The organism is Desulfotomaculum sp. (assembly GCA_003513005.1).
Lineage (GTDB): Bacteria > Bacillota > Desulfotomaculia > Desulfotomaculales > Nap2-2B > 46-80.
On the sequence record DOTD01000092.1, the window covers coordinates 1 to 95,563 of the forward strand.

General features: G+C 46.1%; 80 protein-coding genes, 2 pseudogenes and 5 riboswitches. Of the genes and pseudogenes, 48 read left to right on the plus strand and 34 right to left on the minus strand.

The window, feature by feature from the left end:
- The first annotated feature begins 195 nt into the window (after nucleotides 1-195).
- The gene (locus tag DEH07_11700) at nucleotides 196-3,363 is read left to right on the plus strand and encodes a hypothetical protein (protein ID HBY05144.1); all 3,168 of its coding nucleotides are present in this window, start codon (nucleotides 196-198) and stop codon (nucleotides 3,361-3,363) included.
- 96 nt (nucleotides 3,364-3,459) lie between these two features.
- Here the strand turns inward: DEH07_11700 and DEH07_11705 are convergent, their stop codons facing one another.
- Both DEH07_11705 and DEH07_11710 read right to left on the minus strand, forming a co-directional pair.
- The gene (locus DEH07_11705) at nucleotides 3,460-3,651 is read right to left on the minus strand and encodes a hypothetical protein (GenBank protein ID HBY05145.1); all 192 of its coding nucleotides are present in this window, start codon (nucleotides 3,649-3,651) and stop codon (nucleotides 3,460-3,462) included.
- 531 nt (nucleotides 3,652-4,182) lie between these two features.
- Nucleotides 4,183-4,692, minus strand: coding sequence for a hypothetical protein (locus DEH07_11710; protein ID HBY05146.1), 510 nt, complete (start codon nucleotides 4,690-4,692; stop codon nucleotides 4,183-4,185).
- Between the two features lie 570 nt (nucleotides 4,693-5,262).
- On the opposite strand from DEH07_11710, the gene DEH07_11715 reads away from it, so the two are divergent.
- The 6 genes from DEH07_11715 to DEH07_11740 all read left to right on the plus strand — a co-directional run bounded on the left by DEH07_11715 (nucleotide 5,263) and on the right by DEH07_11740 (nucleotide 10,779).
- Nucleotides 5,263-6,375: a 3-methylitaconate isomerase gene (locus tag DEH07_11715; protein HBY05147.1), complete on the plus strand. Its 1,113-nt coding sequence runs from the start codon at nucleotides 5,263-5,265 to the stop codon at nucleotides 6,373-6,375.
- Between the two features lie 46 nt (nucleotides 6,376-6,421).
- Nucleotides 6,422-7,684, plus strand: a complete 1,263-nt coding sequence (gene leuC, locus DEH07_11720) for a 3-isopropylmalate dehydratase large subunit (protein HBY05148.1) — start codon at nucleotides 6,422-6,424, stop codon at nucleotides 7,682-7,684.
- A 7-nt stretch (nucleotides 7,685-7,691) separates the two neighbouring features.
- Nucleotides 7,692-8,162, plus strand: a complete 471-nt coding sequence (gene leuD, locus DEH07_11725) for a 3-isopropylmalate dehydratase small subunit (GenBank protein HBY05149.1) — start codon at nucleotides 7,692-7,694, stop codon at nucleotides 8,160-8,162.
- Between the two features lie 9 nt (nucleotides 8,163-8,171).
- Complete coding sequence (locus DEH07_11730; protein HBY05150.1) at nucleotides 8,172-9,053, plus strand: carboxyvinyl-carboxyphosphonate phosphorylmutase; 882 nt, start codon at nucleotides 8,172-8,174, stop codon at nucleotides 9,051-9,053.
- Between the two features lie 282 nt (nucleotides 9,054-9,335).
- Complete coding sequence (locus DEH07_11735) at nucleotides 9,336-10,316, plus strand: hypothetical protein (protein HBY05151.1); 981 nt, start codon at nucleotides 9,336-9,338, stop codon at nucleotides 10,314-10,316.
- Between the two features lie 232 nt (nucleotides 10,317-10,548).
- A complete protein-coding gene (locus DEH07_11740; GenBank protein HBY05152.1) occupies nucleotides 10,549-10,779 on the plus strand; it encodes a hypothetical protein in 231 nt (76 codons plus the stop codon).
- Between the two features lie 213 nt (nucleotides 10,780-10,992).
- On the opposite strand, the gene typA is transcribed toward DEH07_11740, so the two are convergent.
- The 8 genes from typA to DEH07_11780 form a co-directional block, all read right to left on the minus strand.
- Nucleotides 10,993-12,852 (minus strand): translational GTPase TypA, encoded by a 1,860-nt coding sequence (gene typA, locus DEH07_11745; protein HBY05153.1) that lies wholly within the window; start codon nucleotides 12,850-12,852, stop codon nucleotides 10,993-10,995.
- Nucleotides 12,853-13,045: 193 nt separating this feature from the next.
- Nucleotides 13,046-13,348, minus strand: a complete 303-nt coding sequence (locus DEH07_11750) for a zinc-binding protein (GenBank protein HBY05154.1) — start codon at nucleotides 13,346-13,348, stop codon at nucleotides 13,046-13,048.
- A 640-nt stretch (nucleotides 13,349-13,988) separates the two neighbouring features.
- A complete protein-coding gene (locus tag DEH07_11755; GenBank protein ID HBY05155.1) occupies nucleotides 13,989-14,333 on the minus strand; it encodes a PemK family transcriptional regulator in 345 nt (114 codons plus the stop codon).
- A complete protein-coding gene (locus tag DEH07_11760; protein HBY05156.1) occupies nucleotides 14,326-14,613 on the minus strand; it encodes a CopG family transcriptional regulator in 288 nt (95 codons plus the stop codon). Before DEH07_11760 ends, DEH07_11755 begins: the two co-directional genes overlap by 8 nt.
- 148 nt (nucleotides 14,614-14,761) lie before the next feature.
- Nucleotides 14,762-15,019 carry a DNA helicase gene (locus DEH07_11765; GenBank protein ID HBY05157.1) on the minus strand — a complete coding sequence of 86 codons (258 nt, stop codon included), beginning with the start codon at nucleotides 15,017-15,019 and terminating at the stop codon, nucleotides 14,762-14,764.
- On the minus strand, nucleotides 14,997-15,299 hold the full coding sequence (locus DEH07_11770) for a transcriptional regulator (protein ID HBY05158.1): 303 nt from the start codon (nucleotides 15,297-15,299) through the stop codon (nucleotides 14,997-14,999). The genes DEH07_11765 and DEH07_11770 overlap by 23 nt, the downstream gene beginning before the upstream one ends.
- Nucleotides 15,300-15,349: 50 nt before the next feature.
- Nucleotides 15,350-18,433 (minus strand): SMC family ATPase, encoded by a 3,084-nt coding sequence (locus tag DEH07_11775; GenBank protein HBY05159.1) that lies wholly within the window; start codon nucleotides 18,431-18,433, stop codon nucleotides 15,350-15,352.
- Complete coding sequence (locus DEH07_11780; GenBank protein ID HBY05160.1) at nucleotides 18,430-19,584, minus strand: exonuclease sbcCD subunit D; 1,155 nt, start codon at nucleotides 19,582-19,584, stop codon at nucleotides 18,430-18,432. The genes DEH07_11775 and DEH07_11780 overlap by 4 nt, the downstream gene beginning before the upstream one ends.
- Nucleotides 19,585-20,078: 494 nt before the next feature.
- Between DEH07_11780 and DEH07_11785 the strand changes: the two genes are divergently transcribed.
- From DEH07_11785 to DEH07_11800, 4 genes are all read left to right on the plus strand, one after another.
- Nucleotides 20,079-20,705 carry a 1-acyl-sn-glycerol-3-phosphate acyltransferase gene (locus DEH07_11785; protein HBY05161.1) on the plus strand — a complete coding sequence of 209 codons (627 nt, stop codon included), beginning with the start codon at nucleotides 20,079-20,081 and terminating at the stop codon, nucleotides 20,703-20,705.
- Between the two features lies 1 nt (nucleotide 20,706).
- Entirely contained in the window at nucleotides 20,707-21,609 is a 903-nt protein-coding gene (locus tag DEH07_11790) for a phospholipase (protein HBY05162.1), read from the plus strand.
- A 125-nt stretch (nucleotides 21,610-21,734) separates the two neighbouring features.
- Nucleotides 21,735-22,433 carry a hypothetical protein gene (locus tag DEH07_11795; GenBank protein HBY05163.1) on the plus strand — a complete coding sequence of 233 codons (699 nt, stop codon included), beginning with the start codon at nucleotides 21,735-21,737 and terminating at the stop codon, nucleotides 22,431-22,433.
- Nucleotides 22,434-22,739: 306 nt separating this feature from the next.
- Nucleotides 22,740-23,366, plus strand: coding sequence for a hypothetical protein (locus tag DEH07_11800; GenBank protein ID HBY05164.1), 627 nt, complete (start codon nucleotides 22,740-22,742; stop codon nucleotides 23,364-23,366).
- Here DEH07_11800 and DEH07_11805 read toward each other — a convergent pair.
- The 4 genes from DEH07_11805 to DEH07_11820 all read right to left on the minus strand — a co-directional run bounded on the left by DEH07_11805 (nucleotide 23,363) and on the right by DEH07_11820 (nucleotide 24,849).
- The gene (locus DEH07_11805) at nucleotides 23,363-23,584 is read right to left on the minus strand and encodes a hypothetical protein (protein ID HBY05165.1); all 222 of its coding nucleotides are present in this window, start codon (nucleotides 23,582-23,584) and stop codon (nucleotides 23,363-23,365) included. The two genes, DEH07_11800 and DEH07_11805, sit on opposite strands and share 4 nt — an antisense overlap.
- A gap of 111 nt (nucleotides 23,585-23,695) precedes the next feature.
- Entirely contained in the window at nucleotides 23,696-23,914 is a 219-nt protein-coding gene (locus DEH07_11810) for a hypothetical protein (protein HBY05166.1), read from the minus strand.
- The gene (locus DEH07_11815; GenBank protein ID HBY05167.1) at nucleotides 23,895-24,548 is read right to left on the minus strand and encodes a hypothetical protein; all 654 of its coding nucleotides are present in this window, start codon (nucleotides 24,546-24,548) and stop codon (nucleotides 23,895-23,897) included. Before DEH07_11815 ends, DEH07_11810 begins: the two co-directional genes overlap by 20 nt.
- Nucleotides 24,526-24,849 carry a hypothetical protein gene (locus DEH07_11820; GenBank protein HBY05168.1) on the minus strand — a complete coding sequence of 108 codons (324 nt, stop codon included), beginning with the start codon at nucleotides 24,847-24,849 and terminating at the stop codon, nucleotides 24,526-24,528. The genes DEH07_11815 and DEH07_11820 overlap by 23 nt, the downstream gene beginning before the upstream one ends.
- 74 nt (nucleotides 24,850-24,923) lie before the next feature.
- On the opposite strand from DEH07_11820, the pseudogene DEH07_11825 reads away from it, so the two are divergent.
- The 4 genes and pseudogenes from DEH07_11825 to DEH07_11840 all read left to right on the plus strand — a co-directional run bounded on the left by DEH07_11825 (nucleotide 24,924) and on the right by DEH07_11840 (nucleotide 27,259).
- Nucleotides 24,924-26,228 (plus strand): annotated as a pseudogene (locus tag DEH07_11825) (DDE transposase).
- A gap of 315 nt (nucleotides 26,229-26,543) precedes the next feature.
- Nucleotides 26,544-26,825, plus strand: a complete 282-nt coding sequence (locus DEH07_11830; protein HBY05169.1) for a type II toxin-antitoxin system antitoxin, RelB/DinJ family — start codon at nucleotides 26,544-26,546, stop codon at nucleotides 26,823-26,825.
- Nucleotides 26,815-27,090: pseudogene (locus DEH07_11835) on the plus strand (type II toxin-antitoxin system mRNA interferase toxin, RelE/StbE family). The gene DEH07_11830 and the pseudogene DEH07_11835 overlap by 11 nt, the downstream one beginning before the upstream one ends.
- Nucleotides 27,077-27,259 (plus strand): hypothetical protein, encoded by a 183-nt coding sequence (locus DEH07_11840; GenBank protein ID HBY05170.1) that lies wholly within the window; start codon nucleotides 27,077-27,079, stop codon nucleotides 27,257-27,259. The pseudogene DEH07_11835 and the gene DEH07_11840 overlap by 14 nt, the downstream one beginning before the upstream one ends.
- 145 nt (nucleotides 27,260-27,404) lie before the next feature.
- Here the strand turns inward: DEH07_11840 and DEH07_11845 are convergent, their stop codons facing one another.
- Complete coding sequence (locus DEH07_11845) at nucleotides 27,405-28,055, minus strand: hypothetical protein (protein ID HBY05171.1); 651 nt, start codon at nucleotides 28,053-28,055, stop codon at nucleotides 27,405-27,407.
- Between the two features lie 15 nt (nucleotides 28,056-28,070).
- Nucleotides 28,071-28,400 carry a hypothetical protein gene (locus DEH07_11850; protein HBY05172.1) on the minus strand — a complete coding sequence of 110 codons (330 nt, stop codon included), beginning with the start codon at nucleotides 28,398-28,400 and terminating at the stop codon, nucleotides 28,071-28,073.
- A 26-nt stretch (nucleotides 28,401-28,426) separates the two neighbouring features.
- Between DEH07_11850 and DEH07_11855 the strand changes: the two genes are divergently transcribed.
- The gene (locus DEH07_11855) at nucleotides 28,427-28,711 is read left to right on the plus strand and encodes a hypothetical protein (GenBank protein HBY05173.1); all 285 of its coding nucleotides are present in this window, start codon (nucleotides 28,427-28,429) and stop codon (nucleotides 28,709-28,711) included.
- Nucleotides 28,712-29,026: 315 nt separating this feature from the next.
- Here the strand turns inward: DEH07_11855 and DEH07_11860 are convergent, their stop codons facing one another.
- On the minus strand, nucleotides 29,027-30,679 hold the full coding sequence (locus DEH07_11860; protein ID HBY05174.1) for a transposase: 1,653 nt from the start codon (nucleotides 30,677-30,679) through the stop codon (nucleotides 29,027-29,029).
- Nucleotides 30,680-31,369: 690 nt separating this feature from the next.
- Here DEH07_11860 and DEH07_11865 point away from each other — a divergent pair.
- The 12 genes from DEH07_11865 to DEH07_11920 all read left to right on the plus strand — a co-directional run bounded on the left by DEH07_11865 (nucleotide 31,370) and on the right by DEH07_11920 (nucleotide 50,291).
- Nucleotides 31,370-34,447, plus strand: a complete 3,078-nt coding sequence (locus DEH07_11865; GenBank protein HBY05175.1) for a glycosyl transferase — start codon at nucleotides 31,370-31,372, stop codon at nucleotides 34,445-34,447.
- Entirely contained in the window at nucleotides 34,440-35,102 is a 663-nt protein-coding gene (locus DEH07_11870) for a DUF3780 domain-containing protein (GenBank protein HBY05176.1), read from the plus strand. Before DEH07_11865 ends, DEH07_11870 begins: the two co-directional genes overlap by 8 nt.
- Nucleotides 35,083-37,986, plus strand: coding sequence for a DNA methylase (locus DEH07_11875; protein HBY05177.1), 2,904 nt, complete (start codon nucleotides 35,083-35,085; stop codon nucleotides 37,984-37,986). The genes DEH07_11870 and DEH07_11875 overlap by 20 nt, the downstream gene beginning before the upstream one ends.
- A gap of 71 nt (nucleotides 37,987-38,057) precedes the next feature.
- Complete coding sequence (locus DEH07_11880; protein HBY05178.1) at nucleotides 38,058-40,739, plus strand: helicase SNF2; 2,682 nt, start codon at nucleotides 38,058-38,060, stop codon at nucleotides 40,737-40,739.
- Nucleotides 40,740-40,935: 196 nt separating this feature from the next.
- Complete coding sequence (locus tag DEH07_11885) at nucleotides 40,936-41,952, plus strand: hypothetical protein (protein HBY05179.1); 1,017 nt, start codon at nucleotides 40,936-40,938, stop codon at nucleotides 41,950-41,952.
- Complete coding sequence (locus DEH07_11890) at nucleotides 41,940-42,236, plus strand: hypothetical protein (protein HBY05180.1); 297 nt, start codon at nucleotides 41,940-41,942, stop codon at nucleotides 42,234-42,236. The genes DEH07_11885 and DEH07_11890 overlap by 13 nt, the downstream gene beginning before the upstream one ends.
- A gap of 178 nt (nucleotides 42,237-42,414) precedes the next feature.
- A complete protein-coding gene (locus tag DEH07_11895; protein ID HBY05181.1) occupies nucleotides 42,415-45,303 on the plus strand; it encodes a hypothetical protein in 2,889 nt (962 codons plus the stop codon).
- The gene (locus tag DEH07_11900) at nucleotides 45,267-46,085 is read left to right on the plus strand and encodes a hypothetical protein (protein ID HBY05182.1); all 819 of its coding nucleotides are present in this window, start codon (nucleotides 45,267-45,269) and stop codon (nucleotides 46,083-46,085) included. The genes DEH07_11895 and DEH07_11900 overlap by 37 nt, the downstream gene beginning before the upstream one ends.
- Nucleotide 46,086: 1 nt before the next feature.
- The gene (gene asnB, locus DEH07_11905; protein HBY05183.1) at nucleotides 46,087-47,844 is read left to right on the plus strand and encodes an asparagine synthase (glutamine-hydrolyzing); all 1,758 of its coding nucleotides are present in this window, start codon (nucleotides 46,087-46,089) and stop codon (nucleotides 47,842-47,844) included.
- Nucleotides 47,723-48,892: a hypothetical protein gene (locus DEH07_11910; GenBank protein HBY05184.1), complete on the plus strand. Its 1,170-nt coding sequence runs from the start codon at nucleotides 47,723-47,725 to the stop codon at nucleotides 48,890-48,892. Before asnB ends, DEH07_11910 begins: the two co-directional genes overlap by 122 nt.
- Before the next feature lie 288 nt (nucleotides 48,893-49,180).
- On the plus strand, nucleotides 49,181-49,666 hold the full coding sequence (locus DEH07_11915; protein ID HBY05185.1) for an AraC family transcriptional regulator: 486 nt from the start codon (nucleotides 49,181-49,183) through the stop codon (nucleotides 49,664-49,666).
- Between the two features lie 94 nt (nucleotides 49,667-49,760).
- Complete coding sequence (locus DEH07_11920) at nucleotides 49,761-50,291, plus strand: flavin reductase family protein (protein HBY05186.1); 531 nt, start codon at nucleotides 49,761-49,763, stop codon at nucleotides 50,289-50,291.
- Nucleotides 50,292-50,486: 195 nt separating this feature from the next.
- On the opposite strand, the gene DEH07_11925 is transcribed toward DEH07_11920, so the two are convergent.
- From DEH07_11925 to DEH07_12000, 16 genes are all read right to left on the minus strand, one after another.
- The gene (locus DEH07_11925; protein HBY05187.1) at nucleotides 50,487-51,104 is read right to left on the minus strand and encodes a (2Fe-2S)-binding protein; all 618 of its coding nucleotides are present in this window, start codon (nucleotides 51,102-51,104) and stop codon (nucleotides 50,487-50,489) included.
- Nucleotides 51,097-53,037 (minus strand): NADH-quinone oxidoreductase subunit F, encoded by a 1,941-nt coding sequence (locus DEH07_11930; GenBank protein ID HBY05188.1) that lies wholly within the window; start codon nucleotides 53,035-53,037, stop codon nucleotides 51,097-51,099. The genes DEH07_11925 and DEH07_11930 overlap by 8 nt, the downstream gene beginning before the upstream one ends.
- A gap of 9 nt (nucleotides 53,038-53,046) precedes the next feature.
- The gene (locus DEH07_11935; protein HBY05189.1) at nucleotides 53,047-53,499 is read right to left on the minus strand and encodes an NAD(P)H-dependent oxidoreductase subunit E; all 453 of its coding nucleotides are present in this window, start codon (nucleotides 53,497-53,499) and stop codon (nucleotides 53,047-53,049) included.
- Nucleotides 53,500-53,550: 51 nt separating this feature from the next.
- Complete coding sequence (locus tag DEH07_11940; GenBank protein HBY05190.1) at nucleotides 53,551-54,315, minus strand: methyl-viologen-reducing hydrogenase subunit delta; 765 nt, start codon at nucleotides 54,313-54,315, stop codon at nucleotides 53,551-53,553.
- Between the two features lie 43 nt (nucleotides 54,316-54,358).
- Nucleotides 54,359-57,232: a heterodisulfide reductase gene (locus tag DEH07_11945; GenBank protein HBY05191.1), complete on the minus strand. Its 2,874-nt coding sequence runs from the start codon at nucleotides 57,230-57,232 to the stop codon at nucleotides 54,359-54,361.
- A 42-nt stretch (nucleotides 57,233-57,274) separates the two neighbouring features.
- Entirely contained in the window at nucleotides 57,275-57,493 is a 219-nt protein-coding gene (locus DEH07_11950; GenBank protein HBY05192.1) for a heterodisulfide reductase subunit A, read from the minus strand.
- 52 nt (nucleotides 57,494-57,545) lie between these two features.
- A complete protein-coding gene (locus DEH07_11955; protein HBY05193.1) occupies nucleotides 57,546-58,340 on the minus strand; it encodes a formate dehydrogenase accessory sulfurtransferase FdhD in 795 nt (264 codons plus the stop codon).
- 17 nt (nucleotides 58,341-58,357) lie between these two features.
- Complete coding sequence (locus DEH07_11960) at nucleotides 58,358-59,509, minus strand: Fe-S oxidoreductase (protein HBY05194.1); 1,152 nt, start codon at nucleotides 59,507-59,509, stop codon at nucleotides 58,358-58,360.
- 29 nt (nucleotides 59,510-59,538) lie between these two features.
- Nucleotides 59,539-60,078, minus strand: a complete 540-nt coding sequence (locus tag DEH07_11965) for a (4Fe-4S)-binding protein (GenBank protein HBY05195.1) — start codon at nucleotides 60,076-60,078, stop codon at nucleotides 59,539-59,541.
- The gene (locus DEH07_11970) at nucleotides 60,071-62,032 is read right to left on the minus strand and encodes an aldehyde dehydrogenase (protein HBY05196.1); all 1,962 of its coding nucleotides are present in this window, start codon (nucleotides 62,030-62,032) and stop codon (nucleotides 60,071-60,073) included. Before DEH07_11970 ends, DEH07_11965 begins: the two co-directional genes overlap by 8 nt.
- Before the next feature lie 737 nt (nucleotides 62,033-62,769).
- Nucleotides 62,770-63,084: a hypothetical protein gene (locus DEH07_11975; GenBank protein ID HBY05197.1), complete on the minus strand. Its 315-nt coding sequence runs from the start codon at nucleotides 63,082-63,084 to the stop codon at nucleotides 62,770-62,772.
- 75 nt (nucleotides 63,085-63,159) lie between these two features.
- Nucleotides 63,160-63,279, minus strand: a riboswitch (molybdenum cofactor riboswitch).
- Nucleotides 63,280-63,388: 109 nt separating this feature from the next.
- On the minus strand, nucleotides 63,389-65,317 hold the full coding sequence (locus DEH07_11980) for a molybdopterin biosynthesis protein (GenBank protein HBY05198.1): 1,929 nt from the start codon (nucleotides 65,315-65,317) through the stop codon (nucleotides 63,389-63,391).
- 9 nt (nucleotides 65,318-65,326) lie between these two features.
- Nucleotides 65,327-66,565 (minus strand): molybdopterin molybdenumtransferase MoeA, encoded by a 1,239-nt coding sequence (locus DEH07_11985; GenBank protein ID HBY05199.1) that lies wholly within the window; start codon nucleotides 66,563-66,565, stop codon nucleotides 65,327-65,329.
- Between the two features lie 185 nt (nucleotides 66,566-66,750).
- Nucleotides 66,751-67,434, minus strand: a complete 684-nt coding sequence (locus tag DEH07_11990) for an ABC transporter (GenBank protein HBY05200.1) — start codon at nucleotides 67,432-67,434, stop codon at nucleotides 66,751-66,753.
- On the minus strand, nucleotides 67,431-68,129 hold the full coding sequence (locus DEH07_11995) for a tungstate transporter permease (GenBank protein ID HBY05201.1): 699 nt from the start codon (nucleotides 68,127-68,129) through the stop codon (nucleotides 67,431-67,433). The genes DEH07_11990 and DEH07_11995 overlap by 4 nt, the downstream gene beginning before the upstream one ends.
- Before the next feature lie 30 nt (nucleotides 68,130-68,159).
- Complete coding sequence (locus tag DEH07_12000; protein HBY05202.1) at nucleotides 68,160-69,059, minus strand: tungsten ABC transporter substrate-binding protein; 900 nt, start codon at nucleotides 69,057-69,059, stop codon at nucleotides 68,160-68,162.
- 111 nt (nucleotides 69,060-69,170) lie between these two features.
- A riboswitch (molybdenum cofactor riboswitch) is annotated at nucleotides 69,171-69,291 on the minus strand.
- 251 nt (nucleotides 69,292-69,542) lie between these two features.
- Nucleotides 69,543-69,662, plus strand: a riboswitch (molybdenum cofactor riboswitch).
- A 226-nt stretch (nucleotides 69,663-69,888) separates the two neighbouring features.
- On the opposite strand from DEH07_12000, the gene DEH07_12005 reads away from it, so the two are divergent.
- From DEH07_12005 to DEH07_12100, 20 genes are all read left to right on the plus strand, one after another.
- Complete coding sequence (locus tag DEH07_12005; protein ID HBY05203.1) at nucleotides 69,889-71,730, plus strand: hypothetical protein; 1,842 nt, start codon at nucleotides 69,889-69,891, stop codon at nucleotides 71,728-71,730.
- A 136-nt stretch (nucleotides 71,731-71,866) separates the two neighbouring features.
- Nucleotides 71,867-76,123: a hypothetical protein gene (locus tag DEH07_12010; GenBank protein ID HBY05204.1), complete on the plus strand. Its 4,257-nt coding sequence runs from the start codon at nucleotides 71,867-71,869 to the stop codon at nucleotides 76,121-76,123.
- A gap of 65 nt (nucleotides 76,124-76,188) precedes the next feature.
- Complete coding sequence (locus DEH07_12015; protein ID HBY05205.1) at nucleotides 76,189-77,688, plus strand: hypothetical protein; 1,500 nt, start codon at nucleotides 76,189-76,191, stop codon at nucleotides 77,686-77,688.
- The gene (locus DEH07_12020) at nucleotides 77,660-78,544 is read left to right on the plus strand and encodes an argininosuccinate synthase (protein ID HBY05206.1); all 885 of its coding nucleotides are present in this window, start codon (nucleotides 77,660-77,662) and stop codon (nucleotides 78,542-78,544) included. The genes DEH07_12015 and DEH07_12020 overlap by 29 nt, the downstream gene beginning before the upstream one ends.
- 1 nt (nucleotide 78,545) lies before the next feature.
- Nucleotides 78,546-79,127 carry a molybdopterin-binding oxidoreductase gene (locus tag DEH07_12025; protein ID HBY05207.1) on the plus strand — a complete coding sequence of 194 codons (582 nt, stop codon included), beginning with the start codon at nucleotides 78,546-78,548 and terminating at the stop codon, nucleotides 79,125-79,127.
- A gap of 19 nt (nucleotides 79,128-79,146) precedes the next feature.
- Entirely contained in the window at nucleotides 79,147-80,247 is a 1,101-nt protein-coding gene (locus DEH07_12030) for a tungstate ABC transporter substrate-binding protein WtpA (GenBank protein HBY05208.1), read from the plus strand.
- Complete coding sequence (locus DEH07_12035; GenBank protein ID HBY05209.1) at nucleotides 80,247-81,071, plus strand: molybdenum ABC transporter permease; 825 nt, start codon at nucleotides 80,247-80,249, stop codon at nucleotides 81,069-81,071. The genes DEH07_12030 and DEH07_12035 overlap by 1 nt, the downstream gene beginning before the upstream one ends.
- Entirely contained in the window at nucleotides 81,064-82,119 is a 1,056-nt protein-coding gene (locus DEH07_12040) for an ABC transporter (protein ID HBY05210.1), read from the plus strand. Before DEH07_12035 ends, DEH07_12040 begins: the two co-directional genes overlap by 8 nt.
- 72 nt (nucleotides 82,120-82,191) lie before the next feature.
- Nucleotides 82,192-83,295 carry a hypothetical protein gene (locus tag DEH07_12045; protein HBY05211.1) on the plus strand — a complete coding sequence of 368 codons (1,104 nt, stop codon included), beginning with the start codon at nucleotides 82,192-82,194 and terminating at the stop codon, nucleotides 83,293-83,295.
- A 142-nt stretch (nucleotides 83,296-83,437) separates the two neighbouring features.
- Nucleotides 83,438-83,556, plus strand: a riboswitch (molybdenum cofactor riboswitch).
- Between the two features lie 68 nt (nucleotides 83,557-83,624).
- Nucleotides 83,625-83,744: riboswitch (molybdenum cofactor riboswitch) on the plus strand.
- Nucleotides 83,745-83,880: 136 nt separating this feature from the next.
- Nucleotides 83,881-86,658, plus strand: a complete 2,778-nt coding sequence (locus tag DEH07_12050; protein ID HBY05212.1) for a hypothetical protein — start codon at nucleotides 83,881-83,883, stop codon at nucleotides 86,656-86,658.
- Between the two features lie 61 nt (nucleotides 86,659-86,719).
- Nucleotides 86,720-87,577, plus strand: a complete 858-nt coding sequence (locus DEH07_12055; GenBank protein ID HBY05213.1) for a hypothetical protein — start codon at nucleotides 86,720-86,722, stop codon at nucleotides 87,575-87,577.
- A gap of 32 nt (nucleotides 87,578-87,609) precedes the next feature.
- The gene (locus tag DEH07_12060; GenBank protein HBY05214.1) at nucleotides 87,610-88,620 is read left to right on the plus strand and encodes an ABC transporter permease; all 1,011 of its coding nucleotides are present in this window, start codon (nucleotides 87,610-87,612) and stop codon (nucleotides 88,618-88,620) included.
- A gap of 1 nt (nucleotide 88,621) precedes the next feature.
- The gene (locus DEH07_12065) at nucleotides 88,622-89,464 is read left to right on the plus strand and encodes an iron ABC transporter ATP-binding protein (protein HBY05215.1); all 843 of its coding nucleotides are present in this window, start codon (nucleotides 88,622-88,624) and stop codon (nucleotides 89,462-89,464) included.
- Nucleotides 89,464-90,597, plus strand: a complete 1,134-nt coding sequence (locus tag DEH07_12070; GenBank protein HBY05216.1) for an iron ABC transporter substrate-binding protein — start codon at nucleotides 89,464-89,466, stop codon at nucleotides 90,595-90,597. The genes DEH07_12065 and DEH07_12070 overlap by 1 nt, the downstream gene beginning before the upstream one ends.
- Before the next feature lie 28 nt (nucleotides 90,598-90,625).
- Entirely contained in the window at nucleotides 90,626-91,372 is a 747-nt protein-coding gene (locus tag DEH07_12075; GenBank protein ID HBY05217.1) for a hypothetical protein, read from the plus strand.
- A 435-nt stretch (nucleotides 91,373-91,807) separates the two neighbouring features.
- Entirely contained in the window at nucleotides 91,808-92,515 is a 708-nt protein-coding gene (locus DEH07_12080) for a hypothetical protein (GenBank protein ID HBY05218.1), read from the plus strand.
- A 72-nt stretch (nucleotides 92,516-92,587) separates the two neighbouring features.
- Nucleotides 92,588-92,935 carry a hypothetical protein gene (locus tag DEH07_12085; GenBank protein HBY05219.1) on the plus strand — a complete coding sequence of 116 codons (348 nt, stop codon included), beginning with the start codon at nucleotides 92,588-92,590 and terminating at the stop codon, nucleotides 92,933-92,935.
- Nucleotides 92,889-93,368 (plus strand): hypothetical protein, encoded by a 480-nt coding sequence (locus DEH07_12090; protein HBY05220.1) that lies wholly within the window; start codon nucleotides 92,889-92,891, stop codon nucleotides 93,366-93,368. The genes DEH07_12085 and DEH07_12090 overlap by 47 nt, the downstream gene beginning before the upstream one ends.
- A complete protein-coding gene (locus DEH07_12095) occupies nucleotides 93,355-94,551 on the plus strand; it encodes an MFS transporter (protein ID HBY05221.1) in 1,197 nt (398 codons plus the stop codon). Before DEH07_12090 ends, DEH07_12095 begins: the two co-directional genes overlap by 14 nt.
- 180 nt (nucleotides 94,552-94,731) lie before the next feature.
- Nucleotides 94,732-95,313 carry a hypothetical protein gene (locus DEH07_12100; GenBank protein HBY05222.1) on the plus strand — a complete coding sequence of 194 codons (582 nt, stop codon included), beginning with the start codon at nucleotides 94,732-94,734 and terminating at the stop codon, nucleotides 95,311-95,313.
- A gap of 9 nt (nucleotides 95,314-95,322) precedes the next feature.
- Here DEH07_12100 and DEH07_12105 read toward each other — a convergent pair.
- Nucleotides 95,323-95,563 (minus strand): ISAzo13 family transposase (locus DEH07_12105; protein HBY05223.1); only part of this gene is annotated, 241 nt, incomplete at its 5' end.

Here is a 95,563-nt window from a genome sequence, read left to right on the forward strand (position 1 = left end):
CAGGCGTTAGCCTGAGTAGTTACAAATTTTTAAGTCAAACAACAAACAGGAAAAGGTAGGAAGCAGCGAGGTTATGGGGTTAAAGCGGGTTCACTGAATACTTACCTACGGAGCGATAATTATAAATTAAACGAAAAACGGGGGTGGACGCTGATTATTAGTTCTCTTTTTAACAGTCTGAACCAGAACTCCGGCTTGAATATGGAATTATTCGATCTAATCCCTGTCGGCATAAGCATAACTTTAAACAAAACTTACCGGGAAATAAGACATAACAAGAAAGCGGCAGAATTCCTAAGAATTCAGCCGCGGGAAGCTCTTTTACATCCCGCACCAAACGAATTGCCGTTAAAAATATACCATAGGGGAAGTGAACTGTCTCCGGAGGAAATGCCGGTTCAGCGTGCGTTGGGGAAGGGTGAGACAGTTAAAGACCTGGAATTAGATTTTGTCTGGGAAGACGGAATGCGTAAGACGGCCATCTGGAACTCCAATCTTTTGCTGGACGGGGAAGGCGCGATCATAGGAGCGATCTCTGCTTTTGAAGATATAACCGAACGTATACGTGTTGAAAACGAATTAAAAATAATCAACAGCAATCTTATCGCTTCTCAGGAGATTGCGCATACAGGAAGTTTCACCTGGGATCTGGAGAATAAACGGATGGTTTGTTCCGATGAACTCTACCGCATCCTGGGGCTGATCCCCGGGAAGATTAAGCCTTCCTTCGAGGCTTTTATTAGCCTGATTCATCCTGAGGACAGGGAAAAAGCGGAAAGAGAGATATTAAGATTTATAAGAAAGGGCAAGAAAGTCTCAGATGAATTCCGGATTGTGAAAAGCGATGGCACGGTTAGATTCATAAGGATAGTTGGCAGAGCAGCAAGAGGCGGCGGAAAACCGGCGCTGATAATTGGTGTAGTTCAGGATGTCACAAGACAAAAGCAGGCTGAAAAAATGTTAAGGGAGACCAGGGACTACCTGGAAAACCTGATCGGCTACGCAAATGCGTCTATTATAGTCTGGGACACCTCTTGCAAGATAACCAAATTCAACCATGCTTTCGAGAGGCTGACGGGATACACTGAGGATAAGGTTTTAGGCCGGCCTCTGGATATTCTGTTTCCGGAGAACAGCAAAAAGGAGTCCCTAAACCATATCAGACAGACTTCATCGGGAGAGTTTTGGGAAGCTATTGAAATCCCCATCCTCGGCGCCGACGGTTCGATTCATACAGTCCTGTGGAATTCAGCCAATATCTACAATAAAGATAAAACAGGCATTATCGCCACGATTGCGCAGGGGCAAGACATCACCCGGCGCAAGGAGGCGGAAGAAGCCGTTTACGCAAATCGAAACCTTATGTTTAATATCATCGACGGAACATCAGATCTGGTCGTCGTCAAAGATTTTGAAAACCGGCTGCTGCTCGCAAACCGGGCGCTGGCAAAGATAACAGGCAAACCCTTCGGCGAGATTATCGGTTATGATATCAACAAATATTATGGGCATGAAGCTGGGCAAATGATCCGGGAGAACGATTTAAAAGTTATGACGTCAGGCAGAAGTGAAGTTTTCGAAGAGACGATTCCTACAAAAGACGGCGACCGCATCTTTCTTGCCAACAAATTCCCTTACCGCAACAAATCGGGTGAGCTCATCGGCGTCATCGGTATTTCACGGGATATAACCGAGCGCAAGAAAACCGAGGAGAAAATCCTTTTCAAAAACGCCATGGTAGAAGGAATCAACCGGATCTTGCAGGAGTCGTTAACATGCGCAAATGAGCAGGAGTTGGGCAAAACCTGCTTGAATGTCGCCCAGGAGATAACTGGAAGTCAGATTGGCCTTATCGGGGAAATCGATCAAGACGGGTTCCTGAAAAAAGTTGCCTTCAGCGATCCGGAATGGTTTTCTTGTCGCATGCCGGAAGAAGCAGGTCACGGAAAACCGCCTGAAGATATAAAAATTCGTGGCGTTTATAAGAAGATGCTTCTAGAGGGAAGGTCCTTCTTTACGAATATTCCGGTCTTTCATCCGGAAAGCATCGGCTTCCCTGAGGGACATCCATCGATGAAGGCGTTTCTGGGCGCGCCCTTAACTTATAATGGAAAAACTATCGGCATGATCAGTCTGGCTAACAGGGAAGGCGGCTACAGGAAAGAGGATGTGGAGACTCTGGAAGCTATGGCGCACTCCATCGTGCAGGTAATAATGCGTCTGCGGGCTGAGGTTGCGCTGAAGAAAAGTGAAGAGCGCTACCGTATCCTTACCAAAAAGCTGCAGGAAGTAGACCTTCGCCAATCCGAGGAACGGTTCCATAAGGCCTTTCATTCCAGCCCGGCCATTATGTTTATCCAAAATTTAGACGGACGCTTCTTAGAAGCAAACGACAAATTTATTGAGGTTTCAGGGTTCTCGCGTGATGAGATAATCGGTCGCAACTCTCTGGAATTAAATGTCTATATCGACCCTTCCCAGCGGGTGGAGAGTTTTGGCCCGCCGCCGGAATTAATCAAGTCAATGCATGAGAGGAAACCGATAAATAACCTTGAAGTAAAAATCTATACAAAACGGGGTGAACAGCAAACCGGTCTATTATCAACAGATTTTATTGAGCTTAATAGTGAGACGTGTATTCTAATTATTATAAATGACATTACAGAGCTCAGGCGGTTTGAAAAAAAAATGTCCCGTCTTGACCGCTTAAGTCTCGTCGGAGAGATGGCCGGCGGTTTAGCGCACGAGATCAGAAATCCGATAGCGGTTGTAAGGGGATATCTAGAGTATATAGGGGAGAAAAAAGAATTCCGGAAACAAGCGGACCGGTTCCAGCTTATGATCAGTGAACTGGACAGGGTGAACTCGATTATTACGGAATATCTTACCCTGGCAAGGGGCAAGGCCTATGATGCAAAACCGGAAAACCTGAACGTTTTAATTAAGGATTTGAACTATCTGGTAGAAACGGACGCTATCAAGGAAGACAAGTATATCAATCTGGAGCTTGAAGAGGTACCCGACCTGCTCCTGGAGAAAAACGACATCAAACAGATGATCCTCAACCTGATCCGCAACGGTCTTGAAGCTATGGCGCCAGGCGGCTATCTTACTGTAAGGACGTCTGTCGAAGGGGAAAAGGTCATTCTGGCGGTGTGTGATCAGGGCAAAGGAATCCCGCCGGAGCATCTGGATAAAATGGGCATTCCGTTTTTTACCACAAAAGACTACGGCACCGGGCTTGGACTTGCCATATGTTATAAAATAGCAGCCAGGCATAATGCGGAAATTCATTTAGAAACCAGCCCTGAGGGAACAACATTCTTCGTAAAGTTTACTGTTCCAGGCGCCAGGGTATCTTAAAGCCGGAGCCCGCGCGGCCATCTTTAGCTATTCCCCCAATTTAAGGATGGGGGAGGCGTTAAAGCAAGTGCGAGGTTCTTTTTGTTGTCAGATGACTTATTTTGCGCATTCTTTAAGATCGACGGTTATCCAGATTCTTTTATGAGTACAGCCGTTAAAATCTATATTGTTCAGCTGAGATGTCACTACCGCCTCTTTGCCGTCATATAAAGATTCTTTATAAGCTTTTATCTTGACCAGTTTATCAAAGAGATCGGCCTTGTTTTTAGCATAAATATACTGTTCCACAATACAGCCCCCTTTTTTTTTGTTATATATTTCGGTACAAGAAGGTATATTCCTTGACAATTATTCCGTTAAAAAATGACAGGAAAATGCAAAAAGGCCGGCTTCTAATCAATAAATCTTACCTGTCGCCAAAGATTTTTCGTCAAAAAATATGTTTTTAATATTCCTTGAAGCCTCTCATGTACTTGCGGCAAGGTTTTTAAATATAAGGATTTAAGATAAATCAACTAAATCACCTCACTAAGGAGAGGCTGCGCGCGCCTCTCCTAATATTTTGTTCATTAAAGGGCCGCCTGAGTCCATAAAGCTGCCGGAAATAATAAGTCCCCTTTTAGTAAGGGGACTAGGCGCTCTCTGAAAATAGATACTCTGAATATTATTTCATTAGGGAGGTCAACTGTCTACGTGCTTAAGTATCGCCTCTCATGCTTGTACGAACCCGTTCACCCTCGGGCTCGGTCAAAACTCGGCGCTAAGCGCCTCAAACACTTCCCTCGCTTATTCTCGGGTTCTCTCGTTCTTTGAATTAAGTTAATAAGTGTACGGACCCTGGTGTCCCGGATAGATGTACTGACTGCCGTATGAATGCTGACCCGGCTGGAACTCCTGTGCCTGCTGGCCTGCAATTTGCTTGAGCAGCAGCTGCATATTATCGACAGCCTGAATCATCTGGGAAAACGCCCCTGTTGGCTGCATATACTGCATCCCCTGATTAAGAAGAGAAATAGCCTGGCTAATGGACTGTTTCATATACTGCTGGTTATACTGCTGTTCCTGTATAGCCTGAGTTTTGAGCTGCTGAATTTGCTGGTAGAGCTGGAACGCCTGCTGCATATATGGCTGTGAAGCCATAGGCTGCTGGGCGCTCATCGGCCTGGACGCCATGGGACCCTGCTGCTGAGACTGCCCGTAAGGCTGGGACTGCATCCCGCCTTGGCTGGAGTACTGGGTATAGTTAGTGGGATTTGTTCCCTGCTCAGTTTCTATGTCGGGTGTCTTTTTTACCGGCCGTGATGGTTCATTGGTCTCATTTTTGGGCATTTGGAAATCCTCCTTGTGAGTATGTGTTTTTTCCTTTTTATAGTTTCCCTGTCAAATGTTTTTTATACGCAGCGGAGAATTAATAGGGGGTCAGGCTTTTCTTTGTTCCTAAAAAAATTTTAAAAATAGCTAAGTTGACCTATTGCGCAGTTTTTTTTCGTATGCTATACTCACTGTAGTTGTAAATAAAAATAAAATCCTGTGAAGGAGAAAAGTATAGCTGGATCCAGTTTTTCAGGGAGAAGGCGCCGAGACTGGGAGCGCCTTTAGGATATGGACAGCTGAAGTTCACTCCGGAGGAGCAGGCTGAAAACCTGGATGGCAAGTAGGCTAAGCCGCATTTCCTGCGTTAGAGGGAAGGGGTATCGGAATATTATCCCCACACCGGATAGATATTCCCGTACTTTTTAAGTGAGTGGGCTGTATTTTTATATGCAGCCAATCAGGGTGGTACCGCGAAGCTCGTAGATTTCGTCCCTGGGGGATGAAATATGCGGGCTTTTTCATTTCCCAAACCAGCGCAAAGTCGGGTTTTTTACGAAAGGTTTCATCACAGGAGGAGGTTAAGAAGTGAAAAAGCTGCGGTGCGTAATTATGAGGGGCGGAACGAGCAAGGGTGTATTCTTCAATGAAAATGAACTGCCGCGGGACATTGAAGAAAGGACAAAAGTTATCTTAAGAGTTATCGGCAGCCCGGATAAGAGGCAGATTGACGGTCTGGGCGGGGCTGACATATTGACCAGCAAAGTCGCCATCATCGGTCCTCCCAGCCGCAAGGACGCCGACGTGGACTATGTTTTCGGCCAGGTCGGTATAACGGAGCCGACGATAGACTGGGGATGGGCCTGCGGCAATCTCTCGGCGGCCGTAGGGCCCTATGCCGTGGACGAGGGCCTGGTCAGGGCGCAGGGCCCGAAAACAACGGTCAGGGTTTACTGCGTGAATGTTGACAAGTATCTCAACGTGGAGTTTTCCACTAAAAACGGCAAAACTGTCTACGAGGGCGACTTCGCGGTTGACGGTGTTCCGGGATTGGGCTCGAAAATATCGCTGGATTATTCCGGCACCATTGGCGCTCTTACCGGAAGCCTTCTGCCGACCGGTAGACTGAAAGACGTGCTTGAAGTCAGGAACTTCGGTAAAATCGAAGCCTCCATACTTGACGTTTCCACTGTTGTCGCCTTTGTCAGGGGCAGGGACCTGGGTTTAAACGGTGCGGAATCGGCAGGGGACCTTGATTCGGACAGGGACCTGATCGAATCAATGGAGCAGATCCGCCTTGAAGCAGCCCGTGTATCCAATATTGAGGCAAAAACCGCTCTTATGCCTATGCTCGCCATTGTTCAGGAACCTATTCACTGGGTCAACTCGGCAACGGGTGAACTGATGCGGACCGATGATGTGACCATACTTTCCAAGGTCTACGCCGCGGGAATGATGCACAAGGCATACCCCGGCACCGGGTGCATCACAACGGGAGTTGCCGCCAAGATGAAGGGATCGATTGTAAACGAATTTGTCAGGCCAAAGGCGGGACGCAACGGTACGGTAAAAATCGGCCATTTCTCCGGATGTATTTCAGTGGATGTCAAGTGCTCCGAGAATAATTCTTCCTTCCACCTGGAGAAAGCCGCCATGTACAGGACGGCCAGAAGAATCATGGAAGGATACGTTTATATCTAAGAACGCAGCACGATTTAAGCACACTTAGGACAGGGGATTTAACTAGATGACTATTGTTGAAAAGATACTGGCTGCTCATGCAGGAAAAGAAACTGTGTCCAGCGGGGAGTTTGTGAATGTAAAAGTAGATTTGGTCATGGCCAGCGACCTGACAGCGTACATCTCAATCAAGCAGCTTGACCTGCTGGGAGTTAAAAAGCTTTTTGATCCTTCAAAAGTGGTTTTCGTAATGGACCATTTTACACCCAACAAGGATGTCGCTGCAGCGGAACAGGTTAAAAAGATCCGGGACTTTTCGCTGAAACAGGGACTTCACTATGTTGAGTGCGGAGACATGGGAATTGAACATGTTTACCTTCCGGAGAAAGGCCTGGTCCTTCCCGGTGATGTTGTGGTCGGGGGGGATTCCCATACCTGCACTTACGGGGCGCTTGGCGCTTTTGCTACTGGTATGGGGTCTACCGATATAGCAGTAGCAATGGCGACGGGGGAAATTTGGATGAAAGCGCCCCCGACGTTCAAGTTTTCATACAATGGTAAAGCCGGCAAATGGGTAACCGGTAAGGATCTAATCCTTTATACAATCGGCCGGATCGGTGTCGACGGCACCCTTTATGCGGCCATGGAATTCACCGGGGATGCCATTTCGGAACTTTCCATGGACGGCCGCTTTACGATGGCCAACATGGCTATTGAGGCGGGCGCCAAGGCGGGCATCTGCGAGGTAGACGAAAAGACGATGGAATATCTCGTTCCAAGAGCAAAACGGCCTTTTACAATTTATAAAAGTGACGGCAGCGATGAATATGCGCAGGTTTTTGAATACAATGTGGAAGAGATTGAACCCCAGGTTTCCCTGCCCCATCTGCCCAGCAACGCTGTGGCGGTCAGCAAGGCAGGGGAAATTAAGATAGATCAGGTGGTCATCGGCGGCTGTACAAACGGCCATTTGGAAGACCTTTATTTCGCCCATCTTATTATGCAGGGGAGGAAAATCAGCAAAAAGGTCCGCTGCATAATTATCCCCGGTTCGCAGCAGGTGTACCTGGATGCGCTCCGCCTGGGTTATATGGAAACCTTTGTAACAGCGGGCGCAATGGTAAGCCCTCCGACCTGCGGGCCCTGCGTGGGAGGCCACATGGGCGTGCTGGCTGCGGGAGAACGATGTGTTTCCACTACGAACAGGAACTTTATCGGCAGAATGGGAGACCCAACGTCTGAAATTTACCTGGTTAACCCGGCGACTGCCGCTGCCAGCGCGTTGACCGGCAGGCTGACTGACCCGAGGGAGGTGACCGGCGACGCTTAGAGGAAGAGTGCATAAATTTGGCGCCAATATTGATACGGACGCAATTATCCCGGCTCGCTACGCGTCAATTTCCGATGCGCTGGAACTGGGCAAACACTGCATGGAAAATATTTTCCCAGGGTTTTCGGCCCAGATGGAACCGGGAGATATAATCATGGCCGAAACCAATTTCGGCTGCGGGTCGTCTAGGGAGATAGCTCCGATCTCGATTATGGGGGCAGGGATCTCCTGTGTTATCGCCAAAAGCTTTGCCAGGATATTTTTTAGAAACGCAATCAACATCGGACTTCCTTTACTTGATTGCTCCGAGGTGGTAGACGGCGCAAAAACCGGGGATATACTTGAGATTGATCTTGAGGCTGGGCTGATTAAAAACGCTGCCACCGGATTAACATATAAAGCTGCTCCTTATCCCGACTTTATTAGTGAGTTGATCGATGCGGGCGGACTTATAGAATATACAAAAAGAAAAATTTAAGGAGAGAAAATGAGAAAAACAACCAGGCTTAGAGAACTGATCAACGGCGGCGAAATTTTGGCCATGCCGATAGCGCATGACGCGACGGCAGCAAAACTTATTGAACTTGTAGGCTTCAAATCCCTGGCTACAGGGGGTTATCCAACCACAGCAACTCTTCTTGGTAAACCCGATCTTTCAATACTTTCCATGACGGAAATGGTTACACATACAAAAAACATTGCTGAAGCAGTGGATATTCCCGTTCTTGCCGACGGTGACACGGGCTACGGTGATCTTATTAACGTGATGAGGACGGTACGCGAGTTCGAATTGGGCGGGGTCGCAGCCATGTTCATAGAGGATCAGCTGTTCCCCAAGCGCTGCGGCCACATGGAAGGCAAGCAGATTATCGAGACGGACGAAATGGTGGCGAAATTGAGAGCGGCTATTGATGCCAGGGTGGACCCGGATTTAATCATTATGGCCCGGACGGACGCGATTGCGGTGACCGGCATAGACGATGCCATCTACCGCGCAAACAAGTATAGAGAGGCCGGGGCGGACCTGATTTTCGTGGAAGCCCCGCAGTCAATCGAGCACATGGAGAGAATAAACCGCGAAATAGACGCCCCCACCATGATTATTCAGATAGAAGGGGGCAAAACCCCCCTGCTGCCGATGAAAGAACTTGAACAGATCGGCTACAATGTCGTCGTTTACCCGGTCTCCACGCTTTTTGCGGCCGCTTTTGCAGTAAGGGGCGTCCTGGAGGAACTGATGAAGACCGGCACAACAGCCGGGTACAGGGACAGGATGTACTCCTTTGATGATTTCAACCAACTGGTAGGTCTGGACTATCTCAGGGAGAAAGAAAATTCATTCTACAAAGCGCCGGCGTCTGCTTGCTGATCATTATAGACCTTGCCGGTTTGGCAGGGGGTCAGGCTTGACTTATTGACTAAATTGGTAACTACTTATGCTAAAAATATCTTGCAAAGTAAATCCGTAATCTTTGTTTTTTAATTTTTAAGAAGGAAAATATTTGTCCATGGCGAAAATTTACCTAAAATTAGCAGATTATCTTAAAATACCGCCTGCAGCAAAAACGAAGAGAAAATACAGCAATGGATCAATTTGAAGCTTTCACGACATTTTTTTATAAATAAATATACGTTGGCATAAGGAGGTTTTATGGGCCTTAAAGAAAAAGTTCTGGGCGGCCTGCTGGGAGTGGCCATTGGCGACGCCCTTGGGGTACCTGTGGAATTCCAGCCCCGGTACAGGCTGCAAAAAACGCCGGTTTCGGAAATGATCGGTTACGGAACTCACAATAAGCCTGCCGGTACCTGGTCAGACGATTCATCATTGACCTTTTGCCTCGCACAAAGCCTGTGCGAGAAGGGACTTGATTTAGAAGACGCCGGGGATAGATTTGTCAAATGGTACCGGAAAGGCTACTGGACACCCCATGGAGATGTTTTTGACGTAGGAATCACAACCGCGGAAGCAATCAGACGGCTTGAGACCGGCGTTAAACCGGATCAGGCCGGCTTAGACGATGAAAAAAGCAACGGCAATGGTTCGCTGATGCGCATTCTGCCCGCAGCAATTTACTTCCTTAATGACAATGACCAGGTTATGACCGGCGCCGTCTGCAGCATCTCCGGCCTGACGCACGGGCGCCCCCGGAGTCAGCTTGGCTGTGTCCTGTACTGCCAGCTGGCCAGAGAACTTCTCAAAAACAAAAAGCCTCCGGAAGCCTACGCCAAATTAACAGAGAAAGCCCGGGTTCTATACAGGGGAACCGCCCTGCAGAACGAATTGCAGTATTACGAACGCATTCTCGGGGGCAAGCTGCCCAGCCTGCCGGAAACAGAAATCAAATCGGGCGGCTACGTGGTAGACACCCTGGAGGCATCCATTTGGCGCCTTCTAAATACTGATTCTTTTTCGGAAGCGGTCCTTGCCGCCGTTAACCTCGGAGGAGATACCGACACTACGGGAGCAGTTACCGGGGGTTTGGCGGGCCTTTATTACGGCTATGAATCCCTGCCTGTCAGGTGGCTGAATAAACTTGCCCGCTGCGGGGAAATCCTTGACCTGGGAGAAAATCTTTTCAACAAAGTCAGGCAGTACCCGGCGCCGTTTTCAAGGTCATACTGGGTTATATAGCATTTAGAGCAGACTCCTATACTGCTAACACAGTGCCAGCTTAAAGTATGAAAATTCGCCAACAAAGGGAGGGCAATGCCTCAAGTGCGATTTTGAGCCTCAATTCAAAGAACGAGTGAACCCGAGGATAAGCGAGGGAAGTGTTTGAGGCGTATACGCCGAGTTAAAACCTTAGCCCGAGGGTGAACGAGTTAGTACAAGTATAAGAGGCGATACTTAAGCACATAGGCAGTTGACCTCCCTAATAAATACGGGCAGCGCAAATAAAAAGGAGGAAAAAATAGAAAAGATGAGTAACAGCGGAGGCGTTTCCGGCGGTGTTTACGGTCTTGCTTTTATCGGCGCGCTTGTCTATTACCTCCAGCATGCGGCTAATTTCAAGGAAGGTGTGATCGGCTTCTTCAAAGCCCTCCTCTGGCCGGCGATACTGATCTACAAAGTACTGCAGTTCCTGAAAATGTAATTTTGACAAGCAGAAAGCGGTAAACAATTTCGCCGCCAAGGTAATTCAGGATGCAGATAAACTGGTCGCATCCCCACAGACGAACAACCGGAAATTTTAAAGACAGACACCTGAATTAGCGGAAAAAAATAAAAAGCAGAAAAGCCTGCTTTTTATAAGTAAGGTATTTTATTCACTTCAACCAGAATAACAGTATTGTTTGTCCGGTATGCTTTACTGTTGCGCTGCGACCTGGTTAATTGGACTCTGGGCCGAGGTTTGGAGCTTAATCTTTACGTACCTGTCGCGTTCGCCCTTATTAATGATCATTTTCCGGAGCCGCAGGGATTTTGGGGTTACTTCCAGCAATTCATCATCCTTAATAAATTCGAGGCATTTTTCCAGCGTCATAGTAATCGGCGGCGTTAACCGCAGGACATCGTCGGAGCCGGAAGCCCGCGTATTGGTAAGGTGCTTCTTTTTGCAGACATTTACCGTAATATCATCATTGCGCGCATTTTCCCCGACAATCATGCCGGTATATACCTCAACACCCGGTTCAATAAACAAATTGCCCCTCCCCTGGGCGTTGAAAAGCCCGTAAGGTACAGCGACACCGCTCTCAAAAGCGACCAGTGAACCCCTGGTACGGGTAATGATTTCACCCTTGAAAGGCTGATAGCATTCATAAACATGGTTCATCACACCATTACCCCTGGTATCGGTTAAGAACTCGGATCTATATCCGATCAGTCCCCTGGCCGGGATCAGGAACTCCATTTTAACAGTATTCCCCGCGGCGTTAACCATGTTCGAAAGTTCACCTTTGCGTTTTCCGACACCTTCGATAACAGTCCCGACATATTCAGAAGAGACCTCGATGAACAACCTTTCGACGGGTTCATTCACGACCCCGCTGATGTTTTTCAGGATTACCTCCGGGCTGGTTACAGCGAATTCATAACCTTCTCGGCGCATGAATTCAATCAGTATGGACAGGTGAAGTTCCCCCCGGCCGGATACCTTAAAACAGTCGGGGTTTAGTTCTTCCACACGCAAAGAGACATTGGAAAGCAGCTCGCGTTCCAGACGATCCCGTAAATTTCGGCTGGTCACGTAGGTTCCTTCCAGACCCGCCATGGGGCTGTCGTTAACAACAAAATTCATGGAAATAGTGGGTTCGTCGATATTTACGAAAGAAACAGGCTCTACCAGGTCCGGTGAGCAGATGGTGTCTCCAATATTTATCTCCTGTATACCCGAGACGGCTATTATTTCCCCGGCCCGGGCACGGTCAGTTTCCACCCTTTTAAGGCCTTCAAAAGTATAAAGCGTGTTTATCCTGACCCGTTTCTCCTTGCCGGCCGTATTGCAAAGAATTATTTCCTGGTCTTTGGAGATAACGCCCCTGCTTATTTTGCCGATCCCTATTCTCCCTACATAATTGTCGTAATCAATAGATGAAACGACTAACTGCAGGGGGCCGTCCGGATCGCCTTCCGGGGCAGGCATCTTTTCAATAATCATATCCAGCAGCGGTTTCATGTCGGTTGAAGAATCATCCAGAGAAATTCTTGCGTAACCTTCTTTTGCGGATGTATAGACAACCGGAAAGTCAAGCTGTTCCTCACCGGCTTCAAGATCGATAAACAGGTCCAGCACCTTATCCACAACCTCTTCCGGGCGTGCGCCCGGCCGGTCAATCTTGTTGATCACCACAATAGGCTTCAGGCACGCTTCCAGGGATTTTTTCAATACAAAACGGGTCTGCGGCATGGCGCTCTCAAAAGCGTCAACCAGCAGAAGCACTCCGTCGACCATCTTGACGATGCGCTCGACCTCTCCGCCGAAGTCTGCATGGCCCGGAGTATCGACAATGTTAATTTTGGTGTTTTTATATACGATGCTGGTATTTTTTGATAATATAGTTATCCCGCGTTCCCGTTCCAGTTCGTTATTGTCCATCACTCTTTCGGGCATGACCTGGTTGTTGCGGAAAAACCCGGTTTGTTTGAGCAATTTGTCAACCAGAGTGGTTTTGCCGTGATCAACGTGGGCTATTATAGCTATATTTCTAAGAGATTTTTCTTCCATATATGTATCCTTTATATTTATCCTTTCAAACTGCCGGGTCTTTTAGAAAAACAACAGCGAACCAGTTTTCGCGGCCGCCTATTACTCATTAAATAATGGAAAATGGTTTAAGTATTATGAAAAGCAAATGGCAATATTAAAGACCTGCCAAATCTAAGATTACAGCAGGTCTTTATTTTTTTGTCGCTAAAGCCTAGTAACGACTGCGCGGCTGATAACAGTCCCTGCAGTATACCGGTCTGTCTCCGCGAGGCTGGAAAGGAACCTCGGTCTCTTTGCCGCATGTGGCGCAGACTGCCGGATACATCTGACGGTCCTGACGAAAACCGGAGTTTCCGCCGCCTCTTCTGTTTTGAGCTTTACGAGCCGCACGGCATTCCGGGCAGCGTCCGGGATCATTGGTAAACCCTTTTTCTGCGAAAAACTCCTGCTCCGATACGGAGAAGACAAACTCGGTTCCGCAATCACGGCATGTCAGCTGACGGTCTTGAAACATTAAAAAACCCCCTCATTTTTTTTATCCAATGGAATTAGGATTAACAACCACTTTAATCCCATTGAACTTGAGAGAGCGTGATTTGTAATACCTAATCTAAGGACAATACCATAATAACACGTGTAATTTACAAAGTCAAATCAATATATCTATAATAATTTGTCTAAAAAATGCTTTTCAAAGTGACAGTCAAAACGACTTTCATAAATGCCCGTTTCCGCCCCTTTAAAACAATATTTTCATCTGTTCTCCTGTGTCAAATAGTCATGGTTGTTCTTTATTACATATATCTCCAAGATATAATCAGAATGATCAGCGTCACAAACACAGATAAGCTTATCAGCTTTTCCTGGCATTTCCCTTACTCCTCGTAGAATAATTTTTCGTAAGGTTTTCATAAGATAATTTCCATTTGCAAACCCTAACTAATTGGCATTAATTTACTGGAAATATTGTTCCTTGATAATTTTTTATATATCTACGTTATTTTAGAAGCTATTTAAATTTTCCAAAACCACTTTGTATCAGCCTTGGATTCATAGTTCAATTTATAAACACCATGGGATACCTGACTGGGACAACTTAGCTTTTTGTCCCCTTAATCGGGGATTTTGTTTTTAATTTTTATAATCTCATTTATTTACGGTAAACCCAGGCTGATCTTTAAAACATGATTTACTTCGTCCATTTTCTCCGGAGAAAGAGCGCCTATCTTTTTGACCAGGCGGGACTTATCAACAGTGAGAATTTGCGCGGCATTGACCGCACTCTCTCTTTCCAAACCACCTTCCCCGGCGTCCAAACTGACTAGGAAAGGATAGATTTTACTCACTGCCGTGGTTACCACTACTATAATGACAGTAGAGCCATACCTGTTACCTGCATTATTCTGAACAATGACAGCGGGCCTATAACCCGCCTGCTCGCTGCCTCTTGCCGGGTTGAAGTCCACCAGGAAAATATCACCGCGCCTGACTTCACTCATGTAAGACCACCTCGGACTGCGCTGAAATGGTTACCTCAGCTTCTTTCCGGTTAACTTCCGACAATACAGCGTACCCTTCCGCCAATTCTTTTTCTATTTCTTCCTGTTTGATCCTGCGTAATAGTTCAGCCACCGCGCCGCTTCTCGTAGTAGCCCACTGACAGGCCAATTGGTCAAGAACATTTATCAGCATTGAAGATAAACTAATTGTAATCTTGTTGCTCATTGACGACACCTCTTGGTTCAATGCTATCATACCAGAATACATAATGTCAATCATACTACTGTTCCTACTTTTTAGGAATATCCATGCTGGGATGCCCGATTCATTGCTATCAGAATTCTCTGCCGGATACTATGGAGCATAAAATAAACGATAAAAACACCGGGCTTACTCTTCTTGAATAAACCCGGCAGTAAAACCAATTTTATATTTTTCGTAAAATTTCATGGCGCCCGATAGCGTGAAGTATCATTGTGTCGCTGTTTTGTTCAAAAATAATCCTGATATCCTTGTTAACATAAGCCTCCCAGAACCCTGTGCCTTTGATCCGGTGAATCTTAAGTGAATTATGTTTAGGATTGACAGCAATAAAATGAAGGGTTTTTCCGGCCTGTTTCCGCTCGGCCGGCGATAGCTTCCGAAAATCATTATTAAAAGGATCAGTTAGAATTATCGTCGGCATTTTTTTCTTCCCCAAGAAATTCTAATAAGTCGTCAACATTGGAAAATGTTTTATATCGGCCTTCCTTCAAGGCGTCGGCGCTTTGCTTCATTTTTTCCTGCCAGGAATCAGACCAAAAATACTCCTGGCTTTTATCGTGCCAGGCAACGGGTTTGATAAAAATTCCACCATCCCGTTCCTCCAAGGCGATATAATCACCCTCCTGTATACTTAGTTTTTTAGCAATTTGGGACAGGCTGATAAGCATACGTTTTTGTACTTGTTGTATAATCAATGGCATCTGCGACACTTCCTTAACTGATATGCTGTAAATACAGCATATCAGTATTTTCAGATATTGTCAATGTGTGTTCCCAGTTTGAATTTGGCTGTGCTGCCATGTTCGCCGGCACTGATTTCCAGCCTGGCGTCAATGATTTCCTTGAGTTCGGGAACGTGGGAGATGATGCCTACCAGGCGGCCGCCCTTCTGCAGATCGATTAAGGCTCTGAGGGCAAAGTCCAGGGACTCGGGATCAAGGGCGCCAAACCCTTCGTCTATAAAAATGGTGTCCAGGTAAATGCCTCCAGAGTACGACTGCACTACATCCGCCAGGCCCAGGGCCAGGGATAAAGAGGCCAGGAAAGTTTCCCCTCCGGACAGAGTAGCCACGCCCCTTGCCACGCCAGTATATGTGTCAAAGACTTCCAGATCCAACCCCCCGGCGGCATTGCTGCGCGCCCTGTCCATAGTCCTTTGCAGGTGGTAACGGCCCCGGCTCATCAACTGCAGCCGGCGGGTGGCGGCGACAAGCACGTCATCCAGCAGGGCTCCCAGCACAAAGCGCTGAAAGGTCAGCCCGTAGTTATTCTTTCCATTGGCCACTTCTGAAAGACGACCGAGTACCGCATAGCGGCTTTCCAACTCCTTTAAAGAACCCTCAATTTCAGCAAGCTGTTTAAGCCATCCGGCCTCCCGGACTGTTTGTTCTTCAAGCTGCGCCTCTTCTTTTAGAGCCTGTTTCCAATCATTTTCCGCTTCGGTCAGAGCGGCAGTAAGTTTCTCAAGATTGGGTACGTTTAAGCCTTCGGCGCCGCGGACAGCTCGCTCAAGACGGTCACTGGCAGCGCTCAGGTTTCCGTCAAACCCCTTAATCTCTTTCTCCAGCCTGCCGGTCTCTTCCGGCGTCCTTTTGGCATCCTTGAAATCATCATGAGTTGCGAAGCCCGCCGCTGTTAATCTCTGTTGAAAATCATCTTCTTCGCTCCTTGCGCGTTTTACGGCCAACCGGGCTGCCTCTTTCGCTTCTATCCCGGCAGTTTCTGCTCTGGCCAGCGCTTGGTTTGCTTCTTCGGCCGTTTTCCTGGCCTGCTCGTAAGCGGCAATCAGTCTCTCCCGTCTGTCCCTGGCGTCTTTCTGAACCTTTTGCAGGAATAATGGATCACGCAAATCCGCCGGAATTCCCGATTCCCTCTCCAGGGCTACCGCCTTAGCAGAATCAAAGGTTGTTTTAGCGTCCTGAAAATCCTTTTTCGAAATATCAAGCCGGTCAACAGCCGATTTTTCCTTTTTCTTCAGTCCTTCAAGTTCTTTAGCCAGCCGGGCGGAAATTTTTACGGCGTCTTCCGCCTCGTGCAGCAGGTCCCCGTCTTTGGCGGCGGCAACCTGGAGAACGGCCAGTTCAAGGCTTGCTTTCTCTCCCAGCTCGTGTATCAATTCTTCAATCCTGCCGCCCGCAGACGCCTTTTTGGAATTAATACCGTTTAACGTATCCCGCTGTTTATCCCGGACGGATTCAAGATTGGTCACGGCGAGCTGTTTTTTCTTAAGGTCATTTTCTGAAGGCAGCGCCGCCTTACTAAGGGCGGGAGCAGGGTGGTCCGTGGAGCCGCAGACCGGGCAGGAAGCGCCATCAGTTAAAGTGCCTGCTAAAATTGCCGCCTGCCCGCTGTTCCAGGCCTCCTGCAGATTGGCCAATTCCATCTTTGCCTTTTGATAGTGTTCTTCATCCTGATTGAGCTTTCTGCCGGCTGTATCAAGTTCTTTCAGGATGATAGTCATACCTTTGCGTAAATTTTCAAGGGACTGCCTTTTCGTTATTAATTGTTCGGCTTCCTTATATGCGGATTCCAGCGCCGCCGACTGAACAGCCTTTTCTGCTGTATCCTGACGGGCTTTGTCTTTTTCGGCGATCAAAGCCTGTATAGCAGCCAGGGAAGACTGGGCCTGGCTCTGGCTTGCTTCAGCGGACTGCATCTTTTTTTGAGCCAGACTAACTTTATGGCGGGCTTCGTACAAGGCTGCGACCTTCGCGGTCAGTTCTTCCAGCCGTGTTAATTCTCTTGCGGCTTTTTCCCGCTCGTCGCCTTTTTGCTCCTCTTCGGCCAGGACCTTTTCAGCCTTTTCTTTGGCATTCAGAGCCTCACTTTTTGTTTTTTGTTTTTTCTCATAAGCGCCGGCGGCAATAACGGCGTCCGCCTGGCGCCTTTTGAGGGTGCTCTCGACATCCGCCAGGCTCAAAGCCTGCCTGGCCCTCGTTAATTCAACCCTTTTTGCATCAATAACTGCTATCCTCATATTCAAATCGGCCGCGGCAAGTTCGGCGTTCTTTTTTTCATCCAGCTTTTCTTTGGCCTGTATGCCGGTGTTCAACTGCTCCTGAGCCGATTTTACAGAATTTTGGCCTGCCTCAATTCTTTTTTTTACCTCATTTAGTTGTTCCTTATGTTCACCATGCTGCAGCGCGAGTTCTTCTTTTGATCCGGCTTTTGATTCATTCAAGACGAATCTTAGTTCATTCGACTTGTCGTCATTGCTCTTTTTAAGCTCTTTGGCCGATTCTTTCAGCGTATCCTCTATCTGGCGAAAAAACTCCGCCCTGAAGAGGGTTTCCAGGATTACCTGCCGCTCCTTGGAGTCCGCAGTTAGAAGTCTGCGGAATTCTCCCTGGGGAAGCATGACCACCTGACGGAACTGACTGCTCTTGAACCCCAGCAGCGCTTCGATCTTTTCCGTGACTTTGTTCCACCCGCCGGCCAGCACTGTTCCTTCTTCATCGTCATTGATCAAACCGGTCCTTTTCCAAAGGGCAGCGTTTGCGCTCATTACGGCTGTGCCGGCGCCCCGGCGGCGCGGCCTTTCCTGTTCAGGATTGCGTTTAATCCGGTAAACCTCGGCGCCGGCGCTGAAATCAAAGGTCAGTTCGGTAGCCACGGACAAATCCGCATGATCGCTGCGCATCTGCCTGCCGTCCCGCAAGGCTCCGCTGCTCTCGCCATAGAGAGCGAAACACATCGCGTCGAGAATGGCTGTCTTGCCTGAACCCGTCGGCCCGTGAATTAAAAAAAAGGAGCGGCTGCCAAGTTCCCTGAAATCGATAACCTGTGTCCCGGCGTAAGGCCCGAAGGCGCTCATCGAAAGCTTAAGCGGCCTCATACCGTCGCCTTCCTTTCCTGCCTGTACAGGTTTTCGACGGTATCCTTAAATACCTGGAGCTGTTCCGCCGGCAGGGCTGCCCCCGTCACCTGCTCAAAAAAAGATGAAAATAGACTGGTTTCGCTCAACCCCCGGTGATCACCACCGGGGCCGCACAGTTCCAGGCCCTCAGCCAGAAAAGGCCTTTCGATGTGCAGCACATTCGGGTAAACATTGCGCAGCTTGCCTATCGCGTCCAGTATAGCGCCGGAGTCAGTCAAAGTGACTTTTAAATAATCATCCCTGCTCTCACCGCTGCGGGGCCCGGCCAGGATATCGTTGAGCAGCCCTTCCAAACAGCGGACATCCCTGCGGTGGGTAAGGTAAACCTCTTCAATGGTTGTTTTGCCAAGCCTGTCCATTTCCACAAGGGCCACCGATTTCCTGTGGCCCGCTTCGGAAAAAGAATATTTCATCAGGGAACCGGAATAACGGATATTTTCCCTCCCGGCGTACTGCGGCCTGTGCAGGTGCCCAAGGGCAGCGTAGTGAAAGTCAAAAAAATGCTCCGGGTCTACAAACCCGGAACCTTCTATGGAAAGGGGACGCTCCGATTCGCTGACCTCTCCGCCAACTACAAAAGCGTGGCCAACCAGGATCAAGCGTGCGCCGGTGGGGATATTTACAGTTAACTGCTTAATTATGTAAGCCATTGCCTCATTGTGATCATGAATATCCTTGACCGAAAATTTTTCCCGCACAACCGGAGGATCGGCATAAGGCAGAGGGTAAATGTAAACCGTACCGTCCGCATCATGAATTTCTACCGGAGCAATATTTTTATCCAACACCCCGGCAATGTGGAGCCCCTGCCGGGCTAATAGCCTGGCAGCGAACCCCACCCTCTCGGGGCTGTCGTGGTTGCCGGCAATTAAAACAACCGGAACCCGGCAGTCCAAAAGAATGCGGGAAAGCACATCGTCAAGAAGGCTGACAACCTCTGCGGGGGGCGCCGCACGGTCGTAAATATCGCCGGCGATTAAAACAGCATCCGGTTTCGAGTAGCTGACCAGCCTGATAAAATCTTCAAGTATATAAGCCTGATCATCTGTTAAATGCGTCCCGTAAAAAATTCTCCCCAGGTGCCAGTCGGAGGTATGAATAAATCGCATATTAACTCTCCTCTTGCAGGTTTTAATAATTTTCCCTGAATACCTTAATACATTTCCAGAAAGGTGGTTGTTCTTTTAGTTCCTTTTCATTGTCTTTGTGGATTATTAAATCAGGGCTGTTAACCAGATTTGATATGAGCGGTCTCTGGGGTTATATATTTTACATATTTCGCCATCTCATATCAGTTATCCTTCTACCTGCAAATATCCGAATATGCAGAATGTATGTGTACGGCATTGGTCTTCCTTTTGGTTGCAGTAGTTATTCAACAAATTATCTTAATTCAAATTTCGCCTTTAGTCACGGATATCTTTTGCTCTTTATCTTGACACGCTAATGTGGCAGGGGTATTATTAATAAAATTAGTTAATTGGGGATATTGTGGTTATTGTGGTATATAACCACCTCTATATTGATTTATAATTCCAGGAACAGTAAAAGCTGTTCTTATGGCAACTTCTTCCTTAACGTGTCTCTCAGGGGAAGTGACCGGATGTTCTACGCGTTGGTGAAGTTAATTTCTAGGTATTTATTGTGGCTTTTTGGGAATACTGTCATTGCCGGGCAAGCCAACATCCCCCGCACAGGTCCGATGATTATAGTGTCCAACCACATCAGTCTGCTGGACGGTCTCCTTTTATTGGCGTTCTGGCCGCGACGGGTTACATTCCTATCGGTAGCCTACCTGTTCAAGATGCCGATAGTGGGAGCTCTTTTACGCGCTATTGGCGCCATCCCGGTGCAGAACGAGGGAAGTGAATTGGCGGGAATAAGGAGAGCCTTGAAGGTATTGCAGGAAGAAGGCGCCCTGGTTTTTTTTCCCGAAGGCCATCTTGGCGCCGGTGACCAGCTTCTGCCATTCCAAACAGGATGGGCGTATCTGGCTTTGAAGGCAGGAGCGCCTGTCCTGCCGGTGGCTATCAAGGGTACCAGCACAGCACTGCCGGTAGGCGCCGCCTTCCCGCGCCGATGTAAAATCTACATGCAAATCGGGGCTCCCTGGACATTGGAAAAGGCCCGGCGACCAAGGCAGGAGACCCTGGCGGTTTTGAATATGAGGCTGGTCAGCCAAATGGAACAAATGTTAAATGAGATTACGTCTATAGAGGGAGGCCGGTAAGATGAAAGAAAGGCCGCGAATCGGCCTGGCCCTTGGGGGCGGCGGTGCAAGAGGTTACGCCCATCTAGGAGTGATTAAGGCCTTACAGGAGGCGGACATCCCTATTGATATTATCGCCGGAACCAGCATGGGGGCAGTGGTAGGCGCCGCCTTCGCTATGGGGTACCGGACCGAAGAACTGGTGGATATAGCCCTTCAGATGAGTTGGCGGCGGTTGTTGAGTCTGGCAGACCCGACTATACCCCATCATGGTGTAATTGCCGGCAACCGGTTGGAAAAGTATTTTCAAACATTAACCTGTGGGAGGAGGTTTGACCAACTGGAAAAAACTCTAGTCGTTATCGCCACCGACATAAATACAGGGGAAGAAGTGCGGCTTGACTCAGGTCCGGTTGCCCGGGCTTTAAGAGCCAGCACCGCAGTGCCGGGAATCTTTTGCCCGGTCAATTCAGAACGGCGCTATCTGGTAGATGGGTCGGTAACTACACCTGTGCCGGCGGCGGCAACCCAGGAGGCGGGAGCGAATGTGGTTGTGGCCGTGGATGTTTGCTCGACGGTGGACCGGACTGATGTCCTGGCGCAGGCATGGAAGTGGTGGAAGAAGATACCTCCCATGCAAACTTATGGCCTGATAGGTATGCCGGGTTTCTTAAGTTTCTTTAAACGGGCGCTGCCCGAGAGCATCAACATTGTCGGCCGTTCAATGGAACTGAACGACTGTCACATTGAGATTTCCTTTCCAGCGACTCCCACTGCGCAATACTGGCTGTTGAGGCCGGCGGTGGAAAACGTAAGATGGTATGAGTTTCACCGGGTCCGTGAGTGCATCCAGGCAGGCGAAGCTGTAGGACGGCAGGTAGCTGGACAGATTAATGCTTTGCTTAAAAAAGGTAATTTCACCTAAGGAACCGGAAATCAAACCGGCAGAAAAAGATAAGTAATCGAAAGACGGGCAACTCTTGACTGGCAGGCACACAGGGGATAATAATATGAAGTGACAGAAATAACTAACTTAAGGAGAAGAATATAATGCGCATCACCCGGCGACGAATAGACTTTCTGCAAAAAATTAAACAGCTTTATGAAACAACCAACCTGCCGGTACATTATGCCAGGGTGGCCGAACTGCTGAAAGTCAGCAAGTGGAGCGCTTATGAGATGATGAAAACGTTGGAAAAGGAAGGCCTTTTAGCCAGCCAATATGAAGTTAACCAGGGAGAAAAATTTCCCGGCCGGGCTATGGTACTCTTCACACCCACACACATGGGTGATCTGGTTCTGTCCGGGGAAGCCTTGAAGGAGAAGATCCCTATCAAGGAATGGCAACAAGTTAATGAAAGGCTATTGTCTCTGTGTGAAAAACTAAAAAAAGCCAATACCAAGGAAATAGTCGAACAACTGATGGCTGAATTGCCTGGTCTGGAAAGCCCCCTGATTTTCAGCGCATATATGATAGTCCTCTTAATCGCTCAATTGCAAACCATCAGTGAAAAGGGTGTCGGACTGGTTAAAAATGTAGTGATGAATACGATCAAGGCGGAAACAGGACTGATCATTTTTGCCGGCGCCGTCATGGGCAGCATGTTGAAAACAGCCAACCAGTTTCCGCTGCTGTTCCAGATTGTCAGCTATATGGACAGATTCCAAGCCAACCTGGCTGAACTTAATCAATCCGAACACGCCCTGCTGATGAATTTCTTTGAGGAGACACTGGAAAAAGCAACGTAAGTTTTTACAGGATATTTGGGTATATTGAGGTTGAGGAGCCATAGCCTTAACCAGGAAAGCTGCGGAAAAACTGGTTGATGAACTGGTGAAAAAGGAGAAGTATGCCGGGAAGAAGCCAAGGACATGGTAAATGATATGGTGCAGGATTTCCTCTAATAACAGCTTCAGGGAGTATTCCAGGCTGCGTATCCGGCCATCGGTATCATACTGTTCTTTTGAAGCCGACAGCTTCTCCTCTATTCCCGAAAGCTCAGACCTCTTACGGCGGATTTCTTCAACCAGGCGGGCGGCCTGCATAATTTTCTCTTGTACTTTGATGTCCTGCAGCGCCCCTTCCGTTTCACTTCTCACGGTTTCGGCAGTTTTAATAATCCAGTCATTCAACAGCTGGCCGGGGTTTTTATACTTCTGGAAGAGTTCCTCCAAACCGCCTTCTCCGTCATTTATCTTGGCAATCACATTTTTCCATTTATCCTGGGCAATCCCGAATTCAGCCAGGCGCCTGACGTAGCGATCCCCGTCGTCCTCGGGGAAAAAACTGAAAACAAACGGATCTTTTCTTTCCTTTTCGGACAACATTTCTCTGGCTTCCCGAAACGGCGTCACATCCAGAACACCACCGTTTTTGTCCACAAGAGCGATGTGGGCAATATCAAAAGCATTGGCGCCGGTATATTTCGAGGTAAAGGTAAAATACCTGATCCGGTTCTTCTCATTTTCCATCCCCGGCGCTTCCGCAGGCACAATCCCGATACCGGTAAGAAGGTACCCGCCGGCGCCGTCAAGCTTCCACTCAATCATAATGTACGCCGGCAGCTTTTTCTTGCGAAAAAACGCCGCTATATTACGGCCCTGGATCTTGATACACGGTATCACCGGCTGGAGAAAAAGCTGGACCAATACACTTTTACCGCCCCAGTTGGCCAGGTTTAAAAGAACATTCTCCCCGCCATGGAAATTGAAAGTTTCATCAAGAATGCGCCGGGAATCGTTGTTGTAAGAAAACTCTTCAGATATTCGTACAACTCCTTAAACCTGAATCCATCCGCTTTGAGCGCTGCAAACCTCAGAATGCCGCGGACGAATAAGAGGGGATTCAACAGTTTCCACAGGAAGGGGATGACTTTTTCATCGCATCTTTCCAGCCGCATTAAATTTTCTTGTTCAAAATCAAAGTTTTTGGTCAGTGAGAGAGTGAAGGAGTCCGCTATGGTCTCCTTGTATATCTTTGACAGACCGTGCCGTTCAAGAATTAATCCTTTCTATTCTTCGATCGTGGTATTGATATTTCTCCTTATAACGGCAATCTCTGACCGCGCCCTCTTCATCTCCTCATCCAGGGTCCCTCTGGAAGTTTCCTCTTCCTTAAGCCGTTCCTCCGACAGAACGATCATATCCCTGATCTCATTCATTATGCCATACTCTTCCTCAAGCAGGGCATATGTGCTGCCGACCAGCTTTTCAAACTCCTTGATGTCCACGTCGTAAATATTTTCCCTTATCTTTTGCATGAACTGGCTGATATCGTTCTTTTTCTGCCTGATCATCTAGCACCAGGTTGCCGCTCTGCCCGATGGCTTTCTTGTAGTTTTTGCGCCTGATCAGTTCGCGCAGCTTCAGTTCCTCAATAGTAAAGCTGATCTCCTGCTCTACTTCTTTTGTTCTAAGGAGCAGGTCATATCCCTGGTCTGTAAGCTGGTAGTTCATCACATAACCGCGATCGCTGTCCTTCAACTTGTCGTCGATAAGCCTGATCCGGACCGGGGCCATCCCCTTCCCATATCTCATCACCGGGTAATATCTTGCTTCCCCGCCGTTTTGCAGGATATCCTTGATGATGTAGTCCGTAATCCTGCGGGTGGTTTCCCGGGGAAAACTAAGGCCGAAATCAGGAATAATCCTTGCAACGAAGGACGTTATAACTTCTATGGTACACTCCTCGTCCTCGGCAAGAGTCCTGTCCATTATAAAGACAAGGACAGCAAAAATAATATTGTCAAGCTGTCCCGGCTCAAGCAGCTTCTCTATGTCCATTTTCCGGTTGCCGCGGTTTACAATAGAATCTACGGCTGCTATAATCTGCATCCGCTTCTCAAAACCTTCGAGGAACTCCAATCCCTCCACATTCATTGAGAAGTTCAACGCCTTCAGCCAGTTTAAGCATGAGCCGGTACAAGCCGGAAAAAGGCTTGAGATCAAGATTGGGGTTGGCTTCCCTGGCCCGGAAAAACAGACGGATTCCCTCCGGATCAAGGTCCCCGAAATAAAAAAAACGCCCCGCTTGATCCTTTTTGCCGCCCAGCATGCCGGCATTGTATTCCTCAAGGGCGCCGCGTTTGGAAATCTTATTGCCTTCGCCATAAAGAAGAGCATCGACAGGGACACCGGCTATTATATTCTTCCCGGTATCCTGCATCAGTTTTCTAAAAGTAAACCAGAGCAGCGCCTGAAGACGAATCAGGATTTGGGAGATTAGGGAGGTTCACCTGCATGGCTATTATACCACAACTTCGCATATTTGGCTGGAAAGAAATCGAAGAATTAGGTGATTTGGAGCGGTTACCGTCTCGTGCTGGAATATATGCCGGACGAAAAACTTATTAGACAACTGGAAAAAGAGCGGTATAAAGGATGGGACGATTATCCCGTACGGGCGATGTGGAACTCCGTATTTGCCGGCATAGTGTTTCAGCATGATAACGTAGAAAAACTGCGCCGGGAACTAAGGCGAAACGGTCAACTGCGGAATATGAGCGGATTTAAAAGTAAGGCCGTGCCCCCAGCATGGGTATATACACGATTTTTGAAAAAAATATTAAACATACGGAAAAAGTAGACGAGATATTCGAAAAGCTGGTTGAACAGTTGCAGGAACTATTGCCTGACTTCAGCAAGCACCTGGCCGTAGACAGCAAAGCCATCTCATCGGCTGCCCAGGGGAAGAATGGTAACCAGACCCCGAATGGCAGACGGGATACGGATGCCGATTATGGGAAAAAAGAGTACCGGGGTCAGAACAAAAACGGCAGCCTCTGGGAAAAGATCGTGAAGTGGTTTGGCTACAAGCTGCATTCAGTCGTGGATGCAACCTATGAATTGCCCGTGGCCTATAAAGTCACAAAAGCTTCGGCTTCAGACATCACAGAAGGACACGCCTTACTTGAACAGATGGAAGAAAAGCAACTGGAGATTTTGAAAACAGCAGAAACATTGGTGGGAGATAAGGGCTATGATGATACAAAACTGATCAAGAAATGCTGGGATCAGTATCAAATCAAACCGGTAATCGACATACGCAACATGTGGAAAGACGGGGAAGAAACGCGCCTGCTTAACGGAAGAACCAATGTAACTTATAACTATAAAGGCAACGTTTACTGCTATTGCCCAAAAACAAATACCAAACGGGAAATGACCAATGGGGGGTTTGAAAAAGACCGAAGCACCTTAAAGAAATTATGTCCGGCCAAACAGTACGGAATTATCTGCCAAGGCCAAGAAGCATGTCCGGTGGCGCAAGGGCTTCGGATCCCCCTAACGGAAGATCGAAGAATCTTTACGCCGATTGATCGCGCAAGCTACAAGTGGGGAAAAGAATATGACAAACGTGCCAGTGTGGAACGAGTAAATAGCCGGTTAGACGTCTCCTTTGGCTTTGAACTGCACACAATCCGGGGAATGGCCAAGATGAAACTAAGGTGCGGATTGGCGCTGTGTGTTATGCTGGCCATGGACGAGAGGCGAATCAAAGGAAAACAAAAAGAGAAAATGCGAAGTCTGGTGGCAGCAGCCTAAAAAGTATCCATATAGAAATAACTTTTCCGATAAAATATCCTCAGCCCTAAACTGGGGAAACAGGATAGGTGTACTCATTATCATGGTAAAATGAGAAAAATAATTTAATTAATAAAGAAATATGTCATTATTGTAGCACAGTTTCAATTTACCAATTGAGAATGCTTGACCAATGACTAAAAAACCAAAAAAAGCTTACAAAGCAAAAAGCATAATACCCAAAAATTCTTGACAGCATCATCGATGTGCACTATATTTACAATGCACATATTTCATGTTAGAATGTATACAATGATAACAAAGGAGGGGTGGCAAATGTCTGAAACGACAAATTTAACCATTCGCATTGATAAGGAACTCAAGGAGCAGGCAGAACAGCTTTTCTCTGAATTGGGTATGAATATGACGACGGCATTCACCGTCTTCGTCCGACAGGCTGTTCGACAGAGAAAAATACCCTTTGAAATTTCCTTAAATATTCCGAATACTGAAACAATAGCGGCTATGGAGGAAGCCAATAGAATAAGCCATGACCCAAATGCAAAACGCTATTCAAGTTTTGAAGAATTGGTAGCGGAGGTCCGGAATGAAGTATGAGATTTTATCGACGGGCAGATTCAAAAAGGACTTAAAGGCAATTATGAAGCGAGGGTACAATATCCAATTGCTGCAAGATGTTGTTTCTCTGCTGGCTGCTGGAATACCCTTGCCGGAAAAAAACAAAGACCATATGTTAACAGGTGATTGGACCAGGCATAGAGAATGCCATATTACTCCCGATTGGCTTTAAATTTACAAGATTAACAACGATGTTTTAGTTTTGACGCTTACCAGAACAGGTACACACAGTGACTTGTTTTGAACAAAACACCCGGGTCAAACCATTTTTTTCGACAGCGGACAACGGTAAGATCCGGTTAACTATCTTTTTCCGGATTACCCTTCTTGTTGTGAAACCTCCGTTCGGAAAGCCCCGCCCCGGCAAGACCGGGAAGCAGCATCAGGCTCAACACAAGAAACAAGCAGGTTAAGATCAAAATCTAAAAAATTAATCCTCCAGTTTCCCCCTCCCCCAACCCCCTCCCGCTCATAAGGAGGGGGAATTAGGCAATTACAATCTTCTCTTGCTCCTTTCCCCTTGAAGGGGAAGGGTTAGGGTGGGGGTGTTTTAATACTCTATTTTTCAGACAACCTTTTCAGCATGGTTGCGCATTCCGCTCTGGTAGAAGTTTTTTGCGGCCCAAAGGTTCCGTCGGGATAGCCGCTGACCAATCCCTGGTGTACGGCTGCCGCCGCCGCGGTTTTCGCCCAGGCGGAAATCTCTCCGGCATCGGAAAAACGCCCCGGCAGTTCAGCGGTTTGCGCTTCGTTTAGCTCTGCGGAGATTCCCTTGGCGGTAAGGGCGCGGGTGATCAAGGCGGCTACCTGCTCCCTGGTTACCGGGTCATCAGGGCCAAACTGGTTTTTGCTATAACCCTTAACCAGGCCGTTATGGACGGCGGAGGCAATAACCCGGTAGTGCCAGGCGCCCGGTAAAACGTCGGCGAAGGTCTCTTCCGCCGCCTCCGGTAGACTCAGGACGCGCACCAAAAGGGCGGTGAATTCCGCTCTGGTCACTGGCTGATCCGGCCGGCAGGCGCCATCGGGGTAGCCTTTGAGAAAACCTTTGGCGGCCATGAATTCGATTGCTTCTTTAGCCCAGTGGCCGGCAATGTCTTTAAAGGTAACGGGAGGCGCCTGAGTTGCCTTTTCGGTGGCTAAGACGGCAAATTTGGTAAAGTGGTCTACCTCGCCGCTTACCGTGCCGGCTGCCAGATCTACCTTCATATTAGCCAGTTCCACCTATTTCCGGATGCTTTCATCAAACCAATAGATGCTGACGCGGTGTTTTTCAGGGTTTGCCCCGGACTGATTAAAGGCAAGGGTGATAGTTACCGGCTTTGTAAAGTCGCCTGCTTTGTCGTTGGTAATTTCAAATATTTCACTGACCAGCTTAGCTTTGGCCGGCAGCGGCAGGTTTAAGGCAGTGGCTGCCTTTTCAATCTTTACTTTGATCTCGTCGGCTACCGCCCCGGCCGGGATGGTTATGGTAACGCCATCTTTGTTCACTGTTTTACCGGCGGAAGTGACGGTTTCCCCAGTCGCCGCCGCCACCACCGCCGCCGCCACCACCGCCTGCCGGAGGCGCGCTTACCGTCGTGAAATTCCACACAGGCCCTTCTCTAACGACGCCATGGTTATCCCTGGCAACTACGTTCCGGATTATTACTATGACGCTTCTGAAATACAGAGAATGGGAAGAGTTTAAGTTTCAAGTACAAAATGAAGAGAGCTTCTTCTTTGAAGCTTATGAAGATACCATACGAGCTATTTGCAGGAATTTGATTAGATCTTTCCCCGAAAGTGAACTTAAATTGTTATGGTTGCACTCCAATGCATATTTCAATTGCGAAAAAAAAGGTTCCCTGTTTTGGATGAAATGATTGAGAATGTAGAAGATGAGTTGTATTCAATAGTCTGCGATGTTGTTGCGGCCGCAAATGAAGAAATAGAGAATCCAAGCAATGAGAAGGAATATGACAATCCCATCAAACCCTTAGAAAAAAATATTTAATTCATACTATTATTTAATTCATACTATATATGATTCCCCTGCGAAAAGGGGTATTTTTTTCTTGCATTTTCCCCTTAAAAAAATTGAACTGGGATTATCATCCATTTAACTGACCATTATTTTGGCTACTTTTACGGTTTTATACTTGGATTATGGTTATCATCCTTTGTATTACTAGTTTTTTCTAGTAAATGGGCGCAATAATCCCTTGATTATTGTTGTTTACAATTTCTGTAGCCTTTTTCCTTATATCTCCTTTGAAGAAGCGGACGATTTGCTTGAAGTTGTGTCCAATGATTTTCATCCCGGTAACCAATGTTGCTTTGACTTTACCCCGTACATTAAGTCTTCCTGCCCCCTGTGAACACTTTAGCGAGGAGTTGGTTCCTTCAATGGCTGTACGTTTGCTGGTAGCTTCTTTCCTGGCTCTTTTGTCCTCTTTCCGTTCGCGAGCTTCGGCCAGAAATATAGCACTCTGTTCAACTCGCAATACGGTACTATTTTTTCGGAATTCTACCGGGCAGGCGTCTTGCCGGGGACAGTTTGAACAGACATTCCTGTCGAAATGAGCGAGAATCACCTTGTTCTTTCCATTGAACTGGCAGCTATGTGGAGCGTGTCCTTCTGGGCAGGCCTCAACCGTTTTGTGGTCTTTAATGGTAAATGTGGTTAGCGGAAGCTTTTCAGGATCTGGTTGTTTTCCGGTCATGTCTGTATAATGCATCGTAATTCCATTATCTTGCGCTTGCTTTTCTACTTCCCCGCTAAAATAACCTCCATCGACGTAAAAGTCGGTGACATCCATTTTCTTTTGTATTTCAGGGATGCGCTTTTCTAATATCTCAGCATCGCCAACCCTGTTTTTCTCGACTGTATAGTCGGTGATTATTTGGACGGGGTTTTCGTCAGCACAAGTTTCGGTGATATTTAGGACTAGACCAACATGCCCTTTGGATCCCTTCTTACGGTAGGTCACATCTTGGTCGTAGGCTGATTGCAGGGAGTCGGCCTCAATGTCTTTATTTGCTTTTGCTTTCCAGGTATTCTTCTCGCTATCAAAAGTAGCCTGCTCGTTGATAAACCGCTGGAGAATCGCTATGGCGTTCAATTCACGTATGTACGGATTTGCTTCGGTGATGGATATCAGTTCGATCCCAAAATCGAGTATCTCCTGGATGCGTTTTTGTGCTTCACTGCCCCTGGAACGGTATAAGGCCTTCGTTTTGTACTCTGGTTCGAGCACCTGCTTTAAGGAATCTGTAAGAAGTTCCGGGGGGCAGGCGGTCAGGGCCTGAGACAAAACATCATAGGCCAATGACAGCCGACCCGCCAATTTGATATTGGTCATGATTTGCGTGGAGTCTGCACGTTGCTCTTTGGTGTTGATCCCAGTTGACTCAATAAACTGCCTGGTTAGTTTTTCGAATTGCCCAAAGATGAGATCGTCTTTATCCGGGTTTTCAACAGTATAGCGGTAAACCCGCCGCCGAAATTCGTACAAGGTGCGTTCGGCCAGATAGAGTTCACCGAGGTTGCGCAGACCAACAGCATACATAATCTGGTAGTTAAAACGAAACTGCTCGAGAATATCTTCGTCGGTGTAATCTTTCATGTGTTTAATGAACTCCAGGGAAAGCAGAATATTTACGGGGAAATTGGGGCGGCCGTTGTCCAGGCTGTACAAACAGGAAAAAGGAGCCTCATCGATTTTACAAAACACATGCTCATAGAAAAGGGGCGCCCAAGTTTCCTGTAAACTGGCTTGTATCTTTGGATTCATCCATGAAAAACTATTAAATAGTTCTCCTTGTAGGTGGTCTTTGTTTTCCCGGAACATCTGAATCCTCCCTGATCGTATTTTGTTAGTTTGTCGTCAGATATCTTTCGATCTCTTTATTACACTTCGATATTTACCCTTATTTCTCCTGCTGCCTCAGGAACTAATTTTTGTTATTCTATGGGGTTTTTGCAGTAGAATCATATATGGCGCACAGGTGGATTATGGTTTTTTTGGTGGCCGGCAAGAGAAAACCAGAAATATAAAAACCTTTTCCCGGAAGAAAGCTTTACGATCACTTTAATTGATGAAGAAGATAGTATCTATCAGGTCACGGGAAGAAAAGTTAACTGGGGAAGAGGTAGGGTATATATTGGTAATTTATTGAAGAGTTTATTTCAAAAAGATGATCGTATTGTAATTTTCCGTTATGCGTATGACGATAAGGTCTATGTCTACAGCGAACGTAAATATGAAGAAATAAATGGGCTTTCAACAATATAAATCTTGGGTTTTTGAACCTGTAAGAGCTAGAGGAATAATCTCACAAACCATATTGGAGCTTTGCAGGACGAAGGACAACGTTTTATTTATATCACCATTTTCAACATTTGCTGAAAGTGGTTATTTTAGTGATATCCATCTAATCTGCCCTTGTTTCCTGGCAGATAAAGAAGGACATATTTGGCAGGATAGAGAATTTTATGTTGATAATCATTTTTCCAAAGAGGATGATGCCATACGTTTAGCATTAAAGAGTTTGTTGTGCCCAAGGACAGTATCTTTGATCAGGCCAGGAGGGATTCAATCCTTGACCTGTCGGATTTAATAGAAAACAAAATTAATCCTGACGACTTTTTTGGCGAGAACTTCCTCACTAACGGGATGAAGCATCTCCTTCGGGAATCCTTCCGGCGTTTTGCCGGCCATTCAGCCGCCGGGGTAATAAAATTAACCCAGGCTATGGGCGGCGGCAAAACTCACAATATGATCTGCGCGGGCCTGTTGGCCAAGTATCCTGAATACAGGCCAAAAGTAATGGGCGAGGACTACCAGGAAGCCGGTTTGGGCAAAGTCCGCGTGGTGGCCTTTACAGGCAGGGAGAGCGACGCTCCTCTCGGAATATGGGGATCTATTGCGGATCAGCTCGGCAAGAAAGAGTTGTTCAAGGATTATTATTCCCCTTTGTCAGCCCCAGGCCAGACAGCCTGGATTAATTTATTGAAAGGCGAATCTCTCTTAATCTTACTGGACGAACTTCCTCCCTATCTGGTTTATTCCAAATCAAAAACAATCGGCAACTCGGACCTGGCGCAGGTTACAATTACAGCGTTGGCAAATCTTCTTGTCGCTGTTAACAAAGACGCGCTTTCCAATGTTTGTGTAGTCATTTCCGACCTGAAGGCCACCTATGAGGAAGGCACGCGGCTAATCGGTGAGGTTCTGAAGAACCTGGAAAATGAGATTGGAAGGGTTGCCCTGAATCTTGAGCCGGTGGCGCTTAACACTGACGAAGTTTATCATATTTTAAGAAAAAGGCTTTTTAAGTCCCTGCCTGATGAAAATATAATCCTTGAAGTCGCGCGCTCGTATGCGCAGGCTCTCCGTGAAGCCAGGCAGATGGACATAACCAACGTATCCCCGGATAAATTTGTCCAGGCAATCCGGGAATCCTACCCCTTCCATCCGGCAATCCGGGACCTATACGCCCGCTTCAGGGAAAATCCCGGCTACCAGCAGACCCGCGACTTGATCCGTTTAATGAGGCTGGTAACGGCAAACTTATTCGGCGGCCAGGATGCGAAGGCTTCCAAATTACAGTTGATCCACGCTTATGATATAGATTTGAACGACCGTGACATATTGGCCGAAATCACCAACATCAATCCATCCCTGGAAAATGCCATCAGCCACGACATTGCTTCAGGCGGCCAGGCCATTGCCGAAAATATAGATACCAACCTTGGCGGCGATGAAGCGCGTGACGCCTGCGCATTGCTGTTAATGTCCTCTTTAGCCAATGTTCCCAACGCCGTCCTCGGCCTTTCCCTTTCGGAAATTGTCGCCTACCTCTGCGCGCCCGGCCGTGACATCAGTAAACTTAAAGAAATACTGGGCAGCCTGTCTACCAAAGCCTGGTACCTTCATTCCAGTATTGAGGGCAAACTCTTCTTTAAAAACGTTCAAAACCTGGTTGCAAAACTTAAAACATTGGCCGATTCTTACAACCAGGAATCTGCTATAAAAGAGCTCCGGTCAATCTTAACCGGGCTTTTTGCCCCCAGCCAAAAGGACTGCTACCAGGAATTGCAAGTAATGCCGGCCCTGGATGAGATTAAAGTTGCCGCTGACAAAGTGATTCTTGTTATCTACGAACCATATCCCGGCGGGCTGCACCCCGACCTGCAGAGTTTTTACCAGAACCTTGATTATAAAAACCGCATTTTGTTCCTGTCCGGCCAGCGGGATAATCTGGAGAACCTGCTGGAGGTGGCCAAAGAGCATAAAGCTATTAACAGCATTATCGCGGAAATGGATCAGGAAAAATTGCCCGCAAACGACCCGCAGCGCGTTTCCGCCATGGATAAGCTGGATAAGATTATGCTCGGCCTGCTAAGCGCAGCCAGAGAAACTTTCGTTACCCTGACCTACCCCCATATCGACAAGTTGGTCAATGCGGACTTCAAGATGGAATACAGCAACAATCAGTACCGGGGGGAGCAGCAAGTCCGGGAGACATTAAAGTCAAAGCAGAAATTCACCGAAGACGTTACCGGCGAAACCTTCCGGAAAAAATGCGAAGCCAGGTTATTTACTCAGAAGACAATGCTCTGGACAGAAGTTAAAAAGCGGGCTGCTCTAACCATAACCTGGCAATGGCACCGCACCGGCGCCCTGGATTCATTAAAAAGCGAGATGATTTTTAAGGACCAGTGGCGCGAGCAGGGCGGCTATGTGGAAAAGGGGCCTTTTCCTCCTCCGGTTACCAGTGTGCAGATTCAGCAAATGAGCAGGGATGACAATACCGGCGAAGCCACCCTCAAACTTACTCCTGTACATGGAGATACGCTTTACTATGATATAAATGGGCCAGCGACAAGCGGCTCGATGCAGGTTTCCAATCCCAGGTCTTTTAAAACCCGGGAATTGATTGTTTCTTTCCTCTGCGCCGATTCCAGCGGAAAACACCAGCAGGGAAACCCTGCCACCTGGAAAAACCAGATTACCATAAAATCCCGTTCCTTCCAGGGAACGAGCGGCGAAAAAATGGTCGAACTGAAGTCCGCTCCTCCCGCCCCCATCCGCTATACTACTGACGGTTCGGATCCCAAATTATCCGGCGGAGCTTACAACGAACCTTTTGCCGTACCGCCGGGAACATTGCTTGTGCTGGCGGTGGCCGAGAAAAACGGCCTCGTTTCAGAAACGCACCGTTTGGAAATCAGGCAGCGGGGCACCGGGGGCGATCCGGCGCCGGAGGAGGTAGATCCCAATATTCCAGCAATCTGGCTTCGGGAGCATTTACCTGGCACGACACAGGAAACTTATGAACTGATTAACTTGCTTAAAAAACACCGGGCCTCCCTGCCCGCGGCCAAAATAGCTGTAATAGGGCAATGCTGGGTGGAACTGAACCTTGATGAAAAGTTGCTGCTTGACGCAGCCAGGCTGGAGGAAATTATCGAGCAGTTGAGAAAACTTGTGCCCGAAGGCGAGGTCAGCCTGGAAGCAATGTCTCTTCATTTCCCGGCCGGACAGGACCTCTTGAACTGGGTAGCGGAAGTAAGGACAGAAATTAAACCGGGTGAGGTGAAACAACGTGGGTAGCAGCCGGTATTCGACAGGCTTTGGTTTTAATCCGGAAGAATCAGGCCATCATTTCCTTGTCACAATCCATACGGCCAGGTCGTCACATGTTTACATCAGCGAACATTTTACCTGGGATCACAGTCAAAAAAGGCGGGATCTGAGTTTTACCCTGGGAAACGAGGACGACAAAATGCGGGTAATTTTACCCCGCAGCAAATGGCTGGACATTGCGGAACACGTGCAGGATGAATTCAACCGGCGGCTGAAAAAAAACGGTATTGCGGCGGGCCGCTGGAAAACAGGGCAGACTCCCGTATCGCGGCTGCTGGGCAAGGAAATGACGCTGCTGGCCTGGGCTGTCGAAGACGCCGATCCGGCCCTAATCCCAGCTGCTGTCAAAAACTGGCTCGGCCTGGCCCCTGAAGAGCGCTGGTGGCTGTTCACCATGACCAACGCCGCAACCGGCCACGCGATCAACGGGCGGAACAAAGGCTGGAGAAAGGCCGTACGGTATGCCCTGACGGAGAACCCGGTCTCAGACGCCGAACCGGCTGAGCCGCGCCATGAGCTGTTGTTAATTATGAAAGAGACACTGTCCTGGGCCGGAGAACTTGAATTAGTCCATCCCAGGAAGCAGGAAACGGACGCCGGCAATGAAAAAATCGTTTATTGAAACGCAGTTCCCCGTATCAAAGATTTCCAAAGAAAGCTACAAGGAACGGAAGGCCAATTACAGCCAGACACTTACCGGACTGGGCAAATGGTGGGGACGCAAGCCGCTGATTTTGGCGCGCGCCGCGATCATTGGGTTGTTGGTGCCGGCATCCGATAATCAGGTCAAAGACCGGGAAATTTTCCTCAAGATTCTCACGATGGATGAGGAAGGGCTCTGGCTGCGCAAAGATAAGCTGATTACGCTTAAAGAAGTATATAAACGGCTTGATCAGACCCAAAGGGAGCGGTGGTTTAAAAAGACATCTACCGAAGACAAGCCGAAATTAAAAAAAGGGACGACCAGAGAACAAAGGAAAGAACTGCAGCGGATTGTTTTTATGCCCCTGTCTTATGACGAAAAACTTCAGTACTGCAGACGCCCCGAACAGATTAAGGGGCCTTCCGGAAAAGCCTGGACGGAAATCAACACACACCTGAATACCGCCGCAAACAATCTGCAGGAACTTGTTAGCCAATTAGGAAAACGGCGGTTCGGCCATACGCCGCGCGTCGGTGACGCCTTTTGCGGAGGCGGCAGCATTCCTTTCGAGGCCGCGCGACTCGGCTGCGAAGCTTACGGGTCGGACCTCAACCCGGTGGCGGCGTTGCTCACCTGGGCGGCGTTAAATATCATCGGCGGGGGCGAAATAATCGCCAAGCAGGTCCGCCAGGCGCAGCAGGAGGTTTATAATACTGTAGATCAGCAAATCACTGCGTGGGGTATTGAGCACAACAAAGAGGGACACCGGGCGGACGCCTACCTATACTGCAATGAAGCTGTCTGCCCCGGATGCGGCTGGAAGGTTCCGCTGGCGCCTTCCTGGATTATCGGTGAAAAGACGCGCTGCGTGGCAAAATTAAAGCCTGACGAAACCGGCAAGCGGTTTGATATACTTATCGAATCGGGGGTTTCAAATGAAGAAATGGAAAATGCAAGAGCGGCCGGCACCGTAAAAGATTCCGCTTTGTGCTGCCCCAACTGCCTTCCTCATGCCACTCCCATGACCATGCTGCGCGGTGACGGACGTGGCGGGAAAGAACAGTATGGCCTGCGGATGTGGGAAAACTGGGATATCGTGCCCCGCCCGGAAGACGTTTTTCAGGAACGACTCTACTGCATCCGTTGGGTTTACACATGTGAAGACGAAGAGGGCAAAACTATAACTGAACGCTATTACAGCGCTCCCGACGAGGACGATCTGCGCCGGGAGGAACTTGTTCTGGAACTTTTACAGGAGCGCTTTGCCGAATGGCAGGAAAAAGGGTATATCCCAAGCCGCAGGATTGAGCCAGGATATAATACTGATCAACCTCTACGTGAACGCGGCTGGACACATTGGCATCACCTGTTTAACCACCGGCAATTATTACTAAATGCATTGTTAATAGATAATGCATTTAGTAACTTTACTACTGAAAATATTCTATTATCATTTTTATTTAGTATGGGAAGATGCTCAGATTGGAATAGTAAACTTTGCCGTTGGGATTCTAGCTCTGCAAATGAAAAAATGGCGCAAACTTTCTACAATCAAGCTTTAAATACATTATTTACATATGCCACAAGAAGCTTGTCGAGTTTTAAAAGTCCCTTTTTTCTAAATTGGTCCGTTAATATTTTTAATAACACAAGAGTTGTCTCAGCTAAAGATGCTCGCCAAAATGATCATTATTGTGATATCTGGTTAACTGACCCTCCATATGCCGATGCTATTAACTACCATGAACTGTCGGAATTTTTTATTGCCTGGTATGATAAACATATAAAAATATTTTTCCCTGAGTGGTACACAGACAGTAAACGTGCGCTTGCCATCACCGGATCAGATGAGAATTTCCGCAAAAGTATGGTCGATTCATACCGCAACCTTGCCGAGCATATGCCGGTCGATGGGGCGCAGATCGTTATGTTTACCCACCAGGATTCCGGAGTATGGGCGGATCTGGCATTAATTCTCTGGGCTGCCGGTTTGAGCGTAACAGCGGCCTGGTGCATAGCCACCGAAACAGATTCCGCATTAAAAGAGGGCAATTATGTCCAGGGGACGGTGCTGCTGGTGCTGCGCAAGCAGACCTCCCTTGAAACGGCCTTTACTGATGAGATATACCCGCAGGTGGAAGAGGAAGTTAAGAACCAGTTAAATGAGATGCTGGCCCTGGAAGACCTGGAGGACCCCAATTTCAGCGACACCGATTACCAGCTTGCCGCTTACGCCGCCGCCCTGCGTGTTTTGACAAGGTACCGGAGCATAGAAGACATTGACGTGGCCGGGGAACTGGCCAGGCCCAGGCAGCGGGGCGAGCAGTCCCCTGTAGTGGACATTATCAACCGCGCTGTGGAAATTGCCTGCGATCACCTGGTTCCGAAGGGCATGGAGATATTCACTTGGAAAGGCCTTTCCCCGGAAGAAAGGTTCTACCTCAAGGGGCTTGAACTGGAGAGCCACGGGGAGCGCCGCTCAGGGGCTTACCAGGAGCTTGCCCGCGGTTTCGGGATCAGGGATTACCGTCAACTTCTGGAAGGCAGCCGGGCTAATCAGGCCAGGTTGAAAACAGCCTCCGAATTTGCCGCCAGGCAGTTGGAAAACACCGGTTTCGGCGCCACGCTTGTGCGCCAGGTTTTATTTGCCATCCGGGAGTCGGCGCACACGGGCGAAATTGCGCAAGGACGCAACTGGTTTTATAACGAACTTCAAGGCTTGTACTGGAATAAGCGCCAAACTATAATTCAAATCCTTCATTACCTAGCCGCGCTTGGATCTAACAAAAATATGCCCCACTGGCGGGATGACTCCAATGTGGCCAGGATTTTAGCGGGCGCGTTGAAAAATGACCATATTTAAAATTATAAATCTGTAATAAAGCAATTTATCATGCTATCTAACTAACCAATCAAAGTAACGAGGTAAGCGACTTGATTAACCGATTTTCCTCAAGGCGGCAAAAACTGGATTATTCTTTCCTAAAAGGCCGGTTGACCGGCGCGCAGGCATACGACCGCATAGCTGGCTATTTTCGTTCCTCTATGCTGGAAGTAGCCGGTGAGGCTTTGGAAACTGTCACCGGGCCTGTGCAGGTGGTCTGCAACTCCGATTTGGAACTGCGGGATGTAGAAACAGCCAGGGCCGCCCAGTATGCCATGAGGCGTGAGTGGTGCGAAGCAGAGCCGGAGAAATACGGCCCGGCCTCCCAGCCGCGGCTTTCCAAATTATTTGAATTGCTGTATTCCGGAAAGCTTCAGATCCGGGTTATGCCGCGTGAAAAATTCGGCTTGATACACGGTAAGGCCGGAGTCATCACACTGAGTGACGGACGCAGGACTTCTTTTATCGGGAGCGCTAACGAAACATACAGCGCCTGGAAAATGAATTATGAAATCATCTGGGAAGACGATTCCGCAGAAGCGGTCAAATGGGTACAGGAGGAGTTCGACGCGCTCTGGAACAGCCCCTTCGCGATATCTCTATCCGACTTTATAATCCAGGACATCGGCCGGCTGGCGCGCCGCGTGGTAATTCCCAGCGTTGAAGACTGGCGGCGGGAGCCGGATCCATCAATGACTGTTATCGAAACTCCTGTTTACCGCCGGGAAAACGGCCTGTGGGAACACCAAAAATATTTTGTACAGCATGCATTTGAAGCGCACAAAAGGAACGGCGCCAGGCTTGTCCTGGCTGATATGGTAGGTTTGGGGAAAACTGTACAGCTGGCGCTGGCAGCCCAGTTAATGGCTCTTTACGGAAGCAGGCCTGTGCTCATCCTGGCGCCTAAAACACTGCTCCTGCAATGGCAGGATGAGATGAAAAACCTGCTTGATATGCCGTCCGCCGTGTGGAACGGCAAGCAATGGATAGACGAAAACGGGATTGAATACCCGGTTATGGGTCCCGAGGGGATAAGCAAGTGCCCAAGAAGAATTGGCGTGGTATCAACGGGACTTATCATCAGCAAATCAGAAGTCGCCGAGTTACTTAAACAGATTAACTATGAGTGTATAATCGTGGATGAGGCGCACCGTGCGCACCGTAACAACCTGGGACCGGGCAAAGAGGCTGAAAAACCAGAACGCAATCATTTGTTGGACTTTCTAGATCAGGTGGCTGCCCATACGAAAAGCATGTTACTGGCCACGGCGACTCCGGTACAGAAAGACCCGGTAGAGGCGTGGGACCTTCTGGATGTGCTTTCCCGCGGAAACGAGGAAGTCTTCGGCGCTCGTTTCAGCAACTGGAGAAGGCCAGGCGAAGCGTTAGACCTTGTATTGGGGTCTATGGAACTGCCCGAAGATGATTTTGATCGCTGGAGCTGGATAAGAAACCCGCTGCCTCAAGCATCGGAAGAGCGTGATTTTGGATTGATCCGCCGCTCACTGCGCATGGCGGACAGTGATAATGTAGCGCCGTCCGAAGCGTGGCATACGATGAGCGAAGCTGATCGCAGCAGGATAAGACGGCTTTCCAGGTCTTTCGTACAACGGTACAATCCTTTTATCCGCCATATCGTCATGCGAACCAGGGATTTTTTAGAAAACACCATCGACCCTGAAACTGGCGAACCGTATTTAAAAAGAGTAAAGGTAGAGCTTTTTGGAGAAAAAGAGAAAGAAGCCGTCCGCCTGACCCCTTATTTAAAAGAAGCATATGAACTGGCCGGGGAATTTTGCAGACTGCTTGCGGCACGTTTAAAAACAGCCGGTTTTCTTAAAACTCTTTTACTCAAGAGAGTGGGCAGCACAATCTACGCGGGAAAATTGACGGCCGAAAAAATGTTAAGAGACTGGCAATATGTAGTTAAAGAGGATAATGAAGAAGATGAACAGGTTCCTGATATTAACGACATAAAAACCCTGACACAGGAAGAAAGGGAAGTTCTCCAAAGATTTGTACAAGCCTTAAGCGCGGAAGAGCGGGATCCCAAGTATGAAGTTATTCTTGACTGCTTGACGGAAAAAGGCTGGCTGGAACAGGGCTGCATTATTTTCTCACAGTACTACGACTCCATTTTTTGGCTGGCTGAAAACTTATCAAAGGAATTGCCTGAAGAAAATATCGGCATATACGCCGGCGACGAGAGGTCCTCTATAATAAAGAACGGCTGTATGGTTAGGGCGGCCAGGGATGAACTTAAAAGGCTGGTTTCCAAAGGTTCGTTAAGATTATTACTGGGAACAGATGCGGCAAGCGAAGGAATCAATTTGCAGCGTTTGGGCACGTTGATTAATCTCGACCTTCCCTGGAACCCGACCCGGTTGGAGCAGCGCAAAGGAAGGATCCAGCGGATCGGTCAAACAAGAGACACTGTTTTAATATATAACCTCAGGTACAAGGACTCTGTAGAAGACCGTGCCCATGAACTGCTTTCTGATCGCATGGAAGAAATCTTCAGGCTGTTTGGGCAAATCCCGGACGTATTGGAGGATACCTGGGTGTACCTGGCTTTGGGAGAAATCGAACAGGCCAAAAAGACAATCGACTCTATTCAAAAAAAGCATCCGTTTGACATCAAATATAACCAGATAGAAAAGGTTCCCTGGGAATCCTGCGAACGTGTGCTAGACTCCGCAGACCGCCGCAAATACCTGACCCAGGGATGGTAATCCTTGCCTTTTTCCTTGCTTATTTGCCCACCCAACCTGTAATATAATAATAAAGAGTAAAATTCTTGTAATCATAAAACAGGAAATTTTTTTATATTTGTCGTATTATATAGAAAAACAAATGAAAAACAATCATTTATAAATTTACGTAACAACCACAGCCCAAGAATTTTAAAGATTTAAGAGGCGCAGTTTTTTGGGTACTTTTAACGAGCTACATTTTGAAAATGAATTCTATTTTCAATGGCACATAACAGAAAGGTGCAACCTCAGGTGTAAACACTGTTATCATAATAATTATGACTCTGAAGGCGAATTAAGTTCGGAGGAACTTTTATCGGTTTTAGACATATTAGATAGCACAGCCACCAAGTGGGGCAAGCTCGCTACACTGTCAATAACCGGCGGAGAGCCGCTTCTACGGTTAAATGAAATTAAACAGATAGCAGACAAAATAGTATCAAAAAAACACATTTATTATTTTGACCTCCTTACAAATGGAACCCTATTAGATAAGGACACTCTTTCCTTCCTGTCAAAGTCGAAAAAGTTGCGCAGGGTGCAGCTTTCCCTTGAAGGGCCTAACTCTACAAAAAATGACGACATTCGTGGCCATGGAAACTTCGAAAAAATCCTATCTGCTATAGCATCCCTTAGAGAATATCAAATACCAATCTGTATCATGGTTACACTTACTCGTGACAATTGGGAGGACATTCCAGGAATAGTTAAATTGGCTGTAGATTATGGTGTTAATTATCTTAGCTTTGAAAGATTTATCCCTGAAGGTAAAGGAAAACAAGTCAAAGAAAAAATATTAAGCCGGAATGAGCTGAAATCAGCCAACCAGTTAATTGCCAGATTATCGCAAGAAGAAAATCGTGTAAAATTTTTAACTTACCGTCCTCTTTTTGCTCTTTGCGGCGACGCTTTCGGTGCCATGTGTTCTATTGGTACAAATGCTCTTACCATTATGCATGACGGTACTGTATACCCTTGCCGGCGCTTACCGATACCATTGGGTAACATTCTAAGTGACGGACTGTATAAAATATGGTATGGTTCTGATTTATTATGGGAAATCCGCAATTCCCGCAACCTGAAGGGTAAGTGCAACAATTGCGAATTGCTGCCTGTTTGCCGTGGTTGCCGTGCAGCGGCTTATTATCTAAACGGAGATTACCTTGCGGAGGACCCTCAATGTTGGAAATAAAACCACAGTCAAAGTTCAAACTAAACGAAGATTTTATCTTACACCAAATAGAGGAACTAGATAAATACTGGCTTTTCAATATTGTTAATGGTGACATCTTTAACCTTAATGATGTCTCCATGTTTATTTTACAAAAGATAAGTGAAGGAAATAACTTTGAATCATTGGTTTTTAAACTGCTTCAACAATTTGACGTTGATGAAAACAGGGCACAAAATGATCTTCAAAAAATATTACGGCAGTTATTTCATGAAAAAATTATTAGCCAAATAAAGGAGGATTAACCATGGTTAAAAAGCCCTATAAGGAACCAGTTTTGGAAAAGCAGGAATCTATGCGCATTGCAGAAGAAACTATTGAAAAAGCCACGGGAAAACTTATCTGCAAACAATGCTCATCCTGTCATGGTTGCAGATAATTTCTGATTACTGTTTATTTGTTTTTTGCCTAGGGGGTTGAGAAATGATTATTGATCGTAAAGAACTAACTGATCTAGATTTTGAAACCTTGAATATTATTTATGATATTTTTATTGATGATGAGAATTACCAAAATATAGATGTAAAATGCAATGATCGTGATATTTTAGCTGACTTTAACGAACTAGAAGATACCAACCAACATGGGTTGGTTATTCAAAAACTCCGAAATTATGAAAAGTGTTCATTAAAAATAGATGATAAAGCTATATCTAATCATGCCACTACTTTTTGGAAACATCTTTTTTTAGCTAAGAAAACACGTGCCATTTTACAAAGCATTGGAACCAATGAGGCTTCTAAACTTATAGATGAAATTGCTGAATATTTACTTTCGAAATTACCTGATATATACGAGCAAGATTTTGGCATTATTAAATGCAAAGAAGAACCCCAAGATTTTGGACAGAAAAAATTTCTTATTCTCTTCTATAATGAAATTAGCCAGTGTTGTTCTGGGTATCTGAATACTGGTTATGCTGAGAAATCCTTAAAGTACTATCCTGAAGAAGCCTGTCATTATGAATTACTTGGGTTATATAATAAAGCTCTTGGGTTGTCACATCACGAGAATAAAGAGAGCAGGGAAAATGCATTAAAACATTATGATGAAATAATAAATACTTTTAAAATAAAAAAGGAGGGAGAAAAATATCTTGGGTACGGATATGATTTCGATACAGATTTATGGAAGATGTATGTTTATTTACCAGCAATATATCATAAGGCTGAAGTACTAATTAAACTACAAAGAGGAAAAGAAAGCATAGATATACTCAATACTTTTATAAAGAAATATAAGAATTATAATGTTCCTAGATTTATTTTTTTATCAACCGAGTATAAAATAATAGACAGTATGATACTAAAGGTTCATGCGATGCTTGAAAGCTCTAATTTAAATGTTAATGAAGAAATAAAAAATATAGAAATAATGCTTGAAACACATAAAGAAAATTATGATATCCAGAGGAAATATAATTTCTTAATAGCCAAGCTTAATATTGAGGACACAAGAGAAAATCTAAGTAGTAAAAAAAACGAAGAAATATATAAATTTCTTAAAGAAACTATATATAATAATTTATTTAAAGAAGAAAGAAATGAAGATGAAAGAACACAAGCTTCATTTTATTGGCTAGAAGCATTTCAGTTATACATAAAAGCATCAAAAAATAAAAATCATGAAAAAGGAAAGGATCTATTAGAGGATTTATTAGGTACTTTAATAGATATCTTAAATTATATTTTTGAGAGACTCAAACAAGACCCATGGATTCCAAACAAAGAGAAGATTCTAAAACTAATAGTGGAAATATTCGAAGAAATAAATGATGATGACAGTATTACAAATGATGATTGTCGCCAAAAAATTAAAGATATAGAGATAAGATATTGTCATAGACTTACTCACAAAGAAAACAAACCCTCCAGTTATCAAAAAGTCAAATCAGTTCGAAGGCTATTATTATTAGGCGAGAATAACAAAGAGGCTGAAATGGATTATAATTTTCCCGATAGACTTGAAATAGTTAAGGACTTTGCAAATATTATTATTAATAAGGATTATTATACTCAATGTTTGCGATACAATACTGAAAAATTTGACAAAAATTTAATATATAGTAGCTATTGGCCACAACTCACTGGGCGTTATGCATTTACAGTATTGCGAAAATGGCAGTCTTTTACACCAGCTCTTGGGAGTTACTCAACTAGTAGTAGAGGTGGAGGTTATTTTGTTTACAAAGTAGGTGACAATGGTAATATAGAAGATGGGGTAGTTGTTGATCCCGGTTATGATTTTATCGAAAATTTTATTGAGCATAACTTTTCCATAAAGGATATTACTGCAATTGCCATAACACATTCACACATAGATCATTCTGTTGATTTTCGCGGCCTTATGACACTAATTCATGAGATGAACAAAAGAGGAGTCAGAAAATTATATAAATGGCCTCCCAAAAAAGTAACAGTGATACTAACACCATCGTGTTTCGATCATTTTTTTCAGATAATATCAGACAGCCGCGATTATATCAAGGATGTTATAGTTGTTGATCCTGATAGACACAATCTAGTTGAAACTGAATTATATGAAATTGGAAATGAGAAGATACATTTCTATCTAAGCGCGGTTCCTGCGTATCATAAAGATTTACAAGAAAATGCCAATTGCGTAGGTTTAATACTAAGGGATAATAATGATAACAAAATAATTGGTTTTACAGGTGATACTGTTTGGACTCACAGCCTATACAAGCGATTAAAAGATTGCTCAGTTATCTGTGCTAATATGGGAGCCCTTATTGATGTAAATAAAGGAGACAGTTTTGAAAAAACATTTGATCAGAAAGATAAGGAGCATAAAAAGATCAAAAAGCTTATATATAAGGAGAATCATCTTTATCTCCCAGGAATAATCACTTTATTAGATGAAATCCAAAAAACAAGTAAAACAAAAATAACTGTAGTAGGAGAACTCGGTGAAGAACTAAAATCTGGCTTAAGAAAAGATTTATTTCATAAATTTAATCAGTTTATAGATGAAAGGACTAGTAATCAATATGGAGGCAACTATCCATATAAATGGCAACGTGAAATATTATATCCTTATCCACTTGTTGCAATTGAAGATATTAATCTAACAATTACATGGGAGACACAAAGTGCTGAGCCATATATAAGATGTACACGTTGCAAGAGAATAATTCCACCAGACAAAGTAATGCTTCGCGTAACAAATGACGATCGAAAAAGTGAACAATTATTCTATTATTGTAAAGAATGTCTTGAATTAATAGAGTCATTGGAAAGCGGAGTGGAAAGAGAATGGGAGAAGCGTTATTTACCGCCACATCAAGTCTGACTTCGATGTTAAAGACAGGATTAGACAAAAAAATTGATCCTGAAAGAATAGCTAGGGTAGGAACAGTATTATTAGAAGAAATACCAGTCACTGAGAACACAATTTTTACTAATATAGCTGACTATATAGTAAATAGACAGTCAGTAGATGGCGGATGGGTTGATGTTGAAGAAACGGCCTGGTCAATAGCATATTTACGAAAAATATCTGGAGAATATGAAGGCCCTTTTAATAAAGGGCTTAACTGGTTGGCTGAACAAAGAATATCCGGGGCGGGATGGGGAAGGAATAACCGAGATACGCCAAGGATACCATATACCTCATGGGTTGCCATACTGTGCCCGGAACTTATAGATAAAGAAGTATTAAAATGGTTGGAAAAAACCTGTAATGATGAGATAAAGCTAGAACCAAGACTGACTTATAAAATAGCCCTGCCAATTTTGGCTTTTAGCAAGCATAAATATTCAACTCAAAATCCGGAGTTAGTTAATTCTTTAATTTCTTTTCTTATTTCCTCCCAAAATGACGACGGCGGCTTTGCCCCCTGGCGTGATCATCCGTGCGGCAGTGACCCCTGGTGTACTTCAGTTGCGGCGTTGGGACTGTTGGCACATGCGGATAGGGTCCCAGAAGTTATTTTTGAAAACTCATTGAACTGGTTACTAAAAAACCAGCTCCCTAACGGAATGTGGCCCTATCATTACATTGATGAGGGAACAGCTTTAGCTTATTGGGCGTTAAAAGAAATGCTAATTCATTTCAAGAGAAAAGAACATTAATATGTGTGGTATTTGTGGGGTTTACGGCAGCAACGATCTAAAAAAGATAGAACTGATGACCTCAACCATAGCCAACCGCGGACCAGACGCAAGCTTTGTAAAAATAATTGGGGGCAAACATACACTTGGAAGCGCAAGGCTTCATATTACTGGTCAATTAGATGCTCCTTTTCCTTATTGCCGCGACGAAATTGGGCCTCAAGTACTATTAAACGGCGAAATCTATAATTATCGCTTTTGGCAAAAAAAACTTGAAGACGAAGGTTATACTTTCTTTACTGGTACTGATACCGAAGTCATCTGGGCAATGTACCATAAATACGGGTTGGAATTTGTCAATAAAATAAAAGGAATGTTTGCCATTGCAATTCTTGACGGCGACAGGCTTATTTTGGTTAGAGACAGGTTTGGAATAAAACCGCTCTTTTATTGCCAGAGAGGAAATGAGCTTGCTTTTGCTTCAGAAATAAAAGCATTGTTAAGATGGACCGACCGTCAACCCCATTTAAACGAATCAGCTTTGCAAGAGATTTTAACTTTTGGTTATATTTATTCTTCGGATGAAACGCTTTTTGTTGGAATAAAGCAGGTTACCCCCGGAGAAGTTCTAATTTTTGATGGAAATGAAATTTGTTCCGAAAACTATTCTGTCCCGCCAACCGCTTTTTCTTCTCCGGGCACAAATGAAGACTATTACTTCCATAAAACACTGCTTTCTAATACCTTACCTGCCGCTATGAGGTTGGTTACTGAACATGGCGCTCATGAAGTCGGCGTTTATCTTTCAGGCGGCGTAGATTCATCTTTAATGGCTGTGCTTTGTAAAGAAATACACGGGAAAATTAAAACTTTCCATCTTACGGACAGCCATCATGCACCGGACCTGCCCTGGTCCAGGGATGTTGCAAAGGCAATAAATAGCGATCATTATGAAATACCTGTTACTTTGCAGGATTATCTAGCTGAACTGCCAAAATTCGTCTACCATTATGAAAATATTGTTGCCGGCGGTGTTTTTGACTTGCAGGGTGGTGTGGCTTTTCATCTACTTTGCAAAAAAGCCTCCCAGCATGTCAAGGTTGCCTTAACAGGAGAGGGCGCAGATGAACTCTTCGGCGGATATTATTGGACATACACACACCCGCTTGGTTTCGCCGACCGTTTGCGTATACGCCTGAAAGAAGCTGTAAAGAACGTTCCGAATGATAAACTGGCTATATTGGTGAACCAGCTTTTCCCGCTTCCCGAGGACGAATTACAGTATCGCTTAAATATTTTCAATGCATTATTAAAAAGCGCATTATCAAATTATCATCTCTGGAGTGTCGACCGTTCATCAGGCGCTTTTGGTTTTGAAATCCGACCATTTTATTTGTATGAGGATATAGTAAAACTGGCTGGTGATATGCCGGTAGAATACAAAGCCCCAAAACCCGGCGTCACAAAGCTGCTGTTAAAAGACGCTGCAATGAATTTTTTTGCCCGTTATGGCCTGGAAGCTATTTGTAACAGAAAGAAATTTGGCATGCCTGCTGCGCTTAATCAACTCGACAATCAAGTAAGGATTTTTATTAACAACAATGTTAGCGACGCTTATGTTCAACGTCACTATTACAAACAATACCTGACGAACAAAATTGATATATTTATGTTCGATTTATTTTTTTACTTTTACTTTCATAAAAACGGAAATTTTGAACCGGCTTTCTGCCTGGAGGAAGCCTTGGCAGGTGGTCTATTTGAAAATATGTATAGTTAGTAAATTCCCGCCAATTCAGGGAGGTATAGCTTCTAAAACATATTGGCTTGCCCGTGGTTTGGCTGAGGCAGGCCTGGAAGTTCACGTAGTAACCAATGCCTTGGCTGTTGAAGATGATTATAAGATTGGATCCTGCGGGAAAGATTTTCTTTTACCGGAAGGAATATTCATTCACAATATAGAACAAGAAACACCCTGGCATATCCCGTATTCAAAACTTTTTCAAGAAAAATTGCTTAACAAATTACTGGGTGTATGTAACCAATACAAAATAGATCTTATCGACAGCCATTACCTTATTCCCTATGGAATAGCCGCTTTTTTGGCAGGCACAATTACCGGGATACCGTATATTGTCCGGCATGGAGGCAGTGATTTAGCCAAATTTTGGGACAAAGGACTATTAAACGAGCTGTTGAAAAGAACACTTTCAAACGCATCCGCTATAGTAACTGACAAAACAGACTTGGGCATTCTTAACAACAACTTGGTCAATCTTCCCCGTTATGTCCCGGATGAACGTTACTTTCATCCGGAAGCCAAAGAAGAAAATCAGATTAGCTTTGCATATATCGGCAAAATAAATTATTATTGGCAGCATAAGGGTCTTGACAGAATTCTAAGTTATTGGGACGGATTTTCATTTGATTCAAGCCTGTTTTTCTTAGCCCAAGGGAAAGGCAAAGCTGATTTTTTAGCTCAATATAAGCCGGATAAAGTAAAATTTCTAGATTTTATTCCTCCCTGGAAAATGCCGTCCTTCCTACAAAAGATTGATTTTCTATTTCATTTAGTTAATGATAATCCTATCCCCGATTTTTCTAACATTGTTGTTGAAGCAGTCGCCTGCGGTGCTAAAATTTTAACGGATAATCCATCTGCATTTATTTGTTATGAGGAATATTTTGATGTTAATAAATATGTTTTGTCCGTAGATAATTTTAGTATTAATCACAATATAACTAAGGCTGAACAGCCTTTAAAAATTAAATATGCCACATATATTAAACAAAATATCGAGCTTTACCGGAAAGCCTGCGCGCTATAAAAAATGGTTCCTTGTATCCCTACATATTGATTACCAAAACAGATCTCTTTAGGATTCAGCTGTGGTCAAAGCTACCCACCCTTCTCCGAAACAATTCGGGAGTAATTACTATGATAGATACCAGCCGCTTTAAACAATTCATCAGTAATAATTTATTATTTTCTCTTGATAATTAACAAAGTGAACGTATACACTATGAGAAATTTCCTGATGTTGATATTACTGAATTTAAAATGTTATAATCTGGTTTGAGACAACGTTAAAAAAGTATGAATAGGAGCGGTGGATATGTCTTGGAATATTGAACTAAAAGAACAAAACCTTCAACCGATATTATTTATCAAAGCCAAGACTTCTTTGGAAGGTCTGCAGAAAATAATCGGGGAAAGCTATACGAAAATAATAGCCTATCTGACTGAACTGGGTGAACAGCCGGCATTTGCCCCTTTTACCGCTTATTACAACCTTGACATGCAGAACCTTGAAGTCGAACTTGGGTTCCCTGTTGCCAAACAATTGCCGGGGAAAGAGGAGATTCTCTCCGGGCAGATACCGCCGGGCCGGGTGATTTCCTGTGTGTATAAAGGGTCATACGCAGGCATGGAGAAATTATACACCGAAATGTTCGAATGGATCGCTGAGCACGGCTATGAGTTTCTCGGTGTTTTTTATGAATATTACTTGAACTCGCCGATGGAGGTCCCAGAAAGCGAATTATTAACCCGCATCGACCTGCCCATTAAAACAATCCCTTGCTCCGGCGGCAGTGAATAAAAAGCAGCCGGAAGATATTTGAAAAGGGTTCCTCTGGTTGAAGGAAGTGTTGCCCCTGAAAATAAAGATTGGAAACAAGAACGTACTGTATCCAATGCCTGTGACCGTCGTGGGAGCTATGGTCAACGGCAGGCCGAATTTCATAGCTATTGCGCATGTTGGAATATTAACAAGGCATCAGCCTCATCTTATTTCGTTGAGCATGAGCAAGATGCATTACACCAATGCCGGGATAAAAGAAACAAAGACATTTAGTATAAACCTGATGTCAGTGGAGAATATGGTTCCTGCCGATTATGTGGGTACTTTTTCAGGTAAAGCAGTTGACAAATCTCAAGTATTCGAGGTCTTCTACGGCGAGCTCAAGACGGCTCCAATTATTGCCGGGTGCCCTTTGTCTATGGAGTGCAAGCTTTATGATGTTTACGAACTGCCGCAATTTGATGTTTTCATTGGCGAAATAGTTGAAACATATGCCGATAAAAATGTGCTGACAGACGGAAAAGTCGATCTTTCAAAAGTAAATCCTTTATTATTTGATATGACCGGTATCCAATACTGGTCAATTGGCAAAGCAGCCGGCAAGTGCTGGAATATAGGCAGGCAATATGGTAAATCAGAATAAATTGTATAGTATCAGATAGCCTATACGAAGTCACAGCGTTTTTCGAGCCCTTGAGCCTGAGGTGCTCTATTTTTTTGCCCTTGTCGTCCCAAAAAGCAGCGGCCCGGTATTCCCAGGCCGCTTTATAATCAGTATTATGAATTTGACAACAGAAAAACTATCCGTTATTTGTCCATTTTTTTTAAATCTTGATCCCTATTTCCCCTGCACATTAGCGTCATAATCAAGCGAGGGGAATGACATCGCCCTGGCTAAAACGAAAGCCGCCTGAAGAGCTTCTGTCGGGCAAAGCGGGAAGCATTCCTTGCAATCCCAGCATACCTTGGAAGCTATCTCCGGAATAAAACTGATCTCCCGTTTTGTCCCTCTGTTGATAAAGCCGATGGCGAACTCCTTTTTAATCTCGGCGCAGTACCTGACACAAAGGCCGCAGTGAATGCAGAATGACGGTTCTTTTTCGAAACGGTTCCTGTCCGCCCCGTACTCTTTGGCCAAATCCACCAGTTCAAACGCGTCCGGAGCATGAGCCAGCAGCAGTTCGATGATTGTTTTACGGATCCTGTCTATCTTCTCGGACCTGGTTTTGACGACCAGATTATTCTCTACCGGGTAAACGCAGGAAACAACCAGCCTCCACCAGCCGCGCTGTTCTATTTCTACTACACAGAGACGGCAGGCCCCATAAGGCTCCATCCTCTCGTCATAACACAAGGTGGGAATATGTATCCCGGCGCTTCTTGCCGCTTCCAGGACAGTCATATCTTTTTTGGCCTTTACTTCTTTTCCGTCAATCGTTAAGACTATATCACTCATTTTCCGCTGCCCCCTTTCCTTTGCCCCGGACAATAACTCTTTGCTCTTCAGGGATAGGAGGCGGAACGGGCTCGCCGGAAATCTTCTTCACAGCGCGGAAACGGGGGGGGCAAACCTCAAAGCAGGTTCCGCACTTTGTGCATTTCTCCTGGTCAACTACATGAATCATGTTCTTGCCGCCGATAATGGCGCCTGTCGGGCATTTCCTGGCGCAAACCATACAGGCCTGGCAAAGGGCCGGGTCAATATGAAAGGCAATTAACTCTTTACAGGTCATGGCGGGGCACCGCTTCTCGTAAACGTGCGCCTCATACTCATCCCTGAAGTATTTCAGCGTGCTTAAGAACGGGTTCGGGGCGCTTTTTCCTAAAGCGCAAAGGGCGGCTTCAACGGCTGTTTCAGCCAACTCTTCCAGAAGCTCTATGTCGCCCTCTTTTCCTTTTCCTTTGGTGATGTTGGTGAGGGTCTTGAGCATCTGTCTGATTCCTTCACGGCAGGGAACACACTTACCGCACGATTCATCGGTAAGGAATTCCAGGAAGTACCTGGCGACATCGACCATGCAGGTCTCGTCGTCCATGACGATCATTCCGCCGGAACCCATCATCGAACCGACTTTGGTAAGTTCGTCAAAACCGACTTCCAGATCCAGCATGCTCTCAGGGATACATCCGCCGGACGGCCCTCCGGTCTGAATCGCTTTAAACTTCTTGCCTCCGGGGATTCCTCCGCCGATCTTAAAAACAATATCTCTTAAGGTAACACCCATGGGCACTTCCACAAGGCCGGTATTATTGATTTTGCCGACCAGGGAGAAAATCTTCGTGCCCTTGCTGGTTGCGGTTCCGTATTGAGTAAACCAGTCAGCGCCCTTGTTGATAATCAGCGGCACATTGGCCCAGGTCTCCACATTGTTCAATACGCTGGGTTTTTGCCATAGCCCCTTAATATTGGAACGGACATACTTCGGTCTGGGTTCTCCGGGCCGCCCTTCCAGGGCTGTCATCAAGGCTGTGGACTCGCCGCAGACAAAAGCGCCGGCCCCCATATGGACTTTAACCTTGAAATTAAAGTTCGTGCCAAGGATATTATCCCCTAAAAGGCCATACTCCTCTGCCTGCCTGATGGCAAGATTCACATTTTCTACCGCCAGCGGGTACTCCTGCCGGCAGTAAATATAGCCTTCAGAAGCGCCGACAGCATAGGCCCCGATAGCCAGCCCCTCAAGCACTGAATGAGGGTTCCCTTCAAGAACGGCCCGATCCATAAATGCTCCGGGATCACCTTCATCAGCGTTGACTATTACATACCTGATATCGCTGGGGGCTTTACTGGATCCTTCCCATTTGCTCCCGGTCGGGAAACCAGCGCCTCCCCTTCCTCTCAGTCCCGATTTTTTGACTTCTTCCAAGACGTCCTTTTCGCTCATCTGGAATAAAGACTTGGATAGGGCGGCGTAACCGCCAATGGCAAGGTAGTCTTCGATGCTCTTGAAATCGATTTTAATGTTGTTGCCGAGTATGATTCTCTCCTGATTTTTATAAAAGGGGATATCATACTCATGAACTGCCTTCTCATTTGTTGCCGCGTCGGTAAAGAGCAGGCGTTCGACGACCGTCTTTTCTTTTATGGAACTGACAATTTCGGGAACGTCTCCGGGCTGCACCTGGACATAACATATTTCGTCAGGATAGATGACTAAAATAGGACCTCTTTCACAAAATCCCGGGCAGCCGGTTCCCTTGGTGTCTATTTCGGCCTCCAAGCCCCGTTTGACAATCTCTTCTTTAAAGGCTGCTATTACTTCACTTGCGCCGGAAGCGACACAACCGGCGCCGGCGCATATTGAAATGCAAGGTTTATTTGGATCCCTTGCTGACAATATGGCCGCTCTTACTTCTTCCAATTCAGCGGACGAATTTATACGAGCCATAATTTCACCCTAATCATAATTTTTTAGCGCGTCTGCTATCTTGGCAGGCGCCATTTTGCCGTAGACCTTACCGTCGACTTCCATCACCGGCCCTAATGCGCAGCAACCAAGACAGTTAACGGTTTCCAGACTGAACTTCAAATCCAGGTCTGTTTCGCCGGGGTTAAGTCCGGTTATGTCCTGTACGGTGTCGAGAATACGCGATGCGCCACGGACATGACAGGCAGTACCCAGACAAATGTGAACCCCGTGGCGCCCTTTGGGAACTACGCTGAAAGCTTTGTAGAAGGTAGCTATATGCTGTATCCTGGTTAAAGGAACCTGCAATCTCTCGGCTACTCTGTCCAACGCTTCTTTGGGAAGCCAGTTGTTTGCGCCCTGAATGTCCAGTAGAACTTGAATTAGGGAACTGGCCTCACAATTATGTTTATCAATAATTTGATCTACTTTATCCATATCCATAGCCTGTCTGAATCTCCTTTTTTCCCTTTAATTCTCCGCCTGCTCTTCGCCTTAAGCCAGCGCGTACCGCTTCAGGCCTTCGTCATACCTGACAAACTTTTGCCTTGACGAACTGATCAGGTGCCTTGACACTTCAGACGGGGTCAGGCCTAACGCCTTGGCGATCTCCGGGGTTGTAAGGGGCTGCTGCCGCAGGAGAGCGACGATCTGGCCCACTGCCAATTTATCCGCAATTGTTTCCTTAAATAGCCCTTTAAACTCGTCACTGGCGAAGAATTCATTACATTCTTCTTCTGTCTTGAACGGCCCCCTGAGCCTCTCTCTTTCCACCAGCCTGATGTAGGGTATCAGGTTTGTAACTGCTTCAAGTTTAGCTTTTAAAGCGCTTGCGTCCATTCCTTCTCCTTTGCCAAGAGGCCCCAGTTCCTTTATCTTCTTGACAAATTCATTGACGCCTTCAACATAAACATTCGCTTCGCTGCCGGACATGAACTTGAGCTTTAACCTTTCCGGATTCAGCCCTACATGCTTCAGCAGCGCTCTTGTTATATTCACCATGCTCAGCGCATGGAAGTTACCATGAGTAATGTAGTTACATTCATTCAGATGGCAGCCACCCATAAACACCCCGTCCGCTCCTCTTGAGAAAGCCCGGAGTACAAACGACATGTCGACTCTACCGGAACACATGACGCGAACGAGTCTCATTTCAGATGTGTATTGTAGTCTGGAAACTCCAGCCAAATCAGCGGCGCCGTAGGCTCACCAGTGGCATACAAAGCCTATAAGCTTTGGTTTAAACTTTTCTGTACTCATTCGTTCTCACCTCCTTAATCCCGCCTATTAGTTCAATAATATCTTACAGATTTACAACCTTTGCTTCTTCACCTTCTGCTTCGATCTCTTCCTCAGCCTCGGGAAACAGCGCGTCAATTTCGCTTAAGATCTCTTGATCATTAAAGTGCTTGAGCATAATCGCATTTGTCGCGCACTTTGTGTTGCACAGGCCGTCTCCTTTACACAGGACAGGATTTACTCTTGCCTTCCTGCCTGTCGGCGTCTCATAAAAATCTATGGCGCCGTAAGTACATGCTGTGATACACGCCCCGCACGAAATACACCTGTTCTCGTCCACCTCGCAGACGGACCCGGAAGCGGTGACCGTATCACGTGATAGAAGCGTCAAAGCCCTGCCTGCAGCTCCGTAAGACTGGTTAATCGTTTCCTGGATAAACTTGGGATAGTGAGTTATCCCGCAAAGGTAAACGCCGTCTGTACCGAACTCTACAGGTCTTAATTTGACATGGGCTTCTTTGAAGAAGCCGTCCGGGCTTAAAACCACCTTGAATAACCCGGCTATTTCCTTGGTTGCTTCCGAGGGAAGAACTGCGGCAGCCAGAGCAATTATATCAGCGTCCAGTTCAAGTTTCTTATCTAAAACATAATCTGTCACCGTAACCCTTAAGATGCTCTTGCCGCCTTCTTTGGCCGGTTCAATCTCGGGTGGATCCTGCGGCTCATAGCGGATGAACCTTACATTTTTACTTGCCGCTCCCCTGTAATAGTCCTCTTTAAACCCGTACGTCCTCATATCCCGGAAGAGGATGTATATATCCACATCGGGGTTTTTCTCTTTCAGATTCAAGGCGTTCTTTATCGACTGGCTGCAGCAGATCCTGCTGCAGTAATTTCTGTCTTCATTTCTGCAGCCCACGCACTGGATCATCACAAGACTCTCGGCGTTGACAACCTTTTCGTCTTCCTGGAAGATTTTCTCCTCCAACTCGAGGTTGGTCATTACCCTATCATCTTCCCCGTAAAGGTATTCGGTAGGCGTGTATAAATCAGCGCCTATTGCGATGACGGCTGCGCCGTGTTTTATTTCCGTAAGCCCTCTGCCGGACTGCACCCTGGTTACGAAATTACCCACATAACCAGAAGCCTCCGTGATTGCAGCATTTTCATACACATGGATTAAAGGGTGCTGGTATACTTGCTTGATCAAATCACTCAAATAAGCCTGAACATCCAGCCCCTCCAGGGTGGAATGCAGCCTGCGCGCTATTCCTCCAAGCTGGGCATCCTTTTCCAGAAGGTAAACATCATGCCCCTGATTGGCTATGGACAAAGAGCAGGTCATACCGGCTATGCCTCCGCCGACTACCAGCGCATTTTTATTTACCGGCAGTTCAAATTCCTGCAGGGGCTCTAAGAGACAGGCCCGGGCTACTTTCATCCGGACTATGTCCTTGGCCTTCTGGGTGGCTTCTTCTTTTTCCTTGGCATGGACCCAGGAGTTATGCTCCCGGATATTGGCCATTTCGTAGTAATACTGGTTAATTCCCGCCTCTCGCAGTGTATCCCGGAATAACGGCTCAAGGGTTCTGGGAGAACAGGCGGCGACAACCACACGGTTAAGCCCTTTTTCCTTGGCTATGTCCGTTATTTCCTTGGCGGAATTGGTAGCGCAGGAGAACAGATGCTCCTGGGCGTAAACTACATTAGGCAGGGTTAAGGCATATTCAACCACGGAAGGAACATTGACTATCCTTCCGATGTTGGCTCCGCAGTGGCAAACAAAAACTCCTACCCTCGGCTCTTCCTGGGAAACATTCCGTTCATCCGGATAAATCCTCTCTTTGGACAGGTGTCCCCGTCTGTAGTCAAGGAGTTCACCGACCTGCGAACCTGCCCCGCTGGCGCTAAAGACTGACTCGGGGATATCCAGGGGACCCTGGAAAGCTCCGCTGATAAATATTCCAGGTTGGTCTGTAATCATCGGATTAGTCGGATCGAGCTTGCAAAAACCGTGAGACTCAAGCTCGATGCCGTATTTGCTTGCAATACCCTCTGCATTCTTAGGAGGATTCAAGCCGACCGATAAAACGACCATATCGAATTCTTCCTCTTTAACACCCTCGTCAGTTGTGGAATACCGTATGGTAACATTCTTGGTTACCGGGTCTTCCCTTACTATTGTTGTGTAGCTCCTGATAAACCTCATCTTGGAAAGGGCTGCTGTCCTGTCGTAGAAGCGCTCAAAATCCTTCCCGTAGGAGCGGACATCGTTATGGAAGATCACGCAATCACAATCCGCATCGTGATCTTTTGTGATAATCACCTGTTTTTGAGCATATGTGCAGCATACCGCCGAACAATAGCTGTTGCCGCCGGGCAGAACCTGTCTGGAACCTACGCATTGAATCCAGGCTATTTTATGGGGATGCTTCAAATCGGAAGCACGCAGTATCTCGCCCCCGTATGCCCCGGTAGATGACAACAACCGTTCATAGTCCATGCTGGTTACAACATTGACAAATTCTCCGTAGCGGTATTCCTCTCTCAGCCTGGGATCATACGGTTCAAAACCGGTAGAAAGAATGATCGCTCCTACATTAATCTCTTTCTTCTCAGGCTTCTGACTTAAGTCTATGGCATTGTTCTGGCATACTCCCTCGCATATACGGCATTTGTTCTCTTTAAGGTAAAGACAGTTCTCGTCGATATATGCGACAAGCGGAATTGCCTGGGGGAAGTAAACATGGACGGCCTTATTCTTGGATATATCCTGATTGAATTCATCAGGGTATATAACCGGGCAGTACTCCACGCAGGTAGTACAACCCGTACATTTATCTTCTAAAATATACCTGGGTTTTCTAATTAATGTTGCCTTAAAATCTCCTACTTCCCCTTCTATGCTGTCAACTTCCGTATAGGTTAGAACTTCTATATTTGGATGCCGGCCGACCTCGACCAGTTTTGGCGCGAGTATTCACATGGAGCAGTCGTTGGTCGGAAAGGTCTTGTCAAGCTGAGCCATGTGGCCGCCAATACTGGGGGCCTTCTCAACAAGGTAAACCTTAAAACCAGCGGCGGCAAGATCAAGTGATGCTTGAATGCCGCTGATTCCGCCACCAACAACCATTACGTCTCCAAATTCTTTTTCACCGCAAAGCCGGGAAATCTGTTCTACAATTTGTTCTTTTTCCACTTTCCTTCCACCTCATCAGGTATTAAGTTCCCGTACGTCCGGGTAACCTTACTTAATTTGTTGCACAGCCAAGTCGCTCCGGGTGGGAATACACCGACAGGCGATTTCCACGCGCATGGCCAACCAGCGTGATACCCAGTTCTTGAGCAAGTAAAACAGCGCCCCCCGTCGGCGAATGACGGGAAACAACCAACGGGACCTGCATCTTTGCCACCTTGAACAGCATTTCCGATGAAATGCGGCCGGTGCTCAATAAAATTGTATCTCTGGTCGGCAGTTCTTTGAGCAGGCATTCGCCCTGGATCTTGTCCAGTGTGTTATGCCGTCCAATATCCTCAGACACTACAAGCAGATTCTTGGTATCGGACAAAGCCGAGGCGTGCACACCGCCGCTAAACCGGTACAAATCCATCCGATCCTGAAACTGCTTTAATAGTGAAAACACTTCCTTCGGCGCAATGACCAGCTCCGATTCAACCTTTTTCCCCTCGGTCTGAAAAGCATAACCGCCGCCGCAGCCGGAAGTAAGTTTCCGTTTTTTCGGCGCTTCAAATTCGGGGTCAGCCAGCCTCACGTCGACTTCGGATTCATCGTCACACACCCGCATCATCGCCACATCTCCCATGCCCGAGATAATTCCCTCTGAGTACAGGAATCCGAGGACGAGAAAATTGAGCTTGGTCGGAGTGCACAGGATAGTAACCAGTTCCTTCTGATTGACATAAATAGTCACTTCCCTTTCGCTGGGAACATAAACCGGAACCTTGACCCATCCCTTTTCTGAAAAGCGATCGCAGGTTACTTCCAACGCCAACTTCGCAGCCGCTATGTCAATCGCTTCCTGCATGTTTGGCTCTCCGTCCTTTAAATAACTTCTTGAATGACCTCTGTGATGTCTTTGATCTCGATGACTTCATCAAAATTCATAACCAGTCTGCTGTCCTCAAAATTGGTGATGCAATAGGGACAGGTGGTAACCAGAACCTCGGCGCCGATTTCGACAGCCTGTTCCAGCCTGAGGTTGACGAACCTTTCTTCCTTGGGGGTTTCCATCCAGATCCTGCCTCCGCCCATACCACAACAGAAGCTGTCTTCCCGCGTCTCGGGCATTTCGCTCAGTTCCAAGCCGGGTATTTTCTTCAGGGCCTCCCTGGGTTCGTCATATATGCCGTTATGCCGGCCCAGGTAACAAGGATCATGATAGGTAACTTTCTTTGCGAACTCTTTGCTGATCTGAATCTTTCCCTCATCAATCAGTTTAAATAAAAGCTGGGAGATATGGATGATCTCGAAGTTCACCGAAAAATCGGGATACTCGTTCTTAAACGTGTGGTAACAATGAGGGGAAGAAACGACAATTTTCTTCACACCGTGATCAATAAAGTTTTTTATATTTTCCCTGGCCAGGCGTTTAAATAAATCCTCATTGCCTGTTTTGCGGATACTTTCTCCACAGCAACTCTCCTTTTCGCCCAGTATCCCGTAGTCTACTCCGGCTTTATTGAGTACCTTTGCCGTGGCCTGCGCTACCTTCTTTAACCGTGCGTCATAGCTCAAGTAGCAGCCGGGGAAATATAAATATTCCATCCCTTCCTCGAATGTTTTTACGGATAACCCTTTTGCCCAATCCGCCCTCGCATCACGGGGTTCGCCGAACGGGTTTCCATCCGCTTCAAGGCAGGAGCTTACACCGCGGACAGGTTTGACAGCGGTGGGGAAAACACCATATCCTGCGGCCATCCTGCGCAGGGCTTTCATATCTTCTATCTGCTTTACTTCCCTGGGACACTTCAAAGCGCATCTTCCGCAGGTAGTACAGCGCCAGATCTCTTCATTTTCGATCTCGGTCAAACCGAATGCAGCTTCCCGGATCAGCTTGCGCATGCTGAACTGCCTGACCTTGTTCCAGGGACAAAGAGTATCGCATTTTCCGCACTGGTAGCAGAATTTAACTGCTTCTCCGCCGTAACCTTTTATTTCATCTATAACCTCTTTGAAGGGGGCTACAGTCTCCACGTTTTTTCCTCTTCTTTCCCATTAAAATTCTAGCTCTTCTGTGACATCCTGCTAATGATTTCTACAACCTTGTCTATTCCATGCTTGTCCGCCAAAGATTGAATTCCTATCTCAATTTCGTCTATCTGAACAGTCTCTTCGACTTCCTCTTCCCTTTCTTCATAGATCAGGGCGTCGTTTATGCACCACTGAACACAAAGCGGCTTTTCCTGCGGCGGATCGTCTTCACACATATCGCACTTTAAAGGAAGGCCGGAATCGGGTTCATGGAAAAGCGTCCTGGAAGGGCAGGCAGCCCTGCAGAAACCGCACTCGTCGTACTCTCTTCCTTCAATTATATATTTGTCTCTGCCCATACATTCGGCCGGAGTATATTCACCGGCGTAAACAGGAACAAATATGTCTTTCAGCGGATGACGCATCAACCGGATACGGGACCTCTCCGGATTAGTAGTGCTGTATTTCGGTTCAGCGTGAAAGGCGGAGCAAATCGCCTCGCACGCACGGCAGCCATTGCATTTTTCAATATCGACCGTGATTCTTTTGATTTTCTTCTTAACTTTACTCATTTTTTAAGATCCCTCTTTTTTCCAAGTCTTCAGCAACATAACCCAGATCTATTTCCTGCAGATACTCTTTTGTGGGAATACCCCGTTCATCCCATCCCCTGAATTTGTAGTAAACGTCCAAGAGTTGATTTTCAAGTTCGGGGAACCTCTTTCTCCAATGATCTTCCGGCGGCTTTTCGTCCGCCCTGGTCATGCCTCTTCTCACATTGATAGCTCTGATCAAGGTCCGGTTTCTCCTGGCCGCCTGAGTCATTGACTCTTCATCCATATCGACTCCGGTCCCCGCCGAGAAGAAACGCGGGTAATTGTGTATGTGATAGGGAGGCTTCAAGGGGAATGACGACAGACCGGCGCATATCCCGAGGGCGTCATCGATGTAATGCATTCTTTCCATCCAGTCAACCAGTTCAGCGGCAATTTCAGGAGTCGGGTACAGGGGGTTCGAGTTTTCTCCGCGTGCGTTCCAATCCAGGAAATATTTTTTAAACTTTTCATCAGGGACCTGGATCCAGTCGCTGACAAACTCCTCTCTCGATTCCATAGTCGGGAAGGGCTCCTGGGGAAACTGCCCTTCAATCTGCGTAATATTTATTTTTTCACCCGTACTATACATAAGGAAATAAACGGGGTTCAGCATTCCTAACTTGAGAGGAAGCTGTTCATGTTTCTTAATGTTATTATGAGCGTACTCTTGTGCGCCCTTGCCAATTGCCTGGGCAGCCCAGTATGTGCCGTTAGCTAAAATATCTCCTATGCCTTCCCGGCGAACAATCCTGTCAAGCAGCCAGTAAAATCTTCCTTCCGTATCGGACGGCATTCCCGGAAAGTCTGCTTCAGTTAAAATACCGGCTTCAAGAAGTTCAAGGGCGAAGGCCATAGCCTGCGGGCAGGTGAATCCGTCCACGCCGTACTCCGTGGCCATCTGGGCGATTTTAAAGCCAAAGGCCAGGTCGGAAAAGGCAGCCATTGTATAAGTAAGTTTCGAAAAGCATTTCATCATGTAGTTCGGACTTCCCGGTACGGAAATCAGACCTCCGCATTTCATCGGGCAGTTATAGCAGCTTATCAGACGCCTCCGGACACTTTCTTGAACCGACGTCCACTGTTCTTCCACTTCCTCGGTCCAGAAGTCTTTTCTTCTGGTGCGGACATTCCCCCACATAAAACCGGCGGTATGCCATTTTTCATCAACCAGCAACATCTCTTGCGGCGAACCCAAGTTCTGGAAAATGGCCTCTACATTCTTAATTGGATGATCTGCACGGTATTTGATATAGTCCATCACACCGTTGCATTCTTTGATAAAATCAGCTGGCCGGGCAATATTGACGTCTTTTGTTCCGCGAACAGCTACCGCCTTTAGACCTTTATCGCCCATTACGGCGCCTACCCCTGCCCGGCTGCAGCTGGACCTGCCCTGCTCTATTGAGGCATACCAGACTTTGTTTTCACCGGCCAGACCGATAGCGGCCACGTGGGCTTTCGGTTCATTTAACTCTTCTTTAATAAGCTCCTGAGTTTCAACAGCGCCTTTGCCCTTTAAATGAGAAGCGTCACGTATTTCCACCTTATCATTGTTGATCAGCAAATAGACCAGTTTGTCGGACTTGCCGCGAATGATCACTTTGTCAAAGCCGGCATACTTCAATTCAGGCGCAAAAAAACCGCCCATCATTGAATAGGCCATTAACCCGGTCTGGGGTGAAATGGTAGAAACAATGGTCCGGTTAGCGCCGGTAGCAAGTGTGCCGCCTAAAAGGCCGGCGCTGAAAATAAGCAGATTTTCAGGAGAAAAGGGCTCGATTTCGGGGGGAACCCTGTCCCACAAAATCTTAGCGTTAGTACCCAAGCCCCCCATATAAAGTTCGGTCCATTTCGGGTCGGATTCTACCCTTTCAATGTTTCCTGTTGATAAATCAACTTCTAAATAATACCCTGTCTCTGCGTACCTCATTTTTAAACCCCTCTACATATCTTTTTAGCCCCGCTGGGTATCTCCGCAGCCAAGCTCTAAGCTGCGCAGGTTGATAATTATTGGTCACCATCGTGCTTAATTAAACAAATCTTCGTACTGTTTGTCAACACATACATTATGCACTTAATGGCCTTCGCTTCCACATTCCCTAAACTTTTCCGCAATAAGCTCAGAAATTTTCCAGCCTGGTTAATCATTCATTTTCCTGCCCGCCGAAATCTCTTCAGCCAACAGTAAAACAAACACGCGGATGAAATACTAAAATACCCCCTCTTTATCTTTCTTACTTAAAGATAACCTGCCTGAAAATGAGGATACTTTGGCTTCAGCGCTTCTAAAAGTTCTTCCCGCCCTTATTTTTTACGGAGCGAATAATTAAACTCCGGACGGGGGTAAATCAGGATGGAAAAAAGACTAAGGAATATAAACCCTGCTTTTTTATTTTTGCAATTCCCCCTTTCTTTTTAAAAACCATTTAAAAATGAGCCTTTAACACTTTTTAAGAGTAACTCCAACTTATTTCCTTATAAAAATAGTAAAATATCTGAATTTAAAAGAAAATAGCTAAAAAGAATGAGTAAGGGTTTAAATAAGATTGAAAAAGGGAGTAACCTATTAGGACTAGTCCTTAAGCATGAAGGAAAGCCATACAAAATATGTAGGTTTTTAACCGAGGGGTTTTCAAGTAACAAAATAATTTTCAATGACAGACGGCGTCAACCCACAGAAACTTCTTCCTTTGTTAGTACTTCCAGTGATTTTTTCGCCTGCATTCTTGTTTCGTATAAAGGGTCATCCAAAAAAGGCCTGATGTAACCGGCGAGGGAAGCATCATGAAACTTAGTTAACATTTTAATGGACGCCAATCTGATATGATGGTTTTTTCCTTTTAATCCTTCCAACAAAGCATTCTTTGCTTCTTCTCCGCCTATTTCATATATTTGCCGCGCTATTTGGTCGCATTTTGGCCAGGGAGCTTCCAATAAATTTTGACCCAGCTTTAAGAGTTGATTATGTTTCATCAAGTTCATGATATTGTCCTCCTTGTAATTATGCTTTATACAAGAAAAAGCTTTGCCCAAATGCAAAAAGGACAAAGCTTCACTTTATCAAAGCTGTCTTCTCCTTTCCGCAATGGGAGGCGCAGGAGTTTCCCCCTACACCCTGTCGGCCTGGCCGCCATGCTTTTTTAACAAGGCCTGCCAAACTCGGAGACATTATACATATTATATACTATAATTAAGACAAATTCCCTGCAAAAAAGTGAAAGATTTTTAAAGCAGCGATATACGCTGCTTGTTAGGTAACATGATCTATAGTCTTAAAACCAAAATTTTATTCACTGCTTTTCCACATGATTTTGCCGCAGTCCCTAAGATCGTAACCAGCCAGGGAACTGACTTCCTTCTTAAAATCCGGACTTTCGATTACGCTGAGTAGTCGCTTGATATAGCGGGTTTCCCAGTGTTCTTCCGGAATGCACAGGTCATAGCGCTCCTCTCCGAGGCTGATAAAATCAAGGTTCAAAGCGTTTGCCGCAGCCTGGATACCAAGAGCGCAGTCCGCCTCTCCTGCCGCAACGGCAGCCGCAACCGCCATATGAGTGTATTCCTCCCGGTCATAACCCTTTATCTTATCCGGCGATATTTCCTTTTGTTTAAGGCTGTAGTCCAGCAGCACGCGCGTTCCGGCGCCGTTTTGACGGTTGACGAAAATTATATCCTGCCTTGTTAAATCTTCAAGCCCTGAAATGCTTTTTGGATTTCCCTTTTTAACAATCAATCCCTGCTGTCGATAAACAAGGTTTACCAGAATTACTTCTTTTTTCGGCAAGTAGCGTTTTAAATAGGAAACGTTATACTCGCCGGTTTCTTCATCTAAAAGATGTATGCCCGCGCAATGCGCCTCGTTCTTTCTTAAAGCCGTGAGGCCGGCCAGGCTGCCGACGTGTGCGCTGGAAACGGACGCCTCCGGAAAGAACAGCCGCATGTAATTGGCCAGTATATCAAGCGTATTGTCATGGCTTCCGATAATAACAGTAGTCTCCTGCACTTCATGATCAGAACGCAGCAGCTCAACTTCCGTTATTTCTCCTTTAGCAATCCCTTCCGAGAACCTGGGCACGCGGACAACTCCGTCAGCCCGTATTAAAGACATAACTACCCCGGCCCCCCTGGTTACCGGCGTCGCTATTACATGATCGCCGACACGCCCCAGCTTGACCCGGACAAATTCCTCAACACCAAGCGATGAATACAGTTTCCTGGACATCAATGCATTTATCTTTTCCCGCGGGGGAGGAATCAGGGCTTGCTTGTAATAAATGATTCTTTTAACAAACAGTTCGGCGCAGAGGTAAGCTGACACGGGATAGCCCGGTATTCCGATAACCGGTTTGTTTTCAATTATCCCAAGTATAACAGGCTTGCCCGGCCTGATGGCGACCCCGTGCGCCACAACCTTGCCCATCCTGCTGATGACTTCGGAAGTGAAGTCCTCCCTGCCGGCTGAGGAACCGGCGTTGATTAAAACCAGATCGGCTGTTTTTACAGCGGCCGCCAGGGCCTGCTGCAGCATCTGCGGATCGTCTTTGATAATTTTCCGGCGCTGAGCCAAACCGCCCCATTCTTCAATCATCGCTGCAAAAACTCGAGAATTGAAATCAATTATTTTACCCGGCGCAGGTTCAGCGCAGGGCTCAATTATCTCATCTCCGGTGGGAATTATAGCTGCATAAGGCTTTGGACGTACAGCGATTTCATTTACCCCACCGGCCAGCAAGCCGGCTATATCTATCGGCCTAACCCTGTGGTTGGAGGGAATAATCATTTCAGTGGCGACTATATCCTCTCCTACTACCCTGACATGCTGCCAGGGATAAGCCGGTTGAATTATTTCTATAATGCCTTCTTTGACCGGATGGATATCTTCAATCATAATCACGGCATCACAGCCCGCCGGCAGGGGGTCTCCTGTGTCAACAGGTATCGCGTCTATCTCCGAACGGAGTTGAAGAGGGGAAGTTTCTTTTGCGCCAAACGTGCTCGCCGCCATTACGGCATATCCGTCCATTGCCGCAGAATGGTAGTGAGGAGATGAACCCTTTGCATAGACCGGCTGCGCCGTAATTCTGTGAAGAGAATTTTCCGCCGGGATAAGCTCGGGCGGCGCAGGTTTTAAAGCGCCTATTTTGTCCAGTTCTTGAAGGTATTTTTCAATTGCTTTCTCCAAGGGTATATCTTCGAGATAAATATTTCGCCCCATCTTTTTCTCCTAAAACAGCTTTATTCTGACAATCTCCCCCGCCTGAACGCCCTCTTTGCCGGCAGGTATTCTAGCCAGGCCGTCTGCGTTAACCAGCGTACTGATTAGGCCAGACTTACCCAGAACAGGTTCAGCGCAAAGTTCGCCCTCTGCAGAGACCAGCCTTACCTGAACGAAATCATCCCGGCCGGGGGCTGAGCGAAGGTTGCGTGTAATCCTGGCGCATACGGGAAATTCCAAAAACTCTTCATTTTCTTTCGGGTAGCTTCCCAGTCTGATCAGCGGATCAATCAGAAGGTAAAAGACTACCAGAGCTGAAGCCGGGTGTCCCGGAAGGCCAAAAACCGGTTTTCCAGAAACTACAGCCCCGATGGCAGGTTTGCCCGGCTTGATGGCGAGACCATGAAAAAGTACCCCCGGTTTGCCGAGCGAACTTATTGCCTGTACAGCCATGTCCTTCGTCCCAACGGAACTTCCGCCGGTGAGCAGTACAATGTCGTTATCTTCAACCGCCAGGGCAAGCAGCCCGTGTATTCTCTGAAAGTCATCACCGGCTATGCCGTATTGTACCGGTTCACCGCCAGCTTCGACAATAGCTCCAAAAAGCGAATATGAATTGATGTCCCTGACCTTTCCCGGGGGAGGTTTCTGATCGGGAGGAACAATCTCGTCACCAGTTGAGATAATGCCCACGCGCGTCTTGCAGAACACTTCTGCTGAAGTTACTCCGGCAGCGGCTAAGACTCCCAGGTCCTGTGCTTTTATGCGGTTTCCGGGCTGAAGAACAGGACTGCCGCAAACAACATCCTCGCCTTTTAAGATCAGGTTTTCGCCAGGCGCCACAGGTCTAACAACACCTATAGTATCTTCGTCAAGGTTCTCGGTATACTCTACCATCACCACTGCGTCTGCGCCCTGCGGCAGCATACCGCCCGTAGCAATTCGCCACGCCTTGCCCGCTTCCAGTCTTCCCATGGGTTCCTGGCCCATCAAAACCTCCCCTGCAATTTCCAGGTAAGCCGGCAGCGACTCGGAAGCGCCGAAAGTATCCCGGGCGCGCACTGCAAATCCATCCATTGTGGAGCGTGTAAAACCGGGCAAATTATCACCGGCGAATATTTCCTTGGCCGTACGCCGGCCCAAAGCCTCTAAAAGAGGAACTATTTCAATTTTTTGCTGCCGGATATATTCTTCCCAAATGATTCGCCGGGCCTCACACACGGTTGCTACTTTAAAAAGTTCTGTCATTTTTTCTCCCTTTACTTGCCTGATTGCCGCTGTCAGCAACAAATCCAAGTCTATTTTGACACAACTGGCGATCGGTTTTCAAGGTTCACAGAAAATTTTTGGCCGCCACAGCCGTTTTTTGGCTATGAATTGGATTCCCAGCCATAAATCGAGCTTTAACCAGGCAATACCATTTGGCGCAGATATTAGCCAGGATTGTTTTGAAAGGTTAAAAACTCACGGTTAATAATTTCTCCGTCTTCCATATGGTAGATGCTGTCAGATACTGCTGCGGCCTCTTTCCTGTGGTGAGTTATCATTACCGTTGCGATTTTTTCCGCTTTTAGTGTTTTACCAATTTCATCAATTAATCCCTGGCGCATTTCCCTGTCCAGGTTGGCAAATGGTTCGTCCAGAAAAATGATTTCCGGTTTCAAAATTAAAGCCTGGGCAAGGGCTACACGCTGGGCTTCTCCTCCCGAAAGTGAACGGGCACGCCGTTTGGTAAGGTGGGTAAGTTTCATTTTCTCCAGCCAGGGATAGATCCTTTTCTCCCTTTCTCTGCGGTTCATGCCGCGATACTTCAGTCCAAGCTCCAGGTTTTCTATTACCGTCAGGTCGAACATCATTGGTTTTTGAAAGACCACAGCTATTCTCCTGCGCAATTCAAAAAATGACTGATCCTTAACATTCTTACCGAATAAAGAGACTGTTCCGGCAGTAGGCTCCTGCAATGCCGCCATGACGAACAGAAGGGTGCTTTTTCCCGCCCCGTTGGGACCTGTCAAACAGATCGATTCTTCCCTGTCCAAAGAAAAATAGGGAATTTTCAGGATTGTTTTACCCTGAAGCACAAGTGTCAGATCAATTATTTCGACGATTTTGCTCATCGGTTGTTTCTTCCCTGCTGTATAGCGGTTAATATCGCCGTAACACCATAAGCCAGCAGCATCAACAGAATGCTGAGAGCGATAGCGACATCAAAATTGCCTTTGGATACTTCCATTACCGTAGCCGTAGTAAATACCCTGGTCATTCCCTTAATGTTACCGCCGGCCATCATCGAGGCGCCCACTTCGGAAATTACCCCGCCAAAACCGGCCATGACCGCGGCCAGCAAACCCAGCCGGGCCTCTTTTACAAGGGTCCAGGCCATCTGTGTCCGGTTAGCGCCAAGCGCTGTCAGCTGCAGGCGCAGCTGGGGATTAATCTGCTGAATGGCAGCCAAAGTGAGGCTTATGACAATTGGGGATGCGATTACCGCCTGCGCGATGATCATGGCATAAGGAGTATATATCATATTCAAGGATCCCAGCGGTCCTGATCTCCATAAAAAGATACTTACCCAAAGGCCTACGACAACCGGCGGCAATCCCATCCCGAAATTGGCGATACTGACAAGGAAGTTGCGTCCCGGGAATTGGCTTAAAGCTAAAACACTGCCCAGGGGAATGCCGATTAATAAACTGACCAATGTCGCTGCAACGGAAACCTGGAGGGTAAGCAAGGCAACTTCCATTATTTCCGGATCTAGTGTGGCAAGCGCTATTATTGCCTTTATTATACCATTCCAGATCAGTTCCAAAATACATTACCCCCGGACGGTAACATTTATCTACTTACCTAGATCAGCCTCTTTTTTCCCGGCGTCTGGAGTAAACAACTGCTGCCCGTATTTATCTACCCCAAAAGTGGAGATCGTTTTTTGAGTTGCCGGAGAAACCATAAAGTCAACAAAAGCTTTACCGCCATCTGCATTTATATTGGCGAATTTTTCTGGATTAACCTGCATTACATGATAAATATTGAGCAGGGATTTTTCGCCTTCCACTAAAATAACCAGGTGACTGAGGTTCTTTTGCTGGGCCAGGTAAGTAGCACGATCCGTCAGTGTATAACCTAACTTCTGCTCTGCTATAATTAACGTCTGTCCCATACCCTGTCCGGTCTCCTGGTAGGTTGCTCCTGTTTTGGGGGTTATTCCTGCAGATTCCCATAACTTGAGTTCTTTCTTATGAGTTCCCGAATTATCCCCGCGGGAGATAAATATACTGCCCGATTCAGCAATTTTTTTCATAGCTTCGGAGGCAGTTTTTAAGCCGCTTATTTTTGCCGGATCATCTTTCGGCCCTATAATAATAAAATCATTATGCATAACCAGTTGGTAATTGATTCCTGCTCCGCTGTCTACCAGCTTTTTTTCGTCGGCTGGTGAATGGACCAGCAGTACGTCCGCCTCGCCTTTTTCGCCCATAGCCAGCGCCGCTCCCGTACCAACCGCTACGGTCTTAATCTTATAGCCGCTTTGCTTTTCAAATTCAGGAATCAGGACATCCAAAAGTCCGCTGTCCTGAGTGCTTGTTGTAGTAGCCAGAATAACATCAGCAGCTTTATTCCCTTCCGCAGCCTTATTTTCTTCCGCAGCCGGTTTAGGATTTTTGTTTACACAGCCCACCAGGCTCAGCAGAATTAAAAAAGCGGCTGTCAACACTAACCATTTAGTTTTTGAAAACATAAAATCCCCTCCAAAATTAATCTATTGATTGGATTACTACAAACCCCTGCCTCCCGGTCCATTTGATCAAAAAGGCCGAGTCCGCATTCAGAAGCAGACCCGGCCAATTTAAGCCGATCCAATTCATCTCCTTTCCAATGCGGGAGGCGCATCAGTTTCCCTCAGCGCCCATCGTCCTAATATTCATACCACATCGGCTAACAGAACATTAGGATCGGAGATAAGTTTATATTAAAGGATATAATTAGACATTGAAAACCTGTTTTCCTGCTTCGTGAAGAAAACTTTTCCGGATAATAGATATTTTGAAAAATTACAGGAAATACGAACCCGTTTTATCAATCCATCTATACGGGTAAATGGGTCATTTATGAATGTATTTTTTGCAATTGGCTCGTTGAATCATAATAAAAAAAATTTTCCTGTTAGAAGGATTTCAAGCTTTAAATGTAGAAAAAGAAATTTAAGTACAAATAAATAACAATATATTACAATTTTCGAGCTTCTGAACCTAAAGCCGAAGGCTAGGGATCTTGGGCCGATAGAGTATAGCTGGAAACGGTTGTGCTTCCCGATGCGGAAAGAAAATTGGAGTTTTTTTGTGTATTCGGGCTGAACTTTTTCTAAGGTTTAGCTTTTTTATTACACTAACTGTCAGTTGCCTTTCGGCGGCTGGCTTTTTTTATTTATGAATTTTCCAAAAAGGCTGCTGGCCGGGCTTCATCCTAAAGAAGGCGTTTTTATTATATTGTCCTTTTTGGAATGGGTTAGTATGACATGGGTCTTTAAATTAATAAAAAATAAAAAATAAAGGGGTGGGAGGAAAGATATGTCTATCTTTAAAGGGAAAGGAACACGATTTTTTCTGCTGGTTATGTTTTTATTAATGTTTACAGTGTTTTTTGCCACTAAAGTTAGCGCATCATCAACTAATTTAACAATTAAAAAGCTTGCTTCCGACGGTACAACTATAATTTCCGAGGAGACAACACTCAATTATCATAGGCTGAAGGACAACTTACCCGTGATGGGCGACGGGATAAAGCACTATTACCACCAGGGTCCGGTATTTATTGACGATGCTGATGAAGAAACAGAGCAAATGCTCCGTTGGAACCAGGAGGAAAATAAAAACGTCCAGGAAAAGGATATGGGCGCCCTTATGGGTACCAACTTAATAGACCTGTGTGATCTTGTTGGGGGCATGTCGCCAGACGACACAATAAAAATAAAGGCAAGCGACGGTTTTAACAAAACATTTGCCTATAAAAACGTATACGAGTACTCAGACAAAGAAGGACCCATGGTTATTTGCTGGCACAAGGACGGCTTGTATCCTGATACCGGGTACACGGAAGGTATGCGTCTGGTCTGGTTTGCCGATGCTTCAACCAATCCGTGGGGCATCAATGCTTTTGGCAACTGGGACTGGCATGAAGCCGCTGATCCAGAATACTGGTATTATTTCGTGAGTGGCAATGAGAGTTATCCGACAACCACCGGGCTTTCGGTACAGGAAGTTTCTGAGTTAATTATCTACAGCAACGAAAATATCCCGCTAGCGCCTGAGGCGGCTTTTTCTTCCGATAAAACCTCCGGTCAGGCGCCGCTTACAGTTCAATTTACTGATCTATCCACAAATTCACCCGCGTCATACGCATGGGATCTAGACGGTAACGGATCGACTGATTCTACAGAGAAAAATCCATCATACGAGTACAGTGAAGCAGGATCATATACTGTTACGCTCACAGTAGTAAATGCCGCCGGCAGTGATCAGGAAGTTAAAGCTGACTATATTACGGTTACAGCGAAGCCTACCGGCGGCGGTGGCGGCGGTGGCGGCGGCGGCAGCAGCAGCGGCAATAAAACTGTTCCAACGGCTGCGTTCATAGCCGCTCCGGCAAGTGGTGAGGCGCCGCTTATTGTCAATTTCACTGATGCATCCAAAGGCACAACTCCGCTGACTTATGCATGGGACTTTGATAACGATGGCACAGTAGATTCTAATGAGCAGAATCCATCACATCAGTACGATACTGCAGGCGCTTATTCAGTCAAGCTCACAGTAAAAAATGACGCCGGAAGTGATGATGAGGTCAAGGAGAGCTTAATTAAAGTAGAACCTAAAAAGCAAACAGGATTTATTGAATCAAAACAGGCTTTAAACGATATTTCAGGCCACTGGGCTAAAGGAAACATAGAAAAATTAGCAGCAACAGGGGCCGTAAGCGGCTATCCCGACAAAACCTTTAAGCCCGACGCAACCATTACCAGGGCTGAGTTTGTAACAATCTTGGTGAAGGCTTTTGAATTTGCCCCTCAAGCCGGCAAAGTATTTGCTGATACGGCCAGCCACTGGGCTAAAAACTTTATTGCCACAGCAGCGGCCCTGGGTATTGCGGGTGGGTACGACGACAATAACTTTGGTCCGGATGACCTGATTACCCGTGAACAGATGGCTGTTATGATTGCAAAGGCAAAAAAACTTGACCTGATTAATGGAGAGACGGCATTTGCCGACAAGGACAGTATTTCCGAATGGGCTGAAGGAGCAGTATTTGCAGCAGTTACGAACAAGATCATGCAGGGTTATCCTGATAATACATTCCGGCCTCTGGGCAATGCAACAAGGGCTGAGGCTGTGACTGCCATAGTAAAGTCAAAATAAATAAAGGTTATTGATAAATGATTTTTCGTGACGCCTGAACAAGGAAAACCTTGTAAAAACCGGAAGGGGGAGTGAAGTTAGTCGAACTTTAAAATAAGAAGATCAAAAATGTTCAAAGAAAGGGGATGGGAAATTAATGAGCAGACTTAAAAAAGTTTTGGGGAGCATCTTGTTCGCACTGCTTCTATTGCTTCCCGTGACATTTTCACCAGCAAAAGCAAGCGCAGAAAACGTTTATGCAGACTTTCCAATTCAACTAATCGGTACGTCAACCATTGACATGAGTAAAGCCGGCATGGAGGCCTTACTAAACACGGCCAATACCTATACTGACGGAAATGGGAATATCTTTGAAGGCGTACCACTGCGGCAACTGATTGCCAAAATTGATGACAATGATCCTGCCACGCTGAACAATTCACTTTTGGGGACTTACAATATTGAGTTTACCGGGTTAAACCAGGATGGGACTGACTATGTAAAGACAGCTGCCGCAGGCAACTGGTCCTCCTATTTTACAGGCGGAAGTATTGACACCGACGATGTGTTTATAGCTACCAAGGTAAAGAAAGGCGGAACGGGTGATTTTGTAGATTTGCCTGAGGTAAGTGTAAACAATGCGGCAAAGAACTGGAGGCCGGGTATAGTCAGCGGCAGTTTAATAACCGGATCAGGAAACCGTGTCGGCGGATTGTATAAAATCAGGCTGACTGGTCTTCCCCAGGGAGTACCGGTAGCTGCGTTCACAGCAGCCCCGACGACCGGCGAAGCGCCGCTGACAGTCAACTTTACAAATCAATCAACAGGCACAGCACAGCTCGCCTATGCGTGGGATTTCAACAATGACGGCACGGTGGATTCTACAGAGCAGAACCCAACTTATATTTATGAAACAGCCGGTACATACACAGTCAAACTGACGGTGACCGATGCCGGCGGCAGTGACGAAGAAATTAAAACTGGCTATATAACTGTAAATACAGAAGATAATCCTACTGATTGGACTCTTCAATTATCTGGGGCAAAGGACATGCCCGTAACCAAAGCTTTCTTTGAAGCCGGTCTCGCATGCGCGGGTTCAGGTCACTACAGGGAATGGACTGATATTGATGGTAATGTCTGGGGTGGTGTACCGCTCTGGCTGCTCGTTGGGATGATCGACGACAACCCCGATGTGGGTCCATACCACTATAACTTTAACGATGACCTTGCTGCACAAAATTACGAAGTTAACGTTATATCTGGAGACGGTTGGTCGGCAACCCTTGAAAGCTCAGCAATTGCCCGCAACGACGGTTATATTGTTGCTAACACACTTAACGGGAAACCGCTTCCGGCTCGGACCGAAAAAGAAAAACCGTGCTGGCCGCTACATCTGAAAGGTTCTGCAGTATTTGGGGGACAACAGGTCGGCAATATTGTTCGGATCGAGTTATCGGGACTTCCCGGGCCATCTGAAGGATGGACTTTGCAATTGATGGGAGATATAGGCGATACCATTACTCAAGAAGAATTTGAAGCTGGCCTTGCATGCGCTGGTTCAGGTCACTACAAGGAATGGAAAGATATTGACAACAACACTTGGTCCGGCGTGCCCCTATGGGTACTCTTAGGCGTGGTGGATGATCTTGAAACAGGTAACCACTGGACATTCAATGATACGGTTGCCGCGAATGTCTATTCCGTAAATGTAATTGCAGGCGATAATTTTACAAAGACTTTTAGCAGCACAGATATAGCCAGAAGTGACAACTTTATTGTCGCTAATAAGATAAACGGCGCTTATCTTACTGATTCATGGCCGCTGCGCCTTGTAGGCGCCGGTGTTACAAAAGCTGATGGATCACTTGGCGGTAAGAGCATTGGTAATATCGTAAAGATAGAAATACCGGAGCTACAGACACCGCCGGCAGAGCCCGGCAGTTGGAATCTTGCGTTAAGCGGAAAGATTAGTGATGTTATCTCACAGGCCGAGTTCGAGGCCGGCCTGGCCTGTCCTGCTGCCGGGCACTCGGCGGAATGGAAAGATATTGACGGCAATGTCTGGTCAGGTATGCCTCTTTGGCTTCTGGCAGGCTGGGTGGATGACAGGCTGCCGCATGGTTACAATGCTAACCAGGCAAGCGCCGGCTACACAGTTATAGTTAAAGCTGTAGACGGCTATAACAAGGAGTTTGCCAGCGCGGATATCGCCCGGAGCAGCGATTATATCATCGCTGATAAATGCAATGGTGAACCGCTTACCAAGAAATGGCCGCTGCGCCTCGTGGGCGCCGGTGTAACTAAGGATGACGGAACCTTAAGCGGTTACAGCGTCGGGAATATCGCAGAGATAGAACTGACCAATTTTCAGACTGCCCTGCCCATACCCGAGGTTCACATCGTCAAGTATGCCGAAGATCGAACCACTGTAATCGGAGAGACGTACGTTAATTACTTATGGATGCAGGATAACCTTGACGTGATTGGTGACGGAAAAACAATATACCGCTATGAAGGTATCACGAACAACCCGGAAGATGTGTGGGACGCTGCTGAGACGTACCCCGGCGGTTATAAAATAGCAAATGCCGTGAAAGGTACTCGTGTCAGAGATCTCTGCGATCTTGCCGGAGGTATGGGCGCAGGCACAGAGATAACATTTACCGCCAAAGACGGATATGAGACTACGCTTCCCTATGCGTCTATCTACACCAATCCAGCAGTGCAGGAACGCCAGGGAGATGCAATACTGGCCTGGTGGGGTGATGGAAAATACGTGCCCTATTATGCGGACGGCATGCGGTTGTTCTTTACACCGAATGGCGACAATGTTTACGGACAATGGGATATGCACGAGACGCTTCCTCCAAATTATTGGCACTATTATTACAGTGATGGAGTTCAGTACCCTTCATGCGCCGGTTTGACTTCAAAGTGGATTACCGGCATAAAGATATATTCCGTTCCTGCCGGTGACTGGACATTAAAGCTTGATGGCAGGGATGTAGGCGGCATCTATTATGATGTAAGCAAAACCTATTTCGAGCAGGCCCTGGCCTGTCAATTTGGATCTAACCATAAGGTATCCTACACAGATTCCGAAAACCGAATTTGGGAAGGTATGCCTCTCTGGTTCCTGGCCGGGTTTATTGATGACACCGACCAGCATTCCGGCAACGCCTTTAATGATAAAATGGCAGCCACGGGATACAACGTGGTCATTACATCAGCCGACGGCCATTCAATAACAATCTCCAGCAAGAATATCATCAGGAACAACAACTATATTATTGCCAATTCGCTGAACGGGGCAACTATTCCTGATTCTGATAACGACTGGCCGCTCAAGTTGGTCGGCCCGTCTGTCAATGACGCATTATCTGTTTCTCAGATTAAAAGCATTAAGCTGGTCAAAGTTTCTCATGATGGCGGCGGTAGTGGTGGCGGCGGAGCAACAACACCAAATCCAGTTAATTCCACCACCGGGTCTGCCACAGTTACTCCCAGCGCGGGCGGGACTATCGGCCTGGGCAGTAGCGCCACGGTAACGATACCAGCCAACGCACTGAATGGCACAGCTTCTGTCACGGTTACAGTGCAGCAGTTGAACTCGTTCCCAGCAACTCCAGCGGGCGCCGAACTGGCCAGTGAAGTGTACGAGTTTACAGTAGGAAACAATGCCACTTATAACTTTAGCGCCAGTGTCGGCATCACCCTTAGCTTTAACACTTCCGCCATCGGTGAAGGTGAAACAGCGGCCGTATTCTACTATGACGAAGCTCACAGCCAATGGATCAACCTCGGTGGGGTTGTGACCGGCTCGACTATTACAGTGCAGGTTAATCACTTTACCAAGTATGCCGTGTTTGCCGTGAAAAAGACAGGAAGCTTAAACGACATTACCGGTCACTGGGCGGAAGCTAATATCGCAAAACTAGTGGGCCTTGGCGCCCTTAGCGGTTACCCGGACGGAAGTTTTAAACCGGACGCAACCATCACTAGGGCTGAGTTTGTTACTATCTTGGTGAGAGCTTTTGAATTTGCCCCTCAAGCCGGCAAAGCATTTGCCGATACTGCCAACCACTGGGCTAAAGACTTTATTGCTACAGCAGCGGCCTTGGGCATTGTAGACGGGTATGACGATAATAACTTTGGTCCGGACGATTTGATTACCCGCGAACAGATGGCTGTTATGATTGCAAGGGCATTAAAACTCGACCAAATTTATGGAGAAACGGCATTTGCCGACAAGAACAGTATCTCCGAATGGGCTAAGGTAGCCGTATTTGCAGCAGTTAAGAACAAGATTATGCAGGGTTATCCTGATAATACATTCCGGCCTCAGGGCAACGCAACAAGGGCTGAGGCTGTAACCGTCATAGTTAATGCCATGGGCCTGCTGAATAAATAATCGCCGGTCTTTTAATGGGTCCCAGCTTTTAACTGTAGAGCATTTTTCAGAATGAGTCAGGTTTTGTGGGAATAGTAAGGGCGGTTGACGCCGCCCTTACTATAGTACTCTTTGGGATAAATTGTAAAACAATAAATAGAATTATTTTGCCTGCCAAAGAAGTAAAAGAGGTAAGAGCAATGGCCGGATCCAAAAGTATATGGGTGCAGTTGCCATTTCTGCAAGTAATCACAATACTGTTTTTGCTTGCCTTTGTATTTATTTTACCTCAATCAGTTAACTGCAGAGATTATGCGGATGAAAGCAACGGTTATAACAAAACTCCCGGAAACCCGCCCATATTGCTTTGGGGTCCGTATATCACAGGGACTAATGAAAATAGCGCTGTGGTAAATATAAAAACCAATACCGCATCAAGAGTAACCGTCCATTATTGCACTGAAGCATATTACAATGCCAACGCTTCCTATGATAACAGCGCCTCTGACAATGTTTACAGCTTAATGCATCACGTTGCTCTTTCCGGACTTGAGGCAGGGACTACATACCATTATCAGGTATGTTATGACAGAGAACAAACCGGGGACTTGCGATTCTCTACGTTTCCAAAATCAGGTCCTTTTAGTTTCATTGTCTATGGAGATACCCAGGATGAGCCGCCAAATTTTAGTCAGGAAGAAAGGCATAAACTTGTTGCAGACCGGATAGCCCAGGAAGAGAATATTCTTTTTGTAATCAATACGGGCGACCTGGTAAATGACGGTAATGACGCCCATAATTGGGATAGATTTTTCGATGCCATACGCTTAATGGCAACCGGGACAACCATTTTTCCCGTGCATGGAAACCATGATGGTAACTCTCTTTATTTCGATATATTCGGAGTCTCACCATATTACTCTTTTGATTGCGCCGGTTCCCATTTTACAGTAATTGATTCCGTACATCGCACCCCTGAACAGACTGAATGGCTGAATACTGACCTGGATAATAACATGAAATGGAAATTTGTTTTTTTTCACCACCCTTTTTATACATCAGAGTCCAATCATTTCGGCGGTTGGGAAAACCTCAGGAACGAGTGGGAGGAAACATTTATTTCCAGAGGAGTAAGCGCTGTGTGGAACGGTCATATTCACGCTTATGAGCGGTATTTGGAAAAAGGCATCCAGTATATGGTTGTCGGGATCGGCGGCGGACCTTACACTACACTAGATAAGGTCAAATTCACAGGGTATCAAAAAAGCTTTGAACGAATCCTGGGCTATTCCAAAGTAAGTGTAGACCCTGTCACAGGATCGGTATTCATAAAGGTCATTAAAGCAGCGGAGATATCTCAGGATGGGAAAGACGTAAAAGTATTTCCCCGGGGAACTGTTGTTGATGAACATATCCTGTCTTCTCCTTTAGTGGATTTAAAGAACGTATATGCCTGTCCTGACAATACCTTTAAACCGGATACAGCAATTACCAGGGCGGAGTTTGTTACTATCCTGGTGAAAGCATTTGAATTTCTCCCTCAAGCAGGCAAAGTGTTTGCTGATACGGCCAACTCGGATTATTAAGGAGTGCAGTTATGTGAAAAAAGCCCGTTTACGGTTTTTAGGTATTGCAGTAGTTATTATTGCACAGTTCTATATATGTTCTTTTGCATTTGCCGCAGGCGCCACTACTTCTTTGCATTTAGTGAAATATAACACTGACGGTGTAACCGTATTGGCTGAGAAAACAGTTGATTACAAATGGATGGAACGGAACCTGAGGGTATATGGAGACGGCAAAACCCATTATTACCATCAGGGTCCTGTATTTGAAGGTAACATATGGGATCCGGATGAGGTTAAAAACCTTAAAGATAAAGGAGCAGTAAAAGGCGCCGCATTGAAAGACCTTTGTGAACTGTTAGGCGGGATGACCGCCAATGATGAAGTGATGCTCGTTTCTGTTGATAAATGGCATACCGAATTTGCTTATGACAATATATACGAACCACAGTCTGCTCAAGGGACTATAGCGCTTTGCTGGTACAATGGAGAAGATGCCCTTGAAGGGGAACATTATGGTGTCGGATACCCCGCAAATAATGCCTACCGCACTGCCCTGCAGATAGTTTTTATATCAGAAGACACTAACAAAGAGGGCAAGCGTGTCTTCGGCAACAGCGACATGAAAACAACCTTGACAAAACAGAAATATCAGCATTTCTTCGAGGGTCAATATCCAAGCACTAACGGGCTTTCCGGCAAATGGATTACCGAGTTGAGGATATGCAGCGGCGGTAAACATGGTGAATCAGATATCAAATTAGAAAGCAACCCAGCAGCGGGATTGAAAAGCTCACTTCCCTGGACGCCTATTTCTTTAGGACTTGTTGGAGTGGTTATGATCGGTGCGTACTTCTTTATAAGCAGGAGAAAATGAAATGAGAGAAATTAAGTCAAAAAGCTTATTAATTGTTGGCGTATTGTTAATTTTAGCGTCATCAATATTGATCTATATTAACGCATATCCAAGGCAGGCAGATGATGGAATAAAAGATTGGAAGTTAACTTTGTCAGGCCGGGATGGAATTAAAAAAACACTGTCCCACAAGGATATAACCTCACTTCCGGCATACTGCGGCAATGGAGGATTTTTTTCAACAGTAGGGATTATTTATGGACCATATAAGGCAAAGGGTGTAACTGTCGAAAACCTTTGCAAACAGGTTGGCGGTGTATTTCAAGATGATGTAGTAATGATATCAGCGGAGGACGGTTATTCAACTGTCTTAGACTATAAACAGATTCAAGGTGAATTTATTACTTACGATAGGAACCTTAAAGAAACGCCGCATGGTGAGTTAAAGATAATTTTAATGTATGAACAGGACGGCAGGCCATTATCGGATGAGGACGGCAGGCCATTCAGAATTGCTATTGCCGGAACAAAAAAAGGACTTTTAACTGAAGGTACGTACTGGGTTAAATGGGTAAATAAGATAGAAGTGCTTAAAACCCCTTAAATATCAACATATTTATAGCATGGGAGCAAAATCAATGAATACCCGGAAGTGGTTGTATTCCCTTTTAATATTGATAATTGCTTTGGAAACAGCCGGATGTTCTTTATCTGGCCCGGTTCGGGAAAGAAATAAAGTGAATTTGAAAGTTATTATTGCCGGCAGCCTTTTAGTTCCTTTCCAGGCTCTAGAAAAAGAGTTTGAAAGGGCTAATCCGGATATAGATGTATTGCTGGAAGGGCATGGAAGTGTCCAGGTAATACGGAGTGTAACAGAGCTAAACGACAAAGCAGACATTATAGCAGTCGCAGATGCCCAGCTTATACCCCTAATGATGTACTCCACCATAATACCAAAAAGCAGCAGACCTTATGCTGATTGGCACATTAATTTTGCAGCCAACAAGCTAGGAATTGCTTATAAAAATGATAGCGCCTATTCGTCGGAAATTAACGCTGATAACTGGTACAGTATAATTTCCAGGCCGGATGTAACTATTGGCCTGGCGGATCCGCGCATTGACGCCATGGGATACCGCACATTGATGTCAATACAGCTTGCAGAGGATTATTACCATGATCAGAGTATATTTGAAAAATGCATCAGTTCTGCTTTTAATCCCCCTATCAGCATCATAAAGAATGGAGACCTTTCGCTGATCAAAGTCCCGGAGATTATTAGTTCAACCAAACAAAAAGTTAAATTAAGAAGCTATAGTATTCAATTAATGGCACTGCTGGAGTCGGGTGATCTGGATTATTCTTTTGAATATGAAAGTGTTGCAAGACAGCGCGGGCTTAAGTTTCTCAGTCTGCCTGAAGGTATCGACCTTAGCAATAGTGATTATGAAAAGCAGTATCAGAAGGTGAAAGTAAGCCTGGATTTCAAAAGATTTGCCTCGGTAGTTCCTGATTTCAAGGGTACACAAATAGTGTATGGGGTAACGATACCAAATAATGTCTCCCATCCGGAGGAAGCAGGCAGATTTATTAAGTTTTTACTTGGCCCAAATGGACGGCGTATATTCAGTCAATGTCACCAGACGTTTTTAGTGAATCCGGAATGTGACAATTTCCTTGCCCTGCCCGAAGATCTGATGCCATATTTCACTTGGAGAAATTGATGAGAGGTTCCGGCCGGATAAAACATATAAGTGTGAAACTTTTTTTCCGGCATGGTTTTGCCTTCTGTTTTATCGTGTTAGGTATCGTTATATTGCTGTTCATATTAGTCCCCTTGCTTAAGATGGTCTTTCTTTCTGACAAGAGAGCATTATGGCTGGCTTTTTTTGACACTGAAACAATGCAGTCTGTCCTGCTCACGATATACGCCGCCCTGATTGCGTCGGTGATTGGTTTTATTTTAGGGGCGCCGCTTGCTTACCTGCTTGCCCGTTATGACTTTCCCTTCAAGAGCATCCTGGAGGGTTTAATTGATCTCCCAATAGTAGTGCCGCATTCGGCTGCCGGCATTGCTCTTTTATTTGTTTTCGGGGGTAATTTTCTTGTCGGAAGATGGTTTAATCAAATCGGACTGCAGTTTGTCGATTCCTTAGCCGGTATAGTTATCGCCATGCTTTTTGTAAGCGTGCCTATCCTTATAAATTCGGCCAAGGAAAGTTTTCGGAAAGTGGACGTAAGGCTGGAAAAGGTTGCCCGTACACTCGGGGCTTCCCATTGGCAGACGTTTTTCAGAATTTCGTTTCCGCTTGCCTGGAGAAGTATTCTTGCAGGAAGTTTAATTATGTGGGCACGCGGAATGAGTGAATTTGGCGCAGTAGTTATTCTTACTTATCACCCTATGACAGCCCCTGTTTTGATTTATGAACGGTTTGAGGCTTACGGATTAACCCAGGCGGCGCCGGTTGCGACAATAATGATCATTATCAGCGCCTTTGTTTTTATAAGTATTCAGGCTCTTTTACGCAGGAGGGAAGATAATGATTAAGATTTCCGGATTATGCATAGAGCTTCGAAGCTTTACGCTGCGGAACATGAATCTGAATATTGCAGGCGGTGATTACTTTATCCTTGTAGGCCCTTCCGGTTCCGGCAAAACTGTTTTACTGGAAACAATCGCGGGACTCCACAGAGTGACTTCCGGCCGGATCGTGATTGATAATGAAGATGTTACATTTCTCGAACCCGAGAAACGTGCTATTGGCATGGTATATCAAGATTGCGCTTTATTTCCGCATCTTTCCGTCAAGGAGAATATTGTTTTCGGACTGAGGGTCCGGCGGGAGAAAACAGAGCGGATAAACTTGGAACTGGGCAGGGTTATCCAGCTTCTTGATATAGAGCCCCTGCTTTTTAGAAAGCCAAATACACTAAGCGGTGGTGAAAAGCAAAAAGTTGCCCTGGCCAGGGCTTTAGTGACCGATCCGAAAGTTTTGCTCCTAGATGAACCTCTAAGCGCGCTTGATCCACAGTCACGTGAGAACATAAGGCGTGAAATCATTGGGATTCATAATAGTTTGGGCATTACGGTCGTGCACGTCACTCATGATTTTGGAGAAGCAATCAGCATGGGCACACAAATAGCGGTGATTGGTGAAGGATCAATAAAACAGGTGGGTACACCGGACGAAATATTCCGCCGTCCCAATTCCGAATTTGTAGCCAGATTTACTATGGCGATGAATATATTGTCCGGACTGGCAAAAAAGGAAGATAACAGGGCAACGGTTTTTATAGTCGAAGGTACTAAGTTTATAACCGATTCAGATATAGAAGGTCACTGTTATGCCTCAATCAGGCCGGAGGATATTTTGATGTCGGATGTAATACTTTCCGGTGATATTCAGAACTATTTTCCTGTGGTAATCAACCAGATTGTCAATAATGGCCCGGTTGTTCATATCACGGTCAACTTGCCGCCTATGCTGGTATGCATGCTTACCCGCCATTCCTTCGAAGCGATGGATTTAAAAGTTGGCAAACAGGTTTTTCTTTCCTTTAAGTCGTCTGCTGTAAACTTATTTCATTGTCAATAGGAAAAAAGAGGTGAAAGTATTAATAAGCATAAAATAAACCATGCGCTGCTTTTACCCTTGTTAATAATTACTATGATATTAATGGCTGTAATAGCGGTAGCAGAACCGGTTTTGGCCTCCGGCACGGCTAATCTGTATATCAAAAAGCTCGCCCCCGATGGTACAACCATTATTTCCGAGAAAACACTCAATTATAAGTGGCTGATGGATCCCGGCAACATACCTGTGATGGGTGACGGGACAACGCGTTATTACCATCAGGGTCCTGTATTTATCGACGATGCTGATGAAGAAAAGGAACAGGCGCTTCGTTGGAACAAGGTGGAAAATACAAATATCCGGGAAAAGGATATGGGCGCTCTTAAGGGCGCCAACTTAAAAAACCTGTGTAATCTTGTTGGAGGCATGTCGCCAGGCGACACAATAAAAATAAAGGCAAGCGACGGTTTTAATAAAACATTTGCCTATAAAAACGTGTACGATTACTCAAAACGTGAAGGACCCATGGTTATTTGCTGGTACAAGGACGGCTTATATCCCGATACCGGGTACACGGAAGGTATGCGCCTGGTCTGGTTTGCCGACACTTCAAGCAATCCATGGGGCATCAATGCTTTTGGCAACTGGGATTGGCACGAGGCCGCCGATTCAGAATACTGGTATTATTACAGAAGTGGCGGTGAGAGTTACCCAACAACCACCGGGCTTTCGATACAAAATATTTGCGAGCTGACAATATACAGTGTTAAACAAGCAGGTATGTCCGCCATAGCGCCGGTATGCATGTTCTCTGCTGACAAAGCTTCGGGCAATGCCCCGCTCACAATAAAATTCACAGACCTGTCTGCTAACTTTCCTGCATCATGGGCATGGGACTTCGATAATGACGGCAAAATAGACAGTACCGCTAAAAATCCATCCCATACCTATAATACTCCCGGTATATACAGCGTCAAACTTACTGTCAGCAATGCCGCCGGTTCCGATAACGGGATTAAGGTTGATTACATAATAGTTATCACAGAAGCTTCAAATGTATCATCCCAGCCAAAAATATCAGGTAATGCCGGTAAACGTTCAAATTGGCCAATTATTACTCCGGCGACAATATCGATTGTTACCACTGTTGTTATTATTAGTATGGGAATTATCTTTTTTAGAATGCGCCGGCGGTAGCAGTTTCCAATAACATACTCTTTTATAATTAAAATTGTGTAAAAGAAATGGTATGTAAATAACTGAGCTGCGTCCACCTTTGTGAATGAAAAAATATTTTCAATTTTTTGCAGGGTTATTGTTTTATTTTGTCGAATGTCTATAGCTGTAAAATCTCCGAGTCTGGCAGGCCTTGATGATAACTTGAGCAGCCAGACCGATAAGGTACATGGGGAAACCCCTGTGCCTCCCATTATGGAAAGGAGAACATAGCTTATCTTATTATTAAAAGCATGTCACTTTTTTATATTGGGGGACGATGCTTTTTTTATTTTTAAAATAAATTCTAATATAAAATTGAGCTCCGAGCCAAACAGCCTGAATGCTTATAGCAATGGCTGCCGGCCGTTAGGGTATGTTGGGAAACTGACCTGCCTTCCATTGTGAAAAGGAGATTTGATCTGTTTTTTTTAATGACGGGGCCAGCTTCTTTTAGCAAATTGGCGCCGGTATTTTTTTTAAAGGAGGTAATTTATAGTTAGAAAATTACTGTTTTGATGATGGATACATACAATTAGATTTTTTTTAAAATAAAGGGGGATCGAGATGTTTAAGAAAAGAAAAACAGCTTTCTGTCTTATATTAGCGTTATTGTTCATCCTGTCGCTGGCGGGAATGTCGTTTGCCCAACAGTCGTCAGATATCCAGGACCACTGGGCAGGAAAACAGATCAGTGACTGGATAAGCAAAGGTTTAGCTCAAGGGTACCCGGACGGGGCGTTTAAACCGGATAACAGCATTACAAGAGCAGAGTTTGTATGTTTAGTCAACAGGTCCTTCGGTTTAACCTCCACTGTAAAAACGGATTTTTCCGATGTTGCGCCAAACAACTGGTTCGCCGGTGATATTGCCAGTGCCAGGGCAGCCGGTTATATAACCGGTTTTGAGGACGGGACTTTCAGACCGGACAAACAAATCAGCAGACAGGAAGCGGCTGTTATGCTGGCCAGACTGCTCAAACTGGAGACAGCTACTGATAATTCGGCATATCTAGATACGTTTACGGATGCGAAAGACATCTCCGCATGCAGCAAGGGTTCTGTGGGCGCTGCAGTTGCCAGGGGATTGATAAACGGGTATCCCGATCAAACTATCCGGCCTGCGGCTAATATTTCCAGGGCGGAAGCAATTGTTGCGATTGACCGCTCTATTGCTGTCCAAGTGAAAGTATCCAAGTATGATCAACCGGGAACATACGGTCCTGCATCAGGCACGGAAATAATCGAAGGCAACGTACTGATCAGCGCGGCGGGGGTAACTCTTCAAAATACAAAAATCACAGGCAGCCTTGTTTTGGCTGAGGGCATCGGCGCCGGCGACGTTACGCTTAAAAATGTCATCGTGCAGGGCGAAACGGCCGTTAAAGGCGGCGGGGCAAACAGCGTTGTGTTTGAAAACTGTACAATGCCGGCCGTCATAGTTGCTAAAGAAGGTGTCAGAATTGTTGCCGCGGGTAATACATCAGTTAACATAGTACGTTTGGAATCGGGGGCCGCGCTGGCCGAACTGAAAATTACCGGCCCCGGCTTTGAAATGGTAACTCTTACACAGGTAATTCCTGAAAATGCAAAAGTTATTTTAGATGGTAATTTCGATAATGTAAAACTTGAGGCGGACAAGATAAATCTATCTGTTACCGGTGGCGTCATAGAAAAGCTTGAAGTTGCCGGAACTGCGGCCGGGGATAAAATCGATCTCGGAAGCAGCGTAAAAATAAATACTTTAATCCTGGATGCGGCGGTAAACGTTACGGGAAAAGGCGCTATTCAGACGGCCAAGGTAAACGTGTCAGGGTCAATTATTGAACCGGTCCCTGCTGTTTTCGATAAAGCGGCCGGTGTTACGGTTACTGTTGGCGCCGCATCTTCAACAGGCGGCGGCAGCGGCAGCGGGCAGGGGCCCGGGGGCGGTGGTGGTGTTGCTCCGCTTAATTTTTTGGGCGCTTACCTAACTTCAACAGGGGAATCCATTGAAGGCAGCTTAACTGTTCCGAAAAATCCCGAAATAAAGCTCGTCTTTGATCGGGGCGTTGTAAGAGATCACTGGGATACAAACCAGCAATGCATAACCATGCGTGTTCAATCCGGACCAAGTGTTCCAATAAACGTTTTCAGGGCGCCGAATTATCTGGATGAAAGCGAAAAAAAGATTATTTACGTATCTCCTGTAAATAACCTGAACCCCGGAACAACGTATGTTATTACTATAAGCGCTGGTCTTGCTGCAAACAATGACAAAACCCTCGGAACACAAAAAGAAATCACCTTTACTGTAGCGAGCGGCGGTGGTGGCGGCGGCGGAGATAATACACCTCCGGTATTCGGACAGGGTTATCCAACCACAGCCAATATTACGCAGACTTCGTTAGATTTACTGATTCGGACAAATGAAAACGGCAAGGCCTACTATGTTATACTGGGCAATGGCGCTCCAGCCCCCACTGCCCTTCAGGTAAAAGAAGGCCTTGACGCAAATAATCAGGCTGCTGTAAAATCCGGCAGCGGCAATTTGACGGCCAATACGCAATTGATTATAAACATTACTGGTTTGACTGCAGGGACTGCCTATGACATATATGTCGCTGCCGAAGATAGTAAGCCAAACCTGCAGGCAGGTCCGGCAAAAATCAGTGTCACAACAACAACGGAAAATGACCTGAGTAACGCCGGCGCAGCGTTAGCGGCAGACGGCAGCAAAACAGCCGGCGCAGCCTTCGACATCAGCATTACCGGAGCGAAAGACAACACCGGAGCTGATTTAGCAGGCGCCGTCGCGGTAACCATCACTAGCGACAAAGACGGAGAAGTATACAACAGCGACACAGCATTCACCGCCGGAGCAGCGACAGTGTCAATAGCAGCGGACAAAGTCATAACAGGCGGGATCAACACTTTAACTGTAACCATAGCCGGCGTAACCCCACACCCAACGGTAGAAGTCACCGTAACGGCAGCGACACAGATCAGCCCGGCGAACTCCGCCGCAGAAATTGCGCCGGCGCTGGCCAAAGGCGTAACCAGCGCCCTAACCATAACCTTAAAAGACAACTACGGCAACCCGATTGCCAATACAGCTAAAAACATAAAGATCGTCGTTACCGTAACCAACGCGGATCCGGCGACAGCGGAAGTCTATACAGTCGACGGCAGCGCCGTAACAGCGACAACCACCCTGTCAAGGTCCATCACAACCGACGCGGCCGGCAAAAGCACATTCACAGTTATCATGCCCGGAGCGATCGACCCTGCTGACGGAATATCCGTCCAGGTAACCCAGAACAACGGCACGGCAATCGGCGGACCCTTCACCTGCACAGAGTCTTAAAAAGCAGTGCGGTTTTTATAATTGATTGACATACTTATTTAACAGGAGGCAGGAAAAGGTCATGGCAAATAAAACAAAAGGAAGATTTATAAGCATCCTTTTAGCAGCTGTTTTCTGCTTGGCGGCAATGGCTGCGCCTGCTTTATCAGGTCAGGGGGACGGTTCGGGAGGGGGTCAGGATGACCTCCTTACCCTGGTTTCTTCCACACCTTCCCACGGTCAAAAGGATGTTGAATTGTCTGTGTTGATAAAGGTTTCCTTTAATAAAAATGTAATTAATATGACTGTTAGCGATAACAACCGCAAATGCTTCTCGCTGTATTCCGCTGATGGCCTCCTGGTTCCCGTTGAGGTCATTATGGCCGACGACCAGATTGAACCCGAAAAGAAAAGGGATATCGCCGTAAAGCCGCTGCACGATTTAAAACCGGGAACCTCCTATACGCTGAAAATTTCTCAGGAACTGCGCTCGAAAAGCGGAGTCTGTCTGGAAAAGCCGGTGTCAATTACTTTTGTTACCAAAGGAAGGCCATCTAGTGAAGAAAGCGACGGGTCAGCCGGAAGCGCAGCGCAGTCAGGAACTGGTTCATCTACCGGTGCAAACAAAGCAGATACGGTTTCAGGGAGCGGTACAGCAGTTCAAAATGAGATAGGCAGCTCCAATGACACGAACACAATACAGGAAGAAGAAAATACCGCTTCCTCCGGACAAACTTCAACACCTGCTCCGGAGAACATTGATAAATCTTCCTCAGGAAATTCAGATAACGGCAGCAGTCCTCAGGCGGCGGATGAAAACGGCAGTTCTTCCAAGGCCAACGAAAAATCCGGAGTATTTCAAACGTATATTCCTTATACGATCTGTCTGGTTGTGATTTGCGTGATCGCATATGCATTTGGCAGAAGATTCAAAAAGTAACACGGTTCATTGTTTATTTCCGGCAGGGGTGAATGGTGATTCGAAAAAAAATAATCTATGCAATATTAATCCTCAGCCCCCTGATCTGTATCTTTTTTTCACTGTTTATCGGCAGATTTCCATTATCCGTTCTACTCGTAGCCAAGATTTTATGGTCCAAGCTCGCTATGGGCGCAATTTATTTGCCGGATAAATACAACACAGTAATCTGGGAAATACGTATGCCCAGAGCGGTTTTGGGCGCTTTGGTGGGCGGTTCCCTGGCCATCAGCGGAGCAGCTTTCCAGGGGTTGTTCCGCAATCCCCTGGTCAGTTCGGGTATTCTTGGCGTAAGTTCAGGCGCCGGGTTTGGCGCGGCGCTGGCCATTTTGATTTTCAATTCCACATCATACACATATATTTTTGCCTTTTGTTTCGGAGGGCTGGCGGTACTGTTGAGCTATCTAATTGGCCGGGTATACAACACGACACCCGCCATCATGCTGGTTTTAGGCGGTGTGATCGTCTCATCGGTTTTTTCTGCCTTGATCTCTTTTGCAAAGTATGTTGCTGACCCGTATAACCAACTGCCCACAATCGTTTTCTGGCTGATGGGAAGCCTGGCCTCCGCACGCTACCATGATTTTATAATCGGCGGTATTCCCATGGCGATAGGTATCACAGGCCTTATTGCCATCCGTTGGCGGATCAATGTTCTTTCCATGGGGGATAAGGAAGCCCGTTCACTTGGAATCGACACCGCATTAAACAAGGGCATAGTCATCATCTGCGCTACATTAGCCACAGCGGGGGCAGTTTGCGTAAGCGGAATTATCGGATGGGTGGGGCTTGTCATGCCTCACATCGGACGCATGCTGGTAGGTAATGACAACAGGCTGTTAATCCCGGCAAGCCTCTCACTGGGAGCATGCTTCCTTATTATAGTGGATAATCTGGGAAGGGTGATTACAGGCTCGGAAATACCCCTGGGTATTTTGACAGCACTTGTTGGGGGGCCTTTCTTCGTTTATTTACTGAAGAAAACTAAAGGCGGGGGCTGGTGAAATATCTATGATCGAATTTATCAACGGAAGCTTCAGCTACGAGAAGTCAGGAGTCTTTAAAAACCTGAGCTTTCAGGTTAACAAGGGAGAGATCTTTTGTATCGTCGGCCCCAACGGGTGCGGCAAAACAACGCTTTTAGACTGCATTCTTGGCATTTTGAAACTTGATGAAGGGGAAATACTGATCAACAAGAGGCAGATTAAAGAAATTCCTCCGCGGGAAATTGCCAAAGAGGTGGCCTATGTCCCGCAGATCCATACAAAAACTTTTCCTTACACTGTGCTGGATATTGTGCTCATGGGCCGTGCCTCACGTATGGGGATTTTCTCCTCTCCCTCGGCGCAGGACAGGGATATTGCCGGCCAGGCGCTTGAACTGGTAGGCCTGGCAGATTTTATGAACAGGCCATACACCCAGCTGAGCGGCGGGGAAGGCCAGTTGGTCATGATAGCAAGGGCGCTGGCCCAAAAAACGCCGGTAATTATTATGGATGAGCCTACAGCTCACCTTGATTTCAAGCATGAACTGACTGTATTGGAGACTGTTATCCAATTGGTCCGGCAAACAGACCTTTCTATTATAATGGCTACTCATTTTCCCAACCATGCCTTTTATTTTGAAAACAGCGGCATCAACACTTTCGTCGCATTGATGGATCAGATGACATTTTCAGCGGTGGGCCGTCCAACGGAGATCCTGTCCGAAGATAACCTGATGTCCTTATACCAGATCAACGCCAAAGTAGTTTCATGCCTGCTGGACAACAACACCGAACTCAGGCAGATCGTACCTTTAAACACGGTCAACGGCCGGGTATCATTTGAGGAAGGGTATAAGATATAATGGTTGTTAAGAAAAAATTTTTTAAACTCTTGTTGACCTTTGCAGTTTTTATACTGGCAGGGCTTTTGCTTGCCGGCTGTTCCGGCCATAAAGAGGCAGCAACTGAAATATCCGAAAATAACCCTGACAAGTCAAATACAATTACTGTCAGAGATTACTTCGGCCGCGAGGTTGAAGTCCCTGCCCAGGCAAAAAAATTAGGTTGTCTTTACGCGTTTTCCGGTCACGTGGTAGCCATGCTCGGTAAGGGCGAAAATATTGTAGCCGTTGTTGAGGGATTGAAAAGAGATGTTTTAATGACCGGGATGCTGCCGAATATAAAAGATGCCTCTGTACCTACATTGGGAGGCGGCGCTGTCAATTTAGAAGAACTAATCAGAGTCAATCCTGATGTTATTTTTATAAAGGGAGACACTGCGACAAATGAGGGGGAAATAGAAAAACTCGAGAAAAGTAAGATTCCTTACCTGGTTGTTGATTACAAAAATATCAAAGAGCAGCAGTACATTATTGAAATGATCGGGCAGGTTGTAGGCTGCCAGGATAAGGCAAAAAGGTATAATCAGTTTTACCGGCAATGCATCGATCGAGTGCAGAAAAAAGTAGCCGGAATCCCGTTAAAGGAAAGAATTCGGGTTTATCATTCCGTTAACGAAGCTACCAGGACGGATCCCAAGGATTCACTGCCTGCGGATTGGCTGCAGGTTGCCGGGGCGGTTGATGTTTCTGTAGACAAAGACCTAAAGCTTATTGAGGAAAAGTATTTCGCCAGTCTGGAACAGATCCTGGTTTGGGATCCGGAAGTGATCATAGTCAATCAAACCGGCGTTGCGGATTATATTATGGAAAATAAACAGTGGGCTTCTTTAAGCGCAGTTAAAAACCATAAAGTATATCAAATGCCGAATGGCCTGTCACGCTGGGGCCATCCCGGTTCACTTGAAACGCCGATGGCGATATTATGGACTGCAAAGACCCTGTACCCCGAACTTTTTTCTGATCTGGACATGATCAAGGAGACCAAAATTTTTTACAAAGAATTCTATAACTTTGACCTCTCGGACGAGACCGCTAAAAAGATTTTAAGCGGGGAAGGCATGAGGCTGTCCAAAGGAGAGGAAAATAAAAAATAAATGCATCCAAACTGCGGAGGTGTAAAAAATAAAAGTTCTTGTATGTATTGACGATACTGACAATCTTTTCAGCAGGGGGACCGGAAAACTGGCTGCGGCCATAATGGAAACGGTGGAAGAAAGAAACTGGGGCAGATGTTTCGGCATCACACGGCACCAGCTCTTTGTCCATCCTGATGTCCCGTATACTTCGCATAACAGTTCTATGTGCTTTGAGGCGGACATAGATAAAATGTTCCTGAGTGATTTGACTGCTTATATTGTTGACTACCTTACCACTGAAAGCGCAGAAGGTTCGGATCCGGGGCTTTGCATCGTCCTTCCCGATCAACTTGGCGATCCGGATCTGTTAATTAGGTTTGGGCTAGAGGCTAAGAAAAAAGTTTTGAAAAAAGAAGACGCGTACCGGCTTGCGGATCAAATGGGAATATACCTTACTGAACATGGTGGTACCGGCCAGGGAGTAATTGGGGCCCTGGCTGGAACTGGTTTGCGTCTCAGCGGCAATGACGGCCGTTTCAGGGGGAAATTAATAATTGAGTCGCAAACAAACTTAGTCAGTGTTAGAGAGATTAAATCTTTAACCGTCATAGACCTTGTAAGAAGCTTTGAGGGGTATGAACTTGCCCCGGACGAATTAGTCAGGATTGGAGAAAAAGTTAAAGCAGTCCTCTTAAAAGGAGAAAAAGTCCTTCTTGTAAATTCGGCCTCTGACGCTGAACCGGGCAAGGCGCCATGGGAAACCTGTACCAAGGAACAGCTAAAAGCTTTCTAAACTTCATTTCATTACCATCACAGAGGTTGCCTTGACGAGGGCGCTGACATCAGCGCCCTCTTTCAAACCACCCACCAATCAACTAAAGGCCACTCTTCCCGCTGCTTTTTCATTCATTCAGCAGCCTATCGTAGAAGTTTTTAACATTTTTTAGCCATGCTGCTAATGAGCGCCAGCTTCGCGATATGAATATCCAAAGTCGTAAAAATTGATTCTTAATACCAAAAAATCCTTTTAATTTGCTTTTTGACAAATTACTCAAAGGAATTTTTTATTTTCCCCGTGAAAGTATAACTTTAATAATGACAAAAGGGGTTGGAATGATTTGGAACACGATAAACCGTCGCGGGAAATCCTATGTACTTTTATAGCAAACTTAAATAAAAATCCTGAATTAGCTTTCAAAATCCTGGATTTAATACCTGCAGGTATATCATGACGACGGACATAACCTGCCGGAACATCATACACAACAAAAAAGCCGCCGAATTTTTAAGGCTTCAATTACAGGAAAGCCTTCCTGATTCAAATAGTTTGCCTTTCAAGATGTACCACAAGGACCAGGAAATTTCACCCGCTGAAATACCCATTCGGTGTGCGGCATCCCGGAGTGAGGAAGTTAACGACCTGGAAATTGAGTTCGTCTGGGATGACGGGATACATAAGACAGCTGTTTGCAGTTCCAGCCCTTTGTTTGATGAAAATGGTATAATCTTGGGGGCTGTAGCTTTTTTTAAGGATATTACCGTTAATATGGTATGGAGGCACAATGCGGATGGCACAAGGGAGTTAAAAAGCATAAACACCATCACTGGCGAAAAATGCATGGAGCCGGAGGAAAAAAGCGGTGACTGGCTCAAGATAATTCATCCTGATGATCGGGCTAAAACATATGAAGCATGGATGAACGCAGTTAAAAATAAAAGCTTATATGAATTTAAGCACCGGGTACTTCAGCCTGACGGAAGTTATCATCATTTCGTTTCGCGTGCCGTACCAGTATTTGATAGGAATGGAGAGTTGCTTGAATGGATCGGCGTCGGCAAAAATATCAATGAGTATAAACTGGCAGAAGAAGCTCTGCGCGAGAGCAGGCAGCGGCTTGAGAAAACAGTACGTGAACGCACAAAGGAACTGCATTGAGAGCATAACGGACGCCTTCTTCACTTTGGACAAAGAATGGCAGGTAACTTATTGGAATAAGGCAGCCGAGAAATGTTTAACTTAAAGCGGGAGGCCATTCTTGAGAAAAATTTCTGGGAGATATTTTACAAGTCTGCCGGGTCAAAGTTTTACAATCAGTGCCACATCGCTTTAAGTGAAAGAATAATTTTTGCCTTTAAGTATGCAATGAAAGCAGGAATTAAAGAAGGAAGATTTGAATACCGCTGCAGGTCTGCCGATGGCCGTTACATTTGGCTGGAAGCCACCGGCAAAGCGTTATTTGACGATAAAGGCGCTTGTGAAGGCGCAGTTTTAGGAATCCGTGATATTACTGACCGTAAATTGATGGAGGATAAACTGCGCCAATCCGAAGAGCACTTCTTTAAGATCTTTAATTAATGACTTGATCTCCCTAATAGAAACTGACGCGATTAAAAACGACAAGTACGTCAACCTGGAACTCGAAGAAGTTCCCGACCTGCTTTTAGAAAAAAATGACATCAAGCAGTTAATTCTAAACTTAACCCGCAACGGTCTTGAAGCGATGAATCCCGGAGGGTATCTTACAATAAAAACATTTACCGGCGGGCATGAAGTCGTTCTTGCTGTGAATGACCAGGGAAAGGGAATCCCACCGGAGCATCTGGAAAAAATGGGCATACCGTTTTTCACAACCAAAGATTACGGAACCGGCCTGGGTCTTGCAGTTTGCTATAAAATAGCCGCCAGGCACAACGCGTCAATAAATATAGAAACATGCCCGGCCGGAACAACTTTTTTTGTAAAGTTTAAAGTCCCGGAGAAAGGTGAAGCATCAGATAATGAACAATGATCAGCACGACGACTTAAAAAGACAGGTTTTCGGGTTTGACAAAAACATTTTTTTTGCCGGGCTGACGAGTTTTCTGACCGATACGTCGACAAAAATGGTCTACTGCATCATGCCGCTTTTTTTATTATCCATCGGAGCGTCAAAGACCACCTTATCGCTGATTGAAGGCATAGCTGAAAGCACGGCGTCGATACTTAACGCCCTGTCCGGACTCTGGAGCGATAAAATTGGCCGGAACAAACCGTTCATGATTATCGGCTATGCGCTGACTGCCCTGATCACGCCTATTTATTCAACAGCAGCATCGCCTCTTCAAATATTATATCTGCGTTTTCTGGAAAGGGTAGGCAAGGGCATCAGGACTGCCCCAAGGGACAGCCTGGTCGCCAAATCATCCCTGCACGGAAAAACGGGAACCAGTTTTGGGATTCACAAAGCCATGGATAACTGCGGGGCGATAGTCGGCCCGCTAATATCATTTCTGATCCTGCTGGCTTTCCCGGGAGGTTACAGAAGGATTTTTCTATTCGCGGCCATACCGGCATTTTTGGGTGTTTTGACGATTATATTTTTTATTAAGGAAGCAAAAGCCAAACAGGAGAGTTTAATCAAAAAGATATCCTTAAAGGATTTTTCAAAGAGTTACTATATTTTCTTAATCATTGTTTTTATATTTACACTGGGAAATTCCACAGACGCCCTTCTGCTCGTAAAGGCGAATGGCATTGGAATCGGCGTTGCCTACATACCCCTTGTCTACCTGATTTTTAACTCTGTTTCAGTTATACTGTCCGTGCCGGCAGGCAGGCTTGCGGATAAAATCGGCAAAGAGAAGCTGATTATCTTCGGTTATTTAATCTATTCGACAGTTTATTACGGCTTCGGCAGAACCAGCAATGAAATAATCTTAGTGATTCTCTTCCTGTTGTACGGGGCATACAGCGCCGCCACGGACGGCATCCAGAAAGCGCAGGTTTCCGACCTGCTGGATAAGGACAAAAAAGGCGCCGGCATTGGTATTTACAATTCTCTTTTAGGAATTACACTCTTGCCGGCAAGCCTTATTGCGGGAGTACTGTACGACCGGGTCAATTCCAGCGTACCTTTTTATTTTGGCGCTTCAACCGCGCTGGCCGCCGCCGTCCTGCTGTTTATAACCCGGGGGAAATTCAGTCATTCGTAAGTACCAACTTACAAGGATGAAAAATCATCTTAATAAAGGGAAGGGCAATGCCTTAAGTGCGGCGTACATGAGCACGTAGGCAGTTGACCTTCCTAATACAAAATAATTTTCAAGCTAGAGAAAATTGTTTTATTTTCTGTTAAAATAGTGTCAGGATGCTTTTTGGCAAAGGGAGCAGCCATGCAAAATTTATTTGATTATTTGGAATGGCGCGGAGACTTAAGTTTCACACGGGACAGCTTTAATGAAGTTGACAACCTGATTTTCTCCGTACTTGCCTATTTGAAGTTTGACGGAATTGTTCCGGAAGAAACCGGCGCCGACCCGCTTCCGTTGTCTGAAGCTGCCCGGCAGTTCAAAGAAAAGAAATATAGACCCTACAAGGATCCTTTTTTTAAACTGACCCCTGCCTTATTATCCAGAGCCGCTCAGTCGGAGCGTTATCGCAATGTTAATTTATCCGGCTACGTAAATCAGTACGATTATGAAAATTCAAAGCAGTTTTCGGCCGTTGTCTTTTCAATATATAATGGCCTGCATTTTATTGCTTTTCGCGGTACCGATTATTCAATAATCGGTTGGAAAGAAGATTTTCTGATGAATTTTATGGATCAGGCGCCGTCACAGAATCAGGCTGTAATTTATATGAAGGGAATTATTGACAACCTCCCAGGAAACTTCTATCTGGGCGGACATTCAAAGGGAGGTAACCTGGCTGTTTACGCGGCAACACAGGCGGATGAAAAGACTAAGGATCCATAACAAAATAACTCATAACTGCTCTTGAGGGCGTATTGCGTAATTCCAATCACCATGGAACTCGGAGCGCTCCAAGCGCACAGTGTTAAGTTCGGCATCGGACACCCGCACGCCGGTCGGGTACTCGTTGTTATCGAGTTGGCGCCTCACCTTAAGGCCGGCGGCGGTGGTAGTGTTGGCGATGAGGCTGACGATAGCCTCGTGGCTGGAAAGGGGGCGACCGCGCCAGGTTTGGGTGATGTAGGGGAAGAGG

Bases quoted from the DNA above. Each gene is read 5' to 3' on its own strand.
- DEH07_12050 (HBY05212.1), top strand. From the start codon at position 83,881: ATGTTTAAGAAAAGAAAAACAGCTTTCTGTCTTATATTAGCGTTATTG.
- DEH07_12070 (HBY05216.1), top strand. From the start codon at position 89,464: ATGGTTGTTAAGAAAAAATTTTTTAAACTCTTGTTGACCTTTGCAGTT.
- DEH07_11775 (HBY05159.1), bottom strand. From the start codon at position 18,433: ATGAGGCCGCTTAAGCTTTCGATGAGCGCCTTCGGGCCTTACGCCGGG.
- DEH07_11830 (HBY05169.1), top strand. From the start codon at position 26,544: ATGTCTGAAACGACAAATTTAACCATTCGCATTGATAAGGAACTCAAG.
- asnB (HBY05183.1), top strand. From the start codon at position 46,087: ATGTGTGGTATTTGTGGGGTTTACGGCAGCAACGATCTAAAAAAGATA.
- DEH07_12000 (HBY05202.1), bottom strand. From the start codon at position 69,059: ATGTTTTCAAAAACTAAATGGTTAGTGTTGACAGCCGCTTTTTTAATT.
- DEH07_11980 (HBY05198.1), bottom strand. From the start codon at position 65,317: ATGGGGCGAAATATTTATCTCGAAGATATACCCTTGGAGAAAGCAATT.
- DEH07_11795 (HBY05163.1), top strand. From the start codon at position 21,735: ATGCGCATCACCCGGCGACGAATAGACTTTCTGCAAAAAATTAAACAG.
- DEH07_11915 (HBY05185.1), top strand. From the start codon at position 49,181: ATGTCTTGGAATATTGAACTAAAAGAACAAAACCTTCAACCGATATTA.
- DEH07_12045 (HBY05211.1), top strand. From the start codon at position 82,192: ATGATATTAATGGCTGTAATAGCGGTAGCAGAACCGGTTTTGGCCTCC.
- DEH07_11785 (HBY05161.1), top strand. From the start codon at position 20,079: ATGTTCTACGCGTTGGTGAAGTTAATTTCTAGGTATTTATTGTGGCTT.
- DEH07_11755 (HBY05155.1), bottom strand. From the start codon at position 14,333: ATGAGTGAAGTCAGGCGCGGTGATATTTTCCTGGTGGACTTCAACCCG.
- DEH07_11790 (HBY05162.1), top strand. From the start codon at position 20,707: ATGAAAGAAAGGCCGCGAATCGGCCTGGCCCTTGGGGGCGGCGGTGCA.
- DEH07_12030 (HBY05208.1), top strand. From the start codon at position 79,147: ATGGGAGCAAAATCAATGAATACCCGGAAGTGGTTGTATTCCCTTTTA.
- DEH07_11710 (HBY05146.1), bottom strand. From the start codon at position 4,692: ATGCCCAAAAATGAGACCAATGAACCATCACGGCCGGTAAAAAAGACA.
- DEH07_11935 (HBY05189.1), bottom strand. From the start codon at position 53,499: ATGGATATGGATAAAGTAGATCAAATTATTGATAAACATAATTGTGAG.
- DEH07_12100 (HBY05222.1), top strand. From the start codon at position 94,732: ATGCAAAATTTATTTGATTATTTGGAATGGCGCGGAGACTTAAGTTTC.
- DEH07_11860 (HBY05174.1), bottom strand. From the start codon at position 30,679: ATGTTCCGGGAAAACAAAGACCACCTACAAGGAGAACTATTTAATAGT.
- DEH07_11920 (HBY05186.1), top strand. From the start codon at position 49,761: ATGCCTGTGACCGTCGTGGGAGCTATGGTCAACGGCAGGCCGAATTTC.
- DEH07_12025 (HBY05207.1), top strand. From the start codon at position 78,546: ATGAGAGAAATTAAGTCAAAAAGCTTATTAATTGTTGGCGTATTGTTA.
- DEH07_11890 (HBY05180.1), top strand. From the start codon at position 41,940: ATGTTGGAAATAAAACCACAGTCAAAGTTCAAACTAAACGAAGATTTT.
- DEH07_11955 (HBY05193.1), bottom strand. From the start codon at position 58,340: ATGCAGGAAGCGATTGACATAGCGGCTGCGAAGTTGGCGTTGGAAGTA.
- typA (HBY05153.1), bottom strand. From the start codon at position 12,852: ATGGAAGAAAAATCTCTTAGAAATATAGCTATAATAGCCCACGTTGAT.
- DEH07_11925 (HBY05187.1), bottom strand. From the start codon at position 51,104: ATGAGTGATATAGTCTTAACGATTGACGGAAAAGAAGTAAAGGCCAAA.
- DEH07_11770 (HBY05158.1), bottom strand. From the start codon at position 15,299: ATGCCATTGATTATACAACAAGTACAAAAACGTATGCTTATCAGCCTG.
- DEH07_12005 (HBY05203.1), top strand. From the start codon at position 69,889: ATGTCTATCTTTAAAGGGAAAGGAACACGATTTTTTCTGCTGGTTATG.
- DEH07_11780 (HBY05160.1), bottom strand. From the start codon at position 19,584: ATGCGATTTATTCATACCTCCGACTGGCACCTGGGGAGAATTTTTTAC.
- DEH07_12055 (HBY05213.1), top strand. From the start codon at position 86,720: ATGGCAAATAAAACAAAAGGAAGATTTATAAGCATCCTTTTAGCAGCT.
- DEH07_11970 (HBY05196.1), bottom strand. From the start codon at position 62,032: ATGAGGTACGCAGAGACAGGGTATTATTTAGAAGTTGATTTATCAACA.
- leuC (HBY05148.1), top strand. From the start codon at position 6,422: ATGACTATTGTTGAAAAGATACTGGCTGCTCATGCAGGAAAAGAAACT.
- DEH07_12085 (HBY05219.1), top strand. From the start codon at position 92,588: ATGTTTAACTTAAAGCGGGAGGCCATTCTTGAGAAAAATTTCTGGGAG.
- DEH07_11900 (HBY05182.1), top strand. From the start codon at position 45,267: ATGGGAGAAGCGTTATTTACCGCCACATCAAGTCTGACTTCGATGTTA.
- DEH07_11805 (HBY05165.1), bottom strand. From the start codon at position 23,584: ATGCGGCTGGAAAGATGCGATGAAAAAGTCATCCCCTTCCTGTGGAAA.
- DEH07_11990 (HBY05200.1), bottom strand. From the start codon at position 67,434: ATGAGCAAAATCGTCGAAATAATTGATCTGACACTTGTGCTTCAGGGT.
- DEH07_11735 (HBY05151.1), top strand. From the start codon at position 9,336: ATGGGCCTTAAAGAAAAAGTTCTGGGCGGCCTGCTGGGAGTGGCCATT.
- DEH07_12080 (HBY05218.1), top strand. From the start codon at position 91,808: ATGACGACGGACATAACCTGCCGGAACATCATACACAACAAAAAAGCC.
- DEH07_12060 (HBY05214.1), top strand. From the start codon at position 87,610: ATGGTGATTCGAAAAAAAATAATCTATGCAATATTAATCCTCAGCCCC.
- DEH07_11975 (HBY05197.1), bottom strand. From the start codon at position 63,084: ATGAACTTGATGAAACATAATCAACTCTTAAAGCTGGGTCAAAATTTA.
- DEH07_11820 (HBY05168.1), bottom strand. From the start codon at position 24,849: ATGCAGGATACCGGGAAGAATATAATAGCCGGTGTCCCTGTCGATGCT.
- DEH07_11965 (HBY05195.1), bottom strand. From the start codon at position 60,078: ATGAGTAAAGTTAAGAAGAAAATCAAAAGAATCACGGTCGATATTGAA.
- DEH07_11930 (HBY05188.1), bottom strand. From the start codon at position 53,037: ATGGCTCGTATAAATTCGTCCGCTGAATTGGAAGAAGTAAGAGCGGCC.
- DEH07_12035 (HBY05209.1), top strand. From the start codon at position 80,247: ATGAGAGGTTCCGGCCGGATAAAACATATAAGTGTGAAACTTTTTTTC.
- DEH07_11845 (HBY05171.1), bottom strand. From the start codon at position 28,055: ATGAAGGTAGATCTGGCAGCCGGCACGGTAAGCGGCGAGGTAGACCAC.
- DEH07_11760 (HBY05156.1), bottom strand. From the start codon at position 14,613: ATGATTGACATTATGTATTCTGGTATGATAGCATTGAACCAAGAGGTG.
- DEH07_11895 (HBY05181.1), top strand. From the start codon at position 42,415: ATGATTATTGATCGTAAAGAACTAACTGATCTAGATTTTGAAACCTTG.
- DEH07_11765 (HBY05157.1), bottom strand. From the start codon at position 15,019: ATGCCGACGATAATTCTAACTGATCCTTTTAATAATGATTTTCGGAAG.
- DEH07_11985 (HBY05199.1), bottom strand. From the start codon at position 66,565: ATGACAGAACTTTTTAAAGTAGCAACCGTGTGTGAGGCCCGGCGAATC.
- DEH07_12010 (HBY05204.1), top strand. From the start codon at position 71,867: ATGAGCAGACTTAAAAAAGTTTTGGGGAGCATCTTGTTCGCACTGCTT.
- DEH07_11730 (HBY05150.1), top strand. From the start codon at position 8,172: ATGAGAAAAACAACCAGGCTTAGAGAACTGATCAACGGCGGCGAAATT.
- DEH07_11875 (HBY05177.1), top strand. From the start codon at position 35,083: ATGAAAAAATCGTTTATTGAAACGCAGTTCCCCGTATCAAAGATTTCC.
- DEH07_11750 (HBY05154.1), bottom strand. From the start codon at position 13,348: ATGTTTCAAGACCGTCAGCTGACATGCCGTGATTGCGGAACCGAGTTT.
- DEH07_12040 (HBY05210.1), top strand. From the start codon at position 81,064: ATGATTAAGATTTCCGGATTATGCATAGAGCTTCGAAGCTTTACGCTG.